53 protein-coding genes, 1 tRNA gene and 6 pseudogenes (2 of these 60 only partly in view) are annotated in these 115,343 nt (G+C 72.4%); 15 read left to right on the forward strand and 45 right to left on the reverse strand.

Going from position 1 to position 115,343, the window contains the following annotated elements; translation table 11 throughout:
- The 3 genes from BT341_RS34180 to BT341_RS34190 form a co-directional block, all read right to left on the reverse strand.
- Positions 1–796 carry the 5' portion of a branched-chain amino acid ABC transporter permease gene (locus BT341_RS34180; protein ID WP_072480169.1) on the reverse strand. 221 nt of this gene lie to the left of the window's left edge, so the window shows 796 of its 1,017 coding nt (coding positions 1–796); its start codon is at positions 794–796; the stop codon falls past the left edge of the window.
- Between the two features lie 86 nt (positions 797–882).
- The gene (locus BT341_RS34185) at positions 883–2,064 is read right to left on the reverse strand and encodes a branched-chain amino acid ABC transporter substrate-binding protein (protein ID WP_072480170.1); all 1,182 of its coding nucleotides are present in this window, start codon (positions 2,062–2,064) and stop codon (positions 883–885) included.
- 430 nt (positions 2,065–2,494) lie between these two features.
- Complete coding sequence (locus tag BT341_RS34190; protein ID WP_072480171.1) at positions 2,495–3,109, reverse strand: ANTAR domain-containing response regulator; 615 nt, start codon at positions 3,107–3,109, stop codon at positions 2,495–2,497.
- Between the two features lie 173 nt (positions 3,110–3,282).
- Between BT341_RS34190 and BT341_RS34195 the strand changes: the two genes are divergently transcribed.
- Positions 3,283–3,359: transfer RNA gene (locus BT341_RS34195), tRNA-Leu, on the forward strand.
- Positions 3,360–3,687: 328 nt separating this feature from the next.
- Here BT341_RS34195 and BT341_RS34200 read toward each other — a convergent pair.
- Positions 3,688–5,169: a protein kinase domain-containing protein gene (locus BT341_RS34200; protein WP_072480172.1), complete on the reverse strand. Its 1,482-nt coding sequence runs from the start codon at positions 5,167–5,169 to the stop codon at positions 3,688–3,690.
- 206 nt (positions 5,170–5,375) lie between these two features.
- Between BT341_RS34200 and BT341_RS34205 the strand changes: the two genes are divergently transcribed.
- On the forward strand, positions 5,376–5,903 hold the full coding sequence (locus BT341_RS34205) for a nucleoside 2-deoxyribosyltransferase domain-containing protein (protein WP_072480173.1): 528 nt from the start codon (positions 5,376–5,378) through the stop codon (positions 5,901–5,903).
- A 145-nt stretch (positions 5,904–6,048) separates the two neighbouring features.
- Here the strand turns inward: BT341_RS34205 and BT341_RS34210 are convergent, their stop codons facing one another.
- From BT341_RS34210 to BT341_RS34235, 7 genes are all read right to left on the reverse strand, one after another.
- Complete coding sequence (locus tag BT341_RS34210; protein WP_072480174.1) at positions 6,049–6,729, reverse strand: GNAT family N-acetyltransferase; 681 nt, start codon at positions 6,727–6,729, stop codon at positions 6,049–6,051.
- A gap of 228 nt (positions 6,730–6,957) precedes the next feature.
- On the reverse strand, positions 6,958–8,427 hold the full coding sequence (locus tag BT341_RS34215) for a tyrosine-type recombinase/integrase (RefSeq protein ID WP_072480175.1): 1,470 nt from the start codon (positions 8,425–8,427) through the stop codon (positions 6,958–6,960).
- The gene (locus tag BT341_RS34220) at positions 8,424–8,681 is read right to left on the reverse strand and encodes a helix-turn-helix transcriptional regulator (protein WP_084743095.1); all 258 of its coding nucleotides are present in this window, start codon (positions 8,679–8,681) and stop codon (positions 8,424–8,426) included. The genes BT341_RS34215 and BT341_RS34220 overlap by 4 nt, the downstream gene beginning before the upstream one ends.
- Before the next feature lie 333 nt (positions 8,682–9,014).
- Positions 9,015–9,353, reverse strand: coding sequence for a hypothetical protein (locus BT341_RS34225; protein WP_072480176.1), 339 nt, complete (start codon positions 9,351–9,353; stop codon positions 9,015–9,017).
- Positions 9,353–10,246, reverse strand: a complete 894-nt coding sequence (locus tag BT341_RS34230; protein WP_072480177.1) for an AAA family ATPase — start codon at positions 10,244–10,246, stop codon at positions 9,353–9,355. Before BT341_RS34230 ends, BT341_RS34225 begins: the two co-directional genes overlap by 1 nt.
- Before the next feature lie 195 nt (positions 10,247–10,441).
- The gene (locus BT341_RS45680) at positions 10,442–10,609 is read right to left on the reverse strand and encodes a hypothetical protein (RefSeq protein ID WP_177328961.1); all 168 of its coding nucleotides are present in this window, start codon (positions 10,607–10,609) and stop codon (positions 10,442–10,444) included.
- Positions 10,610–10,689: 80 nt separating this feature from the next.
- Entirely contained in the window at positions 10,690–11,061 is a 372-nt protein-coding gene (locus tag BT341_RS34235; protein ID WP_143168739.1) for a hypothetical protein, read from the reverse strand.
- Between the two features lie 591 nt (positions 11,062–11,652).
- Between BT341_RS34235 and BT341_RS43815 the strand changes: the two genes are divergently transcribed.
- Complete coding sequence (locus BT341_RS43815; RefSeq protein ID WP_177328962.1) at positions 11,653–11,952, forward strand: CHC2 zinc finger domain-containing protein; 300 nt, start codon at positions 11,653–11,655, stop codon at positions 11,950–11,952.
- Between the two features lie 41 nt (positions 11,953–11,993).
- Here the strand turns inward: BT341_RS43815 and BT341_RS45685 are convergent, their stop codons facing one another.
- The 4 genes from BT341_RS45685 to BT341_RS34255 all read right to left on the reverse strand — a co-directional run bounded on the left by BT341_RS45685 (position 11,994) and on the right by BT341_RS34255 (position 14,126).
- Entirely contained in the window at positions 11,994–12,131 is a 138-nt protein-coding gene (locus BT341_RS45685) for a hypothetical protein (RefSeq protein ID WP_177328963.1), read from the reverse strand.
- On the reverse strand, positions 12,128–13,270 hold the full coding sequence (locus BT341_RS34245; protein ID WP_218177798.1) for a hypothetical protein: 1,143 nt from the start codon (positions 13,268–13,270) through the stop codon (positions 12,128–12,130). Before BT341_RS34245 ends, BT341_RS45685 begins: the two co-directional genes overlap by 4 nt.
- Before the next feature lie 135 nt (positions 13,271–13,405).
- On the reverse strand, positions 13,406–13,630 hold the full coding sequence (locus BT341_RS44720) for a hypothetical protein (protein WP_143168740.1): 225 nt from the start codon (positions 13,628–13,630) through the stop codon (positions 13,406–13,408).
- Between the two features lie 187 nt (positions 13,631–13,817).
- A complete protein-coding gene (locus BT341_RS34255) occupies positions 13,818–14,126 on the reverse strand; it encodes a hypothetical protein (RefSeq protein ID WP_072480181.1) in 309 nt (102 codons plus the stop codon).
- A 640-nt stretch (positions 14,127–14,766) separates the two neighbouring features.
- On the opposite strand from BT341_RS34255, the gene BT341_RS44725 reads away from it, so the two are divergent.
- The gene (locus tag BT341_RS44725; protein ID WP_143168741.1) at positions 14,767–15,255 is read left to right on the forward strand and encodes a hypothetical protein; all 489 of its coding nucleotides are present in this window, start codon (positions 14,767–14,769) and stop codon (positions 15,253–15,255) included.
- Between the two features lie 680 nt (positions 15,256–15,935).
- Complete coding sequence (locus tag BT341_RS34265) at positions 15,936–16,352, forward strand: histone-like nucleoid-structuring protein Lsr2 (RefSeq protein ID WP_072480183.1); 417 nt, start codon at positions 15,936–15,938, stop codon at positions 16,350–16,352.
- A gap of 1,146 nt (positions 16,353–17,498) precedes the next feature.
- On the opposite strand, the gene BT341_RS34270 is transcribed toward BT341_RS34265, so the two are convergent.
- Positions 17,499–17,717, reverse strand: a complete 219-nt coding sequence (locus BT341_RS34270; RefSeq protein WP_072480184.1) for a hypothetical protein — start codon at positions 17,715–17,717, stop codon at positions 17,499–17,501.
- A 147-nt stretch (positions 17,718–17,864) separates the two neighbouring features.
- On the opposite strand from BT341_RS34270, the gene BT341_RS34275 reads away from it, so the two are divergent.
- Positions 17,865–18,536, forward strand: coding sequence for an HAD family hydrolase (locus tag BT341_RS34275; protein ID WP_072480185.1), 672 nt, complete (start codon positions 17,865–17,867; stop codon positions 18,534–18,536).
- A 459-nt stretch (positions 18,537–18,995) separates the two neighbouring features.
- Here the strand turns inward: BT341_RS34275 and BT341_RS46070 are convergent, their stop codons facing one another.
- Complete coding sequence (locus BT341_RS46070) at positions 18,996–19,151, reverse strand: hypothetical protein (RefSeq protein WP_218177799.1); 156 nt, start codon at positions 19,149–19,151, stop codon at positions 18,996–18,998.
- Positions 19,152–19,807: 656 nt separating this feature from the next.
- On the opposite strand from BT341_RS46070, the gene BT341_RS34285 reads away from it, so the two are divergent.
- The 4 genes from BT341_RS34285 (at position 19,808) to BT341_RS34300 (ending at position 21,707) form a co-directional block, all read left to right on the forward strand.
- Positions 19,808–20,323, forward strand: a complete 516-nt coding sequence (locus tag BT341_RS34285; protein ID WP_245805213.1) for a hypothetical protein — start codon at positions 19,808–19,810, stop codon at positions 20,321–20,323.
- A 20-nt stretch (positions 20,324–20,343) separates the two neighbouring features.
- Complete coding sequence (locus BT341_RS34290) at positions 20,344–20,586, forward strand: hypothetical protein (protein WP_072480187.1); 243 nt, start codon at positions 20,344–20,346, stop codon at positions 20,584–20,586.
- Entirely contained in the window at positions 20,583–21,200 is a 618-nt protein-coding gene (locus BT341_RS34295) for a hypothetical protein (RefSeq protein ID WP_072480188.1), read from the forward strand. The genes BT341_RS34290 and BT341_RS34295 overlap by 4 nt, the downstream gene beginning before the upstream one ends.
- 138 nt (positions 21,201–21,338) lie before the next feature.
- Positions 21,339–21,707, forward strand: a complete 369-nt coding sequence (locus tag BT341_RS34300) for a hypothetical protein (RefSeq protein ID WP_072480189.1) — start codon at positions 21,339–21,341, stop codon at positions 21,705–21,707.
- A 579-nt stretch (positions 21,708–22,286) separates the two neighbouring features.
- On the opposite strand, the gene BT341_RS34305 is transcribed toward BT341_RS34300, so the two are convergent.
- The gene (locus BT341_RS34305; RefSeq protein WP_072480190.1) at positions 22,287–22,757 is read right to left on the reverse strand and encodes a hypothetical protein; all 471 of its coding nucleotides are present in this window, start codon (positions 22,755–22,757) and stop codon (positions 22,287–22,289) included.
- A 174-nt stretch (positions 22,758–22,931) separates the two neighbouring features.
- Here BT341_RS34305 and BT341_RS34310 point away from each other — a divergent pair.
- Positions 22,932–23,165 (forward strand): annotated as a pseudogene (locus tag BT341_RS34310) (transposase); the annotation flags it as partial.
- Between the two features lie 52 nt (positions 23,166–23,217).
- On the opposite strand, the gene BT341_RS34315 reads toward BT341_RS34310, so the two are convergent.
- A complete protein-coding gene (locus tag BT341_RS34315) occupies positions 23,218–24,150 on the reverse strand; it encodes a LysR family transcriptional regulator (RefSeq protein ID WP_177328964.1) in 933 nt (310 codons plus the stop codon).
- Positions 24,151–24,200: 50 nt separating this feature from the next.
- Here BT341_RS34315 and BT341_RS34320 point away from each other — a divergent pair, with 50 nt between their 5' ends.
- On the forward strand, positions 24,201–25,034 hold the full coding sequence (locus BT341_RS34320) for an MBL fold metallo-hydrolase (protein WP_072480192.1): 834 nt from the start codon (positions 24,201–24,203) through the stop codon (positions 25,032–25,034).
- 714 nt (positions 25,035–25,748) lie between these two features.
- On the opposite strand, the gene BT341_RS34325 is transcribed toward BT341_RS34320, so the two are convergent.
- The gene (locus BT341_RS34325) at positions 25,749–26,957 is read right to left on the reverse strand and encodes a GGDEF domain-containing protein (RefSeq protein ID WP_084743291.1); all 1,209 of its coding nucleotides are present in this window, start codon (positions 26,955–26,957) and stop codon (positions 25,749–25,751) included.
- A 538-nt stretch (positions 26,958–27,495) separates the two neighbouring features.
- The gene (locus BT341_RS34330; protein ID WP_084743098.1) at positions 27,496–28,764 is read right to left on the reverse strand and encodes an MFS transporter; all 1,269 of its coding nucleotides are present in this window, start codon (positions 28,762–28,764) and stop codon (positions 27,496–27,498) included.
- Between the two features lie 667 nt (positions 28,765–29,431).
- On the opposite strand from BT341_RS34330, the gene BT341_RS34335 reads away from it, so the two are divergent.
- A complete protein-coding gene (locus tag BT341_RS34335; protein ID WP_245805214.1) occupies positions 29,432–30,358 on the forward strand; it encodes an aminoglycoside phosphotransferase family protein in 927 nt (308 codons plus the stop codon).
- A gap of 942 nt (positions 30,359–31,300) precedes the next feature.
- Here the strand turns inward: BT341_RS34335 and BT341_RS47495 are convergent.
- The gene (locus BT341_RS47495) at positions 31,301–31,432 is read right to left on the reverse strand and encodes a hypothetical protein (protein WP_281256022.1); all 132 of its coding nucleotides are present in this window, start codon (positions 31,430–31,432) and stop codon (positions 31,301–31,303) included.
- Positions 31,433–31,573: 141 nt separating this feature from the next.
- Between BT341_RS47495 and BT341_RS34340 the strand changes: the two genes are divergently transcribed.
- Both BT341_RS34340 and BT341_RS46985 read left to right on the forward strand, forming a co-directional pair.
- Entirely contained in the window at positions 31,574–32,425 is an 852-nt protein-coding gene (locus BT341_RS34340) for an SAM-dependent methyltransferase (protein ID WP_072480196.1), read from the forward strand.
- A gap of 77 nt (positions 32,426–32,502) precedes the next feature.
- On the forward strand, positions 32,503–32,715 hold the full coding sequence (locus tag BT341_RS46985; protein WP_245805215.1) for a nucleotidyl cyclase domain-containing protein: 213 nt from the start codon (positions 32,503–32,505) through the stop codon (positions 32,713–32,715).
- A gap of 199 nt (positions 32,716–32,914) precedes the next feature.
- Here BT341_RS46985 and ligD read toward each other — a convergent pair whose 3' ends face one another.
- The 23 genes and pseudogenes from ligD to BT341_RS34450 form a co-directional block, all read right to left on the reverse strand.
- Complete coding sequence (ligD, locus tag BT341_RS34350; RefSeq protein ID WP_072480198.1) at positions 32,915–34,978, reverse strand: DNA ligase D; 2,064 nt, start codon at positions 34,976–34,978, stop codon at positions 32,915–32,917.
- A gap of 297 nt (positions 34,979–35,275) precedes the next feature.
- Positions 35,276–36,133 carry an NmrA family NAD(P)-binding protein gene (locus BT341_RS34355; RefSeq protein WP_072477543.1) on the reverse strand — a complete coding sequence of 286 codons (858 nt, stop codon included), beginning with the start codon at positions 36,131–36,133 and terminating at the stop codon, positions 35,276–35,278.
- Between the two features lie 100 nt (positions 36,134–36,233).
- Positions 36,234–36,767: a TetR/AcrR family transcriptional regulator gene (locus tag BT341_RS34360; RefSeq protein ID WP_245805216.1), complete on the reverse strand. Its 534-nt coding sequence runs from the start codon at positions 36,765–36,767 to the stop codon at positions 36,234–36,236.
- A 235-nt stretch (positions 36,768–37,002) separates the two neighbouring features.
- Positions 37,003–37,866, reverse strand: a complete 864-nt coding sequence (locus BT341_RS44735; protein WP_143168743.1) for a hypothetical protein — start codon at positions 37,864–37,866, stop codon at positions 37,003–37,005.
- The gene (locus tag BT341_RS34365) at positions 37,863–38,189 is read right to left on the reverse strand and encodes a helix-turn-helix domain-containing protein (RefSeq protein WP_245805217.1); all 327 of its coding nucleotides are present in this window, start codon (positions 38,187–38,189) and stop codon (positions 37,863–37,865) included. Before BT341_RS34365 ends, BT341_RS44735 begins: the two co-directional genes overlap by 4 nt.
- Positions 38,186–38,314, reverse strand: a complete 129-nt coding sequence (locus BT341_RS47500) for a hypothetical protein (RefSeq protein WP_281256024.1) — start codon at positions 38,312–38,314, stop codon at positions 38,186–38,188. Before BT341_RS47500 ends, BT341_RS34365 begins: the two co-directional genes overlap by 4 nt.
- 172 nt (positions 38,315–38,486) lie before the next feature.
- Complete coding sequence (locus tag BT341_RS34375) at positions 38,487–38,726, reverse strand: hypothetical protein (RefSeq protein WP_072480202.1); 240 nt, start codon at positions 38,724–38,726, stop codon at positions 38,487–38,489.
- Positions 38,727–38,742: 16 nt separating this feature from the next.
- Complete coding sequence (locus BT341_RS34380) at positions 38,743–39,678, reverse strand: conjugal transfer protein (RefSeq protein WP_072480203.1); 936 nt, start codon at positions 39,676–39,678, stop codon at positions 38,743–38,745.
- 49 nt (positions 39,679–39,727) lie between these two features.
- Positions 39,728–40,591, reverse strand: a complete 864-nt coding sequence (locus BT341_RS34385) for a hypothetical protein (RefSeq protein WP_072480204.1) — start codon at positions 40,589–40,591, stop codon at positions 39,728–39,730.
- A gap of 233 nt (positions 40,592–40,824) precedes the next feature.
- Positions 40,825–41,184 (reverse strand): hypothetical protein, encoded by a 360-nt coding sequence (locus BT341_RS44745; RefSeq protein WP_143168744.1) that lies wholly within the window; start codon positions 41,182–41,184, stop codon positions 40,825–40,827.
- A gap of 278 nt (positions 41,185–41,462) precedes the next feature.
- A complete protein-coding gene (locus BT341_RS34390) occupies positions 41,463–42,734 on the reverse strand; it encodes a UDP-glucose dehydrogenase family protein (protein ID WP_072480205.1) in 1,272 nt (423 codons plus the stop codon).
- Positions 42,735–42,753: 19 nt separating this feature from the next.
- The gene (locus tag BT341_RS34395; RefSeq protein ID WP_072480206.1) at positions 42,754–43,617 is read right to left on the reverse strand and encodes a 3-hydroxybutyryl-CoA dehydrogenase; all 864 of its coding nucleotides are present in this window, start codon (positions 43,615–43,617) and stop codon (positions 42,754–42,756) included.
- Positions 43,614–44,603, reverse strand: coding sequence for a 3-oxoacyl-ACP synthase III family protein (locus tag BT341_RS34400; RefSeq protein WP_072480207.1), 990 nt, complete (start codon positions 44,601–44,603; stop codon positions 43,614–43,616). The genes BT341_RS34395 and BT341_RS34400 overlap by 4 nt, the downstream gene beginning before the upstream one ends.
- Before the next feature lie 11 nt (positions 44,604–44,614).
- On the reverse strand, positions 44,615–45,961 hold the full coding sequence (ccrA, locus tag BT341_RS34405; protein WP_072480208.1) for a crotonyl-CoA carboxylase/reductase: 1,347 nt from the start codon (positions 45,959–45,961) through the stop codon (positions 44,615–44,617).
- A gap of 201 nt (positions 45,962–46,162) precedes the next feature.
- Entirely contained in the window at positions 46,163–47,188 is a 1,026-nt protein-coding gene (locus tag BT341_RS34410; RefSeq protein WP_072480209.1) for a GDP-mannose 4,6-dehydratase, read from the reverse strand.
- Positions 47,189–47,222: 34 nt separating this feature from the next.
- Positions 47,223–52,550 (reverse strand): annotated as a pseudogene (locus BT341_RS47505) (SDR family NAD(P)-dependent oxidoreductase); the annotation flags it as partial.
- Between the two features lie 35 nt (positions 52,551–52,585).
- Positions 52,586–66,322 (reverse strand): type I polyketide synthase, encoded by a 13,737-nt coding sequence (locus BT341_RS34420; RefSeq protein WP_072480211.1) that lies wholly within the window; start codon positions 66,320–66,322, stop codon positions 52,586–52,588.
- A gap of 34 nt (positions 66,323–66,356) precedes the next feature.
- Positions 66,357–81,242 carry a type I polyketide synthase gene (locus tag BT341_RS47000; protein WP_425426499.1) on the reverse strand — a complete coding sequence of 4,962 codons (14,886 nt, stop codon included), beginning with the start codon at positions 81,240–81,242 and terminating at the stop codon, positions 66,357–66,359.
- Between the two features lie 294 nt (positions 81,243–81,536).
- Positions 81,537–87,263 (reverse strand): annotated as a pseudogene (locus BT341_RS47005) (type I polyketide synthase); the annotation flags it as partial.
- A 201-nt stretch (positions 87,264–87,464) separates the two neighbouring features.
- Positions 87,465–88,130: pseudogene (locus tag BT341_RS48015) on the reverse strand (polyketide synthase dehydratase domain-containing protein); the annotation flags it as partial.
- Positions 88,100–96,253: pseudogene (locus BT341_RS34440) on the reverse strand (type I polyketide synthase); the annotation flags it as partial. The pseudogenes BT341_RS48015 and BT341_RS34440, both read right to left, overlap by 31 nt.
- A 152-nt stretch (positions 96,254–96,405) precedes the next feature.
- Positions 96,406–114,102 (reverse strand): annotated as a pseudogene (locus tag BT341_RS47010) (type I polyketide synthase); the annotation flags it as partial.
- Positions 114,103–114,238: 136 nt separating this feature from the next.
- Positions 114,239–115,343: the 3' end of a type I polyketide synthase gene (locus tag BT341_RS34450; protein WP_425426500.1), read on the reverse strand. 3,419 nt of this gene lie beyond the right edge of the window; 1,105 of the gene's 4,524 nt are visible here — the last part of the coding sequence; its start codon lies off the right edge, out of view — the gene reads right to left on this strand; the stop codon is at positions 114,239–114,241.

Raw genomic sequence — 115,343 nt, forward strand, 5'->3', positions numbered from 1 at the left:
TGAACCCACCCTGGTAGGAGGCGCCCTGCGGGATCTTCATCATGTAGAACAGCGCGGCCGCGCCGGCCAGCAGGCCACCGATGAGGAACGTCAGGGTGATGACGCGTTCCTTGTTGACGCCCATCAGCGTCGCGGTGTCCGGGTCCTGCGCCACGGCGCGGATGCCGCGGCCGAACTTGGTCCGGTTGACGAACATGTCGGCGCCGATCATCAGCAGGATCGACGCGACCACCGTGATGATGGTGATGTTGGTGACGCTGCCGCCGAAGATCTGGAACTGCTCTTCGTTGCGCAGCAGGCGGATCGACTGCTCGGGGTTGCCGCCGCGCCAGATGAACAGGATCTGCTGCAGCACGAACGAGGCGCCGATCGCGGTGATCAGGAAGACCAGCTTGGGCGCGCCGCGTTTGCGCAGCGGGCGGTAGGCCACGCGTTCCAGCAGCACCGCGGTCCCGCCGGAGACGGCCATCGCGGCGATGAGCGCGATCCCGAGGTACAGGATCAGTTCACCGGCCCCGAGCGACGGGGTCGCGCCGGGGCGGAAACCCAGTCCGAAGAACACGAACCAGGTCGCGTAACAGCCGTAGACGAACACCTCGGAGTGCGCGAAGTTGATCAGCTTCAGGACGCCGTACACGAGGGTGTAGCCGAGGGCGACCAGCGCGTAGATGCTCCCGTAGGAGAGCCCTTCGATCGTGTTGTTCCAGAATTGCTGGACAAACGAGTCAACATCGAACTTGATCCATTCGCCGCCCTGCGCGAGGACGAGCGAACTCAGGTCATGGGTTATCGACACACCAGTTCTCCATGTGGGTCCGGGGTGCGCACCCGGCGGGATCGAGCCGCCGGGCGCGCACCCCGGAAACAGAACAGAAGGCGGAACTACTTGATCTCGGTGTTGCGAACGATCTTCCCGTTCTCGACCTTGTAGGTCCACACGGTCGTCTGGGACAGCTCGCCCTTGTCGTCCCACTTGAAGTGCTTGGTCAGGCCCTGGCCGTCGTAGTTCTTGACCCACTCGAGCAGGCCCGGGCGGTCCTTCTTGCCGGCGTCGATGCCCTTGAGCAGGATCGTGGTCAGGTCGTAGCCCTCCGGCGAGTACGTGCCCGGGTCCTTGCCCGAAGCCGCCTTGTACGCCTCGGTGAACTTGGTGAACTGGTCGGCCGGGACGCACGGGCAGGTGAAGTAGGCGTTGGCGGCGGCGTCGCCGGCACCCTTGACGAACTCGTCGTCCTTGACACCGTCCGGGCCGACGAACTTGGCCTTGACGCCGGCGTCGTTCAGCTGCTGCGCGAACGGCGCGGCTTCCTGGTAGTAGCCCGAGTAGAAGACGACGTCGGGGTTCTCGCTCTTGACCTTGTTCACGACCGCGGAGAACTCGGTCTGCTTGGTCTTGACCTTGTCCTGGCAGGTCGCCTTGTCGCCCAGCGCCTTGATGGCGGCGGTGGCGAGGCCGGTGCCGTACTCGGAGTCGTCCTCGATCACGCAGACCTTGTTGGCCTTGAGGTCGCCGGTGATGAACTTCGCGGCGGCCGGACCCTGCGTGTTGTCGTTGCCCAGGCCGCGGAAGAAGGTCTTCCAGCCGTTCTGGGAGAGGGTCGGGTTGGTGGCCGACGGGGTCACCGTGACCAGGCCCGCGCTGTTGAAGATGTTGCCCGCGGCCTTCGACTCACCCGAGAACGGCAGGCCGACGACGCCGATGATCGACGGCGTGTTGACGATCTGCGTCACGATGCCGGGCGCCTTGTCGGGCGTGCCCTCGGTGTCGAACTGCTCCAGCTTGACCTGGCAGCCCGCGTTGGCCTTGTTGTGCTGGTCGACGGCGAGCTTGACGCCGTTCAGGATGTTCTGGCCCAGCGCGGCGTTGGCGCCGTTGATAGTGCCCGCGTACGCGATGGAGGTGGGGGCACACTGCGCCTTGCCGTCGCCGGCCGGGTCGGCCGCGTCGGCGGCGGCTGACGGGGCCGCGGCCTGGGCCTGCGAGCTCGCGTTGTTGCCGCCCGAGCCGCTGTCGTTCCGTGCCGCACACGCGCTGAGGGAAAGGGCCCCGACAGCGGCCAGCACGATGACCCTCGCAAGTCGTGCTTTCTGCACTCGTTCCTCCAAATGCCACCTGGCCGCCCGGTCGGGCGGCTGTCCCGGCGTGGGACCTGACTGGCCGCTGAAAGTAGCCGCCCCGGGAGCCGTTGCACAGAGTCACGCGCGCTCTTGTAGCCACATCGTGACGGTCGTCACGAGTATTAACGTATGATTTACACCCGCTCGTCGTAATGTGACCAGCAGGTGATGACTCTCGGTGCACAACAGCCCGCAGACTGCCCCTTGACGGCCGGGCCAAGGTGTGCAGAGTCTACGGACCCGTTGTCGATCACCGCGTCCGGCCACGCCGGAAAGGTACGCAAAGGTACCCGGTTACGCCCTTTCGGGCACTCGGAGCGTCACGAAAAAGGGTGCACCCGCTCAGGCGGGCGCACCCTTTCCGGTGGTTCCGGGATCAGCTGCCGATGCTCTCCACGACAGCCTCGGCGACGGCCTTCATCGTGGTCCGGCGATCCATGGCGGTGCGCTGGATCCAGCGGAAGGCGTCGGGCTCGGTCAGGCCCTGCCGGCTCATGAGCAGCCCCTTGGCGCGGTCGATGACCTTGCGCGTCTCGAGCCGGTCGGTGAGCCCGGCGACCTCGGCCTCGAGGGCCTGCAGCTCGGAGAACCGGCTGACGGCCAGCTCGATGGCGGGCACGAGGTCCCGCTTGGCGAAGGGCTTGACGAGGTAGGCCATGGTGCCGGCGTCCCGCGCGCGTTCGACGAGGTCACGCTGGCTGAAGGCGGTGAGGATGACGACGGGCGCGATCCGGTCCCCGGTGATCTTGGACGCGGCCTCGATGCCGTCGAGCTTCGGCATCTTGACGTCGAGGATCACGAGGTCGGGTTTGAGATCGGTGGCCAGCGCGACGGCCTGCTCCCCGTCCCCGGCCTCCCCGACGACCTCATAGCCCTCTTCACGCAGCATTTCGACGAGGTCAAGCCGGATGAGAGCCTCGTCCTCGGCGACGAGCACCCGACGCTGCGGCACGGTGGCGGCACCGTTGGCCTCGGTAGCCTGATCGGTCACCGGGGTCCTCCTGAAGACTCGGCGGGCGATGGGTTTTCGCGGCTTTCCGCGAACCCGAAGCCTACCGGGAACGATCCAGAAGCAGAGATGGCGTTCACCACGAAGTGGCCAGCGCGACACCGCGCCCCGGTCACAGCGCGAGCCGGGTGATCCCGTAGAGTCACGACGTCAACGCCCCCGTAGCCCAACTGGCAGAGGCAACGGATTCAAAACCCGTGTAGTGAGAGTTCGAATCTCTCCGGGGGCACCACCTCTGACCTGCGAAAACAGGTCGCTGAGCAGGTCGGACTGGAGCGGCGTTCCAGTCCGGGATGTCCGGTTGTGTACGGCTGAAACCGGTGGTGTGCGGCCAGTCGCGGTCTATTCGCGGTCTACTTTTTGGCAGGATCCGGGGTCCCGGACGCACGGTTGGCGGGCCGCGCGGAGGCGCCGGAGGCGGTATCGGGCGGCTCCGGGGTCTCAAACGATCGGATAGCCAACCCGTGAGGCGTCACACCGCTGACCCGGATGCCTCACGGGCTGCCAGCAGGTCCGCACCGGAGCTTATGGCGCCGCCCTAGATACGGCGTGCGTGCCCGTCAGCTGCGACGGAAGCTGTTCTCCGGGCGCCGTTCGGGCATCGACGAGGGATGGCTCAGCCGGCCGTCCGCGGCTGCGGCCAACCACCCCGCCCACCTGCCGATGAACTCGTCCAGGTCATCCACGGTCAGCGGTGTGAAGGGCCATGCGAGCTGCCACTCTGCTATGCCGTTCCACAGCGCCTTGGCCGCTTCCATGCCCGGGTCGAGGGCGAACGGATCCTGCCGCACCGGGCGGTTGAGCATGGGCGAGACCATGAACGCCGTCTCGAACCACTGGTAGCGGCCTTGCCCCGTGGGGGCGGCGTCGCAGAACCACAGCGAGTGCTCACGCCCCTCGTAGCCGTGCCCGTCGGCCGGCACGAGGAGATCGATCTCGGCATGCGCGATCACCTCGAACCCAGGGCGGTCCCACGCGCCCCATGCCGATTCCGACGTCGGCGCGGGGCCGGCCACGGTGAGCACGGCCTGTCCCAGGTGGATCTGCCAGCCGCCGCCCCGCACCGTTTGGACGGTCGCCCCGGGGGCGTTGCTGGTCAACGCGTCCTTGAACGAGTCGGCGATCCTGGCGAAGCTGCGTGTGGCGGCCTCGAACAAACCTGCGCGCCGCTGCTGCTCCGACTGCGCCGCCGACTCTGCCTGCAAGGACGCCGCCTTCTGGACGGCTTGGACGCGGTTGGCCTCCTGCAATGCCGCCAACCCGGGCGAGGCAGCTTGTTCGGCGGCGCGCTCGAGACGCTTGACCAGGTTCACCGCACTCGGGCGCGCCTGTGGGGACTTGTACAGGCACTCCTCCACCAACGCGGCCAGCACCGCCGGGGTGGACACCAGCTGCGGGACACTGCCGTGCAGGTGCGCCTCGCGCAGTTCGTGGAGGTAGCGGCCGGTGAACGGCGGACTGCCCGACAGCAGCTCATGGGCTATACAGCCGAAGGAGTAGACATCGGTGGCCGCGGTCGCACGCATGTTGCTCCACCGTTCCGGCGCCGCGTAGAAGATCGAGAAGGCGCCCTTGCGGGTATCCGGGGCGGTCGTGGCGTCCGCGTAGCGGGCGATGCCAAAATCGGCCAGGCACCAGTGGCCGTCGAGCAGCAACACGTTGCCCGGCTTCAGGTCGCGATGCACGACCCGGTCCTCCAGATCGGCCAGTGCCACCGCGATATCACGCAGCACCGCTACGGCGGAGCCCACGTCGAGAGATCCGCCGGCCTGCTTGAGGTGCTGTTCCAGGGAGCGTTCCGCACGCGGCATGACCAGCACCCACGCGTCGTCCGTCTCGCCGTCGTCGATGATCGGCACCACGTTGCGGACACCGCCCAGCTCGGCGAACAGCAGCTCGCGTTCCGCACCGGGCTCTTTCGGCACCAGTTTGGCCGCGCCGTCGACTCCCGACTCTGCACGCGCTTCCAGCACTTGCCCGTAACCGCCCCCGCCGATCCGGTCGCCGAGTTCCCATACGCCGTTCTTGCAGGTAACCCGCATCGAACCATCTCCGTCCACAGTAGGTATCGAAGATGTTAGGCGCCGGGCCCGACAGTTCAATTTCTGCGGCGCACACCGGCCCGTTGATGAACGTCGTGGTCGTCGGCGCCGATGACCTCCACTGGCATTGCGGCTAGCGGTTCAGCAGCCATCACTGGCGGGTCGTTGAGGCGGCCCCAGCGGAAGCTGTGTCAGGCTCGGCAGCCATGACCCGCAACATCCAGGCGCCCACGTACTACGTGCCGCAACTGGGCGACGGCCCGCCGGTGTTCCTCGCCGGCGACGTCGCCGGCGAGCAGGACTGGCAGGCCCAGGCCGGGGCGCAACTGGCCAACGCGGGCGCGGTGGTGCTCAACCCGCGTCAGGCTGGGGTCCCGGACACCGGGCTAGCCGAGGCCTCGCAACAGGCGGCGTGGGCCTGCCAGCACCGCCGGCTACCGACGCTGGTGATGCTGTTCTGGTTCCCGCGCACCGACCCCGCCGCCGTCGCGGTCACCGCGCTGCTGGAGCTGGGCGCCGAGCTGATCCGGCCGCGCAGCCCGCAGCGGCGGCTGGTGGTCGGCGCCGCACCCGGCTACCCGTGCCGCGGCGAGATCCTGCTGCAGATCGCGAACGAACGCCCCGACCTGGTCGTGCACCACACCCTCGACCGGGTCATCGCCGCAGCAACCCAGGAACTGGCCGCACTCGGCGCCGGCCGCCGAGCCCGCACCGCCCCCGTCCGGCTGCGGTAGCCGGGAAAGCGATCCGGCCCTTCCATCGACGCACCCCAGATCCCGGCCATCTCGGCCATCTCGTCCGCGCGCAGCGGGAACTGCGGCGTGAAGATACTGGTTTCACCAGGCGAAAGTCACCTTCAGCAGACTGATGGGCACGCGCTTACTCCGGGCACGCGCGCAAAAATGCGGCTCCCTTCTCGGTGTAGGGCTCCTCAACCGTGGTGATGGAAAACCGCGACCGCGCCTCGGTCAACAACCGTCGCGCGATCCCGCGGCGCTGCCACGCACTCGCGGTCCAGATATGCCCGACGGACTCATAGGCGCCATCCTCGTCGCGGTCGTAGACGATGACGAACCCGGCGAGGCGACCGCTGAAGAACCACAGCCCCTCCTCCCCACCACTGGCCCCAACCGGAGCCAACATCAGCAGCCACACGCCCGACTCGCCCGGAGCAAAATCCCAGCCGCACGCACGCTTGTACGCCAACCCCGCCCGGTCCAGCGCACTGCCGTGCCAGCGTCCGCCTGGGCCTTCGGTCACCTCCGCGCCGAGGACGGCACCGTCGAAATCATGCTCGTCACCATCGAGATCGATGCCGGCCACGGCCAAGTCCCAGAGGTCGTCCTGGCGTGAGGCCTGCCAGGAGACAGCCGGACCCAGGTGGGCAGTAGTCGCGAGATCCGCCCGGTCGAGAAGGAACGGGAACTGGGAGAGCACCTCGGGAAACGACGTCTCCTCCTCGATGGTGACCGTACCCGGGGCGAGCGCGGCGAGCGCCCTATACGCAGCCCGGTACGCCTTCTCGATCTCGGGTAGCTCCGGAAACACGTAATCGGCCATCAATCCCTCGCTGTCCCTTCCGGGTCGACACTGGCGTCAAGACCCAGCATGGTCCAGCCCAGCGCCGGTCCGCGAGCTGACAGTGCCAGGGAGAACGCAGGCATGTCGCCACGCTGTCACCGCGCAGAAGCTGAGCGCGGCGATGGCCGGCTCCTGGCCCGGTGTGTCCGGAGCATGAGCTTAGTTGTGCGTTCCTGGCTGCAATTAGTCGTCCCAGTCGGCCCCGGGCTACGCACTGTCGTCCTCGTCCTCCGGCTCGTCCTCCGGCAGGCCAAGAATGCGGGCGATCTTGCCCAGCGATTCTTCTTCGAGCCCGGCCAGCACCTTGGCGTAGACCTCGTGCAGCACCGCAACCGAGTGCCCTGCCCACAGGGCGACCTGGGCTGAAATCACGCCACCGGCGAGCCACGTCGAGACGCAGGCGTGCCGCAGGTCGTAGGGCCGGCGCGCGAGCGGCGACCGGTACTCCTCCGGCGTCAAGGCTGCCTTGCGTGCCTTGTCCCACACCCGCGCCAGCGTGGACTCGGCGACATCGCCACCGTCCATGCTCCGGAACAGCCGGCCATCGTCAGCGACGCCGTACTGCTCGAGGTGCTGCTGCAGCAGGGCGGTCAACGGCGGCGGGCACGGCACCGGCCGGACCTCCCCCTTGGCGCGCTGCTTGAGCTGGCGGCGGTCCCGCCGCTGCCCGGTGTCGGTCCAGGCCGCACCGGCGATCGGGGCTGTCTCCGACACCAGCAATTCGCCCCAGCCCTTCCGCGGCAGCTTCAGGTCGATGTCGCGCAGCATCACTGCTTCCTCGGGCCGCAGCGCCGAGTAGTACATCGCGCCGAAGCACGCGACCAGCCGCGGCCCGGACGAACGCCGCTCCACGATCACCGGCTCGGGCGCACCAGGCGGTAGCCGCATCACCTTCTGGGCCGCCACCGCGGCCAGCAGCTGCGGGCCCTGGCGGGTGTTGACGACCACGCGGGTGTCGATCGCCCGGACCCGCTTCGGCGCCGTCCACTTCACCTCCGGCAACCGGTTCGCCGGCAGCAAGTCCCGCTCCACCGCGTACTCGAGCGCGTTGAACACCACCGCGCGCTTGCGGTACACCGTCTTCGCCGCGGCCGCCGAACCGTCCATCTTCAGCGCCAGCTGGTCCAGCACGCCCCGCAGCGTCGTCAGGTCGCCCAGCCGCGACACGGCGACTGTGTTGGACTCCAGCCACGCCAGCGCGGCCTCGATGTCCGGGGGCTTGCCGGTCTCGCGCCGGACAGTGTTGAACGCCCAGCCTGTCATCGCCCGGCGCAGCACGGCATCGTCGGGTTTGCCGCGGCGGCGTTCCAGCAACGCCAGTGTCGCCGTCGCCAGCGCATCAGCGTTGCCGGACCGGGACTTCGCCGCCGCCCGGCGCCACTTCATGTCCACATAGGCCTGTGCGAAGCTGAACCACGACTGATCGTTCTGGACTCGTGCCATCGACACCGGCAGGCCGTCGGCGATACGGAACGCTTCGCCGTTGCGCTGGGCCACGATCAGCTTGGAGCGGAAGCTCTCCGCCAACGTCGCGTTCGCGTACGTCTCCGGGAACACCTTGCCGGCGACCACCCACCGGACGATGTAGGACTTCTTGGGCGGCTTCCCGTCCTTGCGCGGCCGCCCGGTCTTGACCCGCACGTCCCAGATCCGGACATCGAAGGTCGTGTCCGTCACGCAGACGCCTCCTCGTGCGAGGCCAGCCAGCGCTCCAGCGCGGAGGCCCGGAACCGCAACTGCCGGTTGGGCAACCGCACACAGGGCGGCGCGCACTGCTTCGCCCGCCAATCGTTGAAGGTCGAACGGGTGACGCGCAGTTTGGCGCAGACCTCGTCGACGGTCAGGAGATCCTCAGGATCAGGTGAATCGGTTGCGGCAGGCGCATTCGAGGACTCGCGCTGCGGCAGACGTGCGGAACGATGGGCAGGCATCGGAGACCTCTCCCGGTGTCGAAGAGCTGTCTCGTTCCAACCCGCGCTCCGCGCGGCGAGCCCCGTCCGAGTCCGTCCCTCGTCCCGCGAACCCCGCAGGGGTTACAGCGGTCTGGCATCAGCCTGGATCGACCGGTGTCATCCGGACACCACCTTGCCCCCAGACTATCCAACCGCAGTGCGGTCGCAACACCGGATTCGTAAATGTGATGTGATTTCAGCACGATCTGTCAGGCAACGGCACGGCGCCTGATGCTCACGCCCCCGCCCCGCCCCGCCGCCGTCCCGGCAGCGGGGAACCGACCGGCGGAAAGTCAGCCGGCATCGAGTGGGTCAGGCCTCGGTGAGCCCGCGCCGCCATGCGGCCGTATGCGTGCCGGCCTCGAGCGGGATACCGAGCTGGGCCAGCGCGTCGGGGTAACGGTCTTCGTAGACGGTGGTGGCGTACTCGGCCCGGTGCAGCAGCCACGTCGCCGACAGCCGGCGACACCACATGATCTCGTCCCGCTCGCCCGTGAAATCGCCGTCGATGACCCCACGGCGCAACAGCCCGGTGACGAGCTCCGTCCGGTCTTGCAGCCGGCGAACGTCCCGGACCGCGAGGGCTTCGGGCACCAGCAGGAAACCCTCGCGGTGGTACTGCTCGATCCGACGCTGGTCCGGCACGGTCATCACTCCCCCGTTTCCGACAGTCGGTCCACGGCAGCCAGCACCTGCCGCACGTTCTCCTCCGGGAGCAGTGTGGCGGAATCCAGCACGAGGTGCGGCTCGTCCCAGCTCTCCCACAACCCCCGCATCCGGACCACGTGCTCCCACGTCACCGTCTGCGGCCAGCCGGGGATGCCCCTCGCCCGGCCTTCGACCCGGACACGCTGCGCCCGTTCGTCGGAGCACACGCATTCGGCGCCGACGAACCGGCCGCCTGCACTCTCGGTCACCTCGCGCCAGCGGATCCTGGCCTCGCGGCGGTGGCCGGTGGCGTCGATGATGACGTCCAGCCCCAGCTGCAGCTGACGGGCGACGGAGGCGGTGAGGTTCAGCTCGGCCAACGGCAACGCGTTGTCCTCACGCAGCGCCCCGAACGGCGTCAACGCACCGAGCTGCCAGTCCATCGAGAAGACCGGGGCGCGCAGCCGCCAGGCCAGTTCCTCGGCGAGGGTGCTCTTGCCGGTACCCGGAACGCCCGCGAGCAGGATGGTGACCGGCGGCCGCGTCGCGTCGGCGCGGGCGATCGGGCGCACCGCCAGGTAGTCCGCGTGCGCCAGTTCGGCCCGCCGTTCCTGCAACCGGGTCCTAGCCTCCGCCAGCAGCTCGGGATCGACGACGCGCAGGCAACCGAGCAGGACGTGCTCCTGCCGGGCCGTGGCCACCCCGAGCCGCTCGGCTTCCCGGCTCACCGCGGTCCGCAGTTCGCCGGCGTCGAGCGCCATACCGTCCACGGTCGACAGATCGAGCTGGGCTGCCAGGTCGGTGGCCAGGTCCGCGGTGAGCCCGGCGACGAGCTCACCGACCGTGCGCGCGGCGAGCGCGGCCTCGGCGACCGGATGGGGCGGGAGATCGTTCACTGCTCAACTCCTCCTGGTGAACCCGTGCCTGCAATCCGAACAGCTCGGCGTAAAGACCCTGGCCGGGACGACCACGTCAGGGTCGGCGACGCGGCCCGAGTCGCAGCCGGCCGTGACCAGCCGTGGACAACTGCAGCGTCATCATGTCCCTACCAGGGATCACGATCCCGCGGATCGATTCGAGCCAGGCCCCCGTCACCAGTTCAGGCTGTCGGTCTCGTCGTGCGCTTCCCCGGCCGGGAACGACCGGCGCACCTCCGCCGCGGGCTCGTCCGGGTACATGACTGCCGACACCGCGGCGTCGTAGGCATCGTCGAGTCCGGCACCGCTCGCGCCGACGATGCTTTCCCAGTCGAACCCCATGTGCGGAGCCTATCCGCACCCCAGAGTCGCGCGGGGCCGGCATCGTTTCTCCGGCGCACAGCTCCCGGAGCGGACCCTGCTCAGGTACCGAGCTCTTTGAGGAACACGGCGAAGTTCGCCACGGCATCGCCGACCAGCTCGCCACGGGTCACCACGCCGTCGGCGTCGTCAGCCTCAACGGCTGTGGTCATCGCATCGAGGCAGCTGATGACCGAGTCCCGGATCGTGGTGCAGCTGGCGGCGCTCTCACCGGGGACGTCAACCAGCCTGGCAGCCTCCATGACGGCCTCGGTCGCCAGCGCCGCCCACTGCGCAATCTCGGTGATCAGGCCGCCCGTGACCGCCTGCCGCAGACTCGCCAACGCCTGTTCAGTCGCGAACTCCGCGGTGAGCAGAGCCATCCCCTTCTTCAGCAGCTGCTCGGAAGCTGCCGGCCGGTCTGGTGTCGACATGCGCGCAGGGTACCGACCACCACCGACAGTTCTGCCGCACGAGGCCGACACCCGCCCGACACCCGCAGGAGTCCCGCTGGGCTGCTGTCAGCAGGTGGAGAGCCAAGAACCCCAAGGGCTGCTGCTGGTTCGATGCTGGGCTTCATCAGGGCTCCCGCAGGCCTGTGAGGAACCCGGCCTTAAACGTGGACTGTTCGAGGTCCGTTTCTGGGCGCGGTTACGTCACGGTGTGGGCTGCAACTGGGTCATGATCAGCTGTTGGACTCGCCGAGGTCTCCGGCTGGTGCCTTCCAGGTCCGCCGCCAGACATCCAACGACAGTCACCGAACGACAGAACTCGGCTCCGGCGACAAAATGCGGCGGCCGCAGACCAGGGCCGGCGCCGCTCACGGCTCCTCGTAGCCGACCACGCTCACGATCGGTCCCAGGTGGCGACAGGTCGGACGACAGCCCGATGCAGGCCAGCATCGCCGTGGAGGCGTTCGCGCACCTGACCGAACGTTGACGAAGCTGCACGTCATGCCCCTGGCAGCAGGTCCTGAGTGTCACTCCCGCGGCGCGCGCCGCCATGCTGCGCAAGCAGCGTCGGCGATGACAGCCGACCCGATGCCCACCAATGGACGACGGTTGTCCCGGCGGGGTAAGTTCACCGGCGTGCCTGTCCCTACCGCCACCGGCTCGGCATTCGGCGAGCCGGGCGACATCGTCGAGGTTGTCGGTCGGCACGTGGCCCTGGCGCCGCACGGCGATCACCAACTGCGTGGGGACTGCCCATTCTGCGGATCCACGGCCCCGGCCTTCATCGTCCGCCCGGACCACGGGACCTTCCACTGCCTCAGCTGCGGTGAGGGCGGCAATGCCGCCCGGTTCGCCGCGGCGATCGACCGCTGACGGTACGAACTCCGCGCCGGCTCGGCCGAAACAGTTGCCTTCTAGATCGGTTCGACAATGATCGTCAGCGCGCAGTCCAGCTCATCGGTCGAGGCGCACGGGGCGTACGCCACCGAGCGGATACCCGGTGCCCAGTCGGAGGGCGGCACCGCCTCGGCACCCGAGGCGGCGATAGTCACGGTGTCTGCCCGGAGCGGCCGAGCAGACGATCGGTCAACTCGACTGTTGCCAAGTACCACCAGAAGATCCAGTCGAGGAATGCCGGGTCGTAGTCGGCCTGCTGCCCGCGGCGTTGGTGACGGATGGCGAAGCCGTTGGCGATGCCGAACAACGCGCCCTCGTCCTTGCTGCCGATCTGCTCGCGGATCAGCTCGCGTCGCTCTTCGAGGATCCCCGCCAACGTCAGCACTGCTGAACGTTTGTCGTGCGACGTAGCCGCACGACCTCGAAAAAGCGCAATCGCGTGCTGGACACGACCGGCGATATCCGGTTCGGGCGTGGTCAGGGCTTGTCGGACGAGGTCAGTGCGGGCGTCGTCGACCGAACGCACCAGGCGACCGATGTCCTCGCCGTTCTCGGCAAGACGCAGCTCAATCCCGCCGGCGGCCAGCAGTTCGTTGACGCGCCACCGGTACACCGCACGTCCGATATCGGTGGCGAAGTCACCGAAGTGCCAACCGCAATTGTCCCACGAGTGCCGGTGACGCTTCCGGGGGCGCGCAGCGAGATCATGGAATACCTCGATCAGATCGTAGAAGGTGTCAGTGTCCCACTGACCAGGCCGCAGTGGCCACAGGTCAGGCACGCCGAGCCGGTCGGCGAGCAGAATGTTCGGATCAATCTCGACGCCGTCATGATCGTCGACGCAGATCTTGGGTAAGGCCCGGCCAAAGTAGCCATCAGCCAAAAATACGGAGATCAGCTGAGCGAAGTCCTCACGCAGCTGCGGCAACGATCGGCGGGGCGTAGCGCGGCCTTCGGAGCCTGCCCTGTGGCGTGCCGACCAATACGATCCCGGCCGACGATGCTCCCGTAGCCGTGGCACGTAGGCCAGCAGCTCATCAATGAAGTTATACCGCCGCGCCGCCGAGACCGACCTGCTTGGCCACGATCGCGACCCTCGATAGTCCTCAACTGGGGCGTCCCCCAGGAATGCCTCTTCCAGCAACCGCTCGACCATCGGGCCCACCTCGCCGGTGTCAAGGTGATGGAGCGTGGTGAGTTCCCGGACGAACAACGCGCGAGGCCACAACAGTTCGTAGTCGGCAGATTCAACTCGCATCCGCGATGCGCCGGAGTCGTTGAACGGATCGCTCATATCAGAGACCTTAGTCAAGCCACCTGCGTCCCCATGCCCGCCCACGTTAGGTGATGGCTCGGCCACTGGCGCCGCCAGGACAGACATAACACGACGACGCCGCAGACCGCGACGCTCAGCCCGATCTTCAGCACATCAAACCGGACAGACACCAGGTCGGCGGGCGTTGAGCCCGCAGGTCGCCGACCACGACAGCACCACCACCACAGCCCCCGCGGTCAGCACCATGATCACGGCCGCGGTCAGCAACATGGTCTTCGGCGACAACTCCTGCAGCCGCGCCCACGACGCGGCCGCCAGGGCTGGCAGCGAAACGGAGACACCAGGGCTCGAGGGCGGTGGCGTAGCGTCGTCGGTCATGTTCAGCTAGGTCGCCGGGGTGGGCCACGATGTTGCAGACCACCTCAAGGGCGTGCACCGCCGCTCGACCTGACCGCCGAGCCCCGTCATCGTCGCCAGCGATACCTCTTGGGTCTGTCCCGCGGGGCGCCCGTCTTGCCGAAGGATCAACGGATAGCGCGGCGACATAGCGCACTACGTGGATCGGTCACAGGGCTTGTGCGGTCGTCACCACACAAATGGGGTCAAGGCCGTCGATGTCGTACTCGTCGTCGTTGTCCAGGTCGCAGCCGACCAGGTCGACGCGTTCGTGGCGGGGAACGGCGTAGATCGCGATCGGTGAGCCGGCGGTGGTGTAGTGCGGGCACACCGCGGCGGTCAGCCGCGCGCAGCGCAGCGAGCACACGGCACCGCCGTACATCTCCACCATCGTGCTGACCTGCTCGACCGGCGCCAGCACGTAGACAGTGTCGGTCCGTGGCGTTCCGCACAGCTGGCACAGGTCCTCGATACGCATGCGTCCGGCTCGGTGGCTGTCGACCTTCCACGGATCCCAGCCACCGCCGCGGGTGCCCTGTCCGCTGGCGGCCAGCCACGGTTGCGAGCGCGACGGGGGACGCTGCGGCAGCGGAACTCCAGTGGGGTCGAGGTCGGCGGTACACCGCGTCCGCGGTCGAGGCCATCGCCCCTCCGCCGCATCATCAGCGACTTCTGCGCCGGCGAGAACCCACAGGTCTGCATCTGCTGTCACGAACTCTCTCCCGCCCTCCATGCCCGCGACCGCTGCCAGCCTACGTCGTGTTAGTACCGAGATTAGCCGTGCCAACATCGACACCTGTGCTCTGGCCACAGTGAACTGATCAGTCATCCGACGTGGTTCCAGCACCGAAGCCGATTCGGCCCGACACATCCTGACAACAGTGCATCGACGCACTGCAAGATCGTCGTATCCTCAAAGTCAGTCAACCAGGGGGAACACGCTGGTCATGTCGAATCCACATCACACACCACCGCCGCAACGACCGTACCCAGGCGCTGTCAAGCCGCCACCCGGCCAGCCAGCCGGCTGGCCCGGCGCACCGAACACGAGATTCGGCCATCCACCGTATCCCGGCGGCGGCCCGGTACCACCGAGACGGCGCCGCACCGGACTGTGGGTGTCGCTGGCACTCGCCGGAGTGCTCGTCGTCGGCCTGCTGCTGACCGGGTTCGTAGCCCCAGGATTCTTCCTGCGCCAAAACCACGTACCGACGGCCAGCTCCTCACCGAGCTCAGCCGGCAGCACCTCAGCCGACCCGTCGCCGGCGACATCGTCGTATTCCCGCAACAGCCCGAGCCAGTTGCAGGCCGCCAGAGCGGTGACCGAGGAGTTCCTGAAGCGCCTCAACGCCGACGCAATCGACGGTCCGGACGGCGCGAAAGCCATGGCATGCCCTGGCTCCGAGTCGCTGCTCGGCGGCACCCTGCTGGCCGTGGAAGCACCCACCCAGCTCGCGATCCCCACACAAGGCGAGACGAGATTCCGCGATCCGGTCATCGAAGTCGACATCACGGGCGTCACCAACCAGCGCGCCGTCACCGGATACGTCCGCCTCCAGCCATGGCAGGACCATGAGCCCTGTGTCCGCATCCTGCATATCCACTGAATGCCTGGGCTCGACCTCGACGGCGGCAACACGCATATCGACGGGCACGCCCCGTACTGCGTGGCCAGGAGAAACAGGAAGCCCCGCCGGTGCTGACTGGGAGGTCGAGCGGGCGGCCGCCGACCTGGCGGTGCGCACCACGTTCGCCGCGAACCAGAGGTAGTACTCACCGGTGACTTCGGAAGACAGTTCGGCGACCGCGCTGAACAGACCAGCCCCCGGCGTCGCAGCCAAGGTTTCGCGTTCGACCCCACGCGTGTGACGGCGAATACGTTCGGGAGTGAATGACACCAGGTCAAGACACACGCGGACGGTCACACCACGGCGAAGGCGAACGTCGCCGAGGGCATTCGCCATGGCCTGCAACGGATCGCCCGGACTGACGACCGTGCCGCAGCGGCAGATGCGCCGGACCCGCGAGCACGCAATTCAGCACGTACGCCATGTCGAGCCACGCTGGCATTCTGTCGCTGCGCGTCGTGTTTCCGTGTGCCCGGCGGCTTGTCCTCCGCAAGTTCTCCAAGAAGTGTCGCCCGAAGTTCATGCACCCACGGCGGGATAACATTCAGCGTTGAGGATCCTAATTGCCACAATACCGACTGGTATGTATGATCCACTGGATTCGTGCACCTCGAGCGCCTGTTCACAGCAGACGCACAGCCAACCAGTTGGAGATTCCCATGGCCCAAAAGGTCCTCGTCGAGATGCTGGACGACATCGACGGCAGCCCGGCCAGCCACACCGTTCCGTTCGGTCTCGACGGCATCAGCTACGAGATCGACCTGTCCGATGACAACGCCGCCGCCTTGCGCGAGGAGCTCGCTCGCTACATCAACGCAGGCCGCAGGACGGGTGGCCGCAAGCTGCGCGTCGCGACCGGCCAGTCGACAACCGGCACCGGCACCACCGACCGCGAACGCTCGCGCGCGATCCGTGCCTGGGCCAGCGAGAACGGCTTCGAGGTCTCCGAGCGGGGCCGTCTCTCCTCCGAGATCGTCACCGCCTACGACGACGCGCAGCGGCAGGCAGCCGAACCGGCCGCGGCGCCGGCTCGCAAGCGGGCACCGCGCAAGAAGGTCGCCGCCGCGACGAAGTAATCCCCGTGATGGCCGATTACTGGGGAGAGATCGCAGCGATTTCCCCGTCGACGGCGAAGGTAGTTCTTCCTCGCCGTCGACGGAGGACGTTCGGTTGTCAACGACGCAGAAGGTGGCCCCGGTTCCTGGGGTCACCTTCTGCTCGTCGCCCGGACAGCTGGGCCAGCGACGGCGCGAACGTCGACCCGGAGTACTTCCCTGCCGGGGTGAAGCACCGCTACACGCGGCGTTCCCGGCTCCGGCCGCCCGGAGCACTCGCGCGGTCGGGTCCGGCGCGCGCGGGTTGCACACCTGGTCGGTGAGCAGGAAGCCCCGCAGTTGCACCCCGTACTCTTTGGCGAGCCGGAAGGTGCCGCCGAGCGTGCCGGAGTCCCAGCCGAGAGCGACAGCGTGCTCGACGAGGCACCGGACATCGGCAGACGCCGGATAGGAGCCGTCCATCGCGGCCGGCGTCGAGCCCACGTTGATCGCTTTCGAGAGCAGGTCGGGTTGCAGAGCACGGCCGGTCTTCCCGGCACCCCAGACCCGCCCCCGGACACAGCGGTGAAGGTCGACGCCGTCGCCAGCGACGTGGCCGATCGTGGCCCGCCATGTGTAGGCCCGCTCCCCCGATGCGGAGCGCCCGCAGCCTCGTTCGGACCAGACCAGCCTCGGACCTGCCAGCTTGCAGCACCGCTCGCGCCGCTCGCCGGCCGACGAGCCGTCGGTGATGTCGTCGTCGAACCACACGCTCAGCGACGGCACCGGCGTCACCCTCGACACCGGCTCCGGCCGCTGCGGCAGCGCCACGATGCCCTCGCCGGCCGCCGCACCAACTGGACTGACAGAATGTAGGCCAGCAAGCCGGGAACCTCACCAGGCGCGAGAGCAGCCGCTCGGCGAAATCGCGGTCGCCGACGTACTCCGCCGCGAGGGCTCCACCGCCGAGGAATTCCGCGTCCCGCAGACCCACGCGATCCTCGTGGCGAAGCACTCCGGCACGGCCGCGCTCCCGACGTCGACCCAACGCTCTCCACGGTCCTGTCGAGTCTCCCGATAGAGCACCGTGCAGGTGTTCGCGCGTTGATCCGCACGGCTGGTCCGCGCTCTTCCGGACCGTGCCGGTCTGGTCACCTCGCGGAAGCTGATAAGTGTTGTGTCCGGTGATCAGAGATCGGCAACCGCTGACAGGTCACCGCTGAAAACCAGGACGTGCACGACGTCGGCGAGGCGCTGCTGAACCTGTTGCTGCAACTGGCGCGCCAGTTCCAGTCGGCTCTCGCCGTCGGCTGCAGCAAACCGCTCCTTCCAGACCCCGGATGCCCGCAGCACGCTGCGAACGCCGTCGTCGATGTCGAATTGCAGCGACAGCTGGCGGTGGCTCATATGGGTCCCTCCCCGGTCCCGGGAGCTCGCCTCTCTGCGCGCACCCGCATCCAGCATGCCCTTGCCCGGGTTCGCGGGACGTGCGACCGGAGCGAGCGATCGCCGGTGCCTGATACCGTCAGGTGAAGCAAGGCCGAGGGAGGTGCCGTGCACGCCGAGAAATTGCTTACCGAACGCGACCACGTGCTGGTCGCATTCGACGGCCCGGTCGCGGAGTTGCGCGCCACGACACCGCTGGCCGAACGGCTACGCACAATGCTCGGCGAAGCGCCACTACCGCGAAAGGTGGCACGCACTGACGATCCGTTCGTCGTCCTCGCCTACGCGGCTACGATCGGCCCAGCCACCGAACAAGCGGTATACGCACAATTCTGTCGGCTCGAGGCCGAGGCAGTAGCAGCCGCACCGCTCGCCCCCGGCGTCGGCAAGGCTTTCACGCACCTGGCGGCCGCAGGCACCCACATCACCGTCATCGGCAGCCTGGCGGCCTCCGCGATCCGCACTTTCCTGGTGATGCACGGGTTGGACGCCCCGGTGCGGCATCTCGCCGGGCGCACCGGTCCGGACCAGGCGTCGCTGCCCCCCGCGCCGGACTTGATCACCGCGGCGATACACGCGCAAGCCGTACCAGCGCAGTCCTGCCTGTTCGTCGGGAGCACAAACGACGACGTCACCGCTGCACGCACCGCAGGTCTCGACGCCATCCGCTACCACCGCCCCGTCGTCTCACCTGACGCTGATGTGCCGGCGGAGCAGAATCGATCGTGGTTCGAAGCGTTGGAGACCGGACCTGTAGCAGCCAGACCCCCTAGATTTTGATCTTTCAGGTCGAAAAGGGCTGTATCGGCGGCCCGCCGCCGATACAACGGGCGCTCACATCACTGCGGGGCACCGGCACGCACAGTCGTCCGGCTCAGCCTCGGGGGCTGGACCCCCGCAGGGCCCTGGACAAGACCGGGCCCGGGTCGCGAAAAGTCAACTCCCGCAGACACTCGCAGCCGGACATCGACGTCGTCGACACCGCGTCGCCCGCCGACCCGGCCGCGCGAGGATCGCTCAGCCGATGCCGAGCACGGACTTCGCGGTGGTCCAGTCGTCGAGCATCGCGTTCTGGGCGTCGTCGAGCGTCACCTGACCCGCACACACGGCCTTCTTGACCGCGTTCTCCACTGAGTGCTTGCTGTAGGAGTTTTCCGAGCCGCTGTGCGGTTCGGGCCAGAGGTTGCGCGGGTTCTTCGGGGCGCCGCCGAGCTCCAGCGGGAGGAAATGATCTTGTTCTTAGTCGGACATGCTGGTGTCGGTGTAGCCGTAGTCGATGATGTGCTGCTTCTTCAGCGCGTTGGTGTAGGTGCTGGACGGTCGGATGGTGGCGGTCCAGCCGGACACGTAGATCGTCGAGCCGATCGTGGCCTGGGTGACGTCCGGGTTCCTCACCCCTGGCGTGCATGCCGGGTCCGGCAGGGGCAGGTAGGCCTGTGAGCACGACGCCGTGATCGACAGGGGCCGGAAGCTGTGCCGCCGGCGGCGTAGGCGGGTGTGCCGATCAGGCTGACGGTGACGGTGATCGCGGCGGTGACGGTGAGGCAGGCGCGAAGTACGGGGCGGCTCATCCTGGGGCCCTTTCCCGGAACGAACGACAGTGAGTCTGGCGAGCAGGGCAGCTTGCGGTGGTCATCACCACGCGCAGGGCTCGGCGACACCACGGTGACAGTGAAGAAGCCACCAGATGTCAACACCACAGCGAAACCGTTCAAAGCGCCGGGTTGCTGTTGCATCGTCCGGAACATCCGGACCTTCGGCGGGCTGGCGCTTTCCGGCACGGCGTGGCAGTGCGGTCAACGCCCACGAAGCAGGTAGAACTTGGATCGCTGTCAGATCTTGTCCGCGCCGAACAGGGTCTGTCGTCCCCGCCGCCGTTGTCGACGCAGGAGATTCCCGTGCGCTTTTCCCGGTCCGGAACCGGCCGGTGGGCCGTTGCCGTGCTCGCCGCGCTGACTCTCGCTGGGTGCCACGCCTCCAATGCAGCAACTCCGACACCCACTGTTGCCGCAGCTCCTGGTGACCTGTCGGTTGGGGACTCCGCTGCGGCGATGCCGGGGCCGAGCACCTGCAAGCTGGGCGCCCGTGACGGCCAGCCGCTGCCCGACCCGAACTGCACCCCCGGCGCCGTGAACCCCGCGGTGCGGCAGGACACCGTCAAAGACACGATCTGCCAAGCTGGGTGGACCAAGACCGTCCGCCCACCGATCTCGAAAACGAACGCGATGAAGGCCGCGTCCGCCCGCTCCTACGGCCTGGCACCGGGCGACAAGGGTGAGTACGACCACCTGGTCAGCCTCGAACTCGGCGGCGCCCCGGACGATCCCCGCAACCTGTGGGTCGAACCCGGCACCATCCCGAACCCCAAAGACGCCGTGGAGAACAAGCTGCACGCGGCCGTGTGCTCCGGCCTGATCCAGCTCGCCCCCGCCCAGAAGGCCATCGCTGCCGACTGGGTCACCGCGTTCGACACCGTCGGTCTGCGCGTCGCCGGCGGGAAGGTGTGTCTGCGTGCGGACCCGAGCAAGTGCGTCACCAGCCGCCGCAGCGACGAGGACGGCAACTGATCACGCACGAGGACGGGACGGTGGTCGCCGCGCTGCGCGCCGCCGCCGGGGCGTGTGAGGACGCCGCCGGTGGTGGTGACCGCGTCGCCCGCGACCGTGAGGTGCTGGCGTGGGCGCGCAGCCGTCTCAGCGGTGTCGCCATCGCCTGCCGGCAGCTCCCGGCCGTGCTGGGCACTGACCCGACCCTGGCTACCGAGCCGGCCGAGGCTACCGCCGGTGAGGCCCAGCAGGCCCAACCGGGCAGTGCGGACGTCCTGCCGTGAGCGGCGGCGTGTTCGTCGAGTCCGCGGCCGCGCACGGGGCGTGGTGGTGCACGCTGCGGCTGCCCGGCGAGCCGGTCGAGCAGGTGCGGGCCGCACTCGACCGCCTCGCCCGCACGACCGGGCATGCGTGGTCGGTCCTGCTGCGCGGGCACGGTGCCGAGGTGGCCGAGATGACCGTCATGCGGGATCCATCGGTCACTGACGGCACGCCCACCATTGACGAATGCGAAGCCGCGGTCGAGGAACTCGCCGGCTCCACGGGGTGGCGGCGCCAAGACCGCCCGGCCCCGACGGGGATCGTGGTGCCGCTGGGCCTGCGCGTCAGCTATGACCAAGCAGCCCATCTTCACCAGGTCGCCGACGTTCGCGCGCGCCTGGCCGCCCGCGTGCCGGACGCGACCGCGTGGCCCGCCCGGCTGGTGTCGCTACACATACTCGACGACCGCACCCCGCAATGGCACCTCGAGCCGGGACTGGTCGTGCACGCACTCCCCCAGTCCCTGTCCGCACTCGAAAGCCTGGCCGCCGAGCTGGGGCAACATCGCCTCGCCGTCACCGACTGGGTCCACCACCGCACCTACGCCCTGGCCCAGGCCGGATGGCGCACAGCGTGACCTCCCGGGTGTACTTCCTTGGTCCCCGGGTCAATCAACGGTGTGAAAACCTCTAGTCGCTCCGAAACCGGAGTTCAGGGTTTCGGCGCTCGACCTGGTTCGGGCCGCCTCTTAGGTTGGCCGCGGTAGGTTCGCCAGGTGCAGCGAGAGAGCATCGCGGTGACGATCGGGTGGCTCTGCCTGGTGGCGGTGAGCCTGGGAGTGGCCGGATTCGGCGTGGCCGTCGCAGTTGCACCTCCAGCTGATGACCCGCTGCTGTATCAAGCGGACGGGCTGGCCTCCATCGGAGTCGGCTTGTTCGGCGGGCTGCTCGCGCTGATGCCCTTCCGGCGCCGGGAGCGGTGGGCGTGGTTCGCGTTGTGGTTCTACCCGCTGTTCTGGGTGGCGCACCTGATCGGCCGGCTGCCTCCCGGGAAGGACCACATCCACCAGGTGGTGTTCATCGTGCTGTCCGTGGCCGGGCTGCTTGTCCCGGTCCGCGAGTTCTTCTCCAGAACCAGCGCGTGAGCTATGCCCGCGGCTGGGCGAGATCGGGTGCTCCGTGAGCGGGACACGCTTACCCGGATGAGGGCGGCGACGATCTACGGCACTCGGCTGGCCGGCGCCTGCCAGGTCGCGCGCTACGCGCGCGGAGTAGGAGGCCTGCGCACAGCGCCCGAGGTCGAGCGCGACTCGTGGCTGGTCACACGGGACGATTCCGGGACACCATGCTGCGCCGCCCGCCTGGCGACCGGTTCTTCTCGGGGTGGCTGGCATGGTGACTGTGGCCGTCGCACGTCGGCCGCTCTCCGAGCCGACCCCGCCCACGCTGTCCCCGCCGGCATCCGTGGCGGCGTCCCGCACCCAAGCCGACATGGCGTTCTGCGTTCCTGCACTCCACGACCAGGGCCGACCAGACCTCGCGCGGCATTCTCGGGCAACGCCGAGACGCATTCCTCAGCACCGCCTTGAGCCGACTCGACGCCGACGGTAGAAACCGGCATCACGTTGCCCAGCTTCCAGCACAGGAATAGAGCACACCGGGAATAAGTCCCCTGAGCCCGTATCTGTTGGACTATGACGATTCCAGGCCCGGGACCCCTTGGCTTACCTTTTGGTGTAGGTGACGTCGAAGTCGGGTTTCCAGGTTTCTCCGTCGCTGGAACCGTCCCATCGGGCCGTGATGAGGTGGCCGTCGTCATGGATGCCTGCCTGGAAGCGTTGGTAGAAGCCCGGTCCGGCCTGGCCGGTCATCTCCCACCTCCCGTTGTGGAAGCTCATTTGGTAGATTCTGCAGACCCCTCGCGCGTCTGCGTAGAGCACGGCAAATGTGCCACTGTGGTCGTCGAGACCGATGGCAGCATCGATCGGAAGGGGTGAGCTTTCCTGCCATTGTGGGGCGATTGCCTCGGGTGGGTCTACGTGCATGAAGAGGATTCCGCGGCTGTCGTGCCAGCCGAATGTTGCCGTGGACTGGCCCATCGGCTGCCCGTCGATCGATGCGTGCATGTCCCACGCGCCGACGAGTATATTCAGGCTCTGCAACTGCTGGTTGGGTTGGTGCTGTGTGGCTGTCATGACTGTCTGCCTCCTGCGCGGCTGGCAGCGCAACACGACAGTCACAGGTCGCAGCGGGGCTGACTTGAGAATCGCGGACCGGATCCAAAGGTGCGGATCGCTTGACGAGTTTGAAGATCGTTCGGGCGAGGGCGCGTTTGATGCAGCGTTGTGCGTCACGTGACGTCTTGGACGATGATCTGCTCCACGAACGCGATCGAATCGCTGAACGCCCGCTACCGGCGCGCGATCCGCGCTCGTGAGCATATCCCGACCGAGCAGACCGCGATGAAGTGCCTCTACCTTGTGACCCGCAGCCTGGACCCGACCGGGAGGGGCCGCGCCCGATGGACGATGCGCTGGATACCCGGGATCAACGCCTTCGCCATGACGTTCGGTGACCGCTGGGCGGGAGCCGAAACCTACTGATCAACAACGCCGGAAACACCGATCACGGCCCCCCAGGACCTGTCGGACTGCGTCAACAACGTGGCGGCTTGTGACTGGGCACCCGAGGAGTCTTCACGCCTGTGGTGAAGGCTGCGACGACGCGCCGGACACGGCGGGTGGTGACTGTGTAGACCTGGATGCGCAGCGGGAGCCAGGGCACGGAGGCGACTGTGACGGGGAGGGCGGGTGGCACGAGGGCGGGCACGGCGCGTGCGGGCAGCATGGTGATGCCGAGGCCGGCGGCTGCGAGGCTGACCCGTACCGCGAGGTCGGCGGCCTGGTAGCGGATGTCCGGGGTGAACCCGGCGTCGCGTGCGGTGGCGCGGAACCGCTCGATGCTGGCTGTCGCGCGCTGGTCGACGATCCATGCCTGTCCGTCCAGTGTGTCCGGACGCGGCGCGTGGGCGGCTGGATGGCCGGTCGGCACCACGAGCGCGACGGGGTCCTGCAGCACCAAGGTCCTGATCAGCGCGGGGTCGGCCGCGGGAGGCGGGGTGTGCACCAGTGCGAGGTCGAGTTCACCCGCGCGGAGCCGGTCGATCAGCTCGGGGCTGTGTCCGAGGGTGACGGTGGTGCGCAGGCCGGGGTGTGCTTGTTCGGCCGAGCGCAGGCCGGCGGCGAGCAGCCCGGTGTGCACGGCGGCGTCCACACAGCCGACCGCGAGCCGCGTGGGCGGCTCGCCCCGCTCGGCCCGCACGTGTTCGGCGAGCTGGTCGGCTGCGGCCAGCACCTCTCGTGCCCGGTCGAGCAGTCGCGCGCCGGTCTCGGTGAGCACCAGCCGGCGCCCCCGCCTGGCGAACACCGGCAGTCCGATGCGTGCCTCGATGGCCCGGATCTGCCTGCTCAACGGCGACGCGCTGACCTGCAGCCGGACCGCCGCCTGCGCCAGGGTGCCCTCTTCGGCCACCGCGAGCAGATACCGCAGCTCACGCAGCTCCACATCAGACACAGAAGGTCCGGTCACGGACCCAGTATGTCCTGGACAGTCCGAGCGGCAGCGGGTGTGCTGGCAGCATGATTTCCGCAGCACAACGCGCCCAGGTCTGTGTCGGCCAGACGACCGTCACGTACCTGCCGGACGGCGAGGCCCGGATTGTCCCGTCCGCCGCTTTTCCGACCACCACACCGGACCAGTGGTCCGGACTCCTCGACGGCGACGATCGGATGACGTGCAGCATCGGCGCGTTCCTGATCCGCACCCCGGCCGCGGCGGTCCTGGTCGATCTCGGCATCGGAGCGGTTGACTTCGAGGTGGCCGGGGTCGGCAGCTACCGGGGCGGCGACCTGCTCGCAAGCCTTGCGGCCGAAGGGCTACGCCCCGCCGACATCGACGCGGTCGTGTTCACCCATCTGCACCGGGACCACGTCGGCTGGGTCGGCGCAGCCGACGGTGGCCTGACCTTCGCGGCAGCACGGCACGTCGCGCACGCCGAGGAGTGGGCGTACTGGACGACCACCGACAGCCCGGTCGGCCCGGACCCCGTCACCGTGCGACAGCCCCTGGCCGAGCGGATCGAGTTCGCCGACGACGGGGACGACGTAGCCGACGGAGTCCGAGTGCTGGCCACCCCCGGTCACACTCCCGGTCACCTCAGCGTGCTGATCACCGCGCCCGACACGGCCGACCAGGTACTCGTACTCGGGGACATCCTGCACTCGACGGCACAGATCACCCACCCCGACCGGGCCTTCCGATCCAACCACGACGCGGCAGACGCCAACCGCACCCGCGACCGAGTGCTCAGCCTGGCCGACGGCACCGCCACCGTGCTGGCAGCGGGGCACTTCGCACCGACCGTGTTCGGCCGAATCCGCAACAGCACCTGGCTACCCCACGCACCGCGATAGATACCCGCCCAAGATCGGCCAGCGACTCCCGAATGATGACACTCCACAATGGGCCACACGTGGGCGACTACAGCCGGCTCATCCAGGTTGTCCGACGGCGCGCGGTCGAGACGGCTTTCAACCCCGGCGACGACCCAGGCTGCAGGGATGTCGATTGAGCACTGAAGCCATGTCGAGATCTCGACGGCACCAATTTGGAGCGGATTCGGGCTTACCGGTAGACGTTTCCCGGCGCTCGTGAACTCCTGCCGTTCTGGGCTGCTGGCATTGCTCGCTCGCGTAAATCGGTAGTGTACGTACCCGGCGGCAAGGCGGGGGGCGTCCTTACCGCCGGGGCCGATCGCGGCGCGACGCGCCGCTCATGAGGAGACGTCTCTCGCCGCACCGGCGTTACTGGCCATCGGCCAGCAGACGCTCCGGGCGCGGGTCCGCCTTGCACCCGACCGGGCTGGTGCCCTTAGAAAGCCCAGCCGCAGCCGGCGCCGCGACCTCGAGGGAGCGCGGCCGCAGCGCCGACGAACGGGATGGTCAGCGGTTCCACTCGGTGGGGCGGCCGGGACGCGGGCGACGAGTCGGCTGGGCCTGGGTGCGGGTGATGATCACGATGTACCTCCTGGTGGCGAGGGCATGACGGCCCGGATGCGGTCACCCGGATGACGCACGACCAGGCGTGCTCGCGGTGGGGCGATAGGGACCGGGTCCAAACCCACCGCGTTACGACTGATCGGGCTGCCGGCGTTTCTGATCTGGATGCTCGTCGGTTTCGGTCGGAATGAGATCCTGCGGGAGTTGCACACGATCCCGGCCGGCGCCTTTGGCGGCGTAGAGGTTGCTGTCCGCGGCGAGGACGACGTCGTCGATGGTGTCCAGCCCGAGGCTGGGCCACAGCGCGCCACCGAGGGAGACGGTGAGGTCGGTGACGGTTTTCGGGCCTTGGTCGGTGGTGATGGGGACGACGAGGACGTGGACCCGACGGCGGATGCGCTCGGCGATCGCGCCGAGTTCGCGACCGTCGACGCCCGGGAGCAGGACGACGAACTCTTCGCCGCCCCAACGGCCGGTGGCGTCGTCGTGGCGGACTTCGGAGGCGATCGCCTGAGCGACGGCGCGTAGGACCTTGTCGCCGGCCGGGTGCCCGTGGGTGTCGTTGATGTTCTTGAACAGGTCGAGGTCGATCATCAGCACGGCGAGCGTGGTGTTGTCGATCCGGGCGCGGTCCAGGGCGCGTTCGGCGATCTGGTGCCACCAGTCCGCGGAGTGCAGCCCGGTTTTCTCGTCGGTGCGTGACGAGGTGCGGAACTGGGCGAGCAGGACGCCGCGGTGCAGCGCGAGCAGGCCGATGACGATACCGACGAGCAGCCACGCGTTGTAGTTGAGCAGCCCGGCAGCGCCGAGGCCGAGGCCGAGCGCGCCGGCTTCGATGATCTGCTCGCCGAATTCGCCGATCACCTGCCCGGCGCGCATGCCGGGCGAGGAGATGAGGATCGCGCCGACCACGAGTGCGTAGTTGACGAACCAGCGCAGCACCGCGGCGACGAGGATGACGGCGAGCCCGCCGAGCCCCGCGGGCACGCCGGGGTTCGGGCCGGGCCCGGCCAGCAGGACCAGCGCGGCGGCCTGGGTGGCCAGCAGCACGGTGGCGTCGCTGAACACCCACCGATACAGCGGACGGCGGCCGCGCCAAACCCGCAGCCAGGCGATCGTGTGGGTGAGGACGATCAAGCCGCTGGCCGCAGCTGGGGGCAGCACGAGGACCGCGGCGAAGTCCCAGAGGGTCAGGCTGTCCACGAACGGGCCGACACCGGAGGTGAGCTTGCGGGCGCGCTCGATGCCGCGGGAGAGCTCGATGTGCGCGATCGCGCATGCCCCGAGGATGATGGCTGCCACGCCGTCGGCGCGGGTGACCGGGAGGACTGGGATCATCGCGCCGGTGGTGGCTGCTGCCAGGATGTCGACAATCAGGACATAGGTCAGGACGTGGCCGGGCAATGACCACAGTGCCCAGGACCGGACCCATTGCCACGGCTTACCGACCAGCGCAAACACCGGCCGTCACCCCCAGCAAGGTTCACGTCCACACATCACAACTACGGCAGCGTAACGCTGCGGGTCCGGCTCGTAACCGCGTGCTGGCGCATCATCATGAGAACCACCCGGATGGCCCAGCAGTCCATGAAGCGCCGACGAAGGAGGTGACGGGCGTGCGCAACAACACCTGGCGACGGAACAACACCTGGTCCTGACGCTCCCGCGCCGTCGCACGGCGACGTAGGCAAGGAGGTGAACCCGATGCGGAACAACACGTGGCGCAACAACACCTGGTCGCGATGAGCGCTTGTCTCCGCTTCGCGACATCCGGAAGGAGGTGACGACCATGCGCAACAACACCTGGCGACGGAACAACACCTGGTCCTGACGCTCTCGTGCCCACCGCTGTCGAGGCCCCTGCGTGCGGGTCCGCTCAAGCACCGGCGCTGCTCGCGTTTCGCTCCTGCCCCGCCCGGGGCAGGAGCGGCGCAGCCCGGCGCCAGGCCGCCGACGCCGCGACCGCCGCGAGCGTGCCGCCCAGGCCGGCGAGCCCGATCACCATCGCCGGCGTGATCGCCTGCGCCAGCAGACCGCCGGCCACCACACCGACGCCCTGCGCGGTGAGCATCGCCGCGACGGCCAGCCCGATCGCCTGACCACGGGAGGAGTCCGGCACGATCTGCACGAACGTGGTGTTGGCGACCATGTCGTAGGACGAGAACAGGCCATTGGCCACCCACAACGCCACCGTCACCCACAAGGGCGGAGCCCACGCGGTCGGGGCCAGCACCGCGCAGGTCGCCACCGCCAGCGGACCCATCAACCGCAGCCGCCACTCCGGCCGCATCCCCTTGAGCACCAGCATCCCCGCGACCGCACCGACGGGGTTCGCGGCCAGCAGCAGCCCGACCGCGAGCGTGTCACCGTGGATCTGGGCGGCGTAGGGCACCGCGAGGCCCTCCGGGATGACGTAGAACCCCGACACACACGCCAGCCCGACCAGCGCGCGCAGCCGCCGGTCGCCAGTCACCAAGGTGAACCCCGCCCGCAGCGTGCGCCACCACGTCCCCGCGCCGCGCGCGGCCAGCCCGTCCGCGGCCGGCCGGTGGGCCTGGACTCCGAAGGACAGCAGCAGCGCCGAGACGGCGAACGTCGCCGCGTCCAGGGCGAGGGTGGTGTGCGTGCCCAGCGCAGTCACCAGCGCGGCGCCCGCGCCGAACCCGGCGACGTGCCCGAGCTGATCGGTGGTGCGCATGATCGCCGTTCCCACCACGAACCGGTCACCCTCGAGCACCGCGGGCAGCACTGCGCTGCGGGCCGCCGTGAACGGGGCGTAGAGCACCTGGACCACGGCCAGCAGCACGACCATCACGACAACCGGCTGGCCGGGCAACGCCATCACCGCGACAAGCACCGCCCGCAGCCCGTCCGCGGCGACCATGACCGTGCGCCGGGGGAACCGGTCGGCCAGGCCCGACAGCAGCGCCCCACCGGCCAAGTTGGGCAAGATCGTCATCGCGTAGGTGATCGCGGCCCAGGCGGGTGAGCCGGTGCGGTCGAACACCAGGATCGACAGCGCCACGCGCGCGAGCTGGTCACCCAGGACCGACTGGACGTGCGCCAGCCAGAGGACCCGGAACTGCCCGACCCCGAAAACGTCACGGTAGGTCGCTGGCCCGGCAGGCCGTGGCATGTCCCTCATCTCTTCTCCCCCGGTCCGGCCGCGTTCGATACCTTCTGAACCCTGCAATATAGCCACGATCGGGCCACTCACCAGGGCATGGAGCCACAACTCGGTTACCGAATGCTGAACCCGGTTCGCGGCAGAATGAGTCAGCGAGACGCCGGTGCGTGTCCCTGGGACGAAAGCCTTCAGCGGGCCGCCCGACTGACGTTGGACACGGCGTTCTGCGCCCCGGCCGTCGACAGCGCTGCAAGGGGAATCGCTGGCGTAGTGGGTGGAGCAGGCCACCCCGCAAGTACCGGCACTCGCTGGAGGCGGCGGGTCATCCGATGCACTGCAGCCCGACGCCCGGTGTGATGGCCGTGGCATCGTAATCTGGCCCGCGGTTCGGCACTGTGTCCGGGACCCCCGACCGGGGGGATTCTGGCTTGCTGTGTACGAGTCGGTCGGTCGAGTGGAGGGTCGCAGGGGGACAGTGCCGGGGAGGGACCATCCGTGTGGAGCCGGAATGGTGTCCAGGGTGGAGTTGTTCGCGCTGATCCGCCGTGATGCCCGGGTAGAGGGCTTATCGGTCCGGGCGTTGGCCGAGCGGCTCGGGTGAGGTCGCCCGGCATACGAGATTGTCGACAGCGCCCGTGTCATCGTGATCGCTCGACATCAGGTGCGACACGGGGATGTGATCACGGTGCACGAGCTGCCCGAGAAGGTCCAGCGCTGGGTGAGCGACGCTGTGGGAGACGGCACCCAAGTGGCCACAGCCACCGGCCTACGACAGGGAGCCAATCCTTGGTTTTTGACGTTCGAACCGGGCGGCAGCGTCGAAGCGGCCGTGCTGCGACTCGGGAACCCCGCTGATCCCGACCATTGCCAGCGGTTCGCCACCGAAGTCGCGGCACTGCAAGTCGCCGGCAACCACCAGCTGCCCGCGGCCAGGCTGATCGCCACAGATCTCGACGGTTCCGCAGCAAGCGCCCTGGCGGTGCTGACCACCGTCCTCCCCGGCCACAGCCAGATCCCAACAGTCGCCTCCACCGAGCGGCTCCAGGGCCTGGGCGCCACAGCCGCCGCTCTGCAGGCGGTTCCGTTGGCGCCCCGGGCTGCTCTGCCACTGCGGACCCGCTCGATCGCTGACGTCGACTTCGCGGCCCAACGGCGGGAAAAGGGCACCACCGCGCTGCTGACAGTCGCTGAAGAACGCCTGGAACAGTTGCCCGCGCCCGGCGGTCCGACAGTCTTCGTACATGGTGACCTGTGGTTCGGGAACACCCTCTGGTCCGGTGACCGCTGCACCGGCCTGGTCGATTGGGACTGCGCCGGCGCCGGATCGCCGGGAATCGACCTCAGCGGTGCACGCTTCGACGCTGCCCTGATGTTCGGGCTGCCTGCCGCCGAGCAGGTACTGGACGGCTGGCAGCGCACCGCCGGCCGACGAGCCGAGCGGGTCGCCTACTGGGACGTCGTCGCGGCGTTAGGCACCCTGGCCGACATGGCGTTCTGCGTTCCGGCGCTCCACGACCAGGGCAGATCAGACCTCCACGCCGACCTCCTCGGACGACGTCGGGATGCATTCCTCAGCACCGCACTGAGCCGGCTCGACGCCGACGATCAGTAGCCAGCGGTCCGGAACCGGGCACCAGCGCCTGATGGCCCAAACATCCTCGGGAGTCAGCGCGGCACGAACGGTCCCCACGATGGCTGTCGGGCTCATCCCACGGTCTCGCACACCATGCCGCCATCACCGGCACGCACAACTCGACCAGCGGAAACACACACGAGGTGGGGGCCAAATCAGAGTGCCGACCCCGCCTCGAGAACAGCAGGTGAAGCCACAACAAGATGCCGACCGATCCCTGTAACACAGCTGCCGTGCCGGGCAGATCAGAGTGCCGAACCGGGCCAATTCGACTTGCCGAAATCAGTGTGAGCCATCCTGACCGGTTCAGCTGTCGCCGCGGCTGGCCTCGCTCGTCGCCGGCCTGGCACCAAACACCAGCGGCAACCTCAGTCGCATCCAGTAGTACACCTGAGCAACACTGACGACACTATGACGCCAGCGGCGCGCGAAACCAGCTGGCGAGGGCACCCTGCGCTGACCGGTCCGGTCGGAATGCCGCATGACATGCAGGACCGTGCCCATCGCGACTCCCGGTGCGACAGTCGTGTTCGTGCCCGCACAGAACTGAGTCGTCAGTATGCGTGCAGGCCCTCCCTGGCATGCCGAGCTTAATCGGCACCTGCCGTGATGCGCACGCATGCCGACCCGGCGCCAGGTCTGGAGGCGCGGGCACGCTAAGCACCGTTCGGCACGCGCTGGTCGAACACGGCCCGCTGTCCCGCTGACGAGCTCGCCCGCTTGGCCGACCAGTTCGGCGACAACGCCGCGGTGAAGACAGTCCCCTCAGGGCGTCCCGCTGGGTCCCAGTTGCAACGACGCGTTCGACGCGATGACCCCGACGATCGGGAACGTGGGCGGAGGTGGCCCGCGGCGGATCGACGCCGCCTGGTGTTCCGCGGTGACGGCGCTGCTCCGGCGGTCGTGTTCATACGGTGGCCGTCAGTAGAGGTAGACGTCCACGACCAGGGCCGCGAACGCGGCCAGCAGTGCGGTGCGGCCGACTCGCCGCACGGGTTCGCGGGCCAGTGGTTCGAGGCCGAGCAAGAGCGCGGCGGTGGCCAGGGCGAACACGCCGCTGCCGCTGTCCTGCCAGCTTGCAGCTTGGGCACACCGCGGCCTCAGGCTCGACAAGCCTCGCCCCCGGTTTACCCCACGCACTCGATTGACTACGCTGAAGTGAGCAATGAGCAACGGTCGTTTGCGAGGGTGGAGATGACGCAGTCCGAGTTCCTGGCGCCCAGCTCGGTCCCGGTCGGCGTGGATCCCACCAGGGCCAGCATTGCCCGCGTGTACGACGCCGCACTCGGCGGCAAGGACAACTACGACATCGACCGCGAGGTGCTGCGGCAAGTCGCCACGAAAGCCCCCGAAGTCGCCGACCTCGCCTGGTCGAACCGCAACTTCCTGACCCGGGCAGTGCGGTTTCTGGCCCAGCAGGCGAAGATCAAACAGTTCCTCGACTGCGGCTCCGGCCTGCCCACCGCGGAGAACACCCATCAGATCGCCCAGCGAGTCGACCCGGACACCCAGGTGGTCTACGTCGACAACGACCCGGTGGTCATCGCCCACGGCCAGGCCATCCTCGAGGAAAACCCGAACACGCACTTCGTCTCCGCGGACATCTTCCAACCCGCGGACGTCTTGAACAACGAGACGGTGCGTGAGCATCTCGACTTCACCCAGCCGCTGGCTTTGCTGCAGGTCGGAACGCTGCACCACTACGTCGCCGACAACGGCGCCGACCTGATGCGCGACTACATCGCCGCGCTGCCCCGCGGCTCCTTCGTGGTCATCGCGCACTTCTTCGACCCGGAGACCGACGAGTTGAGCGGTCTGGCTCGCAAGATGGAAGACCTGTTCATCCACAGCCCGATGGGCTCGGGGAAGTTCCGCACGGAACGGCAAATCCTCGAGTTCGTCGACGGCCTGGAGATCATGCCGCCCGGGCCGGGCAAGGACCCCACGCTCGAACTGTGCGACTACTGGTGGCCCGACGGGCCGAAGCTGACCCCGCTCAACCAGGTCGAACGCTGCATCGCCGGCGTCGTCGCCCGCAAACCGTAACCAACGCCGGGGACCACACCCCATCGGCCGACGCACACCTCAACGGATTTACAGGCAACCGTGGCGCATCGTGTCCGATGCGAGGAGTCGCTTACCTCGAGGTGGCGGGTGACGGCAAGGTCAGCCCGACCGGCGACGCGGTGGCACGTGCCCAGCGTCGTTCGATCGGCGCCGCCGTGTTCCCCGACCACGGCGGCAACCTCACCTCGCTGCTGCTGGCTGTCGACGACGCCGTCTACCGTGCCAAGGACCGCGGCCGCGACCGGACGGTCACCGCTCAGGCCCAGTGAGAAGGCAGATCGCCGCGGCGGAGAGCGCATTGATCGTCTAGCGAATGCGTGACCGCTACCCGCGACGGTTGGCTGCGCCGCTCGGCAGGGTCCGGCGGATGCGCCCTGCTGGGAGCAGTCGGACACCCGCGCTTCACTCCGCCGCCTGCCGCCGGGCCCTACCCTCGCTGCACGCCAAGCGCGGAAGCCGGAAACTATGTCATCGCGCCGGCAGCGGAGCCCTGGTCTCGTCGAGCTCGGCGAGGAGGTCGCCGTGCTGCTGGACGCGGTCGAGGACGTCCTCGGCAGTGAAGGTGAGCTGGGCGACGTGGGAGCAGTCCTCGACTTCGGCCCAGGTGATCGGCGTGGAGGCGGTCGGGTGGTCGCGGCCGCGCAGGGAGTAGGGGGCGATGGTGGTCTTGGCCGGGTTGTTCTGGGACCAGTCGATGAACACCCGGCCGGTGCGCTGTGCATTCGCCATGACCGCGGTGACCGTCTCGGGGGTCTCGCGGGCTAACTGCTGGGCGAGCTTCTTGGCGTAAGCCGACGGCGTGGCCGGGTCGTCGGTGGAGATGCCGCAGTACAGCTGCATTCCCTTCGACCCGGACGTCTTCGCGAACGCGGTGAGCCCGCCAGCGGCCAGGAGTTCGCGGAGCCGTTCGGCGACCCGGCAGCAGTCCACGATCGAGGTCCCGGGCCCCGGATCCAGGTCGAACACCAGCCGGTCCGGCGGACGCCGCCCACCGGCACGATCGACCTGCCACTGGGGCACGTGCAGCTCGAGCGCGGCCATGTTCGCCGCCCACACCAACGCCGCCAGCTCCTCCAGCAACGCGTAGGTGATGGTGCCTTCGCCGCGACCGGAACGGGAGCCGGTGCTCGGCAGCGCGACGGTGGGCAACCAGTCGGGGGCGCCGTTGGGCACGTTCTTCTCGAAGAACTGCTGCTTGCCCTCACCGACACCGTCGGGGAACCGGATGAACGTGACCGGCCGACCGGCGAGGTGCGGCAACAGCACCTCAGCGACATGCGAGTAATAGTGGACGACCTCACCCTTGGTGAAGCCCGACGGATACAGCGGCTTGTCGAGGTTGGACAAAGTGAGGCGCCGGTTCCCGGCCTGGACGGTGACCTTCGGCCCCAGCTGTGCCGGCGCGGCTGCCGCCCGGCTGGGCTCGTTTCCACGCGGGGTCGACCGCCGACCCGGTGCCGGAGCAGTCTCGGCGTCGACGCGTTCGCGGGCGTGTGGGGCGAGGACGTCGGCGGGTTTGCGGTCCTTGCGCAGGCCGCGCCAGGAGGTGTGGCGTAGCCGGCCGGCCCCGCGGGTGAACTGCCGGAACACCACCTCCCCGACGAGCTCAGGCTGCACCCAGTGGGCGCGGACGGTGTCTTCGCGCGGCGGGGTCACCGCGAACGGGTGGCGGCGCCGCTCGATGGCCTCCAGGCGGGTAAGCAGCTGCGCTCGGGCGGCTTGACTGAAGCCGGTGCCCACGTCGCCGATGTAGACCAGCTCCCCGGTGTCCGGGTCATGCCCACCCAGCAGCAGCCCGCCGAGCGAGCCGGACAACCGGTTCTGCCCCGGCCGCCACCCGCAGATGATGACCTCAGTGGTCTGGATCAAGGCGTGCTTGAGCCAGTAGGCAGGGCGTTTGCCCGGCAGATAAGGCGAGCTGAGCAGTTTGGCGACCAGGCCCTCGTGGCCGGTGGCCGCGACATGATCGAGCAGGTCCTGCGGGGTCCGGCGGTCCGCGGCCAGCTCGGTGAAAGTGAAGCCGCGCACCACCGAGACCCGATACGGGTCCGGCATCGACAGCGCCGCAAGCTGGGCGCGACGCTTCTCATAGGGCTCGCGCAGCAGCGAGGTCGTGCCGAGTTGGAGCAGGTCGAAGGCAAGGAATCGGACCGGGGCATCGTCGAACGGCTCGGTGCGGCGGGTCGAGGCGCGGTGGGTCTGGTAGCGGCCGCGGCGTTCTTGAAGGAGCCCGAAGTCGATCTGTCCGTTCTGGTTGTAGGTGACGATCTCGCCGTCCAGCACCGCCGGGCGGCCGTCGAGGGCGGGAGCGAGTACGCCGGCGAGGTCGGCGAACTCGTGGGTGAAGTCGATACCGTTGCGGCTGGTGAGCATGGTGGTGCCGTCGGCGGCGGTCTGCATGCAGGCCCGGTAGCCGTCCAGTTTGTACTCATACGCCCACTCCGGGCCTTGTTGGAGCCGTCCGCCGTCGACCTTGGCCAGCATCGGCTCAACCCACTGCGGGACCCGGGACGACGCAGCACGTCCAGCCATGCGCAGCCTCCGTCCCGAAATCACCACCGCAGTGTCTCGACGGTAACCCGTTCGGCGCAGCTTCGCTGGGTCTGCGCTGGTCAACGCCCTAACCGGTGACACTCGGTGCCACCTCAAACCCCTCTGCGGCAATGCTCCGAGCGCCGCGGGAAACCCACCACCGAATCCAGCCCGGAGGCCATAAAGCGCAGGCCGTACCCCTGGACAATGCCCTGTCATGTTGAGTTCCGTGCGCTCGGCTGCCCTTTGCTGACCGTCTCTCGCTGTCGGCTCGACCCGGCCGGAACCTTCGATCGGTCAGGCGCTGATCCGGTCGGTGAGCAGGTCGGCGACCGTGCGTGGTTCGCGGCCGAGGAGTTGGGCCAGTAGTGGGTCGGTTTCGGCGAAGTGGCCGCTTCGGGCAGCGTGAAAGAACCGGATCAGCATGTGAGCCAGGGGCTCGGGTGTGCCGGCCGCGATCTTGTCGGCGAGCCACCGCTCGTCGTCGACGACGACTCGCCTGATGTCGCGACCGGTGAGTTCGGTGACCGTAGTGGCGATGTCGTCGAAGGTGACGGCATGGCGCGCGGTGAGGGTGACAGGACCGTCGAAGGGACGCTGCCCGGTGAGGATGATCGCCGTGGCTTCGGCCGCGTCGGCGCGGTCGGTCCACGAGACTGGGCCGTCGGCTGGCGCGGCGATGACACCGGTCTGCTGCCACGGGCCGAGCAGCCAGTCGAGACTGTGCGCGTAGAAGCCGTTGCGAAGTGAGGTCCAAGCGACTCCCGACTGCGCGAGCAGTGCTTCGGTGCCGGCGTGCTCGTGTGCCGGGTCGAACGGGCTGTCGCTGCGCACGTTCTGGTGGCTGGTGTACAGGATGCGCTGGGCCCCTGCGGCGACCGCGGCCTTGATTGCATTGCGGTGTAGGCCGATTCCGTCGGCGTCGGGGTCGTTCTGGGACACCAGCAGTACCTGTTCGGCACCCTCGAACGAGTCACGAAGTGCGGCCGGGTCGTCGTAGGAGCCACGCCGTACGCGCACGCCGCGGTCGGCGAAAGGCTGTGCCTTGGCGACGTCGCGGACGCTCACGCCGATCCGGTCCGCGGGGATGCGCTTGAGCAGATGCTCGACGGTAGCGCCGCCCAGGGCGCCGGTCGCGCCGGTGATGACGATCACGATTGTTGCCTCCGTTGCGTTAAGGAGTCGGTACCGCTCGGTCCGTCCCGATATCGGGATTCCGTCGGCCGTCAGGCCGGACAAAGGCGCGCTTCACCACTCACTCGCGCTGGAGCAGCGGCAGCAAGATGTCGTCCACGATGTGCTCAACGAAGCCCTCGTCGCTGGGCTCCCCGACGAACACGAGCCGGTGCACGATAAGCGCCGGAACGATCTCGGCGAACAGTGCTGCTGCTCCGGGGACGAGGTGTACGCCCCGCACGCCACCGAATGACTGCTCGGTCATCGCCGCTTCGTCACGTCGCCGGATCCGCCGCATTTCCGCGGCCAGGTCCGGATCGCTGCGCATGCCGGCGAACAGAGCGCCGAGCAGCCCGATCTCCTGCCCTGCGATCTGCTCGGCCAGCCATTCCACGGTCTGCAGTAGGGCCTGCCGGAGATCTGCGGTCCGAATCGCGGGAGGCACGCTCGCCGCGCGGTGCTCGACCGCCGCGGCCACCAGCGCGGCCTTGTCGGCGTGGCGGCGGTAGACCGTCGGCTTGCCGACCCCGGCCTCGGCCGCAACCGCCTCAATGGACAACTGGTCATATCCGACCTCGACCAGCAGTTTCAGCGTCGCGTTGAGGATCGCCACGTCACGGCCGGCGTCGCGTGGTCTGCCCCGGACAGGCTCGGCGTCGCGGATACCAGGCACACTCACCTCGATTTATGAAACGACACGGACACGTAATCTAATGTAACCCTGTGTGCGGCGGACATCAACTTCGATTTGGTCACGGCCGCCAACCACGCCGACGCCCTTCCGAGGCCGACCGCGTCGCGCCGAAGAAGCTCACACAGCTGCTGGAACGGACAACCTGACTGCGCCCTCAACCAAGTGAGCGCTCATGCCGCTGATCCCTCGCCGCGCGAACGCGGCTGCTGGTCTCTGCGTTCCGCACCTGCTTCGGAGAAGATGGGCCAAGTGACAGTTGACACCGACGCACTCCGTCGGCGGTCGTGGTCAGCTTCTCCCGCAGGACCTCCCAGTGTCCGGCGATGGTCCCCTCGGGACCGGTCAGTACCGCGGCAACACGTGCGGACAACGCGCAGCGTGTGCAGGCATTCGCCGAATGGTTGTCGCCGGTTCGGCCACAGGTCCGGCAGGCGAAGTCCCGCGGGCTCCCTGCGCACGGCCCGCACACCGGCATACGGTCAGGGCTGAGGCCGATGAGCGGGAGAACCCGGCCACACCCGCCGCAGGGCGTCCGGCTCCGCAGCACCTTGTGGTAGCAGCACAGCCCGACCGTGCCTCTGGGCCAGCGTGCCTGGACGCGAGAAACCTTGGTACAGAACGCGCACGGCTCGCGGACGCGACCTTGGCGACGTGGTCGCTTCTGATGGACGCAGGCCAGACACCACCTCCCGTCGAGTGTCAGATGGGGCAGGAAGAACGAGGCGCGGCCGCACGCGGCGCAGCGAGGCGTCGCGACCGGCGCGGCGGTGGTCACCGACAGCACGTGCGCCAGCGGCGGATAGCCAGCCGGCACGGCCGACCGCGAGACGGCCAGGGCATCATCGTGCTGCTCCAGGAACACCGCCAGCTCGGGCAGGTCGCCGGTATCGACGCGGGCCATCCGCAGAGCCAGCCGTAGCTCGGCCGGACTGTACTGCGGCAGGTGCTGTGCCAGCGCGCCCAGCACCCGGTCGGTGGCGGTGGACAATTCCGGGACGGCGTGGGTGGAGGTGGTCATGACAGGTCCGGGCGCCGGATGGTGCTGCGGCGCACCGTCGGCGTCGCCGTGGTCCCGGCGGCCTTCCGCCGCTGCTGCTGTGCCGGGGCGACCTTGATCTCGATCAGGTCGTTCGGCTCGCAGCCGAGGATGTCGCATAGGGCGGCGAACACGTCCATCGACAGCCGCTGCGGTGGTGTGGTCACCAGTCGGTAGACCTGTTCTCGCGACAGCGAGATCCCTCGCTCCGCCAGCGGTGTCACCAACTCGGAGGTCTGGAACATCCCCCGTTCGGCCATCCGCATCCGCAGATGCCATTCGAAGGTCATCTTCTTGCTCATCATGTCTCCCACAGTCCCGGCGCGAGCGCGCCGAGAGCCTGCTCGATCAACCGGTTGCGGAACTCATCGGACACGTCGGTGTAGATCGCGGTCGTGCTGGCGTAGCGGTGACCGACCTGCAACTGCACAAACCGCGGCGGATACCCGAACTCAACAACAACGCGCCCTGGGTCAGGGTGTACGGGCCGCCGGGCAGGTAGCCGCCGTCGCGGCCGGGCATCCGCCCGAACATCCGCGGAAACCGCCGCGAACGGGTATAGGAGCGGCCGACCAGGACATCGCCGCGCCCGCAGGGCGCGGTCAATGCGTGAACCAGGCGCCGAACATCCCGGCGACCCCGTCGAGGTTGAGCAGGATGCCCAGGAAGATCGCCGCGATCACCCCGTACTTGATCGCCCGGGTGAAATTCCCGCGCGTGCCGACCAGCAACCCGATTCCGCCGACGATCGCCGCGAGCAGGATTAGCCGTCGCACCGACTGGTCACCCCAGGCCAGGTTCGCATCGAGCCAGGACCGCACGTCCGCAGCCAGCACCATCATCACGTTCTCCTTGGCCTCAGCGGCCCGCCAGCAGCGGCGCCGGATCGATGCGGTTGATCTCCCACCGGCCCGCCCGCGCCACCAGCGTGAGCGTGTAGTCGACCGGCGTGCTCTGCCCCGTCGCGTCCACCGCCGCGGCGTGCACCAGGACGTGGACGGCGGTCCCGTCGAGCGGCCGGGCGGCTTGCCCGGGCTCGAACTTCTCGTGGGTCCGCAGCTCGACGAGCTGAACGGCGGCGAACGGCGCCGGCTGCGGCGGGGCAAGGCTTGCTCCGGGGCTGACGAACCGCTCCAGCTGCCCTTGCCCCGCCAGGTAGGCGCCGAGGAAGCCGGTCACCGACTGCCCGATCGGCCCGGCCGGCTCTCCGGCCTCGTCGTACGCCAACGCAACGGCCGCCCCCGTGCGCGGGCAGGCGACCGGCGACGGCAACGCCGTGGCCGAGTAGGCGCCCTCGGTGCCGGCCATGGCGACCTGAGCGCACAGCAGCCTCGCCGCGCGCTGGCCGTCCGGCTGCAGAACCAAGACGTCAGCGACCACCACGACCGACCACACCCCCGCCGCGGGCGAGACCGCCGAGACCACCGCCGTGTCGATCGGGACCTGCGTCCCGATGGCCCGCTGCGGCTTCGCTCCCTGCGGGTAGAAGGTCTCGAGCCCGGCGAGATCGTCTCGCGTCGCCGAGAGCCACGAGCGCACGTACATCTCGGCCCACCCCTCCGGCGTGGCGGAGGGCGCGGGTGCGCCGCCGTCCCGCATCGGCGGCGCACCCGCAGGCTGAAGAACAACGAGACCGGCGATCGTCAGCACCGGACTGGCCAGCACAGCCAGCCACGCCGCCACCCGGCCCGCTCGGCGGGTCACGCCGCGCAGGGCCGGTTCCACGTCCGCATCCGGCAGCAGCGTGGCCAGCGGATTCCGGCCGTGTGCCGCACGGTCACGAAAACGGATCATGATCACTCCTCCCGCTGCCGGAGGCATGCTGCCAGGAACGAGGTGTGATTCAGCCCGCCCATGGCAGGTCGCGGCCCGGGAACTCCGCCGCGGCCTCGGCCAGCTGCTCGAACGCGCGCTGGCGGTGCCGGGTGATGGTCGGCTGGCTCAGCCCGATCAGCGCGCCGATCTGCCGGTCCGTGGCCACCCCGTCCCGGCCGACCGGACCGCCGAAGTACCGGGTGGTCAGGATCGTGGCGGCGTGATCGTCGAGCCGTTCCTCCTCCACCGCCCAGGACAGCAGCCCCAGCAGTTCCTCCGAGGCGCCCATCTCCTCCGGGACGGCGGCCACAGGTCGGTGGACCTCGTCGTCGTCCATGCTGACGACGTCCGCAGCAGCTTGGCCGTGATCGACACCGAAGTCTCGCTGCGCCGCGCGCTGGGTCTCGCGCATGAGATTCGCCGCCACATGGTGGCGACGCCGCAGCGGATAGCAGCGAGACTGCTCCCACAGGTGCCCGATCACCGACGCCTGGATGTCTCGGCTGTCTTCATTGGACGAGACACCCCCGCCGGTCACCCCGCGCCGGGCACCGACTCCACCGGCAGCCGCCCGGGCAGCCCGGACGACCCGGCCGACGATGCCCGGCACCACCGGCAGCATCGCGTTCACCACCATCTCGGTCGCCACCACGCCAGCAGCACCCGCCACCGCCGCACGGGCAAGAAGCGCGTGAAGCACGGCGTCGTGCCGGACGTAGTCGCGCGTCGCCAACACCTCGACCAGATCCCGATGGCACCTGACGTCCGCCAGTGCCGGCTCTTCGGTGGACCAATCACGCAAGGCCTGGTCGAACCTCGCGACGACGCGCGGCTCCCTGAACTGCTTCTGCAGCATGGTCAACGGGCTGTTCGCTGTGGATCGGCTGGTCATGACGCCGGCTCCTTCGCTCGGATGACAAGATCCGAGCCAGCGTTAGGACAAGTACTCTCTCCGTTGCTGGTCCCAAACCTTGCTCCGAGGCAAGGGCAAGCGACAGTTCACTCGTGCGGGCGACGTTGAACCGTTCGTGCCAAGCGAGGCGAATGGTCAGGCCTTGCAATTGTGGCGGAGGGGTTTCGCAGATCAGTCGGCTGCCAGACGTACCGGAACTCCGCAGCTTGGACTCAAAGTAGTTCGTCTAGAGTTCCTGCAAAGCGGCCTGCGTCAACGACCGTCTGGTTGCCGCGAGCGCGCTCGTCGATCCGTGTATGCCGTCCGCCGACCGCGTCCGGCAGAGTGACGAGTCGGCTGAATGCCGGCAGGGCCTGCCGCCGCGCGGCTGCGATCGTGCCGGCGAACACCGTGGTCCTCTGGGCAGACGACTGCACTTCAAGAAGAATCCGGTAGCGGTCGATGACTCCGACGTAAGAGCTCGCCGCGGCGCAGTCGGTGAGGCTACTGAGGCCGAGTGCTTCGGCCCACAGCTGGATCCGGGCGAGCGACTCCCCTGGAGTGCAACTGGCCGGTGGCCGCCCGATGATCACGCCGGAAGGCGACGTGAACCAGCGCAGGCGTGCGCGTGCGAGCTGCGGTGCCCGGCTTAGTGCACGAGTCCGCAGAGCACGGGCTTGGGCATGCTTGCAGGCGCTGTCTGACGCAATCCCCGCAGGTGGCGGCCCGGCGACCTATCCAGTTCCCGACTCTCCCATGCCTGCACGCATTCGCGTTACCGGCGATCCGAAGAGCTTCGGGACCTCGCGGACTCCACCGGCCAGTAGCGCGCGGCCGCGGGTTCAGAAGTCGTAGTTAAGGGTTCGAATGTTCAACGACCGATCCCGATCCAGGCCAGACCGGCAAGCCGTACCACGTCGGGGTCGAGGTGGTTGCGGGTGTCGACGACTGGGGCCTGCGCCATCTCGCCGATCCGGCCCCAGTCAAGGCCTCTGAACTCCGGCCATTCCGTGAGCAGCACAATGACCGCCGCCCCCTTGACCGCCTGATAGGGGTCGTCGGTCGTCAGAATGCCAGGCACCTCGCCGGAGATCGCCGGGTCATATGCGGACAACTCGGCACCCTCCGCGGCCAGCAGTTCCGCGACGGCCAGCGCGGGCGAGTCACGCAGGTCGTCGGTCCCTGCTTTGAAGGCCAAACCGAGCATGCCGATCCGCTTTCCGCGCAACGATCCGCCGGCCGCTGCGCGGATCTTGCCAAGCACAAGTTGCCGCTGCCGAGTATTCGTGTCGATGGTCGCTTCGAGTAACGGAAATTCGACGCCCGCCACGCGAGCGACCTGTGCCAGTGCATAAGTGTCCTTGGGCAGGCACGAGCCACCCCAGCCAGGACCCGGGCGGAGGAACGACTGTCCGATGCGCCGGTCGTAGCCCATGCCCTCGGTGACGTCGGCGATGTCGGCACCGAGGCGCTCGCACAGTTCTGCCATTGCGTTGACGTACGAAAGCTTCATGGCGAGAAAACAGTTGGCGGCGTACTTCACCAGTTCCGAACTGGCAGCGTCGGTGAGCACGGACGGTGCACCCAACCGGGTGTACAATGCGACAACGCGTTCCGCCGCATCCTCGGCGTCCGAGCCTACGACGATCCGGTCCGGGTCCAGGAAGTCCTCGACCGCCGAACCCTCGCGCAAGAACTCCGGGTTCGACACAACCGCAACGTCGTCTCGGTCCAAGAGCTCTGCGATCTTGGCCGCTGTGCCGACTGGGACGGTTGACTTGTTGACCAGTATGCAGCCACGCGGCAGCCGGGCACCAACCTCGGCGATCACCGATTCCACCGCCCGCAGATCAGCGGCGCCGCCCTCACCCATCGGGGTCGGGACACACAGGAACACCACTTCGGCGTTACCCACCGCCTGGGTCGCTCCGAGCACGAACTCGAGCCGTCCCGCCGCCAACCCGGCGGTGACCAGTTCGGGCAGCCCCGGCTCCGGGATGGTCACCCGGCCTGCCTGCAGCCGCGCCACCTTGGCCGCATCCGAGTCCGCGCACACCACGCGGTGACCGAGTGACGCTAGGCACGCACCGGTCGTCAGCCCGACATAGCCGGTGCCGACGACCGCGATCCTTCTGGCGAACATCTCATTCCCCCGGCCGCGGTCAGCGGTAGTCGTAGAAGCCGCGCCCGGTCTTCTTGCCGAGCAGGCCTGCGTCGGCCATGCGCAACAGCAGCGCGGGCGGGGCGCAGGAGGGATCCAGGAACTCCTCGTAGAGCGCACGGCCGGCCCCGACGACCGTGTCCACGCCGATAAGGTCGATCAGGCGCAGCGGGCCCATCGGGTGGGCGCAGCCGAGCGTCATGCCCTTGTCGACGTCCTCGGCCGTGGCGAAGCCGGACTCGACCATGCGCACTGCAGCCAGCAGGTACGGGACGAGCAGCGTGTTGACCACGAAGCCGGCCCGGTCCTGCGAGCGCACCACTTCCTTGCCGAGTACGCCGGTGACGAACGCTTCGGTGCGGGTCACGACGTCGTCCTCGGTGAGCAGCGACGCCGTCACCTCGACCAGCCGCATGACCGGCGCAGGATTGAAAAAGTGCGTGCCGATGAACCGGCCCGGCCGATTCATGGCTCCGGCCAGCCTGGTGATCGGGATGGCCGACGTGGTCGACGCGAAGATCGCGTGCGCGTCGGTCACGTGGTCGCCGAGTTCCTTGAACAGCGCCGACTTCTCCGGCTCGCTCTCGACGATCGCCTCGAGCACGAACTGCCGGTCGTGCAGGTCGGCGGCATCGGTGGTGAACTTCAGCGCGGCCAGCGCGGCGTCCCGTTCCCCCTCGGTGAGCTTGCCGGTTTCGACGGCCCGGCCGATCGACTTCAGCACCCGGCGCTCGCCGCGAGCCGCCGATTCCGCCGTCCTGGCCAGGACGAGCACGTCGAGCCCGGCGCGTGCGCACGTCTCGGCCAGTCCCGCGCCCATCACGCCGCAGCCGGCGACGCCGACCCTGGTGATGTCCTCGCTCATGCCGCCTCCGTCCAGCGCAGCAGGCAGGTGCCGGTGGACATGCCACCGCCGAACCCGCTGAGCAGCACCAGGTCGCCACCGCCGATGGCACCCGACTGCACCGCGGCGTCCAGAGTCACGGGCACCGACGCGCTGCCCGTGTTCGCGTAGTCGGCCAACGTCGTGTGGGTCTGCGCTCCCTGCAGGCCGCAGGCTTCGACGAGCTCGGCGAGCAGCCTGCCGTTCGGCTGGTGCGGCACGAAGTGGTCGATCTCGTCCGGCCGGACCCCGGCGCGCGCGAGCAGCTTGCCGATGGCCGGCGGCACGTGTTCGAGCACGAACTCCCGGACGGCGCGGCCGTTCATCTTGACCGTGTGGCCGAGCTCGACCGCGGTTTCCGCCGTGGTCGGCCGGCGGCTGCCACCGGCTTCGACGATGATCAGGTCGGCCGACCCGCCGTCGGTGGCCATCTCCACGTCGAGGATGCCGCCGTCGCGGACCGCGCCGAGCACCGCGGCCCCGGCGCCGTCGCCGAGCAGCACGGAGATCCGGCGGTCCCGGTAGTCCAGGAATCGCGAGTACACCTCGGCGGCGATCACCAGCACGTGGGCGCCGGGCCGGGTCGCGATCAGGCTCTGGGCCAGCGCGGTGGCGTGCACGAACCCGGCGCACACCACGTTGATGTCGAACGCGGCCGCGCCGTACGCGCCCAGCGCCTGCTGGACCCGGCAGGCGGTCGGCGGCTGAGGATGGTCGCCGGTCGAGGTGGACACGATGACGAAGTCCAGTTGCCCCGCAGAAATCCCGGACGCCTCGAGCGCGCGTTCCGCCGCCCGCACGGCCAGGTCCGAGGTGGCCTGGTCCTCGGCGGCGTGGCGCCGCGCCCTGATGAGCGTCTTGGTCTCGATCCACTCCGCGGTCGCGCCCGGAACCCAGGTGACGAGCTCGTCGTTGGTCACGATCCGCGAGGGCAGGTACGAACCGGTGCCCAGAATGCCGATGGCCATTGCGTTCCCCTTCACGCCGTCCAGCCGTCCAGCCGCAGCCGGGCCGGGTTGAGCCGTTCCTCGCCGATCCGTGCGCGCAGATCCGGGTCCGTGACGCCGAGGCCGGGCCGGGGTGCCTGGCACAGCACGCCGACCTTGCCGAAGTGGCTGTTCTCCTGGACCTGGCGCGCCGCTCCGGCCACTTCGGACAGTGGGTAGAGCGCCGACAGGGCGGGCACCACGCGGCCCAGGGCGAAGAGGCGGTTGCATTCGGTGGCTTCGAGCAGGTTCGATGCGTGACTGCCGATCACCTTCTTCAGCCGCATCCACAGATACCGGTTGTCGTAGGCGTGCTGGTACCCCGAGCTCGACCCGCAGGTGACGATGGCGCCGCCGCGCCGCAGCACGAACATCGACACGCCGAAGGTGGCGCGGCCGGTGTGTTCGAACACGACGTGCGGGTCCTCGCCGGTCTCGCGGCGAATGACGCCGCCGAGGCGCTTGCCCACCTTGACCACCTCGGCCGGGTCGTCGGCCGTGCGGCCGGTCAGCCCCAGCTCGGTGCGGTCGATCACGACGTCGCAGCCGAGCCGGCGGACGAACTCCGCCTTCTCGCCGGAACTGACCACGCCGACCGGGATCCCGCCGCCGTTCTTCACGAACTGCACCGCGTACGCGCCCAGGCCGCCCGCCGCGCCCCAGATGAGCACGACGTCGCCCTGCTTGATCCGGGCCCCGCGGTCGCCGACGAGCATCCGGTACGCGGTTCCGGCGCACAGCGGGTTGGCCGCAGCCTCTTCCCAGGTCAGGTGGGCCGGCTTCGGCAGCAGCTGGCTGGCCCGCACCACCGAATACTCGGCGAGCGAACCGAAGTTGGTCTCGAACCCCCAAGCCCGGTGGTCGCCGAGCATGGCATCGGCTTGGGCCTCCGGCTCCTCCGGGTCGATCTGGATCGGGTTCACCACCACGTGATCGCCCGCCTTCCAGCGGCGCACGTTCGACCCGGTCCGCACCACCACCCCGGCGGCGTCGGACCCGACCACGTGATACGGCCGGTCGTGCCGCGCCGCCCAGCCGCCCTGTTTCCCGTACTGCGCCAGGAACTTGAAGGTGGGCAGCGGTTCGAACATCGACGACCACACGGTGTTGTAGTTGACCGCGGCGGCCTGCACGCCGATCAGCACCTCGTCGGGCGCCAGCTCGGGCATCGGCACGCGGCCGACGCGCAGCGACTTGCGGACGTCCTTGTCGCCGACCCCGCGGAACATGTCCACGTCTTCGACGCGCAGGTGCGCGGCCACGTAGTCGGCCGGGAGCGTGGTGTCCACCGGATCCGCGGGTGTCACGGCCGCGGCCGGTGCGGTTGCCAAAGAACTCATCGGGCCCCTATCAGAAATTCGATTGAGCGACCGAGAACTCGCTCGATGGCGTCCACCGTCCGGCCGCGCGTGAAAATTCCGGTGCCTGGCGGCGGAAGTCGTTCCGTGCCTGAGGCCCGGCAAGGGAAACGCTACCGACGTCCCCGCCCGCCGGACACCCCTCATCGCCGGGCGCCCACCCCCTCATCCGCCCCGAGGCGATCACCACTGGTCGGGTTCGTCTTCGTCACGCCGGATGCGGCTTGCCCGCCGCAAGTCGGCTTCGACCATCATTTCGATGAGTTCCCGGAACTGCACCGAAGGCTTCCAGCCGAGCTCGGCTTCGGCCTTTTCCGCGTTGGCGCACAGAGTGTCCACTTCGGCCGGCCGGACCAGCTGCGGGTCGAGGTAGACGTAGTCGTGCCAGTTCAGCCCGACCGCGTCGAACGCGATGGTGAGCACGTCCTTGACCGAGTGCATCACCCCCGTGCCGATGACGTAGTCCTGTGGCTGCTCGTGCTGCAGCATCAGCCGCATGGCCTCGACGTAGTCGCCGGCGAACCCCCAGTCGCGCTTGGCGTCCATGTTCCCCAGCGGCAGCTTCGCCTGCTGTCCCAGGCTGATCCGGGCGGCGGCAAGGGTGATCTTGCGGGTGATGAACTCGGTGCCCCGGCGGGGCGATTCGTGGTTGAACAGGATGCCGGACACCCCGAACATGCCGAAGGACTCGCGGTAGTTCTTGGTGATGAAGTGGCCGTAGGTCTTGGCGACGCCGTAGGGGCTGCGCGGGTGGAAGATGGTCCGCTCGTGCTGCGGCGTCTCGGCGACCTTGCCGAACATCTCCGAAGAGGATGCCTGGTAGAACCGGATCTGCCGGCCCGTCGGCGTCCGCGAGCCGCCGAAGTCGCTGACCATCCGGATGGCTTCGAGCATGCGCAGCACGCCGAGCCCGGTCACGCCGCCGGTGAGTTCGCTCTGCTGCCACGAAAGCGGCACGTAGGAGATCGCGGCGAGGTTGTAGACCTCGTCGGGCTGGGCGAGGTCTACGGCCTTGACCAGGCTGCTCTGGTCGAGCAGGTCCCCTTCGACCAGCTTCACCTCCGACAGCAGGCGGTCGATCCGGGAGCGGTGCGGGTTCGCCTGTCCCCGGATCACGCCCCAGACCTCGTAGCCTTCGGCAAGCAGGTGCTCGGCGAGGTAGGAGCCGTCCTGGCCGGTGATCCCGGTGATCAAAGCCCGTTTCGTCATGGTTTTCCCCAGACTCGTGTGTCCTGACAGGAGCTCAGCCGAGGCCGGCGAGCCATTCGTCGACCGCGTCGGCGGCCGTTGCGGCGTGATCGCGCATCATCGTGAAGTGGTTTCCCGGCACGTCGATCACCGTGTGCGGAAAGTTCAGGGACGCTTGCCATGCGCCTTCTTCGCCGTCCCAGGCGCCGAGCGGTTCGGTGGCGCGCAGGAGCAGGGTCGGCGCGGCGGTGGGTTCGGGCAGCCAGGTGTCGAAGAGCTTCGCGTGCGCCGCGCCCGCGGTGAGGCGGGTGTCGTCGAGCGCGACGAACGCGCCGTCGCGCTCCAGCACGCCGCCGGTCAGTTCCCGTGCCCAGGTCAGGATCGAGCTCATGGTGTCGGAGCCGTACATGTCGCCGAGCACCACGGCGGCGGGCCCGTGGCCGCCGGTTTCCAGGTGGGTGGCGAGCGCCTGGGCGATCACCGCGCCCCCGGAGTGCCCGAGCAGTGCGAACGGCTCGCCGTCCGCCAGCTCGAGGACGGCGGCGGCCTGCACGGCCAGCAGCGCGGGCAGGTCGGCGGCCACCCGCTCACCGGGCCGGTAACCGGGCAGCGGCACCGCCCAGACGTCCCGCCTGCCGCGCAGCCCGCCCGCGAACCGGACGAACTCGTGTGGTCCCGCCGCCGCCACGAAGCCGCAGCAGGCGATCACCTTGAGCGGCGAGTGGCCTTCCGCGAGGCGGACCGGCGGCGGCACCGGGGTGTCTCCCGGCTGGTGGTAGACCGGGCGGAAGCCGGACAGGGCGGTGAGCCCGAGTGTGAACTCCCCCGCCCGGCCGGTCCGGACGGCCTCGCGGAACAGCTCGCCGAGCCCGTCGGGCGCGGCCGGTTCCGCCTGGCCACCGCCGAATTCGGTGCTCAGCCACGCGGCCAGCTCCCCCGGCGTCGGGTGCTCGAAGACCACGCCCGGCGCCAAGGTGAGCCCGGTGCCCGCCGCGAGCCGGTTGCGCAGTTCCATCGCGGTCAGTGAGTCGATGCCCAGTTCGGCGAACGGCCGACCGGTCTCGATCAGGTCGGGGCTCGCGTAGCCGAGTACCGCGGCCGCTTCGGTGCGGACCAGCGCCAGCACGGAAGCCTCGTCGGCGGCGCGCAGGACCGGCTCGGCGACCGCGCCCGGGCGGGTGACAAGCTCGTCGTAGGCGTGGTTCTCCGGGGAGCCGGCGACGATGGCGGTGAACCGGGTCCAGTCCACATCGGCCACCAGGGTGGTGGCCGGGCCGCCGTGCAGCGCGTGGCCGAGCGCTTCGACTGCCCGCACCGGCGGCATCGGGCGCAGGCCCAGCCGCGCGGCCTGCGCGGCCATGCCGTCTTCGCCGCCGTCGTCCCACAGGCCCCAGGCGATCGAGGTGGCCGGCAGTCCGAGGGCGCGGCGGTACTCGGCGAAGGCGTCCAGGAACGCGTTCGCCGCGCCCTTGGCGCCTTGCCCGCCGACGCCGCACGTCCCGGTGAGGGAGGAGAACAGCACGAATGCGTCGAGGTCGAGCTCGCGGGTCAGCTCGTGCAGGGTGACGACCATGCCGGACTTGGCCGCCAGCGTGGCGTCGAGCCGGGCCGGGTCAAGGGTGCCGAGCACGCCGCCGTCGAGGCCGCCGGCGGCGTAGACGACGGACCGGACCCGGTCACCGTCCGCCGCGAGGCCGGCGAGCAGCTCGGTGAGGGCGTCGGCGTCGGTGGCGTCGCACGAAGCGAAGCTGACCCGCACGCCCGCGCCGCGCAGTTCGGCTTCGAGCTCGGGGTGGCTCGTGCCGAGCCGGGAGATCAGGACCAGGTGCTCGATCCCGGCGGTGGCCAGCCAGCGGGCGGCGTGCACGCCGATCGAGGCCGCCCCGCCGACGACCAGCGCGGTGCCCGACAGCGGCTCCCCGTTCTCGCCGGACGCCGGGGAGGCCGGCCGCAGCCGGCGGCCGAACACGCCGTCCGGCCGGATCGCCAGCTGGTCCTCCGCCGCCGCGCCGGCCAGCACCGCGGCCAGCCGGTCGCCGGCGCGTTCGTCCAGCCGGGACGGCACGTCCACGAGCCCGCCGGCCAGACCGGGGTACTCCAGCGCCACCACCCGGCCCAGGCCCCAGGCCTGGGCGCCGAAGGGGTCGGCGAGCGGGTCGGCGAGCCCGGTGCTCACCGCACCGGCCGTCAGTGTCCACAGTGGAACGCGGGTCGTGGCGTCGCCCATCGCCTGCACCAGGGCGAGCAGCTCGGCCAGGCTTGAGCCGGGCACGAAAGCCGAGACGACACCGGCGATCTCGCCCGCGTCCCGCAGTGCTGCGGCGAGGCCGGTGCGGGTCGCACCGGGCCCGAGGGCGACGGCCTGCACGTCGGCGCCGTGCCGCTTGAGCGCGAGTTCGACGTCGGCGGCCTGCTCGCCACCGTTCCTGTCGGACACCACCACCCAGGTGCCGGAGAGCGTGCGGCCGCCGGGCACGGTCAGCGGCACCCACTCCGTGCGGTAGGCCCACTTGCCTGCGGCCCGGGCGGCCCGCCGCGGCCAGTGGCGTTCACGTTGGAAGGCATAGGTGGGCAAGTCGACGGGGCGCGCGCCGGACGGGGCGATGACCCGCTCCCAGGCGACCGGCAGGCCGCGGGTCCACGCCTCGCCGAAGGCGGTCAGCAGCTGGGGCACGTCGCCGTGGTCGCGGCGCAGGGTGGGCAGCACGGTGCCGGCGTCTTCGAGCGTTTGCTGGATCCCGAGGGTCAGCACGGGGTGGGCGGACGCTTCGACGAAGGCGGTGTGCCCGGCGGCCGCGGCGGCGCGGACTGCGTCTTCGAACCGCACGGTGGCGCGCAGGTTGCGGTACCAGTAGTCGGCGGTGAGCTCGGCGGTGTCGAGCGCGTGACCGGTCAGGGTCGAGAAGAACGTGACGTCCACAGTGGAGGGTTTGACGGGGGCGAGCTCGGCGAGGATCCGCGCCCGGATGGCCTCGACCTGCGGCGAGTGCGACGCGTAGTCGACCGGAACACGGCGAACCCGCACCCCGGCGGCCTTCCACCGGGCTTGCGCCTCGTCGAGGGCGGCGACCTCACCGGAGACGACGGTCACCGCGGGGCCGTTCACCGCCGCCACGGCCAGCCGCGGATCGAGCCCGGCTTCGACCTCGGCCGCCGGCAGCGGTACCGAGAGCATGCCGCCGGTGCCCGCCAGCTCGGTGACGGCCTTGGCCCGCAAGGCAACGACCCGGGCACCGTCCTCGAGGGACAGCGCACCGGCCACCACGGCGGCGGCGATCTCGCCTTGGGAATGCCCGATCACGGCGGCCGGCTCGATACCGACCCACCGCCACAGCCCGGCCAGGGCGACCATCACCGCCCACAGCAGGGGCTGCACGACGTCGACGCGGTCCATGCTCGCGGGGTCGGCGGATCGCGCGGTTTCGGTCAGGGACCAGTCCACGAAGTTGCTCAGGGCAGCCTCGCACTCGGCCCAGCGGGCGGCGAACACGGGCGAGGCGTCGAGCAGGTCCACGGCCATGCCGAGCCATTGGGAACCTTGGCCGGGGAAGACGAGGACGGGCCCCGGCCCGGCACTCGCGGCGGTACCGGTCACGACCCCGGGCGCGGACACACCGGCGGCGACCGCGGAGACACCGGCGGCGAGTTCTGAGCGGCCGGCGCCGACGACGACGGCCCGGCGTTCGAGCCCCGCTCGCGTGACGGCGAGCGACAGGCCGACATCGGTGGTCCGGAGGTCCGGTTGCGCGGCGAGGTGGCCGGTCAGCCGGTCGGCTTGGGCTCGGAGAGCGGCATCGGTCTTGGCGGAAAGCAGCCACGGCACGGTGGCGGGTTGCGGCGCGAGCTCACCGGTGGCGGCGGGCAGAACCTCCGCGGTCCGGTCGCCGACATCGGGCGGTGGCGCAAGAGGCCGGGCAGCGGCGGCAGCCTGCACTGCACCGACCCCGTCAGCGGCGGCGAGCAGCACCCCCACAGGCGTGTCCGTAGCAGGCGCCGCAGCCTGATCTGCATCCACGGCCGGTGGCTCCTCCAGGATCACGTGGGCGTTAGTCCCGCTGATCCCGAACGCCGAAACCCCCGCCCGACGCAAGCGGCCGCCCTCCGCCGGCCAGGGGTGTTCCTCCGTCAGCAGCTCCACCGCTCCCGCCGACCAGTCCACGTGCGTCGTGGGCGTCTCCGCGTGGAGCGTGCGCGGCAACACTCCGTGCCGCAGAGCCTGGACCATTTTGATCACCCCGGCCGCGCCCGCGGCGGCTTGCGTGTGGCCGATGTTCGACTTCACCGACCCCAGCCACAGCGGCCGATCCCGGTTCTGCCCGTAGGTGGCCAGCAACGCCTGCGCCTCGATCGGATCGCCCAGCACCGTGCCCGTCCCGTGCGCCTCGACCACGTCGATGTCCGCTGTGGACAGTCCGGCCGCCGCCAGTGCCTGGCGGATCACCCGTTGCTGGGCCGGGCCGTTCGGGGCCGTGATGCCGTTGGACGCGCCGTCGGAATTGACCGCCGAGCCGCGAAGCACGGCCAGCACGCGGTGGCCGTTGCGGCGGGCGTCGGACAGCCGCTCCACCACCAGCAACCCGAGGCCTTCGGAGAACGCCGTCCCGTCGGCGGTGTCGTCGAACGCCCGGCACCGGCCCGAGGCCGACAAGCCGCGCTGGCGCGAGAACTCCAGGAACGCCATGGGGGTGCACATCAGCGTCACGCCGCCGGCGATCGCCAGCGAACACTCGTCCGCCCGCAATGCCTGCGCCGCCAGGTGCAGAGCCACCAGGGACGACGAGCAGGCCGCGTCGACCGTGACGGCCGCGCCGACCAGGCCCAGCGCGTACGCGAGGCGACCCGAGACCATGCTCGACGCGTTGCCCGTGCCCACGAACCCCGCGGCCGGCTCGTCCGAAGCCAGCAGCACGCTGCTGTAGTCCTGGCCGCTGTATCCGATGTAGACGCCGACGGGCTCCTTCTTCAGCGAGCTCGGGTCGATCCTCGCGTGCTCGACCGCCTCCCACGTGGCCTCCAGCAACAGCCGCTGCTGGGGGTCCATCGCCAGCGCCTCGCGCGGCGAAATGCGGAAGAACCCGGCGTCGAACTCCGCGGCGTCGTAGAGGAAGCCCGACTCCCGCGCATAGCTCGTGCCCGGGTGGTCCGGGTCCGGGTGGTACAGCGTGTCCAGGTCCCAGCCACGGTCGGCGGGGAACGCGCCGATCCCGTCGCCGCCCTCGGCCACCAGCCGCCAGAGGTCGTCCGGGGTGCGGACGCCGCCGGGGTAGCGGCAGCTCATCCCGACGATGGCGACCGGCTCGTGCTCCCTGGCCGCCAGCCGGTCGATCCGGCGGCGGGCCTGCTGCAGCTCGCCGATCGTGCGCTTGAGGTACTCGCGCAGCTTGCCTTCGTTCTCCGTCACATCGTCCCTCCTCGTGCTCAAGACAGTCCGAGGTCGTGGTCGACGAGCGCGAACAGCTCGTCGTCGGTGGCCGTGTCGAGCCCGCTGCCGCCGGTTTCCGTGTCGTCGTCGAACCTCGCCAGCAACGAGCGCAGCCGGGCCACCACGAGGCGGCGGTCGCCGACGGGCAGGTCGGCGTCGAGCGCGGCGTCGACGCGGTCGAGGTCGTCGATGACCGTCCGGCCCTCGTCGCCGTCCCGCAGCAGCTCGTCGCGGACGAAGTCGACCACGTCGGCGGGCGTCGGGTGGTCGAACACCAGCGTCGCGGGCAGCCGCAGGCCGGTGGCCGCGCCGATCTGGTTGCGCAGTTCCACCGCGGTCAGCGAATCGACGCCCAGTTCGCGGAAGGACCGGCCGGGCTCGACGGCGCCGGCGCCCGCGTAGCCCAGCACCGCCGCGATGTGGGCGCCGACCAGCTCGGCCAGTGCCCGGGTGCGGTCGGCGCCGGACATCGTGGCGAGCCGCCCGCGCAGCTGCTCGGCCACGCCGTCGGCCGCGGTGTCCCCGTCGGCCGCCGCGCGGACCTCCGGGAGGTCGTCGAGCAGCGGGCGACGGCGGGCCAGCGTGAAGCTCGGGGCGAAGGTCGCCCAGTCCACGTCGGCGACCGTCACCGTGGTTTCGTCCTGGTCCAGTGCCGCGGCCAGCGCGGCGATCGCCGCGGACGGCGGCATCAGGGCGAGCCCCAGCCGGCGCGCGGCTTCGGCGTTGCCCGCCAGGTTCACCATGCCGACGTCGCCCCACGCGCCCCAGGCGATCGAAGTCGCCGTCCGGCCGCGGGCCCGGCGCCAGTGCGCGAAGGCGTCGAGGAACGCGTTGGCCGCGCCGTAGCCCGCCTGCGCGCCGCTGCCCCAGGTGCTGGAAATGGACGAGAAGAGCACGAAAGCGTCGAGGTCGCGGTCGCCGAGCAGCTCGTCGAGATGCACCGCACCGGCCAGTTTCGCGGCGGCCACGGCTTCGAGCTCGGCGTCGGTGGTCGCGGCGATCGGGTTGTTGAGGCTGATCCCGGCCGCGTGCACCACCGTGCGGACTTCGCCGCCGACGTCGGCCAGCACCCTGGCCAGCGCGTCCCGGTCGGCGACGTCGCAGGCGACTACGGTGACCCGGGTGCCGAGCCCGGTGAGCTCGGCTTCGAGCTCGGCCACCCCGGCGGCGGCCGGGCCGCGGCGGCTGGTCAGGACGAGGTGCTCGGCGCCGCCGCGGGCGAGCCACTTCGCCACCTCGGCCCCCAGTCCGCCGGTCCCGCCGGTGATCAGCGCCGTCCCGCGGGACGTCCACGGCTCGCCGCGCGGGCCGAGCGGCGCCCGGGCGAGCCGGCGGACATACACGCCGTCGGAACGCACCGCGAGCTGGTCTTCGTCGCCGGCGCCGGCCAGGACCGCGGCGAGCTGCCCGGCAGCCACTCCGGCCGAAACGTCGACCAGACCGCCCCACCGGGCAGGCTGCTCCAGGCCGAGTGTCTTCCCGAAGCCCCACGCCATCGCCTGGGCCGGGCCGGTGACGACGTCGCCGCCGCCGACCGCGACCGCGCCTTCGGTGAGCAGCCACAGGGGCGCGCCGACGCCGGCATCGCCGAGGGCCTGGATCAAGCGCAGGGTCGCGGCCGCGCCGCGGGGCACGATCGGCGCGGGTTCCTCGTCGAGCGCGAGCAGCGACAGCACGCCGTCGAACGCGCCCAGCCCGGTCAGCCGGGCCGCGAGCTCGGCGCGGCTTTCCGTGCCCATCCGTAGTTCGGTGGTCTCCGCGTCCAGGGCGGCCCGCGCGGTCGCGGCCGGTTCGACGTCCCCTTCGGGGAGCACGAGCAGCCAGCGGCCGGCCGGTTTCCCGGCGGCCAGGTCGATCCGCCGCCAGCCGACGCGGTACAGCAGCCGGTCGACGGCCGCGCGCGAGCCGGCGTGGACGATCTCCGGCCAGAACGTCTCGTGCTGGAACGGGTAGGTCGGCAGCGGCACCGGATGCGGCTTCGCCGGGGCGAACACCTCGGTCCAGTCGACCGCGCTCCCGGTCGCCTGCAGCCGCCCGGCCGCCAGCAGGAAGGCCGCGAACTCGGGGCGATCGGCCCGCTGCGCGGCGACGAACACCCGCTCGTCCGCGCCGAGTGTCTCCTGGGCCAGTGCGGTGAGCACGCCGTCCGGGCCGAGTTCGACGAACGGGCCCGCGTGCAGCCGCGCGGCCGCCCGGACGCCGTCGGCGAACCGCACGGTGCCGCGCACGTGCCGGACCCAGTACTCCGGCGTGACGAGGTCGGTCTCCCCGGCGGGTTCGCCGGTCACATTCGAGACGACCGGGATCTTCGGTGCGTGGTAGGTGACCTTCGCGGCGGCTTCGGCGAACCCCGCGAGCATCGCGTCCATCCGCGCCGAGTGGAAGGCGTGGGAAACCCGCAGCCGGCGGGTCTTCCGGCCGCGGACCCGCCACGCGGCCTCGAACGCGGCGACCGCGTCCTCGTCGCCGGAGACGACGACCGAAGCCGGGCCGTTGACCGCGGCGACGTCCAGCCCGGTGCCGCCGATCGCGGCGGTGATCTCTTCTTCGGACGCCTGGACCGCCAGCATCGCACCGCCGCCGGGGAGCGTCTGCATCAGCCGGCCGCGGGCGGCGACTAGCGCGGCCGCGTCTTCGAGGGAGAACACCCCGGCGACGTAGGCCGCGGTTAGCTCGCCGATCGAATGCCCGGCCAGCGCGCCGGGACGCAGCCCCCAGCGTTCCAGCAAGCGGAACTGGGCGACTTCGACCGCGAAGAGCGCGGCCTGGGCGTACTCGGTCCGGTCCAGCTCCTCCGGCGTGCCGGACCACATGACCTCGCGCAGCGGCCGGTCGAGGTGCTGGTCCAGGTGGGCGCAGACGGCGTCGAGCTCGTCGGCGAACACCCCGGACGCGGCGGCGAGCTCGCGGCCCATCCCGATCCGCTGAGAACCCTGGCCGGAGAACAGCACCACCGGCTTGCCGCGGCCGCTCGCGGTCCCGGTGACCACGCTCGCGGCGGGCAGGCCGGCCGCGACGGCGGCGAGCCCGTCGAGCAGCTCGTCGCGGTCCGCGCCGGTGACGACCGCGCGGTGGCCGAGTGCCGCCCGCGCGGTGGCCAGCGTGTGGCCGACGTCCGCGGCGCGCAGGTCGCCGTGGCCGAGCAGGTGTTCCCGCAGTTCGCGGGCCTGGGCCCGCAGCGCCGCGGGTGAGTCGCCGGACAGCGGCCACGGCGTCACGGCGAGCTCGCCGGCCTCGGTTGCGGCGGGCGGTCCGGCCGGTTCCGGGGCCTGTTCGAGGATGGCGTGCGCGTTGGTGCCACCGACCCCGAACGCGGAGACGCCGGCGCGGCGCGGCCGTCCGTGGTCGGGCCACGGCTGCGCTTCGGTCAGCAGGCGGACGTTCCCCGCGGTCCAGTCCACGTACGGGGTGGGTTCGTCGACGTGCAGCGTTTTCGGCAGCAGGCCATTCCGCAGGGCCAGCACCATCTTCAGCACGCCGGTGATGCCCGCGGCCGCCTGGGTGTGCCCGAGGTTGGACTTGACCGAGCCGAGCAGCAGCGGCTCGGGCCGGTCCTGCCCGTAGGTGGCCAGCAGCGCCTGCGCCTCGATCGGGTCGCCGAGCGTGGTGGCCGTGCCGTGCGCCTCCACCGCGTCGACGTCCTGTGTGGATAGTCCGGCCCCGGCCAGTGCCTGGCGGATCACCCGCTGCTGCGCCGGGCCGCTGGGCGCGCTGATCCCGTTCGACGCGCCGTCCTGGTTGACCGCCGAGCCGCGGACGAGCGCCAGCACCGGGTGGCCGTTGCGCTGGGCGTCGGACAGCCGTTCCAGCAGCACGAGCCCGGCTCCTTCGCCCCAGCCCGTGCCGTCGGCGGCACCGGCGAAGGGTTTGCACCGGCCGTCGGCGGCCAGCCCGCCCTGGGCGCTCATGCCGACGAACAGCATCGGCGTGGCCATCACCGTGGCGCCGCCGGCCAGCGCGAGCGAGCACTCGCCCTGCCGCAGCGCCTGGGCGGCGAGGTGCAGCGCGACGAGCGACGCCGAGCAGGCCGTGTCGACGGTGACCGCGGGCCCTTCCAGCCCGAACGTGTAGGACAGCCGCCCGGACACGACGCTGGCCGCGCCGCCGGTGACCATGAACCCCTCGTCGGTGCCGCCCGCCTGGTGCAGCAGCGCCGGGTAGTCCTGGTAGTTGGTGCCGACGTAGACGCCGGTTTCGCTGCCGCGCAGGGACCGCGGGTCGAGCCCGGCGCGTTCGAACACCTCCCACGCGATCTCCAGCAGCAGCCGCTGCTGCGGGTCCATGGTCAGCGCCTCGCGGGGCGAGACGCGGAACAGCGTCGGGTCGAACTCCCCCGGGTCGGCCAGGAAGCCGCCTTCGCGGACGTAGGTGGTCCCGGGCTTCGAGCGTTCCGGGTCGAAGATCCGGTCGATGTCCCAGCCGCGCTCCTCGGGGAACGGGCCGACGGCGTCACCGCCGTCGGCCAGCAGCCGCCACAGGTCCTCCGGCGAGCGGATCCCCCCGGGCAGGCGGCAGCCCATCGCGACGATCGCGATCGGCTCGTCGGCGGCGGCGGACGCCGGCACCGGCGCGCGCACCGGTTCGCCGGCGCCGAACGCGCGCTCGAGCACCTGCCCGGCGACCGCGAGCGGGGTGGGGTGGTCGAAGACCAGGGTGACCGGCAGGCGCAGCCCGGTCGCCGCACCGAGGATGTTGCGGAACTCGACCGCGGTCAGCGAGTCGAACCCCAGGTCGCGGAACGGCCGGTCCGGCTCGACGGCGTCCGCGGAGGCGTGCCCGAGCACGGCGGCGGCCTGCGCGCGCACGAACTCCAGGACCGCGTCGGCGCGTTCGGACGGCGGGATCGCGGCGAGCCGCCCGGCGAGACCCTCGTCGCCGGCCGGCTCGCCACCTGGTGCCGCGGTCACCAGCTCCGCGACCAGCGGGTTCGGCCGGCCCGCGGTGAGCGCGGGGCCCAGCCGGGTCCAGTCGAGGTCGGCGAGCACGACGGCGGTGTCGTCGTGGGCGAGCGCGGTGGCCATGGCGGTGATCGCCATGGCCGGCTCCATCGCGCCGGCGGCGCCGCGGCGGGTCCGGGTCTGCCCGGCCACGCCTTCGGTGGCGCGGCTGCCCGCCCACGCGCCCCAGCCGATCGACGTCGCCGGCAGGCCTTCGGCGCGGCGCGCGACGGCGAGGGCGTCGAGGTAGGCGTTGGCCGCGGCGTAGCCGGCCTGCCCGGAGTTGCCGAGCGTGCCGGCGACCGACGAGAACAGCACGAACGCGTCGAGGTCGAGAGCACGGGTGGCTTCGTGCAGTACGGCCGCGGCGAGGGCCTTCGGGCGCAGCACGGTTTCGAAGCGCCCGGCGTCCAGCCGGTCGAGGACGCCGTCGTCGAGCACGGCGGCGGCGTGCAGCACCGCGGTCAGCGGCCGCTCGGCCGGGATGGCGTCGAGCACCGCGGCGAGTGCCTCGCGGTCGGTGACGTCGCAGGCGACGACGGCCACCTCGGCCCCGAGCGCGGTCAGCTCGGCGGCCAGTTTGGCGGCGCCCGGCGCGGCGGGTCCCCGGCGGCCGAGCAGCACCAGGCCCTCGGCACCGGAGCGGGCCAGCCACCGCGCGATGTGGGCGCCGACGGCTCCGGTCCCGCCGGTGACCAGCACGGTTCCGTGGGGTTGCCACTCCCGGGCCGGCGCCTGGCCGGCGACGCGGTCGCGGACGAGCCGGTGGCCGAACACCCCCGAGGCGCGGATCGCCACCTGGTCCTCGGTACCGGTGAGCACCGCCGCGAGCCGGTCGCCCGCGCGGTCGTCGAACTCGGCGGGCAGGTCGATCAGGCCGCCCCAGCGGTCGGGGTGCTCCTGGGCGGCCACCCGGCCGAGGCCCCAGGCGGGCGCCTGCTCCGGTGCCGTGAGGCGGTCGGCGCGGCCGACGGAGACCGCGCCGCGGGTGACCGTCCACAGAGGAGCGTCGACGGCCGTCAACAGGGCGGCCGTCGCGGCGAGCGTCGCCGGTGCGGCCGCCAGGCCCGCCGGGTCCAGCGCCAGGAGCGAGAGCACGCCGTCGACCTCGGCCGCCGGCGCCTCGAACGGCTCGTCCGGGCGCAGTTCGAGCGTGACCGGCTCGGCGCCGTGGCGGGCGAGCGCGCCGGCGTACGCCGAGGCGTCGACGCCGGGCGGGGTGACGACCAGCCAGGTGCCGGACAGCGCGGCGCCGGCCGCGGCGGGCAGAGGCCGCCACACCGTGCGGTACCGCCAGTCGTCCACCACCGACTTCTCCAGCCGGTCGCGTCGCCAGGCCGACAGCGCCGGCACGAGCGCGCGCAGCGCCTCGGAGTCGTCGATGGCCAGGGTGCCCGCGACGGCGCCGGAGTCCCCGCTGTCCACAGCGGACCAGAAGCGGGCCTCGTCCGGGCTGTGCGCGGTGACCGCGGCGGTCGCGGCCGTGGCCTCGGGCCAGTACCGCTCGCGCTGGAAGGCGTAGGTGGGCAGCTCGGGCACGGCGCCCTCGCCGAACACGCGGGCGAGGTCGACCGGCAGACCGCGGACGTGCGCTTCGGCCAGCGAGCGCGTGAACCGCCGCAGGCCGCCTTCGTCGCGGCGCAGCGAGCCGAAGGTGAGCACCGCGGCGCCCGCGTCCTGCGCGGTCTCCTGGATCGCCGAGGCGAGCAGGGGGTGCGGGCTCAGTTCGACGAACAGGGTGTGGCCGTCGGCGATCAGTGCCCGGGTGACGTCTTCGAACCGCACCGGTTCGCGCATGTTGCGGCACCAGTACGCCGCGTCGGCCGGCTCGGTGAGCACCGCGCCGGTCACCGTCGAGTAGAACGGCACCTCGGCGGCGGCCGGGCGCAGCACGGCCAGGTCGCGCAGGAGCGGCTCGCGCAGCACGTCGACGGCCGGCGAGTGGCCGGCGGCGTTGGCGCCGCGGACCTTGCGCACGCGGACACCGTCCGCCTCGCACTCGGCGGCCAGTTCGGCGAGTTTCCCGCCGTCCCCGCAGACGACGACGGACGACGGGCTGTTGACGACGGCGAGCGAAATCGCGTCGCCCCACTTCGCGATCCGGGCGCCGACCTCTTCGGCGGACAGCGCCAGCGACATCATCTCGCCCTGGCCCCACACCTCGGTCATCGCGCGGCTGCGCACGGAAATGACCCGGGCGGCGTCCGGCAGGGACAGCGCGCCCGCGAGGTAGGCCGCGGCGACTTCGCCCTGGCTGTGCCCGGCCACCGCGTCGGGCCGGACGCCGAAGGACTCCCACAGCCGGGCCAGCGAGACCATCACCGAGAACAGCACGGGCTGCAGCACGTCGATGCGGTCGAGGCCGGGCGTGCCCGGCACGTCGGTGAGCACGTCGACCACGGACCAGCCGGTGACCTCGCGCACCGCCGCGTCGCACGCCGTCAGCTCCGCGCGGAAGACCGCCGAATCGGCCAGCAGGCCGACGGCCATCCCGGCCCACTGCGAACCCTGGCCGGGGAAGACGAACACGACCTTGCCCGCCGCGGTGGCGCCGGCCGTGCCGGTCACCAGGTTCGTCGCGGGCAGCCCGTTCGCCAGCGCGTCGAGGCCGTCGCGCAGCGTGGCCGGGTCGTCGTCCACCACCGCCGCGCGGTGTTCGAAGGCGGCGCGGGTCGTGACGAGCGCGCGGCCGAGCTCGGCCGGGGAGGCGCCGGGCTCGGCCAGCAGCGCCCGCAGCCGGGCGGCCTGGGCCCGCAGGGCGGGCGCGGTCCGGGCGGACAGCACCAGCGGGACCGTGGCCGGCTCCTCGGCGGCCGGGGCGGCCGGAGCGGGTGCGGCGGCCTCGATGATCAGGTGGGCGTTGGTGCCGCCGATGCCGAACGACGACACGCCCGCGCGGCGCGGGCGGCCCGCGTCCGGCCACGGCCGGGCCTCGGTCAGCAGTTCCACCGACCCGGCCGACCAGTCCACCCGGGAGGAAGGGGTGTCCACGTGCAGGGTCTTGGGGAGCAGGCTGTGGCGCAGGGCCAGCACCACCTTCAGCACCCCGGCCACCCCGGCCGCGGCCTGGGTGTGCCCGAGGTTCGACTTGACCGAGCCGAGCAGCAGCGGGTGTTCCCGGTCCTGGCCGTAGGTCGCCAGCAGCGCCTGCGCCTCGATCGGATCACCGAGCTTCGTGCCCGTGCCGTGCGCCTCGACCACATCGACGTCCTGCGTGGACAGTCCGGCGGCGGCCAGCGCCTGCCGGATCACCCGCTGCTGGGACGGGCCGTTCGGGGCGGTCAGGCCGTTGGACGCGCCGTCGGAGTTGACCGCCGAGCCTCTGAGCACGGCCAGGACCGGGTGCCCGTTGCGCTCGGCGTCGGACAGCCGCTCCAGCAACAGCAGGCCGATGCCCTCCGAGAAGCCCGCGCCGTCCGCGGAATCCGCGAACGCCTTGCAGCGGTTGTCGGCGGCCACGCTGTTGTTTTCGTTGACTTCGAGGAACAACGTCGGCGTGATCATCACGGTGACGCCGCCCGCGAGGGCGAGCGAGCACTCCCCGGCCCGCAGCGACTGCGCCGCCAGGTGCATCGCGACCAGCGACGACGAGCACGCCGTGTCGACCGTGACCGTCGGCCCTTCGAAGCCGAACGCGTACGACACGCGTCCGGAAAGGACACTCGCGGCGTTGCCGGTGCCGATGTAGCCGGCGACGTCCTTCGCGACCGAGGCGAGGAACCCGGCGTAGTCCTGGCCGTTCGTGCCCGCGAACACGCCGGTCCGGCTCCCGCGCAGAGCGGCCGGGTCGATCCCGGCCCGCTCCAGCGTCTCCCACGCCACCTCCAGCAGCAGCCGCTGCTGCGGGTCCATCGCCAGTGCCTCCCGCGGCGAGATCCCGAAGAACCCGGCGTCGAACGCGGAGACGTCGGTGAGGAACCCGCCTTCCAGGGTGTTCGTGCCGTCGGGGCTGACCCGGGCGAGGGCGTCGAGGTCCCAGCCGCGGTCGGCGGGGAACGGCCCGATGCCCTCGCGCCCCTCGGCCAGCAGCGCCCACAGCTCTTCCGGTGACCCGACGCCGCCGGGGAACCGGCAGGACATGGCCACGATCGCGATCGGGTCGTCGGCGACGGCCGCCGCTTCGGCCGCCACGGGCGCGTCACCGCCGCCCAGCAGCTCGGCACGCAGGTGCTTGGCCAGCGCGCTCGGCGTCGGGTAGTCGAACACGAGCGTCGCCGGCAGCTTCAGCCCGGTCGCCGCGGCGAGCCGGTTGCGCAGCTCGACCGCCGTCACCGAGTCGAACCCGACGTCGCTGAACGCCTGGTCCTCGCGCACGGTGCCCGCCGAGGCGTAACCGAGGACGGTGGCCACCTGGGCACCGACCAGCTCGGTGAGCAGCCGGACCTGGTCGGCCCGGTTCCGGCCGGCGAGCCGGCGGCCCAGGTCGGAGGACGGTGCCTGCTCGGCCTTCGCGGTGACGGCCGGCCGCCGGACCTCGGGCAGCTCGTCGAACAGCTTCGTCGGGTTGGTCGCGGTGTAGGCGACGTAGTACCGGTCCCAGTCGATGTCGAGGACGCCGAGTGCGTCCTCGCCGTCCTCGACGGCCTGGTGCAGCACGGCCAGCGCGCGCTCCGGGGCCATCTCGGGGACGCCGTGCCGGCGGGCGAGCTCGCCGATGCCCGACTCCGCCATGCCCGCGCCCGCCCACGGCCCCCAGGCGATGGAGGTCGCCGGCACGCCTTCGGCCCGCAATGCCTGCGCGTACGCGTCGAGGAAGGCGTTGCCGGGCGCGTAGTTTCCCTGTCCGGAAGCGCCGAAAGTGCCGGCCATGGAGGAGAAGAACACCAAGGCGGACAGCGGCTGGTCCGCGGTGAGCTCCCGCAGGTTCACCGCGCCCCGCAGCTTGGGGAGCAGGACCCGGTCGGCCTGGTCGGCGGTGAGCCCGGCGACGACCGCGTCGTCGAGGGCGGCCGCGGTGTGGAACACCGCCGACAGCGGACCGGCCTTGGCCAGCACCGCCCGCAGGGCTTCGCGGTCGGCGACGTCGCAGGCGGCGATGGTGACCCGGGTGCCTGCCTCGGTGAGTTCGGCACGCAGCTCTTCGGCGCCCGGCGCGGCCGGTCCCCGGCGGCTCAGCAGCACCAGGTGGTCCGCGCCGAGTGCCGCCAGCCAGCGCGCGACGTGCGAGCCGAGCGGGCCGGTGCCGCCGCTGACGACGACGGTGCCCTCCGGACGCCAGGCGACGGCACCCGGCAGGCGGGTGCGCGGAGCACGCACGAGGCGGCGCACGTACGTCCCGGACGCGCGGAGGGCGACCTGATCCTCCTCGGGCGCACCGGAAAGCACCGCGGCCAGCGCGTGCCGCGTGCGCTCGTCCGGTTCGGCGGGCAGGTCGATCAGGCCGCCCCAGCGGTCGGGGTGTTCCAGCCCGGCCACCCGGCCGAGGCCCCACGCGGTCGCCTGCACCGGGTTGCGGACCGGCTCGCCGGCCTCGGCGCGGACGGCACCGGTGGTCAGGCACCAGAGCGGCGCGGTGATCCCGGCGTCGCCGAGTGCCTGCACGGTGCTCAGGGTGTCGGTCAGGGAGCGCGGCGCGACGACGCAGCCGTCCCGGCGGCCCTCGGCGAGCGCGGCCAGCGAAACCACCCCGGCCGGCCGGTGTTCCGCGACGGCCTCGGTGAGCTGCGTTGCCAGCGCGGCGCGGTCCCAGTCGCCGATTTCGAGCACCCGCGGCGTCGCTCCGCCTTCTTCGAGCGCGGCGACGACGGCGGCGGTGACGCGCGTGCCGGGATCGAGCACCAGCCAGGTCCCGCCGAGCCGGCCGGCGGGCGTGCCGATGCCCTTCCACGTGACGCGGTAGCGCCATTGGTCCAGCATCGCGGACTCGCGGTGCTTGCGGTGCCAGGCGGAGAGCGCGGGCACGACGCTGCCGAGCTGGTCGCCGTCGGGGAGGTCGAGGGTTTCGGCGAGGCCCGTGAGGTCTCCCCGCTCGACGGCGTCCCAGAACCGGTCTTCGAGGGAGCCGCTCATCCGCGGCGCGGGGGCTTCCGGCGCTTCGACGGCGGTGGGCAGCCAGAAGCGTTCGCGCTGGAAGGCGTAGGTGGGGAGGTCGACCCGGTGGCCGGGGGTCAGCTTTTCCCAGGCGACGGTGGTTCCCCGGACGTAGGCCTCGGCGAAGGCGCGGTAGACCTGCCGGAGGCTGCCGTGGTCGCGGCGGAGCGTCGGCAGGACGGCCCCGGTGACGTCGCGTTCGTCGAGGGTTTGCTGGATGCCGACGGTGAGGACCGGGTGCGGGGAGCTTTCGATGAAGACCGTGTGGCCGGCGGTGATGGCGGCTTCGGTGGCGTCTTCGAATCTCACGGTGGCGCGGAGGTTGCGGTACCAGTAGCCGGCGGTCAGTTCGGCGGTGTCGATCTGGGTGCCGGTCAGGGTGGAGAAGAAGACCGTGTCCACGCTGGACGGGTTCACCGGGGCCAGGTCTTGCAGGATGCGGTCCCGGATCGCCTCCACCTGGGGTGAGTGGGAGGCATAATCCACTGGTACGCGGCGGACGCGGATGCCCTGGGCTTCCCACTGTTTCCGGGCTTCGTCCAGGGCGGCGACTTCGCCTGAGATGACTGTGGCCGACGGGCCGTTCACCGCGGCGATGCCGAGCCGGGGGTCCAGGTCCTGTTCCACCTCGGCGGCGGGAAGCGGAACGGACAGCATCCCGCCGGTCCCGGCCAGCTCGGTGATCGCCCTCGCCCGCAAGGCAACCACGCGAGCGCCGTCTGTTGTGGACAGTGCTCCGGCGACCACCGCGGCGGCGATCTCACCCTGGGAGTGACCGATCACCGCGGCCGGCTCGACCCCCGCCGACCGCCAGAGCTCAGCGAGACTCACCATCACCGCCCACAGCAGCGGCTGCACCACATCGACCCGCTCCAGTACCGAGGGGTCATCGGAACGCGCCACTTCGGTGAGCGACCAGTCCACAAAGCAGGACAGGGCGGCTTCGCACTCCGCCCACCTCGCCGCGAACACCTCCGAGGAATCGAGGAGCTCGACCGCCATGCCGACCCACTGCGCACCCTGGCCCGGGAACACCAGCACGGGACCCGCGCCGGACAGCCCGGCCACCCCGGAGACGACACCATCGCCGGTCTCCCCCGCGGCGACCGACCTGACGCCGGCGAGCAGCTCATCGCGATCGGCGCCCAGGACGACGGCGCGGTAGTCCAGTGCTGCCCGGGAGGTGGCGAGGGAGAACCCGAGGTCGGCGGGCGAGGAGTTTGCTGTGGTCCACCGCCCGAGCCGGCGGGCTTGCGCCTGCAGTCCGGCCTCTGACTTGGAGGAAAGCACCCACGGCACAACGGGCGGCGCGGACCTGGCCGGTTCGGTGGGACCGGCCGCCACAGCGACCCCAGCCGCGGCAGCGGGCTCGGCGAACTCCGCGGCCTCGGCCGCTCCGACGGCCGGCGGCGCTTCGATGATCACGTGGGCGTTGGTGCCGCTGATGCCGAACGACGACACCCCCGCCCGGCGCGGCCGGCCCGTCTCCGGCCAGTCGCGGGCCTCGGTGAGCAGCTCCACCGCCCCCGCCGACCAGTCCACCTGGGGGGTCGGCTCGTCGACGTGCAGGGTCTTCGGGAGCCGGCCGTGGCGGATGGCCTCGACCACCTTGATCACCCCGGCCACGCCGGCCGCCGCCTGGGTGTGGCCGATGTTCGACTTGATCGACCCGAGCCACAGGGGCCGGTCGCGGTCACGGCCGTAGGTGGCGATCAGGGCCTGCGCTTCGATCGGGTCGCCGAGGCGGGTGCCCGTGCCATGCGCCTCCACCAGGTCGACCTGCTCGGCCGCGAGGTGGGCGTTCGCCAGGGCCTGGCGGATGACCCGCTGCTGGGACGGCCCGTTGGGCGCGGTGAGACCGCTGCTCGCGCCGTCCTGGTTGACCGCCGTGCCGCGGACGACCGCGAGGATCGGGTGGCCGTTGCGCTGCGCGTCCGAAAGCCGTTCCGCCAGCAGGACGCCGACGCCCTCGCTCCACGCCGTGCCGTCGGCGGAGGCGGCGAACGACTTCGACCGGCCGCTGGGGTCCATCCCGCCCTGCCTGCTGAAGTCGACGAACGTGCCGGGCGTGGCCATCACCGCCACGCCGCCGGCCAGCGCCAGCGAGCACTCGCGCTGCCGGACCGCCTGCACGGCCAGGTGCAGCGCGACCAGCGACGACGAACACGCCGTGTCAACGGTGACCGCGGGCCCCTCGAACCCGAACGTGTAGGACACCCGGCCCGACACGACACTGCCCGCGTTGCCCGTGCTGAGGAAGCCCGCCGACTGCTCGGGCACGGCGCGGACGCCGACCGTGTAGTCGTGGTACATCACGCCGGTGAACACGCCGGTCCGGCTGCCGCGCAACGACGTCGGGTCCAGCCCGGCCCGTTCGAGCACTTCCCAGGAGGCCTCCAGCACGAGCCGCTGCTGCGGGTCCATGGCCAGCGCCTCGCGGGGCGAGATGCCGAACAGGGCCGCGTCGAACTCCGCCGCGTCGTGGAGGAAGCCGCCCTCGGTGACGAATCCCGCGCCCGGGGCGGACATCGCCTGGAGGTCCCAGCCGCGGTCGGCGGGGAACGCCGAGATGGCGTCGGTCTCCGCCTCGACCAGCGACCACAGCTGCTCGGGCGAGGCGGCGCCGCCGGGGTACCGGCAGCTCATCGACACGATGGCGACCGGCTCCGTGTTCCGCGACTCGGCCTCGCGCAGCAGCCGCCGGGTCTCGCGCAGGTCGGCGGTGGCCCGCTTGAGGTAGTCGAGGTACCTCGCTTCAGTCGTCACGTGCGTTCACTCCTCGGGACGTCGGGTGGGGGCCTCAGGCCGTGCCCAGTTCTTGGTCGAGGAGGCTGAACAGCTCCTCCGCATCGGCCTCGGCGAGGTCGTCGCCCTCGCCGGGACCGGACTGCCGCTCGCGCTCGCTCCAGGTGGCGAGCAGCCGCCGCAGCCGGGTGGTGATCTCTTCGTCGCCGGGATCGGCGGTGGCCAGCAGCGCTTCCAGCTTGGCGATCTCCTCGGTGACCGGGGCGGTGGCCGCGCCGTCGTCGGCGAGCAGTTCGCCCAGGTGCGCGGCCAGGTCGGTCACCGTCGGGTAGTCGAAGACGGCCGTCGGGGACAGCCGCGCCGAAGTCGCGGCGACCAGCCGGTTGCGCAGCTCGACCGCGGCGAGGGAGTCGAAGCCGAGTTCGAGGAAGCCCCGGTCCGGCGGGACGGCCAGCGGCGAGTCGTGGCCGAGCACCTCGGCGACCTGCGAGCGCACGAGCTCGGTCAGCCGCCGGGCCAGCTCCGCCCCGGACAGCGTGGTCAGGTCGGCCGCGGGTGCCTGGACCGCCGCGCGCCGCGCCGCCGGCCGGACGAGCCCGCGCAGCAGCGGGTGCACGGCCGGGGCCGCCCGCAACGCGGCGAAGTCCAGCCGGACCGGCACGGTCAGCGCGCGGTCCAAGCCGAGCGACGCGTCGAGCAGCTCCATGCCGAGCCCGGCGTCGATCGGGGCGAACCCGGACCGGGCGATCCGGGCCCGGTCCGCGGCGCCCAGCCGGGCCGTCATGCCACCGTCGGCCGCCCACATGCCCCAGGCCAGCGCCGTCATCGGGACTCCGGCGGCCCGGCAGTGCCGGGCGTAGGCGTCGGCGAAGCTGTTGGCCGCCGCGTAGGCGGACTGGCCGGCACCGCCGAACAGCCCCGCCGCGGCCGAGCACACCGCGAACACGCGGGCGTCCCCGGCGAGCTCCCGCAGGTTGACCACGGCGTCCACTTTGGACTTCAGTCCGCCGGAAAGCCGTTCGGGGGTCAGGGTTTCGACGAGCCCGTCGTCGACCACGCCCGCGGTGTGCACGACGGAGGCGACCGGGACGCCGGCCAGTACCCGCGCCAGCGCGGGCCGATCGGCGGCGTCGCAGGCGACGAGCGTCGCCCGCGCGCCGAGCTCGGCCAGCTCGGCCAGGAGCTCGGGGGCTCCTTCGGCGTCGGGGCCGCGCCTGCTGAGCAGCAGCAGGTTGCGCACGCCGTGCCGGGTGACCAGGTGCCGGGCGACGAGCCCGCCGACCATGCCGGTGGCCCCGGTGATCAGGGTGGTGCCCTCGGTGTCCCACTCGACGGGGGCGGGTTCGGCGGTGACGCGGGTGAGCCGGGGCGCGAGCACGGCCCCGTCCCGCACGGCCACCTGCGGCTCGCCGGCGGCGAGGGCGGCGGCGAGGCCGGCGGTTCCGTCGGTGTCGACCAGGACGAACCGGCCGGGGTGTTCGGACTGCGCGGACCGCAGCAGGCCCCACGCGGTCGCGGCGGCCACGCCGGGCACGGAGCCGGTGTCCCCGACGGCGATCGCGCCGCGGGTCACCACGGCCAGCCGCCCATCGGCGGGGCCGTCGGCCAGCCAGGACCGGACCAGATCGAGCGCTTGGGCGGCGGCCGCGTGGGCCGCGGAGACGAGGTCGCCGGCGGGCACGGCCAGCTCGGCCACGGTGATGCCGGCCGGGATCTCGCCCTCGGCCGGCTGGGCCGCGGACACCAGCTCCGCACTCGCCGCCGCCTGCGCGGTAACGGCAACGCCAAGTGAGATCCCACTCTCGCCCGGTCGGGCCGCGGGCACCAGGCCCGCGCTCCCCGCCGACCGCGCGGCGACGGCGCCGTCGACCGGGATCTCGGCCTCGGACGAGTGGGCCAGGTCCGCGCTCGCCGGAGCCTGCGCGGCAACGGCAACCACAACGCCGGCTGGACTCCCGCCCTCGCCCGCCGTCGCGATCGGGTGCCACTCCACCGCGAACAGGTGGCCCGTGCGTGATGGCGGGGCCGTCAGCTTGCGCAACGTCAGCGACTCCGCCGAGAACACCGCTGCCCCGGTGCCGTCGGCCGCCAAGACCGTGACCCGGTCGGGCCCCAACCTCGACAACCTCACCCGCAGGCGACCGGCTCCCGTCGCGTGCAGCTGGACTCCGGACCAGGAGAACGGCAACCGCGCTCCTCCCGCCACGTCCTCGCCGAGCCCCACCGCCTGCACCCCGGCGTCGAGCAGGGCCGGGTGCAGGCCGAACTCCGCCGCTCCCGGCGTGGCTCCCTCCGGCAGCACCGCCTCGGCGAACACGTCTTCACCGGCGCGCCAGGCCGCGGTCAGGCCGCGGAACACCGGGCCGAAGCCGAAACCCAGCGCGGCCAGCTGGTCGTGGAACTCGGCCACCGGCAGTTCCTCGGCACCCGGCGGCGGCCACGCGGCCAGCACCGAGACGTCGGGCGAGCCGGGTGCGCCCGGGGACACCACGCCGTCCGCGTGGCGGGTCCACGGCTCCTCGCCGATGCGGCCGTGCACGGTCAAGGTCCGGCGGCCGGCTTCGGCCGCTTCCCCGACCGTGAGCTGGACCTGCACCGCGCCGTCCTCGGGCAGCACCAGCGGGGCGGCCAGCGTGAGCTCGTCGAGCCTGCCGCAGCCCACCTGGTCCGCGGCGTGCAAAGCCAGTTCGACGAAGGCGGTGGCCGGCAACAGAACCGTGCCGCCGACCGCGTGATCGGCCAGCCACGGGTGCGTCGCCACCGACAGCCGCGCGGTCAGCACGCACTGCCCCGACTCCGCGAGCGGGACGGCGGCACCGAGCAGCGGGTGGCCGGTCGAGCCGAGGCCGGCGGCGGTGACGTCGCCCGCGGGACGGCCGACCGGGCGCACCCAGAAGCTCCGGTGCTGGAACGCGTAGGTGGGCAGGTCGACCCGGCGGGCGCCGTCGAACACCGGTGTCCAGTCGATCGCGGCGCCGTCGACGTGCAGCCGGGCGAGCGCGGTGAGCAGCGTGTGCTCCGGGTCCCGGGCCGCCCGCTGCGTGGACACCACCAGCGCGGCCTCGTCGGCCAGCACTTCGCCGGCGGCCGCCGCGAGCACGGCGTCCGGCCCGAGCTCGACGAACGTGTCGACGCCGTAGGCGGCCGCGCCCCGGACGGCTTCGGCGAACCGGACCGTGTTCCGCACCTGGTCGGCCCAGTAGCGCGGGGTGCACAGCTCGGCCGCGTCCGCCACCTTCCCGGTCAGCGTCGAGACGATCGGGATGGCCGGCGGCCGGAACTCCAGGGTGGCGAGCTTCGCCGTGAACTCCGCGAGCATCGGCTCCATCCGGTGGGAGTGGAACGCGTGGGACACCCGCAGCCGCTTCACCTTCCGGCCGCGCCCGGCCGCCCACGTCTCGACGGCGGTGACCGCGTCGGTGTCGCCGGAAACCACCACGGACTCCGGCCCGTTGACCGCGGCCAGCGACACGCGGTCACCGAGCAGCTCGGCCACTTCCTCTTCGGTGGCACGGACCGCGAGCATGGCCCCGCCGGCCGGCAGGTCCTGCATCAGCCGGCCCCGCGCGGCGACGAGCACGCAGGCGTCGTCCAGGGACAGCACGCCGGCGACGTGCGCCGCGGCGACCTCGCCGATGGAGTGCCCGATCAGCACCTCCGGCACCACGCCGAAGGATTCGGCCAGCCGGTACAACGCCACTTCGAACGCGAACAGGCCCGCCTGCGCATACACCGTCCGGTCGACGGTGTCGTCCTCGGCTTCCCACAGCACTTCGCCCAGCGGCCGGTCCAGCAGCAGGTCCAGGCGCGCGCACACCGCGTCGAAAGCGTCGGCGAAGACGGGGAACCGCTCACGCAAAGCACGGCCCATGCCTGAATACTGCGAACCCTGGCCGGAGAACAGAACCCCTAGCCGTCCCCTATCGGCCCGTGCGGCGCCCGTGAGCACCGCCGCCGGCCGGCGCCCGGCCACGCCGTCGGCCAGCGCCTTCCGGTCCGCGCCGAGCACCACGGCGCGGTGCTCGAACGCCGCTCGCGTCGACGCGAGCGAGAAACCGATGTCCACACCGGACAGTTCGGGCCGGTCCTCGGTGAACGCGGCCAGCTTCGCCGACTGAGCCGCGAGCGCGTCCTCGGTGCGGCCGGAGAGCAGCCAGGGCACCAGCCGGTCCACAGTGGATTCCGCCGGCTCGGCCGCCGGCGCCTGCTCGACGATCAGGTGGGCGTTCGTACCGCTGACGCCGAACGCGGAGACGGCGGCCCGGCGCGGCCCGCCGGTGTCCGGCCACGGCCGCGCTTCGGTGAGCAGCTCGACCGCGCCCGCCGCCCAGTCGACCTCCGGGGTCGGCCGGTCCACGTGCAACGTGGCGGGCAGGACGCCGTGCCGCAGCGCCAGCACGGTCTTCAGCAGGCCCGCGATGCCCGCCGCGGCCTGGGTGTGCCCGAGGTTCGACTTGACGGACCCGATCAGCAGCGGCCGGTCGCGGTCCTGGCCGTAGGTGGCAATGAGGCCTTGGGCCTCGATCGGGTCGCCGAGGCTGGTGCCCGTGCCGTGCGCTTCGACCGCGTCGACGTCCCGCGCGGTGAGCCCGGCCAGCGCCAGGGTCTGCCGGATGAGCCGTTGCTGGGACGGGCCGTTGGGCGCGGTGATGCCGTTGGACGCGCCGTCCTGGTTCACCGCCGACCCGCGCAGCACGGCGAGCACCGGGTGCCCGTGGCGCCGGGCGTCGGACAGCCGCTCGAGCACGACCACGCCGGCGCCCTCGCCCCACGAAGTGCCGTCGGCCGACGCCGCGAACGCCTTGCACCGGCCGTCGACGGCGAGTCCCCGCTGCCGGGAGAACTGCACGAAGAGGCTCGGCGTGGCCATCACGGTGACGCCACCGGCCAGCGCCAGCGAACACTCGCCCGCGCGCAGCGCCTGGGCCGCGAGGTGCACCGCGACCAGCGACGCCGAGCACGCGGTGTCGACGCTGACCGCCGGGCCCTCCAGCCCGAGGGTGTAGGCGACCCGGCCGGACACCACGCTCGCCGCGTTGCCGGTGAGCGTGTAGCCCTCGAGCCCGGCGGGCCCCGCGGCGAGCAGCGCGCTGTAGTCCTGGCCGTTGGTGCCCGCGAACACTCCGGTCGAGCTGCCTCGCAGCGTCACCGGGTCGATGCCCGCGCGTTCGATCGCCTCCCAGCAGATCTCCAGCAGCACCCGCTGCTGCGGGTCCATCGCGAGGGCCTCGCGCGGGGAGATGCCGAAGAACGCGGGGTCGAACTCGCCGGGGTCGTCGAGGAACCCGCCGTGCCGGGCGTAGCTCTTGCCCGGGCGGTCCGGGTCGGGGTCGTAGAGCCCGGCGAGGTCCCAGCCGCGGTCGGCGGGGAACTCGGTGATGACGTCCCGGCCGTCGGCCAGCAGCCGCCACAGCTGCTCGGGGGTTCGGACCCCGGCCGGGAAGCGGCAGCCCATCGAAACGACGGCGATCGGGTCGTCGGCCACCGGCGCGGCCACCGGAACCGGCGCGGTGGCGGGCTTCCCGCCCTGTGCCGCGCCGAGCAGGTGCCCGGCCATGACCTCGGCGTTCGGGTAGTCGAACACGAGCGTGGCCGGCAGGGTCAGCCCGGTCGCGGCGGCGAGCCGGTTCCGCAGTTCGACGGCGGTGAGCGAGTCGAAGCCGAGTTCCCGGAACGACGTGCGGGCGTCGACCGCGCCCGCGGAGCCGTGGCCGAGCACAGCGGCCGCGTGGGCGCGGACGAGGTCGAGCACGAGGCGGTGCCGGTCCCCCTCGGCGGTTTCGGCGAGCTTCCGGGCGAGTTCGGCGTCCTCGGTGCCGGACTGGGCGACGGCGGCTTCGGGAATGCCGTCGAACAGCGGGCCACGGCGGCCGGCGGCGAACCGCGGCCAGTCGATGTCGGCGACGACCACGGTCGTGTCGTCGTGCTCGACCGCGCCGCGCAGGGCGGCGATGCCCTGTTCGGCGGTGAGGAAGCCGACCCCGCCGCGGCGCATCCGGTTTTCGCGGACCGCGCTGCCGGTGGCGAGCGAATCGGCCCAGGCGCCCCAGGCGATCGACGTCGCCGGCAGGCCGGCGGCGCGCCGCTGTTCGGCCAGCGCGTCGAGGACGGCGTTGGCGGCGGCGTAGTTGGCCTGGCCGGCGTTCCCGATCGTGCCGGTCAGCGAGGAGAAGAGCACGAACGCGTCGAGGTCGTGGCCGGCGGTCAGCTCGTGCAGGTGCCGGGCGGCGGTCGCCTTGACCGGCAGGACCGCGTCGAACAGCTCGGGGGTGAGGCCGTCCACGACCCGGTCCTCGAGCACGGCCGCGGCGTGCAGCACGGCGGTCAGCGGGCGCTCGGCGGGGATGGTGCCGAGCACCTGCTCCAACGCCGCCCGGTCGGTGACGTCGCAGGCGACGATCTCCAGCCGGGAACCGAGCTCGGCCAGCAGATCGCGCGCGGCCGGTGCCTCGGGTCCCCGGCGGCTGAGCAGCAGCACCCGGTCGGCGGTCGCGGCCGCCCAGCGCGCGACGTGGGCGCCGAGCGCGCCGGTGCCGCCGGTGACGAGCACGGTGCCGCGCGGTTCCCAGCGCCGGACCGGGGCCCGGCCCGGCGCGCGCACCAGCCGCCGTCCGAACACACCGGACGCCCGGACGGCGACCTGGTCCTCCCCGGACCGGCCGGCGAGGACGAAGGCGAGCCGGGCGGCCACGCGGCCGTCCGGCCGGGCCGGCAGGTCGATCAGGCCGCCCCAGCGGCCGGGGTGCTCGAGGGCGGCGACCCGGCCGAAGCCCCAGACGGCGGCTTGGCCGGGGTGCGGCTCCTCCGCGCCGCCCACGGCGACGGCACCGCGGGTGATCGTCCACAGAGGACACTCAAGACCGGCCTCCCCCAGCGCCTGCACCAGTGCGACGGTGGCCGGCAGGCCGTCTTCGCCGAGGGCGAGCGTCGAGACGATGCCGCGCAGGTCGTCGTACGCCCGGAGCTGTTCCGCCAGTGCTTCCCGGGCCGAGTCGGTGACGGCCAGGGTGAGCACTTCGGCGCCCGCGGTGGCCAGCAAGTCCGCCGCGCCGGCGTCGTCGCCGCCGGTGACGAGCAGCCAGCGGCCGTCGAGCCGGGTCACGGGGGTGGTGAGCGGCTGCCAGCTGACCCGGTAGCGCAGTCCGTCCGAGGCGGACAGTGACCGGCGCCGCTTCCGCCAGGCGGACAGGGCGGGGACGACGGTGCCGAGTTCGCCGCCGGTCAGTTCGAGGGTGCCCGCCACCGCGGCCAGGTCCTCGGCTTCGACCGCGCGCCAGAATTCGGCTTCGGCGGCGTCGGCCGCCCGGACGGGCGCGCCGGCGTCGAGCCAGAACCGTTCGCGCTGGAAGGCGTAGGTGGGCAGACCGACCCGGCGTCCCGGGGTCAGCTTCTCCCAGGCGACGGCCACGCCGTGCACGAACGCCTGGCCGAACGCGGTGTACAGCTGCCGCAGGCCACCGTGGTCGCGGCGCAGGGTCGGCACCACCGCACCGGAAACCTCGAGCTCGTCGAGGGTCTGCTGCACACCGACCGTGAGCACCGGGTGCGCCGAACTCTCCACGAACACCGTGTGCCCGGCCGCGATCGCCACCCGAACCGCGTCCTCGAACCTCACCGTCGCCCGCAGGTTTCGATACCAGTAATCCGCGGTCAGCTCGGCCGTGTCGATCGCTTCACCGGTCAACGTCGAGAGGAAAGCGGTGTCCACACTGGACGGATTGACCGGCGCAAGATCGGCGAGGATCCGCTCCCGGATCGCCTCCACTTGGGGCGAATGGGACGCATAGTCCACCGGCACCCGCCGGACACGCACACCTTCGGCCTCCCACGCCGCCTGCGCCGCATCCAACGCGGCGACCTCACCCGAGACAACCGTCGCGGACGGTCCGTTCACCGCCGCGATACCCAGCCGGGGATCCAGCTCCGCCTCGACCTCGGCCACCGGCAGCGGTACCGACAACATCCCGCCCGTACCCGCCAGCTCGGTGATCGCCTTGGCGCGCAGGGCAACCACCCGAGCACCGTCCACCACGGACAGCGCACCGGCCACCACCGCGGCGGCGATCTCACCCTGCGAATGCCCGATCACCGCAGCCGGCTCGACACCCGCCGAGCGCCACAACTCGGCCAAGCAGACCATCACCGCCCACAACAGCGGCTGCACCACATCGACCCGCTCCAACACCGCCGGATCAGCCGAACGCGCCACCTCCGTCAACGACCAGTCCACAAAAGACTTGAGCGCGGTTTCGCACTCCGCCCACCGAGCCGCGAACACCTCCGAAGAATCCAGCAGCTCCACCGCCATCCCGACCCACTGCGAACCCTGGCCCGGGAAGACGAGCACCGGACCCGCGTCGACGTCGACGACCCGGCCGGTCACCACGTTCGGGGCGGCCGCGCCTTCGGCCACAGCGGTGAGGCCGGCCAGCAGGTCGCCGCCGACGACCACGGCGCGTTCCTCCAGCCGGGCCCGCCCGGTGGCGAGCGAGAACCCGACGTCGACCGCGGGCAGTCCGCCGACGTGGGCGGACAGCCGCCGGGCCTGCTCCCGCAGCGCCGCCGTGGTCTTCGCCGACAGCACCCACGGCACGACCTCGGCCGACGCGGCAGCCGGCGGCGGGGTGGCCGGGCGCGGTGCCTCTTCGAGGACGACGTGGGCGTTGGTCCCGCTGATGCCGAACGACGAGACACCCGCGCGGCGCGGACGGCCGCGCCGCGGCCAGTCCCGGGCCTCGGTGAGCAGCTCGACGGCACCGGACGGCCAGTCCACGTGGGACGACGGCGCGTCCACGTGCAACGTCTTCGGCAGCACGCCGTGGCGCATGGCCTGCACCACCTTGATCACCCCGGCCACCCCGGCGGCGGCCTGGGTGTGCCCGAGGTTCGACTTGACCGAACCGAGCCAGAGCGGCTCCTCGCGATCCTGCCCGTAGGTCGCCAGCAGCGCCTGCGCCTCGATCGGGTCACCCAGCGTCGTGCCGGTGCCGTGCGCCTCGACCGCGTCGACGTCCCGCGGCGTCAACCCGGCGCTCGCGAGCGCCTGGCGGATCACCCGCTGCTGCGACGGGCCGTTGGGGGCGGTGAGCCCGTTCGAAGCGCCGTCGGAGTTCACCGCCGAGCCGCGCACCACCGCGAGCACTTCGTGCCCGTTGCGGCGCGCGTCGGAGAGGCGTTCGACGACGAGCACGCCGACCCCTTCGCTGAAGCCGGCGCCGTTCGCCGCGTCGGCGAACGCCTTGCAGCGGCCGTCGTCGGCGAGACCGCCCTGCGCCGCCATTTCCGCGAACAACGCGGGGGTGGCCAGCACGGTGACACCGCCGGCGAGCGCCAGGGTGCACTCGCCCGCGCGCAGCGACTGCGCGGCCAGGTGCAAAGCGACCAAAGAGGACGAACAGGCGGTGTCCACAGTGGCCGATGGCCCCTCGAGCCCGAGGGTGTAGGAGATCCGGCCGGAGGCGACGCTGCCGGAGTTGCCGGTGCCGAGGTAGCCGGCGGCTTCCTCGGGCACGCTGGTCAGCCGGGCCGCGTAGTCGTGGTACATCAGGCCCGCGAAGACGCCGGTCCGGCTGCCGCGCAGCGACGTCGCGTCGATGCCCGCGTGCTCGATCGCCTCCCACGCCGTTTCCAGCAGGAGCCGTTGCTGCGGGTCAATGGCGAGGGCCTCGCGGGGCGAGATGCCGAAGAAGGCCGCGTCGAAGTCGGCCGCGTCGGTCAGGAAGCCGCCGGCACCACCGCCGGGGAGGTCCCACCCGCGGTCGCCGGGCAGCGCCGAAATCCCGTCACCGCCGCCGGCGACGAACTGCCAGAGCTCGTCGGGTGAGCCGACGCCGCCGGGGAACCGGCAGGCCATGCCGACGATCGCGATCGGCTCGTCGGCGGCCACCGGCCGCGCGGTGGCCGTCTCCGCGCGACCGCCGTCGAGGACCGCCGTGCGGAGGTGGTCGGCGAGCGCGGCCGGGGTCGGGAAGTCGAAGACCAGCGTGGCGGGCAGTTTCAGGCCGGTGACGGCGGTGAGCCGGTTGCGGAGTTCGACCGCGGTCAGCGAGTCGAAGCCGATCTCGCCGAACGGGCGGCGCGGGTCGATCGCGTCGCCGGAACCGTGGCCGAGGACCTCGGCCACCTGCGCCCGCACGGTGGCGAGCACGAACCGGCGACGTTCCTCGGTGCCCAGTCCGGACAGCCGCTTCGCGAAGGCGCCGTCGGCCGCCGCGGTGCGGACGGCTCGCCGTCCGCCGCCCCGCACCAAGCCGCGCAGCAGGGGCGGCACGCCGCGCGCCCGGAGCGTGGCGAAGTCCAGCGCCACCGGCACGACGAGTGTGGACGCGGCGGCGTCGAACAGGGCGAGGCCGTCTTCGGTGGGGAGTTCCACCAGGCCGGACCGGCCGAGCCTGCGGTGGTCGTCGCCGTCGAGGGCCTCGGTCATCCCGCTGGCCTGTTCCCACAGGCCCCACGCCAGGGAGGTCGCGGGCAGCCCCTGGGCACGGCGGTGCTGCGCCAAGGCATCCAGCCACGTGTTCGCCGCGGCGTAGTTGCCCTGCCCCGCCGCGCCGAAGACCCCGGCCGCGGAGGAAAACAGCACGAACTTCTCGACATCACCGGCCAGTTCGTGCAGGTTCCAGGCCGCGTCGACCTTCGGCCGCCACACGGTGTCCAGCCGCTCCGGGGTCAGCGACTCGATGACGCCGTCGTCGAGGACGCCGGTCGCGTGCACCACCGCGGTCAGGTGCTCGATGCTGCTCAGTACCTCGGCCAGCGCCGCACGATCGGCCGCGTCACAGGCCACGATCCGGACCGTGGCGTCGAGATCCCGGAACTGCTCGGCTCCGGGCGCGTCCGGGCCGCGACGGCTGAGCAGGACCAGGTCCCGGACACCGTGCTCGGCCACCAGATGCCGAGCTACCAGGCCGCCCAGCAGGCCGGTGCCACCGGTGATGAGCACCGTGCCTTCCGTCGGCCATGTGGCTTCCGCGGTGGTCGCCGCGCGCCGCAGCCTCGGCACGTACAGAGCGCCGTCGCGGACCGCCAGCTGCGGCTCGTCCGGCAGGGTGGCAGGCACGTCCCCGTCCGTGTCCAGCAACACGAACCGGCCGGGGTGCTCCGACTGCGCCGACCGCACCAGACCCCAGATACCCGCCTGCGCCAAGCCGGTGACGGCGTCGCCCTCGACGACACCGATCGCGTCCCGCGTCACGACGGCAAGACGTCCCTCGGGCCGCGCCAGCCAGCGCTGGATCGCCGCCAGTGCCTGGGCCGTGTCAGCGGGCTCGACGACCTCGGTCCAGGCCGCCGACGGCTCGGCGGCGGGCTCCCAGGCGACTTCGAAGAGCGAACCCACTCCGGCCCGCAGCGCGCTGTCGGCGACCGCGCGCAGGGCGAGCGAATCCACCGTCGCCACCGGGGCGCCGGTCTCGTCGGCCACGACGACGCCGAAGGAATCCGGGCCCTGCGCCGCGAGCGCGACCCGGACCCGGCGGGCCCCCTCGGCGTGCACCCGCACCCCGGACCAGGCGAACGGCAGCCGGGGGCCGGCCGCGTCGCCCAGCAGGCCGCCGAGACCCGCCGCGTGCAGGCAGGCGTCGAGGAGCGCCGGGTGCACCCCGAACCCGTCCGGCGCACCCGCTTCCGGCGGCAGCTCGACGTCGGCGTAAACGGCGCCGTCGGCCCGCCACGCCGCCCGCAGGCCCTGGAACGCGGGCCCGTAGCCGTAGCCGGCCTGCGCGTACGCCTCGTAGAAGCCGTCGAGCGGCAGGGGTTCCGCCCCGGGCGGCGGCCACTCGGCCAGGTTCTCCGGTTCGGCGGGCCCGTCGACGTCGAGCACGCCGGCGGCGTGGCGGACCCAGGCGGCGTCGGCGTCGTCGGGCCGGGCGTGCACGGTGACCGCGCGGCGGCCGCCGTCACCGGCCTCGACCGCGACCTGGACCTGCACGGCCCCGGCGGCCGGCAGCACCAGCGGCGCCTCGAGGGTCAGCTCCTCGACGGCCCGGCAGCCGACCTGGTCCCCGGCCCGCACGGCCAGTTCGACGAACGCGGTGCCCGGCACCAGCACGGACCCGAGCACGGCGTGGTCGGCGAGCCACGGCTGCGCCCGGGTGGACAGCTTGCCCGTGAGGACGACCTGGCCGGACTCCGCCACCGAGACGACGGCGCCGAGCAGCGCGTGCCGGGCGGAGCCGAGGCCCATCGAAGCCGGGTCGCCGGAGGCACCGGGGGCGGGGTCGGCCCAGTACCGGTCCCGCTGGAAGGCGTAGGTGGGCAGGTCGACGCGCCGGCCGGGCGTCAGCCGGTCCCACGTCACGGCGACACCGCGGGTGCAGGCCTCGCCGAAGGCGCGGTAGACCTGCCGGAGGCCGCCGTGGTCGCGCCGCAGCGTCGGCACCGCGGCCCCGGAGACCTCGAGTTCGTCGAGGGTCTGCTGCACGCCGACGGTGAGCACCGGGTGCGCCGAACTTTCGACGAACACCGTGTGCCCGGCGGCGATCGCGGCGCGCACCGCGTCCTCGAACTTCACCGTCGCCCGCAGATTGCGGTACCAGTACTCGGCGGTCAGCTCGGCCGTGTCGATCGCTTCCCCGGTCAACGTCGAAAAGAAGAGAGTGCCCACACTGGATGGAGATACCGGCGCGAGATCAGCCAGGATCCGCTCGCGGATGGCCTCCACCTGCGGCGAATGCGACGCATAGTCCACCGGAACGCGCCGAACCCGGACCCCGGCTGCCTCCCACGCCCCCTGCGCGGCATCCACAGCCTCGACGGCACCCGAAACCACCGTCGCGGACGGCCCGTTCACCGCGGCAACACCCAGCCGGGGATCCAGCTCCGCCTCGACCTCGGCCACCGGCAGCGGTACCGACAACATCCCGCCCGTACCCGCCAGCTCGGTGATCGCCTTGGCGCGCAGGGCAACCACCCGAGCACCGTCCACCACGGACAGCGCACCGGCCACCACCGCGGCGGCGATCTCACCCTGCGAATGCCCGATCACCGCAGCCGGTTCGACACCGGCGTCCCGCCACAACTCGGCCAAGCAGACCATCACCGCCCACAACAGCGGCTGCACCACATCGACCCGCTCCAACACCGCCGGATCAGCCGAACGCGCCACCTCCGTCAACGACCAGTCCACAAAAGACTTGAGCGCGGTTTCGCACTCCGCCCACCGAGCCGCGAACACCGCCGAAGAATCCAGCAGCTCCACCGCCATCCCGACCCACTGCGAACCCTGCCCGGGGAAGACGAGCACCGGACCGCCGCCACCGGCCACGCGGCCGGTCACCACACCGGGCGCGGGCTCTCCGGCGGCCAAGGCGGCCAGGCCGTCGAGGAGCTCGGCGCGGTCCGCGCCGAGGACGACCGCCCGCTCGTCCAGCGCGGATCGCGAAGTGACCAGGGAAAACCCGACGTCCGCCGGCGAGAGCTCCGGGCGTGCGGCGAGGTGCCCGGCCAGCCGGGCTGCTTGACCTCGCACCGCCTCCGGGGTCTTCCCGGACAGCACCCACGGCACCACCGGCGCGGCGGCCACCACGGGCTCGGCGGCTTCGGACGGCGGCGCTTCTTCGATGATCACGTGCGCGTTGGTCCCGCTGATGCCGAACGACGAGACACCGGCCCGGCGCGGCCGGTCGCCGGCGGGCCACGGCCGGGCCTCGGTCAGCAGCTCGACCGCGCCCGCCGACCAGTCGACGTGCGAGGTCGGCGCGTCCACGTGCAGTGTCTTGGGCAGCACCCCGTGCCGCAGGGCCAGCACCACCTTGAGCACCCCGGCGACACCCGCCGCGGCCTGGGTGTGCCCGAGGTTCGACTTCACCGAGCCCAGCCACAGCGGCCGGTCGCGATCGCGGCCGTAGGTCGCCAGCAGCGCCTGTGCCTCGATCGGGTCACCGAGGGTGGTGCCGGTGCCGTGCGCCTCCACCGCGTCGACGTCGTGGACGGCGAGGCCGGCGTCCGTCAGCGCCTGCAGGATGACGCGCTGCTGGGACGGCCCGTTCGGCGCGGTCAGCCCGTTCGAGGCACCATCCTGGTTGATCGCCGACCCCTTGAGCACGGCCAGGATCGGGTGCCCCTGGCGCTGGGCGTCCGACAGCCGTTCGACGAGCAGCACGCCCGCGCCTTCGCCCCAGCCGGTGCCGTCGGCGGCGTCGGCGAACGGCTTGCACCGGCCGTCCGCGGCCAAGCCGCGCTGCCGCGAGAATTCGACGAACGCGTGCGGGGTCGACATCACCGTCACCCCGCCCGCCAGCGCCAGCGAGCACTCCCCGGACCGCAGCGCCTGCGCCGCCCAGTGCAACGCCACCAGCGAAGACGAGCACGCGGTGTCCACCGTCACCGCCGGGCCCTCCAGCCCGAGCGTGTACGACACCCGCCCGGAAAGCACGCTGGCCGACGTCCCGGTCGCGATGTAGCCCTCGGCGCCGTCGAGGGCGGGGAGCGCGCGCATCAGCGCCGAGGCGTAGTCCTGCCCGTTGGTGCCTGCGAAGACGCCGGTCCGGCTGCCGCGCAGGGAAAGCGGGTCGATGCCGGCCCGCTCGAACGCCTCCCAGGAGACCTCCAGGAGCAGCCGCTGCTGCGGGTCCATCGCCAGCGCTTCCCGCGGCGACACCCCGAAGAACCCGGCGTCGAACCGGCTGGCGTCGGCGAGGAAACCCCCTTCGCTGACGTAGGAGGTGCCGCGCTGGTCCGGGTCCGTCTGCGCCAGCGCGCCGAGGTCCCAGCCGCGGTCGCCGGGGAACCCGCCGATCGCGTCCTGCCCGGTGGCCAGCAGCCGCCACAGGTCCTCCGGCGTTTCGGCACCCGCCGGGAACCGGCAAGCGAGCCCGATGATCGCGATGGGTTCGGAGTTCCGGCTCTCGGCTTCGCGCAGCCTGCGCCGCGTCTGGTGCAGGTCGGCCGAGATCCGCTTCAGGTAGTCGAGCAGCTTCTCGTTGTCGTCCATGGAAAAGATGGCCCCCTTCGGCGGCGGTCCGGCGCTCCGGTGCCGCTACGGCATGCCCAGTTGGCGCTCGATGAAGTCGAAGACCTCGGTGGCGGTGGCGGATTTCAGCTGCTCGGCGATCTCGGCCGGTTCGCCGGTGTCCGCCGCGGTGTCCGCGGTGTTCTCCCCGGCCGACCACCGGGACAGCAGCACCTGCAGGCGCAGGGTGACGGCGTTGCGGGTCGCCGGATCCGGCTCGGCGGCCCGCATGGCGGCCTCCAGCGCGTCGAGCTCGCCGGTCACCGAGCCGTCCGGCCCGGCGAAACCGCCGAGCAGGTGCCGGGCGAGCGCGGCCGGGTTCGGGTGGTCGAACACGACCGTGGCGGGCAGTGCCAGCCCGGTGCTCGCCCCGAGCAGGTTGCGGAACTCGACCGCGGTCAGCGAGTCGAACCCGAGGGTGCGGAACGATTCCCGGACGTCGACGGCCGCGGCCCCGCGGTGGCCCAGCACGAGGGCCGCCTGTTCGCGGACCAGTTCGAGCAGCAGGCGTTCGCGTTCGGCGTCGCTCGCCCCGGCGAGCCGGTCCCGCAGCCGCCCGGCCGCGTCGCCGTCGATCGCGGGGCGGGCGTGGCGCGCCGCGTCGGGCAGGTCGGCCAGGAGCGGGCTCGGGCGCACCGCGGTGAACGCCGGGACGAACCGCGCCCAGTCGATGCCCGCGACCACCGGAGCGACGTCGGAGCCGGCCAGCGCGCGGCCCAGCGCGTGCAGGGCGTCGGCCGGCTCGATTCCGACGATGCCGCCCCGGCCGAGCCGCGCGTCGCCGGTCGCGGCCATGCCCGCCTCGGCCCACGCGCCCCAGGCCACCGAAAGCCCCGGCCGTCCGGCGCGGCGCCGCTGTTCGGCGAGCGCGTCGAGGAAGGCGTTGGCGGCCGCGTAGTTGGCCTGCCCGGCCGCGCCGATCGCCCCCGCCAGCGACGAGAACAGCACGAACGCGGTGACCGGGTGCCCGGCGGTGAGCTCGTCCAGGTGCCGCGCGGCCGCGGCCTTGGGTGCGAACACCTTCGCGAACCGGTCCGGCGTGAGCGCGTCCACGACCCCGTCGTCGAGCACACCCGCGGTGTGGAACACGGCCGAGACCCGCTCGTCCGCCAGCACCGCGGCCAGTGCCGCCCGGTCGGCGACGTCGCACGCCTCGATGCGGACCTCCGCGCCGAGGGCGGTCAGCTCGTCCCGCAGCGCGGCCGCGCCCGGGGCGTCCGGGCCGCGCCTGCCGAGCAGGACGACCCGCCGGGCACCCCGGCCGGCCACCCAGCGCGCCACCTGCGCGCCCAGCGCGCCCGTGCCGCCGGTGACCAGCACGGTGCCGTCCGTGGTCCATTCCTCGCCGCCGGCCGGGCCGGCCGGGAGGAGACGGCGGGCGAAAACCCCCGATGCGCGGATGGCGACCTGGTCTTCCGGGCCGGCGAGCACGCCGGTGAACCGGGCCAGCCCGCGCTCGTCCAGCCGCTCCGGCAGGTCGACGAGCCCGCCCCACCGGCCGGGGTACTCCAGCGCGGCGGCCCGGCCGAAGCCCCACACCGCCGCCTGCCCGGGATCCGGCGCCGGGTCGGCCGCGCCGGTCGTGACGGCGCCGCGGGTCACCGCCCACACCCGGACGTCCGGGAGCGCCTGGAGGACGAGCGCGGTCCGGGCCGCGTCGAGCGTGCTGAGCACGCCTTCGGCCGACCCGGCGAGCGCCGCCAGCGCCGCGGCGTCCACATCGGACGGAACGGTGACGCGGGTGACGTCCGGGTGCGCGGCGAGGTCGGCGTAGGTGCCGGTGTCGTCGGTCAGCAGCAGCCAGGTGCCGGCCGCCGGCGCCGGCGCCGGGTCGGCGACCGGCACGAAGGCCGCGCGGTAGCGGAGCCGGTCCACCGCGGAGGCCTGGTCCTGCCCGCGCCGCCACGCCGCGAGCGCGGCGGTCGTCGCCGAAAGCGCGTCGGCGTCCGGGAGGGCCAGTGCCGCGCCGAGGGTGTCCCAGTCCTCTTCGGACACCGCCTGCCAGAACCGCGCGTCGACCTCGCCGCCGGTTTCGCGCACCGGGGCCAGCCAGAACCGGGACCGCTCGAAGGCGTAGCCGGGCAGGGGGACGCGGCGCGGTCGGTATGGCGCGTAGAGCGGCGTCCAGTCGACCGGCAGGCCGTGCGCGTGGACCGTGGCCAGCGCTGCGTGCAGGCTGCGCGTGGCGTCGTGCCCGGCCCGCTGGGCCGCCACGGTCGTGGCGCCCTCCGCCACGACCGCGGCGAGCGCGGCCAGCACGCCGTCGGGGCCGAGTTCGGCGAACGCGGTAACACCCTGGTCGGCGGCGACCGCGACGGCGTCGGCGAACCGGACGGCACCCCGCACCTGGTCCACCCAGTACGCGGCGGAACACAGTTCGCCGGCCGCCGGCTTGCCGGTCAGCGTGGAGACGAGGGTGAGCCGGGGCTCCCGGTAGTCCAGGCCGGCGGTGATCCGGCCGAACTCGGCCAGCATCGGGTCCATCCGGTGCGAGTGGAACGCGTGCGACACCTTCAACCGGTTCGTCTTCCGGCCCGCCGCCCACGCGGCGACGGCCTCCACGGCCTCGGCGTCCCCGGACACCACCACCGAGTCCGGCCCGTTCACCGCGGCCAGCGATACCCCGTCCAGCTCCGCCAGCACCGGCTGGATGTCCACTTCGGACGCCTGCACGGCCAGCATCGCCCCACCCTCGGGCAACGCCTGCATCAACCGGCCACGAGCCGCCACCAGCACACACGCATCAGCCAACGAAAACACCCCGGCCACGTGCGCCGCCGCCAGCTCCCCGATCGAATGCCCGATCAACACATCCGGCGCCACCCCGAACGACTCCAACAGCCGGAACAACGCCACCTCGACCGCGAACAGACCGGCCTGCGCGAACACCGTCCGGTTCAGTTCACCGGCGTCGGTTCCCCACAGCACGTCTCGCAGCGAACAGCCGAGCTCGGCATCGAGCCGCGCACAAACCTCGTCGAAAGCCTCGGCGAACACCGGATAACGCTCATGCAGCTGGTGGCCCATGCCCAAACCTTGCGAACCCTGACCGGAGAACAAGAATCCGAGCCGCGGTTCGGGGACGGCCTCCGCGCGCACGACGTCCGGGGTGGCCCGGCCGTCGGCGAGCGCGTCCAGGGCCGCCGGGTCGAGTGCCACCGCGCGGTGGCGCAGCCGCGCCCGCGTCACGGCGAGCGAATGGCCGACGTCCGCGGCGCCGAAGCCCGGGTTCGCCGCCAGGTGGGCCCGCAGCGCCGCCGCCTGCCGGCGCACGCCGTCGGCGGACTTCGCCGAGAGGACCCAGGGCAGCGGGCCTTCGGGGGCCGGGCCGGGCTCGGCCGGCTCGACCGCGGGCGGGGCTTCGAGGACGACGTGGGCGTTCGTGCCGCTGATGCCGAACGACGACACCGCGGCCCGGCGCGGCCGCCCGGTCTCCGGCCACGGGGTCGGCGCGGTCACCAGCTCGACCGCCCCGGCCGTCCAGTCCACGTGCGACGACGGCGCGTCCACGTGCAGCGTTTCGGGCACCAGCCCGTGCCGCATGGCCAGCACCACCTTGATCACCCCGGCGACACCCGCGGCGGCCTGGGTGTGGCCGAAGTTCGACTTGACCGACCCGAGCAGCAGCGGGTGTTCCCGGTCCTGCCCGTAGGTCGCCAGCAGGGCCTGGGCTTCGATCGGGTCACCCAGCGCGGTCCCGGTGCCGTGGGCCTCCACGACGTCGACGTCCCGCGCGGCCAGCCCGGCCGCGGTCAGCGCCTGCCGGATCACCCGCTGCTGCGACGGGCCGTTCGGCGCGGTCAGGCCGTTGGACGCGCCGTCGGAGTTGACCGCGGAACCCTTGAGCACGGCCAGGACCGGGTGGCCGTTGCGCCGCGCGTCCGACAGCCGCTCGACCACCAGCACCCCGGCCCCCTCGCCCCAGCCGGTGCCGTCGGCGGCCTCGGCGAACGGCTTGCACCGGCCGTCCGCGGCCAGGCCGCCCTGCCGGGTGAACTCGACGAACGCGCCCGGGGTGGCCAGCACCGTCACCCCGCCCGCGAGGGCGAGCGAGCACTCGCCCGACCGCAGGGCTTGAGCCGCCCAGTGCAGCGCCACCAGCGAAGACGAGCACGCGGTGTCCACCGTGACCGCCGGGCCTTCCAGGCCGAAGGTGTAGGCGACGCGGCCCGAAACGACACTGCCGGCGCTGCCGTAGCCGACGTGCGCGGGTGTCCCGTCGGCGTCGGCGAACACGCCGGTGCCGTAGTCGTGGTACATCACGCCGGCGAACACGCCGGTCCGGCTGCCGCGCAGCGACTCGGGGTCGATTCCGGCCGATTCGAGGGCCTGCCACGAGCTTTCCAGCAACAGCCGCTGCTGCGGGTCCATCCCGGCCGCCTCGCGCGGCGAGATCCCGAAGAAGCCCGGGTCGAACTCCGCGGCGTCGTAGAGGAATCCGCCTTCGCCGGTGGCGGACGTGCCCGGCCGCCCGGCCGTGCCGGACAGCGCTTCGAGGTCCCACCCGCGGTCGGCGGGGAACGCCGAAACGCCATCGCCACCGGAGGCGACCAGCCGCCAGAAGCCGTCGGGATCGGCCACCCCGCCCGGGTACCGGCAGGCCATGCCGACGATGGCGACCGGCTCGTCGGCCGCCGCGGGCGCCGCCGCGGCCGTGACGGCCGGGCCGCGGCCGTCGAGTTCCGCCAGCACGAACCCGGCCAGCGCACGCGGCGACGGGTGGTCGAACACCAGCGTCGCGGGCAGGCGCAGCCCGGTCGCGGCGGTCAGCCGGTTGCGCAGCTCGACGGCGGTCAGCGAGTCGAAGCCGAGCTCGGTGAACGACCGGCCCGGTTCGACCGCGGCCGCGGACGGGTGCCCGAGCACGGCGGCGGCCTGCGCGCGGACCAGGTCGAGCACCGCACGACGGCGGTCCGGCTCGTCGAGGCCGGCCAGGCGCGCGCCGAACCCGGAGGCCACCGCGCCCGAGCCCGCCGCGCGCCGTGCCGGCGGCACGAGGGCGCGCAGCAACGCGGGCACCGAGTCCGCGCGGGCCCGGACGCCGGCCAGGTCGAGCGCGGCGGGCACGGCCGTCGGCGAGCCGGTGGCCAGTGCCGCGTCGAACAGCTCGAGCCCACGCGCGGCGGACATCCCGGCGAGACCGCCCCGGCCGATCCGGCGGCGGTGCGTGCCGTCGAGCGCGCCGGTCATCCCGTCGCCGGTCTCCCACAGGCCCCAGGCCAAGGAGGCGGCGGGCAGGCCGAGATCGTGCCGGTGGCGGGCCAGCGCGTCCAGGGCGGCGTTGGCGGCCGCGTAGCCGGCCTGCCCGGGCGCGCCGAAGGTGCCGGCGACGGAGGAGAAGAGCACGAACGCGGTCAGGTCCAGCCCGGCGGTGAGCTCGTGCAGCACCTGGGCGGCGGTCACCTTCGGAGCCCACACGGCGGCGAGCCGCTCCGGGGTGAGCGACTCGACCAGGCCGTCGTCGAGCACCCCGGCGGTGTGGACGACCGCCCGCAGCGGCCGGTCTCCCGGGATCGCGCCGAGCACGGCGGACAGCGCGGCCCGGTCGGCGACGTCGCAGGCGACGATCTTGGCGCCTTCGCCCAGTTCGGCGCGCAGTTCCGCGGCGCCGTCGGCGTCCGGGCCACGCCTGCTGAGCAGGACGAAGTGGCGGACACCGTGTTCGGCCGCCAGGTGCCGGGCGACCCGGGCGCCGAGCGCCCCGGTGCCACCGGTGATCAGCACGGTCCCTTCGGTGTCCCAAGTGGACGGTTCGCCGCCGGTCGCCCGGCGGAGGCGCGGCACGAGGACGGTTCCGTTCCGGACGACGACTTCGGGCTCGTCGGTGTCGAAGAGGGTCACCTCGGTGTCGGTGTCCAGCAGGGCGAACCGGCCGGGGTGCTCGGCCCGCGCCGACCGCACCAGCCCCCAGACCCCGGCGGCGGCCGGCTCGGTCAGGGCGCCGCGCGTGCGGACCACGAGCTTCGCGTCGGCGAACCGCTCGTCGGCGAGCCAGCCGCGCACGAGCTCGAGTGCCTGCGCCGGGTCCGCCGCTTCGGCCGCCATCACGGGCGTGACCGGACCGGAGCCGAGCTGGGCCCAGCCGGGCAGGGCGGGCAGGTCGGCGGGCTCCCAGCTGACGTCGAACAGCGAGCCGGGTTCCGCGGCACGCAGCCGTCCGGGATCGACGCGCCGGAGCACCAGCCGGTCGACGGTGACCACCGGGGCGCCGGTCTCGTCCGCGGCGAAGAGGGAGAGGGCGTCGGTGCCGTCGGCGCGCAGGCGGACCCGGAGGGTGCGGGCGCCGACGGCGTGCAGGCGCAGGCCGGTCCAGGAGAACGGCAGCAGCGGGGTGCCGGGCTCCGCGGGCAAGGCCCCGAACCCGGCGGCGTGCAGGGTGGCGTCGAGCAGCGCGGGGTGCAGGACGAACTCGCTCGCGCCGGTGGCGGATCCGGGAAGCTCGACCTCGGCGAAGACGGTATCGCCGGCTCGCCAGGCGGCGCGCAGGCCTTGGAAGGCCGGGCCGTAGCCGAGCCCGGCGCGGTCCGCGGCGGCGTAGAAGCCGGTGAGATCGAGGGGCTCACCGGCGGGCGGCCAGGCCAGTTCCTCGGCAGCTTCCCCGGCCCCCGCAAGCGGCGGCTCGGCTCCGGCGATTCCGATGCTTCGCCAGCGTCCCCGGCCGCCGGCGAGCGGCGACCCGGCCCACCGGCGAGCGGCGATCCCGATGCTTCCCCGGTCGCCGGGGCGCGGCGGCTCGGCTCGACGAGCGGCGATCCCGGCGCCTCGCCGGCCTCCCCGGCCGCCGGCGAGCGGCGGCCCACCTCGCCGACGAGCGGTGATACCAGCCCCTCGCCCGATCCCCCTCTCACCGCGAGCAGCCCGGTGGCGTGCCGGGTCCACGGCTCCTCCTCGCCGGGTCGCGAATGGACCGTCAGTGCGCGGCGGCCCGCCTCGTCCTCGGGCTCGACCGTCACCTGCAGCCGGACCGCTGCCTCGGCCGGCAGCACCAGCGGGCTCTCCAAGGTCAGTTCTTCGACCAGCGCGCAGCCCGCCTGGTCACCCGCGTGCACCGCCAGCTCCGCGAGCACCGCGCCGGGCACCACCACGGTGCCGAGCACCGTGTGCTCGGCCAGCCACGGGTACGCAGCCGTCGAAACACTTCCCGAGAGCACCAGCTGCCCGGTGCCCGCCAAGGATTCCGCCCGTGGGCGGAGCCCCGGGTCGGCCGCCGTCCGGCGGGCGGCCCCGCGGGGCCAGAACCGGTCGCGCTGGAACGGATATGTCGGCAGGTCCACGCGCCGGGCCCGGCCGAAGAGCGGCTCCCAGCGAACGGGCACCCCCGCCGCGAACAGCGTGCCCAGTGCGGTGACGAAGGCGAGCTCGCCGTCGCGGTCGGCTCGCTGTGTCGCCACCGCCGCTCCCGGGACCAGCCCGGCGAGCACCGCGCGCGGGCCGATCTCGACGAACCGCGTCACCCCGGCCGCCACCGCCGCCGCGACGGCGTCGGCGAACCGGACCGTGCCGCGGACCTGGCCGGCCCAGTACCCGGCGTCGAACGCGGTGGCCGGTTCCCCCGTCACCGTCGACACGATCGGGATCGACGGCGCCAAGTGGTCCACAGTGGACGCCACCGCGGTGAGGCCGGCCAGCATCGGGTCCATCCGGTGGGAGTGGAAGGCGTGCGAGACCCGGAGTCGGCCGGTCCGGCGGCCGCGCGCCCACGCGGCCGCCGCGTCGACGGCGGCCTCGTCGCCCGAAACCACCACCGAGTCTTCGGCGTTCACCGCGGCGATCGAGACGGCACCGAACCCGGCGAGCAGCGGCGCGACCTCCGCCTCGGTGGCCTGGACCGTCAGCATCGCGCCGCCCTCGGGCAGGTCCTGCATCAACCGGCCGCGCGCGGCCACCAGCGCACAAGCGTCTTCGAGCGAGAGCACCCCGGCGACGTGCGCGGCGGCCAGCTCGCCGATCGAGTGCCCGATCAGCAGGCCGGGGGTGACGCCGACCGACTCGAGCAGCCGGACCAGGGCCACTTCGACCGCGAACAGGCCGGCCTGGGCGGACACCGTCCGCTCCAGCGCGGCCTCGTCCGTGCCCCACAGCACGTCCCGCAGCGAGCCACCGAGCTCGGCGTCCAGCAGCGCGCACGCCGCGTCGAAGGCCTCGGCGAACACCGGGAACCGGGCGTGGAGCGCCTTCCCCATGCCGAGTGTCTGCGCACCCTGCCCGGAGAACAGGAACGCGACGCGGCCGGTCTCCACCGTCCCGGCGGTCACCGCGGCCGACGGCTCGCCCGCCGCGACCGCGGCCAGGCCGTCCAGCAGGGTTTCGCGGTCTTCGCCGACGACGACGGCCCGGTGCTCCAGCGCCGCGCGCGTGGTCGCCAGCGAGAAGCCGACGTCGGCGGCGGATTCGCCGTCGAGGTGGTCGCGGAGCCGGGCGGCCTGGGCCCGCAGGGCCGGCTCGGTCTTCGCCGACAGCATCCAGGGCACCACCCCGGCGGTCCCGCCGGGTGCCACCGGCTCGGCGGCCGGGGCTTCCTCGACGATGACGTGCGCGTTGGTCCCGCTGATGCCGAACGACGAGACCGCGGCCCGGCGGACCCGCCCGCCGGCCGGCCACGCGACCGGCTCGGTGAGCAGCCGCAGGTGTCCGGCCGTCCAGTCCACGTGCGGCGTCGGCTCGTCGACGTGCAGGGTGCGGGGCAGCGACTCGTGCCGCAGCGCCTGCACCACCTTGATGATCCCGGCGACCCCGGCCGCGGCCTGGGTGTGCCCGATGTTCGACTTGACCGACCCGAGCAGCACCGGTTCCGCGCGGTCCTGGCCGTAGGTGGCCAGCAGGGCCTGCGCTTCGATCGGGTCGCCCAGCGTGGTGCCGGTGCCGTGCGCCTCGACGACGTCGACATCCTCAGTGGACAGTCCGGCCGACGCCAGCGCCTGGCGGATGACGCGCTGCTGCGACGGGCCGTTCGGCGCGGTGAGCCCGTTCGAGGCACCGTCTTGGTTGACCGCGGATCCCTTGAGCACGGCCAGCACCGGGTGCCCGTTGCGGCGCGCGTCGGACAGCCGCTCGAGCACCAGCACGCCGGCGCCCTCGGCGAAGCCGGCGCCGTCCGCCGCCGCGGCGAACGACTTGCACCGCCCGTCGGCGGCCAGGCCGCCTTGGCGGGAGAACTCCGCGAACAGCGTGGGGTGGGCCATCACGGTGACACCGCCCGCCAGCGCGAGCGTGCACTCCCCCGCGCGCAGGGCCTGCGCCGCGAGGTGCACCGCCACCAGCGAAGACGAGCAGGCCGTGTCCACGGTGACGGCGGGGCCCTCGAAGCCGAACGTGTAGGCCACCCGGCCGGAGACGACGCTGCCGGAGGTGCCGTTGCCGAGGTAGCCCTCGAGCTCGGCCAGGTCTTCGCCGGAGGACACCAGTTTGCTGCTGTAGTCGTGGTACATCACGCCGGCGAAGACGCCGGTCCGGCTGCCGCGCAGGGTTCCGGCGTCGATCCCGGCGGCTTCGACCGCTTCCCAGGACGTCTCGAGCAGCAGCCGTTGCTGCGGGTCGGTCGCCAGCGCCTCGCGCGGTGAGATGCCGAAGAACCCGGCGTCGAACTCCCCCGCGTCGTGGAGGAACCCGCCCTCGGCGGCCAGGGACGTGCCGGGGCCGCCGCCGGCGAGCGCGCCGAGGTCCCAGCCGCGGTCGGTGGGGAACGCCGAAATGGCGTCGCGGCCGGCCGCGACGAGGTCCCACAGCTGGGCGGGTGTGGTCACCCCGCCCGGGTACCGGCAGGCCATGCCGACGATGGCGACCGGGTCGCCGGCCACCGCGGCCGGCCCGGCGGTGTCGCCGGGCTCCGTGTGGCCGAGCAGTTCGCCGCACAGCCACCGGGCGAGCACCTCGGGGGCCGGGTGGTCGAACACGAGGGTGGCCGGCAGCCGCAGCCCGGTCGCGGTGCTCAGCCGGTTCCGGAATTCGACCGCGGACAGGGAGTCGAACCCGAGGTCCTTGAACGGCCGGGCCGGGTCGATGTCGGCCGCGGACGCGTGCCCGAGCACCTGGACGATCTGCCTGACCACGACGTCGAGCACCGCCCGCCCGGGGTCGTCGAGCCCGCGCAGCCGGGCGGCGAACTCCGAAGCTTCGGCCGCCCGCGCGCCCACTTGGCGGCGCGCCGGACCGCGCACCAGGCCACGCAGCAGCGGCGGCACCCCCGCGGCCGCGGCCCGCGCCCGGATGCCCACGAAGTCGAGCGAAATCGGCGAGACGATCGCCGCCGTCGCGGTCAAGGCGGTGTCGAACAGGGCGAGCCCCTGCGCGGAGCCGAGGGTGCCGGAGCCGCCGCGTTCCAGCCGCTGCCGGTGCTCCGCGCCCAGGCCTTCGGTCATGCCGCCGGCCTGCTCCCAGAGTCCCCAGGCCAGCGACCGGGCGGGCAGGCCCCGCGCCCGGCGGTGCTGGGCGAGCGCGTCGAGCCCGGCGTTGGCGGCGGCGTAGCCGGCCTGCCCGGCGGCGCCGAAGATCCCGGCGGCCGAGGAGAACAGGATGAACTCGTCGAGGTCCGCGGTGAGTTCGTGCAGCGCGAGCGCCGCGTCGACCTTGGGCCGGAGCACGGCCTGGACGCGCTCGGGGGTGAGCGCTTCGAGCACGCCGTCGTCCAGCACACCGGCGGCGTGCACGACGGCCGAAAGCCGTTGCCCGGCCGGCAGTCCGGTGAGCAGTTCGGCGAGGGCCGCCCGGTCCGCGACGTCGCACGCCGCGATCCGGACGTCGGCTCCCAGCTCGGTGAGCTCGTCACGCAGCTCGGTGGCGCCGTCGGCGGCCGGGCCGCGGCGGCTGGTCAGCAGCAGCCGGGTGACGCCGTGGCGGGTCACCAGGTGGCGGGCGAGCAGCCCGCCGAGCAGCCCGGTGCCGCCGGTGATGAGGACGGTGCCTTGGGGATCCCACGCGGGCGTGCGGTCTTCGGTGACCGCCCGGCGCAGCCGTGGCGCGTAGACCGCACCCGCGCGCACGGCGGCCTGGGGTTCGTCGGAGGCGAGCACCGCGCCGAGCGGGTCGAGCCCGGAATCGGTGTCCAGCAACAGGAACCGGCCGGGGTGCTCGGCTTGCGCCGACCGCAGCAGGCCCCAGACCGCGGCCTGCGCGTACCCGTCCACCGGGTCGTCCGGGTGGACGCCGACCGCACCGCGGGTGACGACGACGAGCGTCGAGCCGGCGTACCGCTCGTCGGCGAGCCAGGTCCGGACCAGCTCGAGCACGACTGGCACCGGGGAGGTCGATGAAGCCGATACCGAGTCGCCCACGCTTCCCGGCTCGACCGCCGCCGAGAACCGAGAAACCGGCCACAACCCGGCCGGCTCGAGCTCGCCCACTTCGGCGACCACGACCGCGGGCACCGGCCCGTCGGCGGGCAGCTCGGCCACCGGCGTCCAGGCCACCGGCTCCGCCGACGGCAGGGTCACCGCTTCCCAGCCGAGTTCGAACAGGGAGCCCGTGTCATGGGGACGCAGTCCGCAGGGGGCCACCGGACGCAGGGCCAGCCTGCCCACCGTGGCCACCGGCCGGCCGTCGGTGTCGGCGACCGAAAGGGCGATCGCGTCGTCGTCCAGTGCGCGGACCTCGACCCGGACGCTGGTCGCGCCCGCGGCGTGCAGGCGGACGCCGGACCAGGAAAACGGAAGCCGCGGGCCCGGCTGTCCCGGTCCTCGGCCGGCGAGGCCGAGCGGGTGCAACGCGGCGTCGAGCAGCGCGGGGTGGATGCCGTAGCCGTCGGCGCTGCCCGCGTCCGCGGGCAGCTCGACCTCGGCGTAGACCGCCTCGCCGGTCCGCCAGGCGGCACGGAGGCCCTGGAAGGCGGGCCCGTAGCCGTAGCCGAGGGTCGCCGAGTTCGCGTAGAAGTCCTCCACCGGAACGGTTTCCGCGCCGGCGGGCGGCCAGGCGACGGCCGTGGGTTCCCCGGCGGTGGCCGTGGCGAGGGTGCCGGTGGCGTGCCGGGTCCACGGGCTGCTGTCGTCCGGTCGCGCGTGGACGGTCACCGCCCGGCGGCCGTCCCCGGCGGCGGGCCCGACCGTGACCTGCAGCAGCGCGACGCCCTCCGCGGGCAGCACGAGTGGCGTTTCCAGGGTGAGTTCGTCGAGGAGGTCGCAGCCCACCTGGTCGCCCGCGCGCACGGCGAGCTCGACGAAGGCGGTGCCCGGCACCAGCACTTCGCCGAGCACGGCGTGGTCGGCGAGCCAGGGGTGGGTCCGGGTGGCGAGGGAGCCGGTGAGCAGCAGCTGCCCGGTTTCGGCGACGGTCACGCCGGCCCCGAGCAGGGGGTGCGCCGCTTCGGTGAGACCGAGGCCCGCCACGTCGGCCGGCCCGCGGCGGCCCGGTTCGGGCCAGTAGCGGCGTCGCTGGAAGGCGTAGGTGGGCAGGTCCACCCGCCGGCCCGGGGTCAGCTTCTCCCAGGCCACCGCCACACCGTGGACGAACGCCCGGCCGAACGCGGTGTAGAGCTGTTCGAGCCCGCCCCGGTCCCGGCGCAGGGTCGCCGCCACCGCACCGGAAACCTCGAGCTCGTCGAGGGTCTGCTGCACGCCCACGGTCAGCACGGGGTGGGCCGAGCTTTCGACGAACACCGTGTGCCCGGCGGCGATCGCGGCGCGCACCGCGTCCTCGAACCTCACCGTCGCCCGCAGATTGCGGTACCAGTACTCGGCGGTCAGCTCGGCCGTGTCGATCGCTTCCCCGGCCAAGGTCGAAAAGAAAACCGTGTCCACACTGGACGGGGACACCGGCGCCAGATCAGCGAGAATCCGCTCCCGGATCGCCTCCACCTGCGCCGAATGCGACGCATAATCCACCGGAACCCGCCGGACACGCACACCTTCGGCCTCCCACGCCGCCTGCGCCGCATCCAACGCGGCGACCTCACCCGAGACGACCGTCGCCGACGGCCCGTTCACCGCCGCAATGCCCAGCCGCGCATCCAGCCCGGCCTCGACCTCGGCCACCGGCAACGGAACAGACAACATCCCACCAGTACCCGCCAGCTCGGTGATCGCCTTCGCCCGCAGAGCAACCACCCGAGCACCGTCCACCACGGACAGCGCACCGGCCACCACCGCGGCCGCGATCTCACCCTGCGAATGCCCGATCACCGCAGCAGGCTCCACACCGGCGTCCCGCCACAACTCGGCCAAGCAGACCATCACCGCCCACAACAGCGGCTGCACCACATCGACCCGCTCCAACACCGCCGGATCAGCCGAACGCGCCACCTCCGTCAACGACCAGTCCACAAAAGACTTGAGCGCGGTTTCGCACTCCGCCCACCGAGCCGCGAACACCTCCGAAGAATCCAGCAGCTCCACCGCCATCCCGACCCACTGCGAACCCTGCCCCGGGAACACCAGCACCGGGCGGGAGGCGGTGCCGACGACGTCGCCCGTCACGACCCCGGGTGCGTCCTCGCCGTCGGCCAGTGCCGCGAGGCCGGCCGGGTCCGCGCCGACGACCACGGCCCGGGTTTCCAGGGCCGCCCGGGTCGTCGCCAGGGAGAACCCGATGTCGGCGCGGGCGGCGCCCGGGTGGTCGCCGAGCCAGGCCGCCAGGTTCCCGGCCTGCGCGCGGAGGGCGGCCGCGGTTTTGGCGGACAACACCCAAGGCACCACCGCGGGCTCGGCGCCGGCCGGCTGCGCCGCTTCGGCCTCGGGCGCCTGTTCGAGGAGCACGTGGGCGTTCGTGCCGCTGACGCCGAACGACGAGACACCGGCGCGGCGCGGTTCGCCGGTCTCCGGCCACGGCCGCGGCTCGGTGAGCAGCTCGACGGCACCCGCGGACCAGTCCACGTGCGACGAGGGCGCGTCCACGTGCAGGGTTTTCGGCAGCACGCCGTGGCGCATCGCCATGACCATCTTGATCACGCCGGCGACCCCGGCCGCGGCCTGGGTGTGCCCGAGGTTCGACTTCACCGACCCCAGCAGGAGCGGGTGCGCCCGCTCCTGGCCGTAGGTCGCCAGCAGCGCCTGCGCCTCGATCGGGTCGCCCAGCGTCGTGCCGGTGCCGTGCGCTTCGACGGCGTCGATCTGGCTTGCCGTGAGCCCGGCGTTGACCAGCGCCTGCAGGATGACGCGCTGCTGGGAGGGGCCGTTCGGGGCGGTGAAACCGTTCGACGCGCCGTCCTGGTTGACCGCGGATCCCTTGAGCACGGCCAGCACCGGGTGCCCGTGGCGGCGTGCGTCGGACAACCGCTCGACGAGCAGCACGCCGACGCCCTCGCCCCAGTTCGTGCCGTCCGCGGCGTCGGCGAACGCCTTGACGCGGCCGTCGGGGGCCAGCCCGTTCTGCTTGCCGAATTCGAGGAAACCGCCGGGGGTGGACATGATCGTCACCCCGCCGGCGAGCGCCAGCGAGCATTCGCCGGACCGCAGGGCCTGCGCGGCCAGGTGCAGGGCGACCAGCGAGGACGAGCACGCGGTGTCGACGGTGACCGAGGGGCCTTCGAGCCCCAGGACGTAGGAGAGCCGCCCGGAGAGCGAACTCGCGTTGTTGGCGGTGCCGCCGTAGCCGTCGAATTCGGCCCGCAGCCGCAGCAGCAGGCCGAGGTAGTCCTGGCCGTTGGTGCCGGCGAACACCCCGGTCCGGCTGCCCCGCAGGGAAAGCGGGTCGACCCCGGCGCGTTCGAACGCTTCCCAGGCCAGTTCCAGCAGCAGCCGCTGCTGGGGATCGGTCGCCAGCGCCTCTTTCGGCGAAATGCCGAAGAATCCGGCGTCGAATTCACCGGCGCCGTCGATGAACCCGCCGCGCCGGGCGAACCCGGCGTCGTCGAGAGCATTCCACCCGCGATCGCCGGGAAATTCCGACATCCCGTCCCGGCCGGCGTCGACCAGCCGCCAGAGGTCTTCCGGCGACTGGACGCCACCGGCGAAGCGGCAGCTCATTCCGACAATGGCGAGGGGTTCCCGCGCCGCTGCCTCCGCTTCGCGCAGCCGCCGCCGCGTCTGCTGCAGGTCGGCGGTGACCAGTTTCAAGTAATCGCGAAGCGTCTGCTCGTCAGCCATTGAGATGCCGTCCTGTACGAAGACAACGCCGGACCTGACGCAATTCCGGAAACCTTTCCGAAGAAAAGCGCGAATTGCGTCAGTGTAGGAAAATCTATCCGGACGGTTCTTCGGCAACAACCCCTACGGTGCCCCTAGCGGCGTCACTGGCCGAGGTCCTCCCTGATCAGCGCAAACAGCTCCTCGTCGGTCGCCGAGTCGATCTCGCTCGCGCCCGCGGCCGCCGGGGGTTCGCCCGCACCGCCCGACCACCCCGCGAGCAACGCCCGGAGCCGGACGGTGACGCGGCTGCGGGTGAGGTCGTCCGGCTCCGCCGCCGCCAGCACCGCTTCGAGCCGGTCGAGCTCGTCGAGTGGTGACGTGCCGTCGGGGGCCAGCTCGGCGGCCAGCGCCGCGGCCAGTGCCGCCGGTGTCGGGTGGTCGAAGGCCACCGTGGCCGGCAGGGTCAGGCCGGACGCCGCCGCGAGGAGGTTGCGGAACTCGACCGCCGTGAGCGAATCGAAGCCGAGCTCGCGGAACGGGCGGTCGGCGGGCACGGTGTCCGCATCCGGGTGGCCGAGCACCGCGGCCGCCTGCTTCCGGACCAGGTCGAGCACGATCCGGTCGCGGTCGGACGGCGCCGCACCGGCCAGCCGCGCGACCAGGGGCTCCTCGGCCACGGCGGGTTCGGCCGCTGCCGCCGCCAGCGCGCGCCGGGCCGCCGGGATGCCGTCGAACAACCGGCTGGGCCGGGCCGCGGTGATCGCCGGCGCGTACTTCGCCCAATCGAGATCGGCGACCACCAGCGAACCACCCACCGGCACGGCCCGGGCGAGCACGCGCAGCGCGGCCTCCGGGTCCAGCGCGCCGACGCCGCCGCGGCCCATCCGGCCGCCGACCAGGTCGGAGGCGGCCATCCCGGCTTCGGCCCACGGTCCCCACGCCACCGAAAGCGCCGGCCGCCCGGCGCGGCGCCGCTGTTCGGCGAGCGCGTCCAGGACGGCGTTGGCCGCCGCGTAGTTGCCCTGCCCGGGACCACCCACCGTGCCCGCGATCGAGGAGAAGAGCACGAACGCCGAGACCGGGTGCGCGCGGGTGAGCTCGTCGAGCAGCACCGCACCGGTCACCTTGGGTGCGAAGACCTTCGCGAACCGCTCGGGGGTCAGCCCGTCCACGATGCCGTCGTCGAGCACGCCCGCGGTGTGGAAGACGGCGGTGACCTCCTCGTCCGCGAGCACGGCGGCCAGCTGGTCGCGGTCGGCGACGTCGCAGGCCGCGAGCCGGACCTCGGCGCCCGCCGACACCAGCTCGGCGCGCAGCTCCGGCGCACCGGGGGCGGCCTCGCCCTGCCGGCTCACCAGCACGATCCGGCGCGCGCCGCGGCCGGCTGCCCAGCGGGCGACGCGGGCGCCGAGCGCCCCGGTGCCGCCGGTCACGAGCACGGTGCCGTCCGCCGTCCATTCGTCGGCGGGCAGGGTGGGCGCCTCGGTGAGGCGCCGCCCGAACAGGCCGGCGCGCCGGATCGCGATCTGGTCTTCGGTGCCGGTGGCGAGCACGCCGGCCAGCACCCGGCCCGCGTGCTCGTCCACGGTGGCGGGCAGATCGACCAGCCCACCCCAGCGGGCGGGCGACTCCAGCGCGACGGTCCGGCCGAGACCCCAGACCGCGGCCTGAGCGGGATCGGGAAGGTCGGCCGCGGTCACAGCCGGCGCGGCGCGGGTGACGGCCCAGCACCGGATGCCGGGGGCCGCTTCGCCCAGGATTCGGACAACGGCGGCGAGGCCGGGAGCATCGAGCGCGACGAGCACGCCGGCAACCGGTCCGGCGTTGATCTCGGAGGCGAGCTGATCGAGGTGGCAGGCCACGGCTTCCGCACCGTGGCGGTTGAGGGCGGCGAGCAGATCCCCGAGGGGCTTGCCGTCGCCGGCCACCAGCCCACCGCCAAACGACCCGCCTTCGCCGGCCACCAGCCCGTGGCCGGGCACCGTCGCAGCCGCCTCCTGAGGTGCGCCGCCGACCACCAGCCAGCGACCGCTCAATACCGTGTCCGCCGGCTCCGGGACCGGTGACCACGTGACCCGGTACGTTCCGGATGCCGCGGCCCGGTCGCGGCGCCAGCCCGCCAACGCGGGCACCACCTTCCGCAGCACCTCGCCGTCGAGGTCCAAGCTGCCCGCCAGCTCCTCCATGTCCTCGCCCGAGATCGCCGCCCAGAAGGTGTCGTCCGGTTCCGTTCGGCGTGGTGGTGCGTCCAGCCAGTAGCGCTCGTGCTCGAACGGGTAGCCGGGCAGGTCCACCGGCCGGACGGCCCGGTCGCCGAACCGCGGGCGCCAGTCCACAGCCACGCCGAGGGTGTGGAGCCGGGCCAGTGCGGCGAGGAACGCCGCAGCACCCGGGCGGTCCGTGCGCTGGGTCGCCACCGCCGGCCCGGGCGCCAGGCCCGCCAGCACCGCACCCGGCCCGACCTCCGCGAAGCGGGTGACCCCGTCGGCGACCGCTCCGGCCACCGCGTCGGCGAACCGGACCGTTCCGCGCACCTGGTCCACCCAGTACGCGGCCGAGCACAGTTCGCCGGCCGCCGGCTTGCCGGTCAGCGTGGAGACGAGCGGGATCCTCGGCTCGCGGTAGGCGATCGTCGCGGCGATCCGGCCGAATTCGGCCAGCATCGGGTCCATCCGGTGCGAGTGGAACGCGTGCGACACCTTCAACCGGTTCGTCTTCCGGCCCGCCGCCCACGCGGCCACCGCCTCCACCGCCTCCACATCGCCGGACACCACCACCGAATCCGGACCGTTGACCGCCGCCAGCGACACGCCGTCCAGCACCGGCTGGATGTCCACCTCGGACGCCTGCACGGCCAGCATCGCCCCACCCTCGGGCAACGCCTGCATCAACCGGCCACGAGCCGCCACCAGCACACACGCATCAGCCAACGAAAACACCCCGGCCACGTGCGCCGCCGCCAGCTCCCCGATCGAATGCCCGATCAACACATCCGGCGCCACCCCGAACGACTCCAACAGCCGGAACAACGCCACCTCGACCACGAACAGACCGGCCTGCGCGAACACCGTCCGGTTCAGCAGCTCGGCATCGGAGCCCCACAACACCTCCCGCAGCGAACCACCCAGCTCCACATCCAGCCGCGCACAAACCCCCTCGAAAGCCTCGGCGAACACCGGATAACGCTCATGCAGCTGGTGGCCCATCCCCAAAACCTGCGAACCCTGGCCCGAGAACAGGAACCCGAGCTGCCCGTCGGCGGCCCGGCCGCGGACCACGTTCGCCGCGGGTTCGCCCGCCGCCAGCGCGGCCAGGCCCGCCAGCAGGGACTCCCGGCCGTCGCCGAGCACCGCGGCCCGCTCGTCCAGCCCGGCCCGCGTGGCGACCAGGGTCCGGGCCACCCCGCCGAGGTCGTCCCGGCCGGTCAGCGACGCCCGCAGCCGGGCCGCCCGCGTCCGCAACGCCGGTCCGGTCTTCGCCGAAAGCAGCCACGGCCCGGCGGCCGGCTCGAGCTCCGGTGCGGGCTCGGCCGGCCCCTGCTCGAGGATCACGTGCGCGTTGGTGCCGCTGATCCCGAACGACGACACGCCCGCGCGGCGGGCCCGGCCGGTCTCCGGCCAGTCCCGGGCCTCGGTCAGCACCTCCACCGCCCCGGCCGACCAGTCCACGTGCGAGGACGGGGTGCCGACGTGCAGGGTCCGGGGCGCGACGCCGTGCCGCATGGCCTCGACGACCTTGATCACCCCGGCCACCCCCGCCGCGGCCTGCGTGTGCCCGATGTTCGACTTCACCGACCCCAGCAGCACGGGCGTCTCCCGCTCCTGACCGTAGGTCGCCAGCAATGCCTGCGCCTCGATCGGATCGCCGAGCTTGGTCCCGGTCCCGTGCGCCTCGACGACGTCTACGTCCTGAGTGGACAGTCCGGCCGCGGCGAGCGCCTGCCGGATGACGCGCTGCTGCGCCGGGCCGTTCGGCGCGGTCAAGCCATTCGACGCACCATCCTGGTTCACCGCCGAACCCCGCACCACCGCCAGGATCCGATGCCCGTTGCGCTGGGCATCCGACAACCGCTCCAGCAACACGACACCGACACCCTCACCCCACCCGGTACCGTCCGCGGCATCCGCGAACGCCTTGCACCGGCCGTCGGCCGCGAGGCCGTTCTGGCGGGAGAAACCGATGAACGCACTCGGCGTCGCCATCACCGTCACCCCGCCGGCAAGCGCCAGGGAGCATTCCCCGGCGCGCAGCGCCTGGGCCGCCCAGTGCATGGCGACCAGCGACGACGAACACGCCGTGTCGACCGTGACCGCCGGACCTTCGAACCCGAACGCGTACGAGATGCGTCCGGAAAGGACACTCGCCGTGTTGCCGGTGGCCAGGTAGGCCTCGGCATCTTCCGGGGCGCGGGCCATCAGGGCCGCGTAGTCCTGACCGTTGGTGCCCGCGAAGACACCGACCCGGCTGCCGCGCAACGACGTCGGGTCGAACCCGGAGCGTTCCAGCACGTCCCACGACGCTTCCAGCAGCAGCCGCTGCTGCGGGTCCATCGCCAGTGCTTCCCGCGGCGAGATGCCGAACAGGCCCGCGTCGAACTCGCCGGCGCCGTCGACGAAACCGCCCTCGGCCACCGAGCTCGTGCCGCGGCCGCCGCCGGCCAGTGCCGCCAGGTCCCAGCCGCGGTCGGCCGGGAACGGGCCCATGCCGTCCCCGCCGGAGGCCACGAGTTCCCACAGGTCTTCCGGGGACGACACCCCGCCGGGGAACCGGCACGCCATCCCGACGATCGCCACCGGCTCGTCCGTCGCGGCGACCGTCTCGACCGCGGGGCCGGCGCCGGTGCCCAGCAGTTCGGCCGCGAGGTGCCCGGCCAGCGCGGCCGGTGTCGGGTGGTCGAAGATCAGCGTCGCGGGCAGGGCGAGGCCGGTCGCCGCGCCGAGTGCGTTGCGGAATTCGACCGCGGTCAGCGAGTCGAAGCCGAGTTCGCGGAACGCCGCGCCCGGGCTGACCGCGTCCGCCGACGCGTGGCCGAGCACCGCGGCGGCCTGCGACCGGACGACGTCGAGCAGGATCCGCGGCCGGGCCGCTTCCGGCGCTTCGCCGAGCCGGGCCCGCAGCGCCGCGTTCCCGGGCGCCGCACGGTGCTCGCGCAGGGCACGGGCGGCTTCGGGGACGCCGTCGAACAGCTTGCTCGGCCGCAGTGTGGTGAAGGCGGGCGCGAAGCGGCTCCAGTCGAGGTCGGCCACGGTGATCGCGCCGCCGGCGCCGGCCACCGCGGTGAGTTCGCGCAGCGCGCGGTCCGGCGCCATGGCGTGCATGCCGCCGCGGGCCATCCGCTGCTCGACCACGGCCGAGGCGGCCATCCCGCCGTCGGCCCACGCGCCCCACGCCACCGAAGTCGCCGGGAGCCCGTGTTGCGTGCGGTGTTCGGCGAGCGCGTCGAGGTAGGCGTTCGCCGCGGCGTAGGCGGCCTGGCCGGCCGCGCCGATCGTGCCGCTCACCGAGGAGAACAGCACGAAGGTCCGCACCGGGTGCCCGGCGGTGAGTTCGTGCAGGTGGCGGGCGGCGTGGGCCTTGGGCGCCAGGACCGTTTCGAAGCGGTCCGGCGTCAGGCTGCCGAGGATGCCGTCGTCGAGGACGCCGGCGGTGTGGAACACCGCGGTGATCTCCTCGCCGTCCAGTGCCGCGGCGAGCACGTCGCGGTCGGCGACGTCGCAGGCCACGATCCGCACTTCGGCGCCGGCCAGCTCGGCGCGGAGGCCGGCCGCGCCCGGCGCGTCGTCACCGCGACGGCTCAGCAGGACCAGCCGGCGGGCGCCGCGCCCGACCGCCCACTTGGCGAGCTGGGCGCCGAGCGCGCCGGTACCGCCGGTGATCAGGACGGTGCCGCCGGCCGCCCAGTCTTCGCCCGGTTCGCTCGCGCTCCGGGCCAGGCGCCGGGCGAACAGGCCGGAACTCCGGACGGCGACCTGGTCTTCGGCGCCCGTCAGCGCGGCGACGAGCAGCCGGGCGGCCCGCTCGTCGAGGGTGCCGGGCAGGTCGACCACGCCACCCCAGCGGTCCGGTTGTTCGAGGGCGACGGTCCGGGCGAGGCCCCACACCATCGCGGCTCCGGGGTCGGTGAGCGGGTCGCCGGGCCCGGTCGAGACGGCGCCGCGGGTCACGGCCCAGATCCGGGCGTCGATCCCGGCGTCGCCGAGGGCTTGGACGGCGATCGCGGTGGTCACGGCGTCGAGGACGACGACCACGCCGTCGAATTCCCCGCCGAGCCGTCCGGCGAGGGCGGCGCGCCCGGTGCCGGCCGGGACGGCGATCCGCGTGACGTCGGCGAGGGCTTCGGCCACGTCGTCGCCTTCGCCATCGGCGTGCAGCAGCAGCCACCGGCCGCGCGGGGAGCTCGCGGTCGTGCCGATGGCGGTCCAGGTGACGCGGTAGCGCCAGTCGTCGGCCGGGGCCGGGTCGAGCCAGAAGCGCTGGTGCTGGAAGGCGTAGGTCGGCAGGTCGGCCGGGCGCGCACCGGGGAAGGCCGGCGTCCAGTCCACGGCGACGCCGTCGGTGTGCAGCCGGCCCAGCGCGGTCAGGAACGCCTCGACCCCGTCACGGCCGGCGCGCTGCACCGCCACCCCGTCGACGAGCCCGGCCAGCACCGCACCCGGCCCGACCTCCACGAACCGCGCGGCCCCCGTCGCGGCCACCGCATCGGCGAACCGGACCGTGCCTCGCACCTGATCGACCCAGTACCGCGCGTCGAACGCCGTCACCGGCTCACCGGTCAACGTCGACAGGATCGGCAGCTCCAGCTCGTGATACTCCACAGTGGACGCTATTTCGGCGAACTCCGCCAGCATCGGATCCATCCGATGCGAATGAAACGCGTGCGACACCTTCAACCGGCGCGTCTTGCGGTCGGCCGCCCACTCGGCAACCCGCTCCACAGCCTCCACGTCACCGGAGACGACGACCGAATCCGGGCCGTTGACCGCCGCCAGCGACACGCCATCACCCAGCACCGGGGCGATCTCCTCGCGCGTGGCCTGCACCGCCAGCATCGCCCCGCCCGCCGGCAAAGCGTCCATCAACCGGCCCCGCGCGGCCACCAGCACACACGCGTCATCGAGCGACAGCACCCCGGCGACATGCGCGGCCGCGAACTCACCGATCGAATGCCCGACCAGCACATCCGGCCGCACACCGAACGACTCCAACAACCGGAACAACGCCACCTCGACCGCGAACAACCCGGCCTGCGCGAACACCGTCCGATTCAGCAACTCGGCATCCGTGCCCCAGAGCACGTCCCGCAACGAGGAATCGAGACACGCGCACACCGCATCGAAAGCCTCGGCGAACACCGGGAACCGGCCGTAGAGATCCCGGCCCATGCCCAAAGCCTGCGAACCCTGCCCTGAGAACAGGAACCCGACCCGGCCCGAAGTCACCGAACCCGACACCACGTTCGCCGCCGGCTCGCCGGCAGCCAGTGCCGACAGCCCGGCCGACAGCGCTTCGCGGTCCCCGACCACGACCGCGCGTTCGGCGAGGGCGGCGCGGGTGGCCGCGAGGGCCAGGCCGAGGTCCGCCGCGGGCACGCCGGGGTGGGCGGAGACGTGGGCGTGGAGCCGGTCCGCCTGCGCTCGCAGCGCATCGGCGGTCTTGGCCGACAGGACCCAGGCCACCGGCACCACGTCCGCCACCGCCGGCTCCGGCGGCGTGGCGGGAACGGCCTCGACGATGACGTGCGCGTTGGTGCCGCTCACCCCGAACGACGACACGCCCGCGCGGCGGGCCCGGCCGGTCTCCGGCCAGTCCCGGGCCTCGGTCAGCACCTCCACCGCGCCGGCCGACCAGTCCACTTCGGACGTCGGCCGGTCGACGTGCAGGGTCTTCGGGACGACGCCGTGCCGCATCGCCTGGACCACCTTGATCACCCCGGCGACCCCGGCCGCCGCCTGCGTGTGGCCGATGTTCGACTTCACCGAGCCGAGCAGCAAGGGGGTTTCGCGCTCCTGACCGTAGGTCGCGATCAGCGCCTGCGCCTCGATGGGATCGCCGAGCTTGGTCCCGGTCCCGTGCGCCTCGACGACGTCGACATCCGTTGTGGACAGTCCGGCGGACGCCAGCGCCTGCCGGATCACCCGCTGCTGCGCCGGGCCGTTCGGCGCGGTCAAGCCATTCGACGCACCATCCTGATTGACCGCCGAACCCCGCACCACCGCCAAGATCCGATGCCCGTTCCGCTGCGCGTCAGACAACCGCTCCAGCAGCACAACACCGACACCCTCACCCCAGCCCGTGCCGTCGGCGGCATCCGCGAACGCCTTGCACCGGCCGTCGGCGGCCAGGCCGTTCTGGCGGGAGAAACCGATGAACGCACTCGGCGTCGCCATCACCGACACGCCTCCGGCCAGGGCGAGGGAACACTCCCCCGCCCGCAGCGCCTGCCCGGCGAGGTGCATGGCGACCAGCGACGACGAACACGCCGTGTCGACCGTGACCGCCGGGCCCTCGAACCCGAACGCGTAGGACACCCGGCCCGAGAGCACGCTCGCCGTGTTCCCGGTCGGCAGGAAGGCGGCCGCGTCCTGCGGCGCGGTGCCCGCCAGGGCCGCGTAGTCCTGGCCGTTGGTCCCGGCGAAAACCCCGACGCGGCCACCCCGCAGGGTGCCGGGGTCGATCCCGGCCCGCTCGAGCACTTCCCACGACGCTTCCAGCAGCAGCCGCTGCTGCGGGTCCATCACCAGCGCTTCGCGGGGCGAAATCCCGAAGAACGCCGGGTCGAAGTCGGTCGCGCCGGTGACGAAGCCGCCTTCGCCCGTGGCCGACGTGCCGGCCGCTCCCGGGGAGCCGAGCAGCTTGCCCAGGTCCCAGCCGCGGTCCGCGGGGAAGGACCGCATCGCGTCGCCGCCAGCGGCGACGAGGTCCCACAGGTCCTCCGGCGAAGCCACGCCGCCGGGGAACCGGCACGCCATCCCGACGATCGCCACCGGCTCGTCCGTCGCGGCCACCGTCTCGACCGCGGTCCCGGCCCGCGTGCCGAGCAGCTCGCTCGCGAGGTGCCCGGCCAGCGCGGCCGCGGTCGGGTAGTCGAAGACCACGGTCGAGGGCAGGGCGAGGCCGGTGGCCGCGCCGAGCAGGTTCCGCAGCTCGACCGCGGTGAGCGAATCGAAGCCGAGGTCACGCAACGCGGTGTCCGGGGCGATCGCGGCGGCGGAGTCGTGCCCGAGCACGGCAGCCGCCCGGCCGCGGACCAGCTCGAGGAGCCGGTCTTCGGCGCCCGGCCCGGCCAGCAGGCCGGCGGCCGGCGTCCCGGCGCCGGGCGCCTGCCGCGCCTCGGGCACGGTACGCAACGCCGGGCTCGGCCGCACCGCGGTGAACCCGGCGGTGAACCGCGGCCAGTCGATGTCGGCGATCACCGGGCAGGTGTCCCGGCCCAGGCTCCGCCGGAGCGCCCGCAGCGCGGGCCCGGCCGCCATCGGCGTGAGGCCACCGCGGGCGACGCGCTGCCCGGCGAGCCCGCCGGCGGCCATCCCGTCTCCGGCCCAGGCCCCCCACGACACGGACGTGGCGGGCAACCCGGCCTGCGCGCGTTCCTCGGCGAGCGCGTCGAGGTAGGCGTTCGCGGCCGCGTAGCCGCCCTGTCCCGGCGCGCCGAGGGCCCCGGCGAGCGACGAGAACAGCACGAACGCCGAAACCGGGTGGTCGAGGGTCGTCTCGTGGAGCACGCGCGCGGCGACGGCCTTCGGGCGGAGCACCGCGGCGAGCCGGTCCGGGGTGAGCCCGCCGATGACGCCGTCGTCGAGGACGGCCGCGGTGTGGAAGACGGCGGTGATCCGCTCGGTGGCCAGCACTTCGGCGAGCGCGGCGCGGTCGGCGACGTCGCAGGCGGCAATCCGGACTTCGGCGCCCGCCGCGACGAGCTCGTCCCGCAGGGTTCCGGCACCCGGCGCGTTCTCGCCGCGCCTGCTGAGCAGCACGACGCGCCCGGCACCCAGGCCGACGGCCCAGCGGGCGACCTGCGCGCCCAGTGCGCCGGTGCCGCCGGTGATCAGGACCGTTCCGTCCGGCTGCCAGTCCTCGGCGCCGGCCGGAGCGGCGTGGACCAGCCGGCGCGCGTACGCGCCCGCCGCGCGGACGGCGACCTGGTCCTCGGTGCCGCTCAGCGTGGCGGCCAGCAGCGCGGCCTCGCGGTCGCCGAGCACGGGCGGCAGGTCGATCAGGCCGCCCCAGCGGTCGGGGTACTCGAGGGCGGCGGTGCGGCCCAGTCCCCAGACGAACGCGCCGTCGGGGTTGGTCAAGGCGTCGTCGTCGCCGACGGACACGGCACCACGGGTGATGGCCCAGATCTTCGCCCCGGGCGCGTCGATCACCGGCAGCGCGGCCGCCGTGGTAGCGACGCCCAGAGCGAGGACGGCCCCGGCGAGCCCGTCGGCCGTGACCGGCTCGACGCCGGCCGCCACCCGCCGGTGCTCGACCTCGGCGCCGTCGGCGGTGAGCGCGGCGACCAGGTCCGGTTCGTCACCGTGGGACAGCAGCAGCCACCGGCCGGACAGCGTCGCGCGGGCGGGCGGCAGCGGCTGCCAGCGGAAGCGGTAGCCCCACCCTCGGCTCGCCGCGCCGTCCCGCCGGTTGCGCCACCAGGAGGCGAGCGCGGGCACGACGGCGCGCAGGGGCGCTTCGTCGTCGAGGGCGAGGGTGCCGGAGAGAGCGGTGAGGTCTTCGCGGTCGACGGTGGCCCAGAACTCGGCCTCGACGGGGTCGAGGGCGGGACCGGCGGGTTCGAGCCAGAACCGCTGGTGCTCGAACGGGTAGGTCGGCAAGTCGACATGGCGGGCGTCGCCGAACAGCGACGTCCAGTCCACGGTGACGCCCTCGGTGTGCAACCGGCCCAGCGCGGTCAAGAACGCCTGGACTCCCTCACGATCAGCCCGCTGGACCGCCACTCCCTCGACCAGCCCGGCCAGCGCGGCCCCCGGGCCCACCTCGACCCAACGCCCCGCGCCCGCGGCCGCCACGGCATCGGCGAACCGGACGGTCCCCCGGACCTGATCCACCCAATACCGCGCGTCGAACTCGGTGACCGGCTCACCGGTCAGCGTCGACACGATCGGCAGCTCCGGCTCGTGATACTCCACAGTGGACGCGATCTCGGCGAACTCCGCCAACATCGGATCCATCCGATGCGAATGGAACGCATGCGACACCTTCAACCGACGCGTCTTGCGACCCGCCGCCCATCCGGCAACCCGCTCGACCGCGTCCACATCACCGGAGACAACCACCGAATCCGGACCGTTCACCGCCGCCAGCGCCACACCATCACCCAGCACCGGGGCGATCTCCTCCGGCGTGGCCTGCACCGCCAGCATCGCCCCACCCTCCGGCAACGCCTGCATCAACCGGCCCCGCGCGGCCACCAACGCACACGCGTCATCCAGCGACAGCACCCCTGCCACGTGCGCAGCCGCGAACTCACCGATCGAATGCCCGACCAGCACATCCGGCCGCACACCGAAGGACTCCAGCAGCCGGAACAGGGCGACCTCGACCGCGAACAACCCGGCCTGGGTGAACACCGTTCGGTTCAAGAGCTCGGCGTTGAAGCCCCACAGCACGTCCCGCAGCGAAGCGCCCAGGCGGGCGCACACCGCGTCGAAAGCCTCGGCGAACACCGGGAACCGGCCGTACAGATCCCGGCCCATCCCGAGCACCTGCGAACCCTGGCCGGAGAACAGGAACCCGGTGCGGCCCGGCTTCACCGAACCCGACACCACGTGCGCCGCCGGCTCACCGGCAGCCACGGCCGCGAGCCCCGACAGCAGCGCCTCCCGGTCCCCGGCCACCACCGCACGGTGGTCCAGCCCGGCGCGTCCGGTGGCGAGCGTGTGCCCGACATCGCGCGGGTCGAGGTCCGGCTCGGCGAGCAGGTGCGTACGCAGCCGCGCGGCCTGGGCCCGCAACGCGGGCTCAGACTTCGCCGACAGCACCCAGGGCACGCGGCCGCCGGGTGCGGGCCGGGCGGCGGGCTCGGTCTCCGGCGCCTCTTCGATGACGAGGTGGGCGTTGGTGCCGCCGATCCCGAACGACGACACCCCGGCCCGCCGCGGGCGGCCCGCGGCCGGCCACGGCCGGGCCTCGGTGAGCAGCTCCACCGCCCCGGCCGACCAGTCGACGTGCGACGAGGGCGCGTCGACGTGCAAGGTCCTCGGCAGTTCCCCGTGGCGCAGCGCCAGCACCACCTTCAGCACCCCGGCCACCCCGGCCGCGGCCTGGGTGTGCCCGAGGTTGGACTTCACGGTCCCGAGCAGCAGGGGGTGTTCCCGGTCCTGCCCGTAGGTCGCCAGCAGCGCCTGGGCTTCGATCGGGTCACCGAGACTCGTCCCGGTCCCGTGCGCCTCGACGACGTCGACGTCCTGGGTGGACAGTCCGGCGTTGGCCAGCGCCTGCCGGATCACCCGCTGCTGGGACGGGCCGTTCGGGGCGGTCAGGCCGTTGGACGCGCCATCGGAGTTCACCGCCGAACCCCGGACCACCGCCAGCACCGGGTGCCCGTTGCGCTCGGCGTCCGAAAGCCGCTCCAGCAGCACCAGCCCGACGCCTTCGGAGAACCCCGCGCCGTCGGCGGTGTCGGAGAAGGCCTTGCAGCGGTTGTCCGCGGCGACGCCGCCCTGTTTGGAGAACTCGCCGAACAGCGCCGGGGTCGCCATCACGGTCGCCCCGCCCGCCAGCGCCAGGCGGCATTCGCCCAGCCGCAGCGCCTGGGCGGCCAGGTGCATCGCCACCAGCGACGACGAGCACGCCGTGTCGACCGTCACGGTCGGTCCCTCGAACCCGAAGGCGTACGAGATCCGTCCGGAAAGGACACTCGCGGTGTTGCCGGTGCCGATGTACCCGGCGATGTCCTCGGTGGTGTGCGCGGTCAGCGACACGTAGTCCTGGCCGTTCGTGCCCGCGAACACGCCGGTCCGGCTGCCGCGCAGAGCGGCCGGGTCGATGCCCGCCTGCTCCAGCGTCTCCCAGGCCACCTCCAGCAGCAAGCGCTGCTGCGGATCCATCGCCAGCGCCTCCCGCGGCGAGATCCCGAAGAACCCGGCGTCGAACCCGGCGGCGTCGGTGAGGAACCCGCCTTCGCCGTCGGAGTCCCAGCCGCGGTCGGCGGGGAACGGGCCGATGCCCTCCCGGCCCTCGGCCAGCAACGCCCACAGCTGTTCCGGCGACTCGACGCCGCCGGGGAACCGGCAGGCCATCGCGACGATCGCGATGGGTTCGTCGGCCACTGGCGCCGGCGCGGCGTCGGACGGCGATCGGTCTTCGGCACCCGCCAGCCGGTCGCGCAGGTGCTTCGCCAGCGCCGACGGGGTCGGGTGGTCGAACACCAGTGTCGCGGGCAGCTTCAGCCCGGTCACCGCGGTGAGCCGGTTGCGCAGCTCGACCGCCGTCACCGAGTCGAACCCGACGTCGGTGAACGCCTGGTCGTCGCGGACCGAGCCGCCCGAGGCGTACCCGAGCACGGTGGCGACCTGCACCCCGACCAGCTCGGTGAGCAGGCGCAGCTGACCGGCGCGATCCCGGCCGGCGAGCCGGGCGGCCCACCCGCCGTCCACCTCGGCCGCGGGGGCGGTCAGGCGCCGCACCTCGGGGATTTCGTCGAACAGCTTCGTGGCGCTGCGCGCGGTGTAGGCGACGTAGTAGCGGTCCCAGTCGATGGCGATGCAGCCGAGCACGGCGTCACCGTCTTCGATGGCCTGCCGCAGCACGTCGAGCGCACGGTCCGGGGCCATCTCCGGGATGCCGTGCCGCCGGGCGAGCTCGCCGATGCCCGACTCGGCCATGCCCGCGCCCGCCCAGGTGCCCCAGGCGATCGAGGTCGCGGGCACGCCCTCGGCGCGCAGCGCCTGGGCGTAGGCGTCGAGGAACGCGTTGCCAGGGGCGTAGTTGCCCTGCCCGGACGCGCCGAAGGTGCCGGCCATCGACGAGAAGAACACCAGGGCCGAGAGCGGGTGTCCGGCGGTCAGTTCCCGCAGGTTCACCGCGCCGCGCAGCTTGGGGGCGAGCACCCGGCCGATCCGGTCGGCGGTGAGCGCGTCGACGAAACCGTCGTCGAGGGCCGCGGCGGTGTGGAAGACCGCGGAGAGCGGTCCGGCGTCGGCGATCACGGCGGCGAGGGCGTCCCGGTCGGCGACGTCGCAGGCGGCGATCGTCACGCGCGTCCCCGACGCGGCCAGTTCCGCGCGGAGCTCTTCGGCGCCGGGCGCTTCCGGGCCGCGGCGGCTCAGCAGCACAACGTGCTCGGCACCGTCGGCGGCCAACCGGCGGGCGACGTGGGCGCCGAGCGCGCCGAGACCGCCGGTGACCAGCACGGTCCCGGACGGCCGCCAGCGTGCGGGTGCCGGCCCGGTCCGCGGGGCGCGGACGAGCCGGCGGCCGAACAGCCCGGACGCGCGCACGGCGAGCTGGTCCTCGCCGCTCGCACCGGCCAGCGCGGCCACGAGCAGGGCGTCGACGTCGGCGTCACCGGCGGGCAGGTCGACGAGACCGCCCCAGCGCTCGGGGTGCTCCAGGCCCGCCACGCGCCCGAAGCCCCAGACAAGGGCCTGTTCCGGGTGGGCGACGGTCTCGTCCGGAATGGCCGCGACGGCACCGCGGGTCAGGCACCACAGCGGCGCGGTGACCCGGGCGTCACCGAGTGCCTGCACGGCGGCGACCGTGCCGGTCAGCCCGGTCGCGGAGACGACGCCCGCCGGGGTGGTGCCGTCCAGAGCCTCGACGACGCGCCCGGCCAGTCCGGCCCGGTCCTCGCCGGGAGCCGTCCCGACCCGGACGACCGCGGCTCCGGCGCCGGTCAGTGCGGCGGTGGCCCGGGCAGGCAGGTCGCCGCCGTCGTCGAGCACGAGCCAGGTACCGGACGGCCGGGCGGCCGGGGTGCCGAGGCTCTTCCAGGTGATCCGGTAGCGCCAGCCGTCGACGAGCGAGCCGTCCCGGCGCTCGCGGTGCCACGCGGACAGCGCCGGCACGACGGCCTGGAGGGGCTCACTGCCGGCCAGGCCGAGGGTGTCCGCGAGGGCGGTGAGGTCGGCGCGTTCGACGGCGTCCCAGAACGGCGCGTCGGCCGTGGTCTCCGTGGTTTTCCTGGTCTCGATCCAGAACCGCCGTCGCTGGAAGGCGTAGGTGGGCAGGTCGACCCGCCGGCCGGGGGTGAGTTCCTCCCAGGCGACCGGGACGCCCCGGACGTAGGCCTCGCCGAACGCGGTGTACAGCTGCCGCAGGTCGCCGTGGTCGCGGCGCAGCGTCGGCACCACCGTGCCCGAGGTTTCGAGGTCGTCGAGGGTCTGCCGGAGGCCCACGGTGAGAACCGGGTGCGCTGAACTCTCGACGAACACCGCGTGCCCGGCCGTGATCGCGGCCCTGGTTGCCTGCTCGAACTTCACCGTGGCCCGGAGGTTGCGGTACCAGTAGTCGGCGGTCAGCTCGGCCGTGTCGATCGCTTCGCCGGTCAGCGTCGAGAAGAAGACCGTGTCCACGCTGGACGGACTGACCGGGGCCAGGTCGCTCAAGATCCGCTCGCGGATCGCCTCGACCTGAGGCGAATGTGATGCGTAATCCACCGGCACCCGACGGACACGGACGCCTTCGGCTTCCCAGGCCGCCTGCGCCTCGTCGAGAGCGGTGATCTCGCCGGAGACCACGGTCGCCGACGGGCCGTTCACCGCCGCCACACCCAACCGCGGATCCAGCCCGGCTTCGATTTCGGCCACCGGCAGCGGAACAGACAGCATTCCGCCTGTACCCGCCAGGTCGGTGATCGCCTTCGCCCGCAAGGCAACCACGCGAGCGCCGTCTGTTGTGGACAGTGCTCCGGCGACCACCGCGGCGGCGATCTCACCCTGGGAGTGACCGATCACCGCGGCCGGCTCGACCCCCGCCGACCGCCAGAGCTCAGCGAGACTCACCATCACCGCCCACAGCAGCGGCTGCACCACATCGACCCGCTCCAGTACCGAGGGGTCATCGGAACGCGCCACTTCGGTGAGCGACCAGTCCACAAAGCAGGACAGGGCGGCTTCGCACTCCGCCCACCTCGCCGCGAACACCTCCGAGGAATCGAGGAGCTCGACCGCCATGCCGACCCACTGCGCACCCTGGCCCGGGAACACCAGCACGGGACCCGCGCCGAGCTCGGCGACGACACCGGAGGCCGCGCCGGGCCCGCCGGCGGCCACGGCGGCCACCTCGGCCAGCAGTTCGGCCCGGTCCGCGCCGACGACCACGGCCCGGTGGTCCAGCGCGGCACGGGTGGTGGCAAGCGAGAACCCGACATCGGAGGGCGAGGAGGCCAGGGATCCGAACGCGGCGAGCCGCCCGGCCTGCGCCCGCAGCCCGGCCGCGGACTTCGCCGACAGCACCCACGGCACCACCGGCGAACCAGCCTCGACGCGCTCGACCGGCCCGGCGGCCTCGGCAATACCGGCAGCACCGGCCAACCCGACCGACCCAGCCCGCTTGGCGCCCTGGGGCAGCTCGGCGGCACCAGCCGGCCCGGCGCCCTCGAGCAACTCGGCGGCCCTGGTCGGCCCAAGAGCCCCGGCAGCACCGGCCAGCTCATCCGCCGGTGCCTCCTCGAGAATCACGTGCGCGTTCGTCCCGCTGACACCGAACGCCGACACGCCCGCCCGCCGGGTCCGCTCGCCCTGGGGCCACGGTTGGGCCTCCGTCAGCAGCTCGACCGCTCCCGCCGACCAGTCCACCTGCGACGATCGCGTCTGCGCGTGGAGGGTCTTCGGCAGCCTGCCGTTCCGCAGCGCCAGCACCACCTTCATCACGCCGGCCACACCGGCCGCGGCCTGGGTGTGGCCGATGTTCGACTTGATCGAACCCAGCCACAGCGGCCGGTCGCGGTCCTGGCCGTAGGTGGCCAGCAATGCCTGTGCCTCGATCGGGTCGCCCAGGCGGGTGCCGGTTCCGTGGGCCTCCACCGCGTCGACCTCGTCGGCCGTCAAGCGCGCGTTGGCCAGTGCCTGGCGGATCAGCCTCTGCTGCGAGGGGCCGTTCGGCGCGGTGAGCCCGTTCGACGCGCCGTCCTGGTTGACCGCCGATCCGCGGACCACGGCCAGCACCGGGTGGCCGTTGCGCCGGGCGTCCGACAACCGCTCGACCAGCAGCAGACCGACGCCTTCGCCCCAGCCCGTGCCGTCCGCCTCGTCGGCGAAGGCCTTGCAGCGGCCGTCGGCGGCCAGCCCGTTCTGCTCGGTGAACGCCACGAAGGTTCCGGGCGTCGACATCACCGTCACCCCGCCCGCCAGCGCCAGCGAACACTCGCCGGAGCGGAGCGACTGCACCGCCATGTGCAGGGCCACCAGCGAAGACGAACACGCCGTGTCCACCGTCACCGCCGGGCCCTCCAGCCCGAACAGGTACGACAGCCGGCCGGACACCACGCTGGCCGCGACCGAGGTGCCGCCGAACAACGCGGTGTCGTCCGCCGCGTTGGCCAGCAGGTGTGTGTAGTCCTGGCCGTTGCTGCCCGCGAACACGCCGGTGCGGCTGCCGCGCAGCGAAAGCGGGTCGATCCCGGCCCGCTCGAACGCCTCCCACGCCGTCTCCAGCAGCAGCCGCTGCTGGGGATCCATGGACAGCGCCTCGCGCGGCGAAATGCCGAACAGCTCGGGATCGAAGCGGGGCGCGTCGTGGACGAACCCGCCGACGCGCACGTAGCTGCCCGGCGCGTCCGCCCAGCCGCGGTCCGCCGGGAAGGCGCTCATCGCGTCGCCGCCGGAATCCAGCAGCCGCCACAGGTCTTCCGGTGTGTCGGCGCCGCCGGGGAACCGGCAGCTCATGGCGACGACGGCGATCGGCTCGGCGTCCTTGGCCTCGTAGTACCGAAGCCGCTGGTGCGCGTCCTGCAGGTCGGCCGTCGCCCGCTTCAGGAAGTGCCGGAGCTTTTCTTCGTTGGTCATCCGCAGGTCCTCTTCCCAGCTTCACCGGCACCGGCGAGCGCGATCACGAGATTCCGAATTCCTTGCCCAGCAGCTCGAACATCTCTTCGTCGGTGGCCGACGCGACGTCCTGGACCGCCGACGGTTCGTCGAGGGGCCTGCTGTCCTTCAACGCGGTGGTGAGTTTCTGCATCCGCAGCACGATCCGGGCGGCCGCCTCGGATCCCGGGACGCCGAGCAGCGCCGCTTCGAGCCGTTCGTAGTCCTCGAGCAGCGCTTCGGCCGGGTCTCCGCCGAACGCGGCTTCGAGGTGGCCGGCGAGAGCGGTGGCCGTCGGGTGGTCGAACACCGCGGTCGCGGGCAGCGCGACCCCGGTCGCCGCGGCGAGCCGGTTGCGGAACTCGACCGCGGTCAGCGAGTCGAAGCCCAGGTCGCGGAAGGCCCGGCCGGGCGCGATGGCCCCCGCCGACGCGTGTCCCAGCGCGGCGGCCGCCTGCGCCCGGACCAGGTCGAGCAGCAGCCGGCCGCGCTCGGCCGCCGACGCGGCACGCAGCCGCTCGGCCTGCGAGCCGGCGTCCGCCTCGGTGGCCATCGCCTGCGCGGCTTCCGGGACGCCGGTGAGCAGCGGGCTCGGCCGCACGGCGGCGAACGCGGGCGCGAACCGGGGCCAGTCGACGTCGGCCACGGTCACGGTCCCGGTGGCCGCCATCAGCCTGCCGAGTTCGCGCAGTGCGGCTTCCGGCCGCATGGCGGCGATCCCGCCCCGCTCCACCCGCTCCGCCGCGGCGCCCGTGGCGGCCATCCCGGCCGCCGCCCACGCGCCCCAGGCGACCGACAGCGCCGGAAGTCCATTGTGGACCCGCTGGTCGGCGAGCGCGTCGAGGTGGGCGTTGGCGGCCGCGTAGTTGCCCTGCCCGCTCCCGCCGATCGTGGCGGCCAGCGAGGAGAACAGCACGAACGCCGAGACCGGGTGGTCACGGGTCAGCTCGTCCAGCAGCCGGGCGGCGGTCACCTTGGCCCGGAACACGGTCGCGAACCGCGCCGGCGTGAGCCCGTCGACCACGCCGTCGTCGAGCACGCCCGCGGTGTGGAAGACCGCGGTGACCCGTTCGCCCGCCAAGACCTCGGCGAGCGCTTCGCGGTCGGCGATGTCGCAGGCGACGATCCGG

Origin of the sequence: Amycolatopsis australiensis (genome assembly GCF_900119165.1) — a bacterium.
Classification (GTDB): Bacteria; Actinomycetota; Actinomycetes; order Mycobacteriales; family Pseudonocardiaceae; genus Amycolatopsis; species Amycolatopsis australiensis.

Coding starts and splice junctions, on each gene's coding strand:
- BT341_RS34220 (WP_084743095.1), bottom strand. CDS start 8,681: ATGCCTGCCCATCGTTCCGCACGTCTGCCGCAGCGCGAGTCCTCGAAT.
- BT341_RS34255 (WP_072480181.1), bottom strand. CDS start 14,126: ATGCGTATCGAGGACCTGTGCCAGCTGTGCGGAACGCCACGGACCGAC.
- BT341_RS34200 (WP_072480172.1), bottom strand. CDS start 5,169: ATGCGGGTTACCTGCAAGAACGGCGTATGGGAACTCGGCGACCGGATC.
- BT341_RS34235 (WP_143168739.1), bottom strand. CDS start 11,061: ATGTCGACACCAGACCGGCCGGCAGCTTCCGAGCAGCTGCTGAAGAAG.
- BT341_RS34305 (WP_072480190.1), bottom strand. CDS start 22,757: ATGACAGCCACACAGCACCAACCCAACCAGCAGTTGCAGAGCCTGAAT.
- BT341_RS34205 (WP_072480173.1), top strand. CDS start 5,376: ATGACCCGCAACATCCAGGCGCCCACGTACTACGTGCCGCAACTGGGC.
- BT341_RS34410 (WP_072480209.1), bottom strand. CDS start 47,188: ATGACGAAACGGGCTTTGATCACCGGGATCACCGGCCAGGACGGCTCC.
- BT341_RS34210 (WP_072480174.1), bottom strand. CDS start 6,729: ATGGCCGATTACGTGTTTCCGGAGCTACCCGAGATCGAGAAGGCGTAC.
- BT341_RS34270 (WP_072480184.1), bottom strand. CDS start 17,717: ATGAGCCACCGCCAGCTGTCGCTGCAATTCGACATCGACGACGGCGTT.
- BT341_RS34395 (WP_072480206.1), bottom strand. CDS start 43,617: ATGAGCGAGGACATCACCAGGGTCGGCGTCGCCGGCTGCGGCGTGATG.
- BT341_RS34340 (WP_072480196.1), top strand. CDS start 31,574: ATGACGCAGTCCGAGTTCCTGGCGCCCAGCTCGGTCCCGGTCGGCGTG.
- ligD (WP_072480198.1), bottom strand. CDS start 34,978: ATGGCTGGACGTGCTGCGTCGTCCCGGGTCCCGCAGTGGGTTGAGCCG.
- BT341_RS34375 (WP_072480202.1), bottom strand. CDS start 38,726: ATGATGGTGCTGGCTGCGGACGTGCGGTCCTGGCTCGATGCGAACCTG.
- BT341_RS34385 (WP_072480204.1), bottom strand. CDS start 40,591: ATGACCAGCCGATCCACAGCGAACAGCCCGTTGACCATGCTGCAGAAG.
- BT341_RS34380 (WP_072480203.1), bottom strand. CDS start 39,678: ATGATCCGTTTTCGTGACCGTGCGGCACACGGCCGGAATCCGCTGGCC.
- BT341_RS45680 (WP_177328961.1), bottom strand. CDS start 10,609: ATGGGGTTCGACTGGGAAAGCATCGTCGGCGCGAGCGGTGCCGGACTC.
- BT341_RS34400 (WP_072480207.1), bottom strand. CDS start 44,603: ATGGCCATCGGCATTCTGGGCACCGGTTCGTACCTGCCCTCGCGGATC.
- BT341_RS34285 (WP_245805213.1), top strand. CDS start 19,808: ATGCCGGGGCCGAGCACCTGCAAGCTGGGCGCCCGTGACGGCCAGCCG.
- BT341_RS34390 (WP_072480205.1), bottom strand. CDS start 42,734: ATGTTCGCCAGAAGGATCGCGGTCGTCGGCACCGGCTATGTCGGGCTG.
- BT341_RS34245 (WP_218177798.1), bottom strand. CDS start 13,270: ATGAGCGATCCGTTCAACGACTCCGGCGCATCGCGGATGCGAGTTGAA.
- ccrA (WP_072480208.1), bottom strand. CDS start 45,961: ATGAGTTCTTTGGCAACCGCACCGGCCGCGGCCGTGACACCCGCGGAT.
- BT341_RS34265 (WP_072480183.1), top strand. CDS start 15,936: ATGGCCCAAAAGGTCCTCGTCGAGATGCTGGACGACATCGACGGCAGC.
- BT341_RS43815 (WP_177328962.1), top strand. CDS start 11,653: ATGACAGCCGACCCGATGCCCACCAATGGACGACGGTTGTCCCGGCGG.
- BT341_RS44735 (WP_143168743.1), bottom strand. CDS start 37,866: ATGACCACCTCCACCCACGCCGTCCCGGAATTGTCCACCGCCACCGAC.
- BT341_RS44720 (WP_143168740.1), bottom strand. CDS start 13,630: ATGACCGACGACGCTACGCCACCGCCCTCGAGCCCTGGTGTCTCCGTT.
- BT341_RS34225 (WP_072480176.1), bottom strand. CDS start 9,353: ATGACCGTGCCGGACCAGCGTCGGATCGAGCAGTACCACCGCGAGGGT.
- BT341_RS46985 (WP_245805215.1), top strand. CDS start 32,503: ATGCGAGGAGTCGCTTACCTCGAGGTGGCGGGTGACGGCAAGGTCAGC.
- BT341_RS34330 (WP_084743098.1), bottom strand. CDS start 28,764: ATGAGGGACATGCCACGGCCTGCCGGGCCAGCGACCTACCGTGACGTT.
- BT341_RS34320 (WP_072480192.1), top strand. CDS start 24,201: ATGATTTCCGCAGCACAACGCGCCCAGGTCTGTGTCGGCCAGACGACC.
- BT341_RS34325 (WP_084743291.1), bottom strand. CDS start 26,957: ATGATCCCAGTCCTCCCGGTCACCCGCGCCGACGGCGTGGCAGCCATC.
- BT341_RS34365 (WP_245805217.1), bottom strand. CDS start 38,189: ATGATGAGCAAGAAGATGACCTTCGAATGGCATCTGCGGATGCGGATG.